An 83212-nucleotide genomic window follows, 5' to 3' on the forward strand; every position below is an offset into this window, starting at 1 on the left:
TCCGGTGGTTACAAGCAGTCTTCGGTGGAGCGGTAGTTCAGTCGGTTAGAATACCTGCCTGTCACGCAGGGGGTCGCGGGTTCGAGTCCCGTCCGTTCCGCCACTTATTAAGACATTAAGCCTGCCTTATCGGCAGGCTTAATGGCAAAAACTTTAGGGGCGTAGCTCAGTTGGTAGAGCACCGGTCTCCAAAACCGGGTGTCGCGAGTTCGAGTCTCTCCGCCCCTGCCATATAGAATCCTTTGCTTCGGCAAAGGATTTTTTTTTGCCTGAAACGCTGCAGAAAACGCTCTTCTTAATTTTTCAGCCAGCATTCCTGCTGGCTGATGTATCAATCCATTACATTGATTTTTAACAGATCTTTTATCTGTGATTGCTTATCACTGTTTTGCAGCCAAATCGCATACAGCGGCCTGGTAAGCGTGGTGGAATCCAGCACCGTATGCAGCCCCGCTTTAGTATCTGCCCAGCGCACAGGTAACCAGGTACAACCTCTCAGCAAGGGCAGCTGCTGACAGGCGATCTCTGCAGAGCTGGTCGTTAACTGCGGAACATCATCAGGTGCAATCAATCCCGTCTCATGCTGCTGGAAATCTGGCCCCCATTCCAGGCGCAAATAGGTCAGGTCTGCCTTCATCATTGAAGGTTCAGAGGCATAAAGCGCCAGTCCAAACTGACCCACAATCTGGCTGCTAAATTCGTCCATCTTGGGGGCTTCGGTTGTGATCAGAAGATCAAGCTGGCGCTCATGAAGTTGCTTAACCAGCGACTGCCGTTGCGCAATCCTGGCTTCGAATTGCAGGTGACTGTGTGAATGATAAAGCCGGGTAAGCCACTGACTTAGCATACATTCCCACAGGGAAGCGCTGGCCCCTATCGAGAACTCATTATGCCTCGACGTATGTGCCACCTCTTTGCGTGCCGCCTGCCAGGTATTCATAAGCGTTTCAGCGTACGGCAGCAGTTTCTCGCCGGCAGGCGTTAAGCGAATATTGTTACGATGGCGGGTAAAAAGATTCACACCCAGTTGATTTTCCAGCTGTCGAATACGAAAACTGACGGCTGACTGCGTCAGGTAAAGGGCTTCAGCTGCTCGCCCAAAGTGGCGTGTTCTGCTCACTTCAAGGAAAGTTTTAAGCAATTCCGTATCCACATCTTTCTCCGCAAAATTATTTGTCGTTATGATTTAAATGTTTTGTTTTACACTCTGTCAAGCGTAACTAATACTCCGCGCCATAAATAGCTCGGCCAAAGAATTAGGAGCGTGTAGGATGGCGGAAAGCTTTACGACGACTAATCGTTTTTTCGACAATAAACATTATCCGCGCGGGTTCTCTCGTCACGGCGATTTCACCATCAAAGAAGCTCAACTGCTTGAGCGCCATGGTTATGCCTTTAACGAGCTGGATCTGGGTAAGCGTGAACCTGCAACCGAAGACGAAAAACAGTTTGTTTCTGTTTGCCGTGGTGAGCGTGAGCCGCAGTCTGAAGCGGAACGTGTGTGGATCAAGTACATGGCGCGCATTAAGCGTCCAAAGCGCTTCCATACGCTGTCTGGCGGTAAGCCGCAGATGGAAGGTGCAGAAGACTACACCGAGTCTGATGACTAAGATGATAAGAAGGGGCTACGGCCCCTTTTTTTATGCCAGCAACTTCTGCAGATGCAGCAGCAAACGATCGATAGCGCGATAGCTCAGCGCCTCCTGCAAATGTTTCCTCTCAATGTCAGTGCACCCCTCTACGTCAGCAATGGTTCTGGCCACTTTCAACAAACGCTGCCACGCACGTATGGATAGCCCGAACCGCGTCAACGTCTCCTCCAGCCATCCCGCATCCTCAATGTTAAGAGAACAAAACTGCCGGATCCCGGCATTATCCAGCCGCGCATTTAGCCTGTTCTGACGGGCGTACTGCCGCTTCTGGGCTGTAATCACCCGCTCGCGTACCTCTGCTGAGCTTTCACCCGTGATGCCCGTTTGCCTGAGCAGGCCCGGTGGAGGAAGCGGGATTTCGAGAGATAAATCGAAACGGTCGAGGAACGGACCGGATAACTTACCGAGATAGCGCAATGTCTGCTCTGGCGTACAGCGGTTATGGTTGCCCTGGTAGTGGCCCGTCGGGCTGGGATTCATCGCAGCGACCAGCTGAAACTGCGCGGGATAGCTTATTTTGGCCCGCGTGCGTGAGATATGTATCTCGCCGGATTCAATGGGCTCCCGCAGTGCATCCAGCACGCGGCGCTCAAACTCCGGCAATTCATCAAGAAACAGAATGCCATTGTGTGCCAGCGAGATCTCACCCGGCCCGGGGATAGACCCACCGCCGACCATTGCCGTCAGTGAAGCGCTATGATGTGGGGAACGAAAAGGGCGACGGCGCCACTGTTTTTGCAACGATGCAGAACTGATGAGGCTGTATATGGCGGCACTTTCCAGCGCTTCATGATTATTGAGCGGTGGAAGCAACCCACTCAATCTGCTCGCCAACATGGTTTTACCCGTACCCGGCGGACCAATTAACAGAAGATTGTGTCCCCCTGCAGCCGTAATCTCCAGCGCCCGTTTCCCTTGCTCCTGCCCCATAATCTCGCTGAGATCCTCTGGAGCATCCGCTATAACATCATCACACTCCTCCGGCTCGGACAGTTCATGCCGCCCTTCCAGCCATGCACAAACTTCCTGTAAATGCCCCGCGATGAGGCATCCTTTTTCCGCGATAAGACTCACTTCTGATGCGTTTTCATTGGCTACAATGATTTGCCGCCCTGCACGTATGGCTTCCAGCGCTCCCGATATCGCCCCGGGAACGCCTCTTAACGCGCCTGTAAGCGCGAGTTCGCCAACGAACTCATACGAGCCTAGCCGTGTCGTATTAAGCTGCTCAGAAGCCGCGAGAAGGGCAATTGCGATAGGTAAATCGTATCGTCCCCCCTCTTTAGGCAGATCGGCAGGAGCAAGGTTGATGGTGATCTTCTTCGCGGGGAAGGCATAACCGCTATTTATTATTGCGCTGCGGACGCGATCCCTGGCCTCTTTAACCGTCGTTTCAGGTAACCCGACAAGCGTGAGTCCGGGTAGCCCGTTACTCAAATGAACCTCGACGGAAACAAGCGGTGCCTTTACCCCGAGAGCCGCACGCGTATAAACAACTGACAGTGACATTTGCACTACCTCCTGGTGTGACTATGTCAGTGCTCGTTATGTTTGTTTATTGCCATTTCGCGAATTTACGCCGCTTGTTCAGGGATTTTAATGGCGCATTGCAACAATTTCATAATCATGGAAAGCTCCTCGCAGAACGAAAAAATCCTGTTTTGACGGTTAGCACCACAGTAAAAAAATGAAAAATATTCATTTTCTAATTTCCGTATATAAAACAACGCTTTTAAGAAATGTGATTCGCGGGCTAACCAAATCCGTCATAAATAAATCTTGTGTTTAATTTGAAAACTGTGATAACTCTTTAGGTATTCCTTCGAACAAGATGCAAAACGAACTGAAAAATGACAGCCCTTCTACGAGTGATTAGCCTGGTCGTGATTAGCGTGGTGGTGATTATTATCCCACCGTGCGGGGCTGCACTTGGACGAGGAAAGGCTTAGAAATCAAGCCTTAACGAACTAAGACCCCCGCACCGAAAGGTCCGGGGGTTTTTTTATGACTAAAAAACGCAGATGAGGAGCAGAGAATGACGACTAGCACAAAATTCTGTTTCTCCCGATTTATGACGGGGAACTAACTATGAATGGGGCACAGTGGGTAGTACATGCGTTGCGCGCGCAGGGAGTCGAGACAGTATTCGGTTATCCAGGTGGCGCAATTATGCCGATTTACGATGCACTGTATGACGGCGGCGTGGAACATCTCTTGTGCCGACACGAGCAGGGCGCAGTGATGGCGGCCATTGGTTACGCCCGCGCGACCGGTAAAACCGGCGTGTGTATGGCGACGTCAGGCCCTGGCGCAACTAACTTGATCACCGGCCTGGCTGACGCGCTGCTGGATTCTGTTCCCGTTGTCGCCATCACCGGGCAGGTGGCGTCTCCGTTCATCGGTACCGACGCTTTCCAGGAAGTCGACGTCCTCGGTTTATCGCTGGCCTGCACCAAACACAGCTTCCTCGTCCAGTCTCTGGAAGAGCTGCCGCGCGTAATGGCAGAAGCGTTCGAAGTGGCAAACTCAGGTCGTCCTGGTCCGGTTCTGGTCGATATCCCGAAAGATATCCAGGTGGCATTCGGCGATTTGGAACCGCACTTCTCAACCGTTGAAAGCGACAATGCGTTTCCGGATGCGGAAGTTGAAGAGGCCCGTCAGATGCTGGCGCAGGCGAAACAGCCGATGCTGTACGTCGGCGGTGGCGTCGGCATGGCGCAGGCCGTCCCAGCCCTGCGCGAATTTATCGCAACAACGCAGATGCCAGCGACCTGTACGCTGAAAGGTCTCGGTGCCGTCGACGCGGATTACCCATACTATCTGGGCATGCTGGGGATGCACGGCACCAAAGCGGCAAACCTGGCGGTGCAGGCGTGCGATCTGCTCATCGCCGTAGGTGCCCGTTTTGACGACCGCGTCACCGGCAAGCTGAATACCTTTGCGCCGAACGCCAAAGTGATCCATATGGATATCGACCCGGCGGAGATGAACAAGCTGCGTCAGGCGCACGTTGCCCTGCAGGGCGATCTCAACGCGCTGTTACCGGCATTGCAGCAGCCGCTGGATATCAATGCATGGCGTCAGCACACCGCAGACATGCGCGCCGAGCACGCCTGGCGTTACGACCACCCCGGCGAGGCCATCTACGCGCCGCTGCTGTTGAAGCAGTTGTCCGACCGTAAACCGGCTGACAGCGTCGTCACCACCGACGTAGGCCAGCACCAGATGTGGTCCGCGCAGCACATGACCTACACCCGCCCGGAAAACTTCATCACCTCCAGCGGGTTAGGGACGATGGGCTTCGGTCTGCCAGCCGCCGTTGGCGCACAGGTTGCCCGCCCGAACGATACTGTTATCTGTATCTCCGGTGACGGCTCCTTCATGATGAACGTTCAGGAGCTCGGCACCGTTAAGCGTAAGCAGTTGCCGCTGAAGATCGTGTTGCTCGACAACCAGCGTTTAGGGATGGTTCGTCAGTGGCAACAGCTGTTCTTCCAGGAGCGCTACAGCGAAACGACGCTCACCGATAACCCCGATTTCCTCACCCTGGCCAGCGCCTTTGGCATCCCTGGTCAGCACATCACCCGTAAAGATCAGGTTGAAGCGGCGCTCGACACCATGCTGAACAGCGAGGGGCCTTACCTGCTTCATGTCTCAATCGATGAACTCGAGAACGTCTGGCCGCTGGTACCGCCTGGTGCCAGTAACTCACAAATGATGGAGAAATTATCATGATGCAGCATCAGGTCGCCGTACAGGCTCGCTTCAACCCGGAAACCTTAGAACGCGTTTTGCGCGTGGTGCGTCATCGTGGTTTTCAGATTTGCTCTATGAATATGGAGACGGCCACTGACGCCCGGAATATCAGTATCGAATTAACCGTTGCCAGCCCGCGGTCGGTCGACTTACTGTTTAGTCAGTTATCAAAGCTGGTAGACGTTGCCCATGTTGCCATCTGCCAGAGCACAACCACATCACAACAAATCCGCGCTTAAGCGTGACAGGACGAAAAAATGACGACAAAAAAAGCTGATTACATTTGGTTCAACGGTGAGATGGTTCGCTGGGAGGACGCGAAGGTCCACGTGATGTCCCACGCGCTGCATTACGGTACCTCCGTGTTTGAAGGCATCCGCTGCTACGATTCTCACAAAGGGCCAGTGGTGTTCCGCCATCGCGAACACATGCAGCGTCTGCATGACTCAGCCAAAATTTATCGTTTCCCGGTTTCCCAGAGCGTCGACGAGCTGATGGAAGCCTGTCGCGACGTGATTCGCAAGAACAACCTGACCAGCGCCTATATTCGCCCGCTGGTGTTTGTGGGCGACGTCGGTATGGGAGTGAACCCGCCCGCTGGCTATACCACGGATGTGATCATTGCCGCGTTCCCATGGGGTGCCTACCTGGGTGCAGAAGCCCTGGAGCAGGGGATCGACGCAATGGTCTCTTCCTGGAACCGCGTTGCGCCAAACACCATCCCGACCGCCGCGAAAGCGGGCGGTAACTACCTCTCTTCACTGCTGGTCGGTAGCGAAGCGCGCCGTCACGGCTATCAGGAAGGTATCGCCCTGGACGTAAACGGCTACATCTCCGAAGGCGCAGGTGAAAACCTGTTTGAAGTGAAAGACGGCATCCTGTTCACGCCGCCGTTCACCTCGTCCGCGCTGCCGGGCATCACCCGTGATGCCATCATCAAGCTGGCGAAAGATCTGGGTATCGAAGTGCGCGAGCAGGTGCTGTCTCGCGAATCCCTGTACCTGGCGGATGAAGTCTTTATGTCCGGTACCGCGGCTGAAATCACGCCGGTGCGCAGCGTAGACGGTATCCAGGTGGGCGAAGGCCGCTGTGGCCCGGTCACCAAACGCATTCAGCAAGCGTTCTTTGGCCTCTTCACCGGCGAAACAGAAGATAAATACGGCTGGTTGGATCAGGTTAATCACTAAGTATAAATTTGGGACGGCACGCACCGTCCCATTACATAGTCAGACGGGAGTAAATAAAGCATGCCTAAGTATCGTTCAGCCACCACCACCCACGGCCGTAACATGGCGGGTGCCCGCGCACTGTGGCGCGCCACCGGAATGACCGACGCCGATTTCGGTAAGCCAATTATCGCCGTGGTGAACTCCTTCACCCAGTTCGTTCCGGGCCACGTGCACCTGCGCGATCTGGGTAAGCTGGTTGCCGAGCAAATCGAGGCCTCCGGCGGCGTGGCGAAAGAGTTCAACACCATTGCGGTGGATGACGGTATCGCGATGGGGCACGGGGGCATGCTCTATTCACTGCCGTCGCGCGAACTGATCGCCGACTCGGTGGAGTACATGGTTAACGCCCACTGCGCCGATGCAATGGTCTGTATCTCCAACTGCGACAAAATCACTCCGGGGATGCTGATGGCCTCCCTGCGCCTTAATATTCCGGTGATCTTCGTCTCCGGTGGCCCAATGGAAGCGGGGAAAACCAAGCTCTCCGACAAAATCATCAAGCTCGACCTGGTTGATGCGATGATCCAGGGTGCGGATCCGAAAGTCTCTGACGAGCAGAGCGACCAGGTTGAGCGCTCCGCGTGTCCGACCTGCGGCTCCTGTTCCGGTATGTTCACCGCCAACTCCATGAACTGCCTGACCGAAGCGCTGGGCCTTTCTCAGCCGGGCAACGGCTCGCTGCTGGCGACCCACGCCGACCGTAAGCAGCTGTTCCTCAATGCCGGTAAACGTATCGTTGAGCTGACCAAACGCTACTACGAGCAGGACGACGCCAGCGCGCTGCCGCGCAGCATCGCCAGCAAAGCGGCGTTCGAGAACGCCATGACCCTGGATATCGCCATGGGCGGTTCCACCAATACCGTTCTGCACCTGCTGGCCGCCGCGCAGGAAGCCGAAATCGACTTCACCATGAGCGATATCGACAAGCTGTCCCGTAAAGTGCCGCAGCTGTGTAAGGTCGCGCCGAGTACGCAGAAGTACCACATGGAAGACGTGCACCGTGCCGGTGGCGTCATCGGTATCCTCGGCGAGCTGGATCGCGCCGGGCTGCTGAACCGTGACGTGAAAAACGTCCTCGGCCTGACGTTGCCTGAGTCGCTGGACCAATACGACGTGATGCTGACCAAAGACGACGCGGTGAAAAAAATGTTCCGCGCGGGTCCTGCCGGTATTCGCACCACCCAGGCGTTCTCGCAGGACTGTCGCTGGGATACCCTGGACGATGACCGCGCCGAAGGCTGCATCCGCTCGCTGGAACACGCCTACAGCAAAGACGGCGGCCTGGCCGTGCTGTACGGTAACTTTGCGGAAAATGGCTGCATCGTGAAGACCGCTGGCGTGGACGACAGCATCCTGAAATTCACCGGTCCGGCGAAAGTGTACGAAAGCCAGGATGAAGCGGTAGACGCTATCCTGGGCGGTAAAGTGGTGGAAGGCGACGTGGTTGTCATCCGTTATGAAGGGCCGAAAGGCGGCCCGGGCATGCAGGAGATGCTCTACCCAACCACCTTCCTGAAATCGATGGGCCTCGGTAAAGCCTGCGCGCTGATCACCGACGGGCGTTTCTCCGGCGGCACCTCTGGTCTCTCCATCGGCCACGTTTCACCGGAAGCAGCAAGCGGCGGCAACATTGCCATCATCGAAGACGGCGACCTGATCGAAATCGACATTCCGAATCGTGGCATTCAGCTCAAGCTTACCGACCAGGAGATCGCGGCCCGTCGTGAAGCCCAGGAGGCCCGCGGCGACAAAGCCTGGACGCCGAAAGATCGCCAGCGCGAAGTCTCCTTCGCCCTGCGCGCCTACGCGAGCCTTGCCACCAGTGCAGATAAAGGCGCGGTGCGCGATAAATCGAAACTTGGGGGCTAATGATGGCCGAGTCACAACCCTTATCCGCCGCCCCCGAGGGGGCGGAATACCTGAGAGCGGTGCTGCGCGCGCCGGTCTATGAAGCCGTGCAGGTTACGCCCCTGCAGAAAATGGAAAAACTCTCTTCGCGCCTCGACAACGTGATCCTGGTCAAGCGCGAAGACCGTCAGCCGGTGCACAGCTTCAAGCTGCGCGGCGCCTACGCGATGATGGCCGGGCTGACCGACGAGCAGAAAGCGCGCGGCGTGATTACCGCCTCGGCGGGCAACCACGCCCAGGGCGTTGCGTTCTCGTCTGCCCGTCTGGGGCTGAAAGCGCTGATCGTGATGCCGGTCGCAACCGCGGACATCAAAGTCGATGCGGTGCGAGGTTTCGGCGGCGAAGTGCTGCTCCACGGGGCTAACTTCGACGAAGCCAAAGCCAAAGCGATCGAGCTGGCGCAGCAGCAGGGTTTCACTTGGGTGCCGCCGTTCGACCACCCGATGGTGATTGCCGGGCAGGGCACGCTGGCGCTTGAACTGCTACAGCAGGATGCCCATCTCGATCGCGTGTTTGTGCCGGTCGGCGGCGGCGGCCTGGCTGCGGGCGTGGCGGTGCTGATCAAACAGCTGATGCCGCAGATCAAAGTCATCGCCGTTGAAGCGGAAGACTCTGCCTGCCTGAAAGCGGCGCTGGATGCGGGTCACCCGGTAGATCTGCCGCGCGTCGGGCTGTTTGCCGAGGGCGTGGCGGTGAAGCGCATTGGGGATGAAACCTTCCGCCTGTGCCAGGAATATCTCGACGATATCGTCACGGTTGATAGCGATGCTATCTGCGCGGCGATGAAAGATCTGTTCGAGGATGTGCGCGCGGTGGCGGAACCTTCCGGCGCGCTGGCGCTGGCGGGGATGAAAAAATACATCGCGCAGCACAACATCCGCGGCGAGCGGCTGGCGCACGTGCTGTCTGGTGCCAACGTGAACTTCCACGGCCTGCGCTACGTTTCCGAGCGCTGCGAGCTGGGCGAACAGCGTGAAGCGCTGCTGGCGGTGACCATCCCGGAAGAGAAGGGCAGCTTCCTGAAGTTCTGTCAGCTGCTGGGTGGTCGTTCTGTGACGGAATTTAACTACCGTTTTGCCGATGCCAAAGACGCCTGTATTTTTGTCGGCGTGCGTCTGAGCCGTGGCGTGGAGGAGCGCAAAGAGATCCTCAACCTGCTGCATGAGGGCGGCTACAGCGTGGTCGATCTCTCTGACGACGAGATGGCGAAGCTGCACGTGCGCTACATGGTTGGCGGGCGTCCATCGAAGCCGCTCAGGGAACGTCTGTTCAGCTTCGAGTTCCCGGAATCGCCGGGCGCGCTGCTCAAGTTCCTGCACACGCTGGGCACGCACTGGAACATCTCTCTGTTCCACTACCGCAGCCACGGCACCGACTACGGGCGCGTGCTGGCGGCGTTTGAACTGGGCGAGCACGAGCCGGATTTCGAAACACGGCTGAACGAGCTGGGCTATGAGTGTCACGACGAAACCCATAACCCGGCCTTCCGCTTCTTCCTCGCGGGCTAAGGGCTGGCCGGGTAAGCGCAGCACCATCCGGCTTTAGTGGTTCGGCAATATCGTCCAGAACGCATCAATAAGCGGCTCATGCAGCCGCTTTTTTTGTGCGCACACGCCAAGCTCAAACGGCGTCTTCTCGTCGCTGCGCTCCAGAATCATTACGCGATTGCGCACCGGTTCCGGGCTATTTTCCAGCACCACTTCCGGCAGCAGCGCCACGCCGCAGCCGAGCGCCACCATCGACACCATCGCCTCATGGCCGCTGACCGTGGCGTAAATCGACGGGTTGCTGATTTTCTGACGGCGGAACCACAGCTCAATGCGACGTCGCACCGGCCCCTGATCGGCCATGATAAACGGCACCGTGGACCAGTCCGGTTTTTCCACCGACACCTGATTACGCACCGGGCAGGGCAGCGCGGGGGCAATCAGCACCACCGCCAGATTCTCCAGCATTGAGAATGCCACCGCGCCCGGCAGGGTTTCCGGCTTCCCGGCAATGGCGAGATCCGCTTCGCCCGTCACCACTTTCTCCATTGCGTCGGAGGCGTCGCCGGTAGTGAGTTTAATTTCAACCGACGGATGCGCCGCGCGGAAGCGGTCGAGAATGGGCGGCAGATGGCTATAGGCGGCGGTCACGGAGCAGAAAATATGCAGCTCACCGGAAAGTGACGGCCCCTGCTGGTCAATCGAGTGACGCAGCTGCTGGTACTGCAACAGCGTCTGCTGGGCAAAAATGCGCAACTCTTCGCCCGCTTCCGTGAGGGTGACGGTGCGGTTGTCGCGCACGAACAGCGGCTGGCCGAGGTCTTCCTCAAGGCGCTGGATCTGGCGCGAAAGCGTGGAGGGGCTAACGTGCATCGCCCGCGCGCTGCGGCCAAAGTGACGGCTTTCCGCCAGGTGCAGGAACATTTTCAGATCGCGTAAATCCACTGATTCCACTCCCTCTTTTTATATTGCAAAAATTGCAACGTGACGTTGTGAATATATCAATTTCCGCAATAAATTTCCTGTTGTAATGTGGGTACATTCTCGCTGAAACGCGAACCGAACAATAAGACACACAACATCACGAGGTATCACCCATGGCTAACTACTTTAATACACTGAACTTGCGCCAGCAGCTGGCGCAGCTGGGCAAATGCCGCTTCATGGCGCGCGACGAATTTGCCGATGGCGCGAGCTACCTTCAGGGTAAAAAAGTGGTCATCGTCGGCTGTGGCGCACAGGGTCTGAACCAGGGCCTGAACATGCGTGACTCCGGTCTGGATATCTCCTACGCCCTGCGTAAAGAAGCGATTGCCGAGAAGCGTGCTTCCTGGCGTAAAGCGACCGAAAACGGCTTCAAAGTGGGTACCTACGAAGAGCTGATCCCGCAGGCGGATCTGGTGGTTAACCTGACCCCGGACAAACAGCACTCAGACGTTGTGCGTTCCGTACAGCCGCTGATGAAAGACGGTGCCGCGCTGGGTTACTCCCACGGCTTCAACATCGTTGAAGTGGGCGAGCAGATCCGTAAAGACATCACCGTAGTGATGGTGGCACCGAAGTGTCCGGGTACGGAAGTACGCGAAGAATACAAGCGTGGCTTCGGCGTGCCGACGCTTATCGCAGTTCACCCGGAAAACGATCCGAAAGGCGAAGGCATGGCGATTGCCAAAGCATGGGCAGCGGCGACCGGCGGCCACCGTGCGGGCGTTCTGGAATCGTCCTTCGTTGCGGAAGTGAAATCTGACCTGATGGGCGAGCAGACCATTCTGTGCGGCATGCTGCAGGCCGGTTCTCTGCTGTGCTTCGACAAGCTGGTGGAAGAGGGTACCGACCCGGCCTACGCGGAAAAACTGATTCAGTTCGGCTGGGAAACCATCACCGAAGCGCTGAAGCAGGGCGGTATTACGCTGATGATGGACCGTCTGTCCAACCCGGCAAAACTGCGTGCTTACGCGCTGTCTGAACAGCTGAAAACCATCATGGCGCCGCTGTTCCAGAAACACATGGACGACATCATCTCCGGCGAGTTCTCTTCCGGTATGATGGCGGACTGGGCGAACGACGATAAGAAACTGCTGACCTGGCGTGAAGAGACCGGTAAAACCGCGTTCGAAACCGCGCCGCAGTTTGAAGGTAAAATCGGCGAGCAGGAGTACTTCGATAAAGGCGTCCTGATGATCGCGATGGTGAAAGCGGGCGTTGAGCTGGCGTTCGAAACCATGGTGGATTCCGGCATCATCGAAGAGTCTGCGTACTACGAATCACTGCACGAGCTGCCGCTGATTGCGAACACCATCGCCCGTAAGCGTCTGTACGAAATGAACGTGGTGATCTCTGATACCGCAGAATACGGTAACTACCTGTTCTCTTACGCCTGCGTACCGCTGCTGAAAGAGTTTATGACCACTCTGCAGACGGGCGATCTGGGTAAAGCGATTGCGGAAGGTGCTGTGGACAACGCGCAGCTGCGCGACGTGAACGAAGCGATTCGCAGCCACCAGATCGAGAAAGTGGGTCACAAACTGCGTGGCTACATGACCGATATGAAGCGTATCGCGGTAGCGGGCTAACAATCTTGTCGGGTGGCGCTTCGCTTACCCGACCTACAAAACCGTAAGATGTAGGCCGGGTAAGGCGCAGCCGCCACCCGGCTTTTTTATTTGCGATACAGCACTTTAATCACGTGGTAGCCGAACTGCGTGTGCAGCGGGCCGGTTGGCTCCAGCACCGGGCAGGAGAAGACCACTTTATCGAACGCCGGTACCATCTGACCCTGGCGGAATTCACCCAGATCGCCGCCGCGTTTGCCTGACGGACAGATGGAGTGCTTCTTCGCCAGCTTGCCGAAGTCGGCGCCGTTTTTGATCTGCTCCAGAAGATCTAAAGCCAGTTTCTCTTCTTTAACAAGAATATGCAGTGCTGCTGCTGTTTTTGCCATGATCGTGCCTTGAATAGGTTGAGATAAATCGGGGCGCAATATACCACGCGTCAGCGGCGATAAAGCACCTTAATGATATGGTAGCCAAATTTGGTTTTTACCGGGCCGTAGGGCTTCAGAAGCGGGCAGCTAAAGACCGCCTGATCGAACGGGCCGACCATTGCACCTTGTTGAAACTCCCCAAGATCGCCGCCATTGCGCCCGGACGGGCATTTAGAGTAACGCTTCGCCAGATGATCAAAGCTGATGCCGCGCTCCAGCTTGGCCAGGATCTCCTGAGCCAGTTTCTCTTCTTTTACCAGAATATGCAGGGCTGCTGCGGTCTTTTTCATGGTTCTGCTCTACGGGTTAAACGCGATTTCTCCACTTTATCATTAGCCGGTAAATCTGCGCCCGGCTTTCTGCTACAATCCACACCTCGTTCGAAGATTGAGCAATACTCCCATGCGTTTAAACCCTGGACAACAACAAGCGGTCGAATTCGTTACTGGACCATGCCTGGTGCTGGCAGGGGCCGGTTCGGGTAAAACCCGCGTGATCACCAACAAAATCGCCCATCTGATCCACAACTGCGGGTATCAGGCGCGACACATTGCGGCGGTCACCTTTACCAATAAAGCGGCGCGCGAGATGAAAGAGCGTGTCGGTCAGACGCTGGGCCGTAAAGAGGCGCGCGGCCTGATGATCTCCACCTTCCACACGCTGGGGCTGGATATCATCAAACGCGAGTATGCGGCGCTGGGAATGAAGTCCAACTTCTCGCTCTTCGATGACACCGATCAGGTGGCGCTGCTCAAAGAGCTCACCGAGGGGCTGATCGAAGATGATAAAGTGCTGTTGCAGCAGCTGATCTCGACGATCTCGAACTGGAAAAACGATCTGATGACGCCGGCCCAGGCCGCGGCGATCGCCAAAGGCGAACGGGATCGCATCTTCGCCCACTGCTACGGTCTGTACGATGCACATATGAAAGCGTGCAACGTGCTGGACTTCGACGACCTGATCCTGCTGCCGACGCTGCTGCTGCAGCGCAATGAAGAGGTGCGCGAGCGCTGGCAGAACAAAATCCGTTACCTGCTGGTGGATGAGTATCAGGACACCAACACCAGCCAGTACGAGCTGGTGAAGCTGCTGGTGGGGCAGCGCGCGCGTTTCACCGTGGTCGGCGATGATGACCAGTCAATTTACTCCTGGCGCGGCGCGCGCCCGCAAAACCTGGTGCTGCTGAGCAAAGATTTCCCCGCCCTGCAGGTAATTAAGCTGGAACAGAACTATCGCTCCTCCGGGCGTATCCTGAAAGCAGCTAACATCCTGATTGCCAATAACCCGCACGTGTTTGAGAAGCGTCTCTTCTCCGAACTGGGCTACGGTACGGAGCTGAAAGTGCTCAGCGCCAACAATGAGGATCATGAAGCGGAGCGCGTGACGGGCGAACTCATCGCCCACCACTTCGTCAACAAAACTGAATATAAGGATTACGCGATCCTCTATCGCGGCAATCACCAGTCGCGTGTCTTTGAAAAGATGCTGATGCAGAACCGCATTCCGTACAAAATCTCGGGCGGCACGTCGTTCTTCTCACGACCAGAAATCAAAGATCTGCTGGCCTACCTGCGCGTACTCACGAACCCGGATGACGACAGCGCGTTTCTGCGCATCGTGAATACGCCAAAACGCGAGATTGGACCGGCGACGCTGCAAAAGCTCGGCGAGTGGGCGATGACCCGCAACAAAAGTATGTTTACTGCCAGCTTCGACATGGGGCTGAGCCAGACGTTAACCGGACGCGGGTATGACTCGTTAACCCGCTTCACCCACTGGCTTGGCGAAGTGCAGCGTCTCGCGGAGCGCGAGCCGGTGGCGGCGGTGCGCGATCTTATTCACGGCATCGACTATGAGTCCTGGCTGTACGAAACTTCGGCCAGCCCGAAAGCGGCTGAGATGCGCATGAAGAACGTTAACCAGCTCTTCAGCTGGATGACCGAAATGCTGGAGGGCTCCGAAATCGACGAGCCGATGACCCTGACGCAGGTGGTCACCCGCTTTACCCTGCGCGACATGATGGAGCGGGGCGAGAGCGAAGAAGAGGCCGATCAGGTTCAGCTGATGACGCTGCATGCGTCAAAAGGGCTGGAGTTCCCGTATGTCTATCTGGTCGGTATGGAAGAGGGGTTGTTACCGCATCAGAGCAGCATTGATGAAGACAACGTCGACGAGGAGCGCCGCCTGGCCTACGTGGGGATCACCCGCGCGCAGAAAGAGCTGACGTTCACACTGTGTAAAGAGCGCCGTCAGTATGGCGAACTTGTCCGCCCGGAGCCGAGCCGTTTCCTGCTGGAGCTGCCGCAGGATGACGTGATTTGGGAACAGGAGCGCAAAGTGATTACCGCAGAAGAGCGGATGCACAAGGGGCAGGCTAACGTGGCAAATATCCGCGCCATGCTGGCAAAAGCCAAAGAGAAAGGATAATGATGAGTAGGCCGGGTAAGGCGAAGCCGCCACCCGGCAATGTTCAGCGTATTACTTCACTTCCAGCACCCAGTGCACATAGCTCTGCCACTGGCACTCCTGCTCGATCATCTCTGCCCCAAGCGGGTGACAATCAATCCAGTTCTCCGGTAACGTCAGCGAAAGCTTCTCGTCATCGGCCACCAGATTAATGGCGGGCAGCAAATCATCGCGGCGGCGGCTGGCAAACAGGATCGCCAGACGCAGCAGGCGGCACAGATGCTCGGCCACGCGCGGCGGTACGGCGTTTTGCTGATGCAAAGACGAGAGATCAACGGCATTGGTCTGGTTCAGCAGCAGCGTTGCCAGCAATTTTTTCTGCGCAGGTGTATAGCCCGGTAAATCCAGGTTGCGCACCAGATACGCTGCATGAGCCGGTGCCTGCTTAAAATCAATGCTCAGCCCCACTTCATGTAGCGCACAGGCGCTTAGCAATAAATCCCGGCTCAGAGGATCAAGATCCCAGACGTTAGCGACCTGATCGGCGAAGCGTGACGCCAGCTGCGATACGCGTCCTGCCTGATCGATATCAACCAGAAAACGACGCTGCACGTTGCGCAGGGTACGGCTGCGGATATCCTGATCGACCGACAGATGCAGCATCCCGTAGACCAGACCTTCGCGCAGCGCGCCGCCGGCCAGGGTCATACACTGGATGTTCAGCTCGGTGAAAATAGCGATAAGAATGGCCAGTCCGCTCGGGAAGACCAGCGCGCGCTCCAGCGTCAGGCCTTCAATTTCCAGCTCTTCCAGGCGTCCGCACTGAATGGCGCGTTGTTTCAGCTGCTGAAGTTTGGCAAGCGTAATCCGTTCGTCCATTCCCTGCGCCATCATGATTTCCTGCAGAGCCTGCACGGTACCCGAGGCACCCACGCAGACTTTCCAGCCGTGATAGCGCAGCTCGTCCATCACCGGGCGTAACACTTCGCGCGCGGCGTTCTCTGCCTCTTCGAAGTTCTCTTTACCCAGATTACGATCGGTAAAGTAGCGCTCAAGCCAGGTCACGCAGCCCATCGACAGGCTGAACAGCGACGTTGCCTGCGCGCCGGTGCCGGTCACAAGCTCGGTACTGGCACCGCCGATATCCACTACCAGGCGACGATCGTCACCCCCCGTGGTGTGTGCAACACCCTGATAAATCAGGCGAGCTTCTTCTTCACCGCTGATAACCTGAACCGGACAACCGAGAATTTCCTGCGCTCTGGCAATAAAATCCACGGCGTTAACCGCCAGACGGAGTGTCGCAGTGGCGACCACGGTGATTTGGGCATGCGGGATATCCTGCAGACGCTCGGCAAAGAGTCGCAGACACTGCCAGCCACGTTCCATGGCTTCAGGTGAGAGGTGATTGTCGCTGCTCAGGCCCGCCGCGAGGCGGACCTTGCGCTTAATGCGCGTCAGCGTTTGTATGCTTCCCGCCACCTCGCGCACAACCAGCATATGAAAACTATTCGAACCGAGATCAATTGCCGCATAAAGCGAGGTGGAGCTGAGCATATTTTTTAACCTGAACGACGACGATTACGCGGTGCGCCGCCTGAACGACGCGGACCATTGCCGGAGCGTGGGCGGGTTAGACGCTTAGGCGGCGGCAGTTCGCTTAACAGCGCTTCCGGATTGTATTTGCTCTGCGGAATAGAGTGACCGATATAAGTCTCAATGGCTGGAAGATTCAGCGCATACTCTTCACACGCAAGGCTAATCGAGTGACCGCTTGCGCCCGCACGACCGGTACGACCGATACGGTGTACGTAGTCTTCGCAGTCGTCTGGCAGATCGTAGTTAAAGACGTGCGTCACGGCCGGAATGTGTAAACCACGTGCCGCCACGTCGGTTGCGACCAGAATATCGAGATCGCCACGGGTAAATTCTTCAAGAATGCGCAGGCGTTTTTTCTGCGCCACGTCGCCGGTCAGCAGGCCAACACGGTGACCGTCTGCAGCCAGATGGCCCCAGATGTCTTCACAACGGTGTTTGGTGTTCGCGAAGATAATGGCGCGATCGGGCCATTCTTCTTCGATCAGCGTTTGCAGCAGACGCATTTTCTCTTCATTGGAAGGATAGAAGAGCTCTTCTTTAATGCGGTGACCCGTTTTCTGCTCCGGTTCCACTTCCACGTATTCGGCGTTGTTCATCTGTTCGAACGCCAGTTCGCGCACACGGTAGGAGAGGGTTGCAGAGAACAGCATATTCAGGCGCTGATTGGCCGGAGGCATACGGCGGAACAGCCAGCGGATGTCTTTAATGAAGCCCAGATCGTACATGCGGTCAGCTTCATCGAGCACCACAACCTGGATTGCACCGAGGTTAATGTGGTTCTGTTTAGCGTAGTCGATAAGACGGCCGGTGGTACCGATCAGGATATCCACACCGCTTTCCAGCACTTTCAGCTGTTTATCGTAGCCGTCGCCGCCATAGGCCAGTCCAAGCTTAAGGCCGGTAGCCTGCGCCAGGGGTTCAGCGTCTGCATGGATCTGTACCGCCAGTTCTCGCGTCGGGGCCATAATTAGCGCGCGCGGCTGGTTAACTTTGCGGTCTGCAATCGCTGGGTGAGAAAGTAAATAATGAAACGTTGACGTTAAAAACGCCATCGTTTTGCCGGTACCGGTTTGCGCCTGCCCGGCAACATCGCGACCGGCCAGCGTCAGCGGCAGCGCGAGGGCCTGAATGGGCGTGCAGTTATGAAACCCTTTATTTTCAAGGGCTTCAATCACCTTCGGGTGCAGCGCGAAGTCGGAAAACTTCTGTTCTGTTAAATGTGTTTTGCTCATAGTGTGGTAGAATATCAGCTTACTATTGCTTTACGAAAGCGTATCCGGTGAAATAAAGTCAACCTTTAGTTGGTTAATGCGACATCAACACGTCGTTGGTGGAGACAAAACCAACGTACCAGGCTTATTCCTGTGGAGTTATATATGAGCGATAAAATTATTCACCTGACTGACGACAGTTTTGACACGGACGTACTTAAGGCTGACGGGCTGATCCTCGTCGATTTCTGGGCTGAATGGTGTGGTCCTTGCAAAATGATCGCCCCGATTCTGGATGAGATCGCCGACGAATATCAGGGCAAACTGACCGTTGCCAAGCTGAACATCGACCAGAACCCGGGCACCGCACCAAAATACGGTATCCGTGGCATTCCGACCCTGCTGCTGTTCAAAAACGGCGAAGTGGCGGCGACCAAAGTGGGCGCGCTGTCCAAAGGTCAACTGAAAGAGTTCCTGGACGCTAACCTGGCGTAAGGTTTCTCCGCTGTGCGTTCAGAGCTCCCGGCTAAATGATGTGGAACTCTGGACGCCCGGCTGAAGTCGTGCTAAGTTAGCTATGACTTCGTTTTAAACATATCTTGTTGTTTGAATCTTGTTTTACCCGATACTTCCCGTTGTTGACATGAACAGTGCGTGAAGTGGCTAAATTCCGGGCTTGTCACTCAATCCGTCTTGTCGTTTCAGTTCTGCGTTCTTTCCCTGTGACCAGACAGCGAACAGACATGAGTTGATGGCCGCTAAACAGGCATGGATGACCCTGCCATACCATTCACAACATTAAGTTCGAGAATCACCCCGAGTTTAAGAACCCACACCATTATGAATCTTACCGAATTAAAGAATACGCCGGTTTCTGAGCTGATCACTCTCGGCGAAAATATGGGGCTGGAAAACCAGGCTCGTATGCGCAAGCAGGACATCATTTTCGCCATCCTGAAGCAGCACGCTAAGAGTGGCGAAGATATCTTTGGCGACGGTGTGCTGGAGATATTGCAAGACGGATTTGGTTTCCTCCGCTCTGCAGACAGCTCCTACCTCGCCGGCCCTGACGACATCTACGTATCCCCCAGCCAAATCCGCCGTTTCAACCTCCGCACTGGTGACACCATTTCAGGTAAGATTCGTCCTCCTAAAGAGGGTGAACGCTACTTTGCGCTGTTGAAAGTCAATGAAGTTAACTTCGACAAACCAGAAAACTCGCGTAATAAGATCCTCTTTGAGAACTTAACGCCGCTGCACGCGAACTCTCGCCTGCGCATGGAGCGTGGTAACGGTTCTACCGAAGACTTAACCGCGCGTGTTCTGGATCTGGCATCACCAATTGGTCGTGGCCAGCGTGGTCTGATTGTGGCACCGCCGAAAGCGGGTAAAACCATGCTGCTGCAGAACATCGCGCAGAGCATCGCCTATAACCACCCAGACTGCGTGCTGATGGTGCTGCTGATTGACGAACGTCCGGAAGAAGTGACTGAGATGCAGCGTCTGGTTAAAGGTGAAGTGGTTGCTTCTACCTTCGACGAGCCAGCCTCTCGCCACGTTCAGGTTGCGGAAATGGTTATCGAGAAGGCGAAACGCCTGGTTGAGCACAAGAAAGACGTGATCATCCTGCTTGACTCCATCACCCGTCTGGCGCGTGCGTACAACACCGTCGTGCCAGCTTCCGGTAAAGTATTGACCGGTGGTGTGGATGCTAACGCCCTGCATCGTCCGAAACGCTTCTTCGGTGCCGCACGTAACGTGGAAGAGGGCGGCAGCCTGACCATCATCGCGACGGCGCTGATCGATACCGGTTCAAAAATGGACGAAGTGATTTACGAAGAATTTAAAGGTACAGGTAACATGGAACTGCACCTTTCTCGTAAAATCGCTGAAAAACGCGTCTTCCCGGCTATCGACTACAACCGTTCCGGTACCCGTAAAGAAGAGCTGCTCACCACGCAGGAAGAGCTGCAGAAAATGTGGATTCTGCGCAAAATCATCCATCCAATGGGTGAAATTGACGCGATGGAATTCCTCATTAACAAACTGGCGATGACCAAAACCAACGACGATTTCTTCGACATGATGAAACGCTCGTAACGCAAATAAAGCCAGCGAACGCCACGTTTTTACGTGGCGTTTTTCTTTTATGGCCTATACGCTAGTACCACCTACTCCCAATTTTGACCGGTCAGTGCGACAATAGGGCCGTTTATGCAGCAAAAGAAATAATTGATTGAAAAATATACAAAGGGAGTTGTAAGAAGCCATCTTTATTACTTCTGAGGCTGTGGCTTCATGGTTATACTTCCGGGACTAACATTTGTTGAGAGCAATCCATTGTGAATCTATTCACCGCCGTTACTGAACTGATCAGTATTTTTTTATTCACAACCTGTTTTTTGTTCATTGCGCGTAAGGTGGCAAAACGAATAGGGTTGGTGGATAAGCCTAATTTTCGTAAACGCCATCAGGGACTTATTCCTTTAGTCGGCGGGATATCTGTTTACGCAGGAATTTGCTTCACGTTTGGTATTGCCGATTATTATATCCCGCATGCCGCCCTCTACATTGCCTGCGCCGGTGTCCTGGTGTTAGTCGGGGCTCTTGATGACCGGTTCGATATCGCGGTGAAAATACGCGCCACCGTTCAGGCGGGCATTGGCGTGGTGATGATGGTTGTGGGCGGACTGTATCTGCGAAGCCTCGGCTATGTGTTTGGCCCCTGGGAGTTAGTTCTGGGCCCATTTGGCTTCTTCCTGACACTCTTTGCCGTCTGGGCGGCAATCAATGCTTTTAACATGGTGGATGGCATTGACGGCCTGCTCGGTGGGTTGTCATCCGTCTCGTTCGCCGCTATCGGCATTATTTTATGGTTTGATGGCCAGTACAGTCTGGCAATGTGGTGTTTCGCCATGATTGCCGCCATTCTGCCTTATATCCTCTTAAACCTCGGTGTGCTGGGCCGTCGCTATAAAGTCTTTATGGGAGACGCGGGCAGTACGCTGATTGGTTTTACGGTTATCTGGATCCTGCTTGAAACCACTCAGGGCCAGACCCATCCGATAAGCCCTGTAACAGCTCTGTGGATTATTGCCATTCCATTAATGGATATGGTGGCGATTATGTACCGCCGCCTGCGCAAAGGAATGAGTCCTTTCTCTCCCGACCGCCAACACATTCATCATCTCATCATGCGTGCGGGTTTTACATCTCGTCAGGCGTTTGTACTGATTACGCTGGCCGCCGCTATTTTAGCCGCGATTGGTGTAGCTGCAGAATATTCCCATATTATTCCTGAGTGGGTTATGTTGGCATTATTCTTGCTGGCATTTTTCCTGTACGGCTACTGCATTAAGCGCGCATGGAAAGTGGCGCGATTTATTAAACGTCTTAAACGCAGGATGCGTCGTAACAGTGGCAAAAATACAACATTAACTAAGTAAAACCGGGACTATGATGACTCAACCGTTGGCGGGAGCGAAATCAGTGGTAACTGAGAATGAACTGGATATTCGGGGTTTGTTTCGCGTGTTATGGGCAGGCAAACTTTGGATTGCCGGGATCGCGCTGGGGTTTGCACTGTTAGCGCTGGCCTATACATTCTTTGCAAAACAAGAGTGGAGCGCCACGGCAATCACGGACAAACCAACGGTTAACATGCTCGGGGGATACTATTCCCAGCAGCAATTCCTGCGAAATCTGGATATCAAAGCCAGTCTTGCAACGCCAGACCAGGCCTCCGTTATGGATGAAGCCTATAAAGAGTTTGTGATGCAGCTGGCTTCGTGGGATACCCGCCGCGATTTCTGGTCCCAGACGGATTACTACAAGCAGCGTCGGGTTGATAACACCAAAGCCGATGCCGCCCTGCTGGACGATCTGATTAACAATATCCAGTTTATGCCGGGCGATGCGCTGCGTAACGTGAATGACAGCGTCAAGCTAATTGCAGAAACTGCGCCGGATGCCAACAACCTGTTGCGTCAGTATGTTGCGTTTGCCAGTCAGCGTGCCGCAAGCCATCTTAACGAAGAGCTTAAAGGCGCCTGGGCGGCTCGTACCATCCAGATGAAAGCGCAGGTGAAACGTCAGGAAGAGGTGGCTAAAGCCATTTTTGCTCGTCGTGTACACAATATTGAGCAGGCGCTGAAAATTGCGGAACAGCACAATATTTCCCGTACTGAGACGGACGTACCGGCTGATGAGCTGCCTGATTCAGAGATGTTCCTCCTTGGTCGCCCCATGCTGCAGGCGCGTCTGGAAAACCTGAAGGCCGTTGGCCCTGATTTTGACCTCGATTACGATCAAAATCGCGCGATGCTCAATACGCTTAATGTCGGTCCATCCCTGGACCCGCGTTTTCAGACCTATCGTTATTTGCGAACGCCTGAAGAACCTGTAAAACGCGATAGTCCGCGTCGTGCATTCCTGATGATCATGTGGGGGATTGTAGGCGCACTGACGGGCGCTGGCGTGGCGTTAACGCGTCGTCGCAAAAACTAAGAACGCCGTCTACGATGAAGGCTGCGGCCTTCATCGCCTAATCGAAGAGAATCGATGTGAAAGTACTAACCGTATTTGGCACCAGGCCGGAGGCCATTAAGATGGCACCTCTGGTTCATGCGCTGGCCTGCGATCCTGATATTGAAGCGAAAGTGTGCGTCACGGCCCAGCACCGGGAGATGCTCGATCAGGTTTTAACCCTCTTCTCCATCGTCCCGGATTACGACCTCAATATTATGAAACCGGGGCAAGGGTTAACGGAGATAACCTGTCGCATTCTGCAAGAACTTAAGCCGATCCTGGAGTCATTTAAGCCTGACGTGGTGCTGGTACACGGTGATACCACCACTACCGTGGCGACAAGCCTGGCCGCGTTCTACCAGCGAATTCCCGTGGGACATGTTGAGGCGGGGCTGCGTACCGGCAATCTTTATTCACCGTGGCCGGAAGAGGCCAACCGCACGTTAACGGGCCATCTGGCGATGTACCACTTTGCGCCAACGGAAAACTCTCGTCAGAACCTGCTGCGTGAAAATATCGCCGATAATAAAATCTTTGTGACCGGCAATACGGTCATTGACGCGTTAATTTGGGTACGTGACCGCGTCCTGGCAAATAGCGATCTTCAGAAAGAGCTCGCAGCCCGCTATCCGTTCCTCCACAACGGCAAAAAAACCATTCTGGTCACTGGTCATCGACGCGAAAGCTTTGGCCGGGGTTTTGAGCAAATCTGCCATGCGCTGGCTGAAATCGCCGCGCAGAACGACGATGTGCAAATTGTCTATCCAGTACACCTTAACCCTAACGTCAGCGAGCCGGTCAATCGTATTCTGGGCCACGTCGAAAACGTCCTGCTGATCGAACCGCAGGACTACATGCCGTTTGTCTGGCTGATGAACCATGCCTGGCTGATCCTCACCGATTCCGGCGGCATTCAGGAGGAAGCACCTTCCCTTGGCAAACCGGTGCTGGTGATGCGTGAAACGACCGAACGTCCGGAAGCCGTCAAAGCCGGTACGGTGCGTCTGGTCGGCACCAACGCGCAGCTTATCGTCGAAGAGGTCACGCGCCTGCTGCAGGACGATGAAGCGTATCAGGCAATGAGCCGGGCCCATAATCCGTATGGCGACGGGCAGGCTTGCGGTCGTATTTTGCATGCACTTAAACACAATCGGGTATCGCTATGAGTTTTACTACCATCTCTGTCATTGGTCTTGGCTACATTGGCTTGCCCACCGCGGCGGCGTTTGCCTCTCGTCAAAAACAGGTTGTCGGTGTGGATATCAACGCACGCGCGGTGGAAACCATTAACCGTGGCGAAATTCATATTGTCGAGCCCGATCTTGACCGCGTGGTGAAAGAGGCTGTGGACGGAGGCTTCCTGCGTGCCAGCACGACCCCTGTGGAAGCAGATGCCTACCTGATTGCCGTTCCAACACCCTTTAAAGGTGACCACGAGCCCGACATGGCTTTTGTCGAGGCGGCGGCAAAATCCATCGCACCTGTGCTGAAGAAAGGGGCACTGGTGATCCTGGAATCGACCTCTCCGGTTGGTGCTACCGAGCAGATGGCACAGTGGCTGGCCGACGCGCGCCCTGATTTAAGCTTCCCGCAGCAGGCGGGGGAGCAGGCGGATATCAACATCGCCTACTGTCCGGAGCGCGTGCTGCCGGGCCAGGTCATGGTCGAACTGATTAAAAACGACCGCGTCATTGGCGGTATGACGCCCGTCTGTTCCGAACGCGCCAGCGCGCTGTACAAGATTTTCCTGGAAGGTGAATGTGTGGTGACCAACTCCCGCACCGCCGAGATGTGCAAGCTGACGGAAAACAGCTTCCGCGACGTCAATATCGCTTTTGCGAACGAACTGTCGCTGATCTGCGCCGATCAGGGGATTAACGTCTGGGAGCTGATTAGCCTGGCGAATCGCCATCCGCGCGTCAACATTCTCCAGCCAGGCCCGGGAGTAGGCGGACACTGTATCGCCGTCGATCCGTGGTTTATCGTGGCGCAGAATCCGGCGCAGGCGCGCCTGATTCGCACCGCGCGCGAAGTGAACGACAGCAAGCCTCACTGGGTGCTCAATCAGGTTAAAGCGACGGTAGCGGATTGTCTGGCAGAGAGCGGCAAGCGCGCCAGTGAGCTGAAAATTGCCTGCTTTGGTCTGGCATTTAAACCGAATATTGACGACCTGCGTGAAAGCCCGGCGATGGAAATTGCCGAGATGATTGCCGAATGGCACAAGGGCGAAACGCTGGTGGTTGAGCCTAATATCCATGAATTACCGGCAAAACTGGCGGGACACTGCACGCTGATGGCGCTGGGCGACGCGCTGGCGGCGGCGGACGTGCTGGTGCTGCTGGTAGATCATAAAGAGTTTAAAGCGACGTCCGGCGATGCCGTTCGTCAGCAGTATATTGTGGATACCAAAGGTGTCTGGCGTTGAATAGCCTGAATGGGGTACTCGAGTCCCTGCAGTGGGAGAGTGCTTTTTTCGGCCTGCCGTCGGCTATCGTGCGTCTGCGCGATGACGCGCCGGTGCTGGCTGAATCGGATTTTATCGCCTGGCAACGAGTGCAGGCGAAGATCCCGGCGGAGCGCGTCGATCTGCTTGACGCGCTCCAGCAGCACGGCTTTCAGCTGGTTGAAGGTGAGGTCGATCTTTCCATTACCCTCACCCGGCACGATGCGTCCGGCGCGGAAATTGCAACGGAACAGGATATCCCCGTGCTGCGTCGGATGGCGGCCCGGGCGTTTGCGCAGAGCCGCTTTCGTGCGCCCTGGTATGCACCTGACGATAGCGGGCGTTTCTATGCCCAGTGGATAGAGAATGCCGTCAAAGGCACCTTTGACCACGTCTGCCTGGTTTTCCGTGCAGGGGACGGTCAAATCCAGGGGTTCGTCTCGCTGCGTAAGCTCAACGAGCGCGAGGCGCGTATCGGCTTATTAGCCGGGCGCGGCATGGGTGAGAAACTCATGCAGGCGGCGCTGCACTGGGCGCAGCAGCAACAGCTTGTGACGCTGCGGGTCGCGACCCAACTGGGCAACACCGCCGCGCTTAAACGTTATATTGCGAGTGGTGCCAACATCGACGCCACCGCCTACTGGTTATACAGGTGACAAGATGATTCCATTTAACGCACCACCCGTCGTCGGAACTGAACTCGACTATATGCAGTCTGCCATGGGCAGCGGCAAACTCTGCGGTGACGGTGGTTTTACCCGTCGCTGTCAGCAGTGGATGGAACAGCGTTTTCGCAGCGCCAAAGTGCTGCTGACCCCGTCCTGTACGGCATCGCTTGAAATGGCGGCGCTCCTGCTGGATATCCAGCCCGGCGATGAAGTGATCATGCCTAGCTATACCTTCGTTTCCACCGCGAATGCGTTTGTTCTGCGCGGGGCGAAAATCGTCTTTGTGGATATCCGACCGGATACCATGAACATTGATGAGACGCTGATTGAAGCGGCGATCACCGATAAAACACGCGCGATCGTGCCGGTTCACTACGCGGGCGTGGCCTGTGAAATGGACACCATCATGGCTATCGCTAAAAAACATGATCTGTTTGTGGTGGAAGATGCCGCGCAGGGCGTGATGTCTACCTACAAGGGACGCGCGCTGGGTACCATCGGCCACATCGGCTGCTTTAGCTTCCACGAAACCAAAAACTACACGGCAGGCGGAGAAGGTGGCGCGACGCTGATTAACGACCGGGCGCTCGTGGAGCGTGCGGAAGTGATCCGCGAAAAAGGCACCAACCGCAGCCAGTTCTTCCGCGGGCAGGTGGACAAATACACCTGGCGCGATATTGGTTCAAGCTATCTGATGGCGGATCTGCAGGCGGCGTACCTGTGGGCGCAGCTGGAAGCGGCGGAACGTATCAACCTGCAGCGTCTCTCCCTGTGGCAAACCTATTACGATGCCCTTGAGCCTCTGGCCAAAGCCGGGCGTATTGAGCTGCCAACCATTCCGGCTGATTGCGTCCACAACGCGCACATGTTCTACATCAAGCTGCGCGATAACGACGACCGCAGCCAGCTCATTGCCTGGCTAAAAGAGGCCGAAATTATGGCGGTATTCCACTATATCCCGCTGCACTCCAGCCCGGCGGGCGAAACGTTTGGGGTGTTCGCGGGTGAAGACCGTTACACCACCAAAGAAAGTGAGCGTTTGCTTCGTCTGCCACTGTTCTACAACCTCGCGCCAGTTAACCAGCGTACGGTGATTAATACCCTTCTGAGTTATTTCGGCTGATATGTCTCTGGCAAAAGCATCGGTGTGGACCGCCGCGTCCACGCTTGTAAAAATTGGCGCCGGGCTGCTGGTCGTCAAGCTGCTGGCCGTCTCATTTGGCCCCTCTGGTGTGGGACTAGCGGGTAATTTCCGCCAGCTAGTCACCGTCCTTGGGGTGCTGGCCGGTGCCGGTATTTTTAACGGCGTGACCAAATACGTTGCGCAGTACCATGATGATGCGGCTCAGCTTCGCAGAGTCGTGGGCACCTCTTCGGCGATGGTCACGGGTTTTTCGACCCTGATGGCGATTATCTTTCTGCTGGCGGCGGCCCCTATCAGCCAGGGCTTGTTCGGGCACACCCACTATCAGGGGCTGGTGCGTCTGGTGGCGTTGGTTCAGATGGGCATTGCCTGGGCTAACCTGCTGCTGGCGCTGATGAAAGGGTTTCGTGATGCTGCCGGGAACGCGCTTGCCTTAATCCTGGGCAGCGTCATCGGCGTGATTGCCTACTATTTCTGCTATCGCCTGGGAGGCTATGAAGGCGCGCTGCTTGGGCTGGCGCTGGTCCCGGCTCTGGTTGTTGTGCCTGCGGCGCTTATGCTGATGCGTCGGGGCGTCATCCCGCTGAGCTACCTGAAACCGCAATGGGATAAAGTGCTTGCCAGTCAGCTGGGTAAATTTACCCTGATGGCGCTCATCACCTCCGTCACGCTGCCGGTGGCCTACGTGATGATGCGAAACCTGCTGGCGGCACATTATAGCTGGGATGAAGTGGGGATCTGGCAAGGCGTAAGCAGCATTTCCGACGCCTACCTCCAGTTTATTACGGCTTCCTTTAGCGTTTATTTGCTGCCAACATTATCGCGTCTGACGTCCAGGCAGGATATTACCCGCGAGATTTTCCGATCGCTGCGCTTCGTGTTGCCGGCGGTTGCAGCTGCCAGCTTTACCGTCTGGTTACTGCGCGATGTCGCCATCTGGCTGCTGTTCTCGGCGAAGTTCACCGCCATGCGCGATCTGTTTGCCTGGCAGCTGGTGGGTGATGTGCTGAAAGTGGGTGCTTACGTTTTCGGCTATCTGGTGATTGCAAAAGCGTCCCTGCGGCTGTATATCCTGGCGGAAATTAGCCAGTTTGCGTTACTGACAGCATTTTCACACTGGCTGATACCCGCGCACGGTGCGCTGGGGGCGGCTCAGGCCTACATGGCAACCTATATCGTTTATTTCGCCGCCTGTTGCGGCGTATTTTTATTGTGGCGTAAACGCGCATGACTGCACTGATTCACATCCTGGGATCGGATATCCCACACCATAACCAGACCGTTTTGCGGTTCTTCAACGACGAGCTGGCATCAGATAATCCTGATGCGCGTGAGTTTATGGTTGCAAGTCAGGATAAGGGCCTGAGCGCAGCATTTCCGGCGCTCGCTATTCGCTTCTGGCCGGATAAGGCCTCGCTGGCGAAGGCGGTTGTTGCCAGAGCGAAAGCGGACCGCGAGCAACGTTTCTTTTTCCACGGGCAGTTTAATACAGGCCTGTGGCTGGCGCTTCTCAGCGGGGGGATTAAACCCTCCCAGTGCAGCTGGCATATCTGGGGAGCCGATCTCTACGAAGTCTCCCGCGGCTGGAAATTCCGTCTTTTCTATCCGCTGCGCCGCATGGCGCAGGGGCGCGTGGGCTGTGTGTTTGCCACCCGTGGCGATCTCAACTATTTTGCTAAACAGCACCCGAGCGTGCGCGGAGAACTCCTCTATTTCCCCACCCGCATGGATCCGGCGCTGAACGCCATGGCGAATGACACGGTGCGTGAAGGCAAGCTAACGATCCTGGTGGGGAATTCCGGCGATCGCAGTAACGAACACACCGCGGCGCTCAGGGCGGTGCATCAGCAGTTTGGCGACACGGTGAACGTGGTGGTGCCGATGGGCTATCCCGCCAACAACGACGCCTATATTGATGAGGTTCGTCAACAGGGACTTGCGCTGTTTAGCGCAGAAAATCTGCACATCCTTAGCGATAAGCTGGAATTTGATGAATATCTTGCGCTGCTGAGAAAATGCGATCTTGGCTATTTCATCTTTGCCCGACAGCAGGGAATCGGCACGCTGTGTCTGCTGATTCAGGCGGGGGTACCGTGCGTGCTCAACCGCGACAACCCGTTCTGGCAGGACATGGCCGAGCAGCATATTCCGGTGCTGTTTACCTCAGACACGCTGAATGTCGAGGTGGTACGGGAAGCTCAACGCCAGCTCACGCTGGTGGATAAAAATAGCATCGATTTTTTCAGCCCGAATTACCTCACGCCGTGGCACCGTGCGCTGCGTATCGCGTCAGGAGACAAAGCATGAGTCAGTTGCAATTCAGCGGGTTACTGGTTGTCTGGCTTCTGAGCACCCTGTTTATCGCCACGCTTACCTGGTTTGAATTCCGCCGGGTACGCTTCAACTTTAACGTATTCTTCTCGTTACTGTTTCTGCTGACCTTCTTTTTCGGCTTCCCGCTCACCAGCATTCTGGTCTTCCGTTTTGACGTGAGCGTCGCGCCGCCGGAAATCCTGCTCCAGGCGCTTCTGGCGGCGACCTGTTTCTATGCGGTCTACTACGTTACCTATAAAACGCGTCTGCGTTCAGCGCAGGCTACAGCCCCGCGTCGGGCGCTTTTTACCATGAATCGGGTGGAGACCCACCTGACGTGGGTGATGCTGATGACCATCGCCCTGGTCAGCGTCGGTATCTTCTTCATGCATAACGGCTTCCTGCTGTTTAAGCTCCATTCCTACAGCCAGATTTTTTCGGCCGAAGTCTCGGGCGTGGCGCTTAAGCGTTTCTTCTACTTCTTCATTCCGGCGATGCTGGTGATCTTTTTCCTGCGTCAGGACAGCAAAGCGTGGCTGTTCTTCCTGGTCAGCACCGTCGCGTTTGGTATCCTGACCTACATGATAGTGGGCGGCACGCGCGCGAACATTATTATCGCCTTCGCGATCTTCCTGTTTATCGGCATCATTCGCGGCTGGATCTCGCTGTGGATGCTGGTTGCGGCAGGAGTGTTTGGCATAGTGGGGATGTTCTGGCTCGCGCTGAAGCGCTACGGGATGAACGTGGCGGGAGATGAGGCGTTTTACACGTTTCTCTACCTGACGCGCGATACGTTCTCGCCGTGGGAAAACCTGGCATTACTGCTGCAAAACTACGACAAGATTGATTTCCAGGGGCTGGCGCCGATTGTTCGCGACTTCTACGTCTTTATCCCTTCCTGGCTTTGGCCGGACCGGCCTGGTGTGGTGCTCAATACCGCGAACTATTTTACCTGGGAAGTGCTGAACAACCATTCCGGTCTGGCAATCTCGCCAACGCTGATTGGTTCCCTGGTGGTGATGGGCGGGGCGTGGTTCATTCTGCCCGGGGCGGTTGCCGTGGGGCTGATTATTAAGTGGTTCGACTGGCTTTACGTGCGGGGCAACGAAGAGACCAACCGCTATAAAGCCGCTATTTTGCACAGTTTCTGCTTTGGTGCCATTTTCAATATGATCGTGCTGGCGCGCGAAGGGTTGGATTCATTCGTGTCGCGCGTGGTGTTCTTCATGGTCGTTTTCGGCGTCTGCCTGTTACTGGCCAAACTGCTGTACTGGCTGTTTGACAGCGCAGGGCTTGTGCACAAGCGCGAGCGGCAGGGCAGCACAACGCTGTCGCAAGTCTGAGTAAGGATAGTAATGACTGATAAAATTTCTGCACCGCGCTATGCGCTACGTGGCCTGCAGCTTATTGGCTGGCGCGACATGCAGCACGCGCTGGACTTTCTGTTTGCCGACGGCCAGATGAAATCCGGTACGCTGGTGGCTATCAACGCGGAAAAAATGCTGGCGGTTGAGGATAACGCGGAAGTCAAAAGCCTGATTGAAGCGGCTGAATTTAAATACGCTGATGGGATCAGCGTGGTCCGCTCTATCCGTAAAAAGTATCCTGACGCTAATGTTTCCCGCGTGGCGGGGGCCGATCTCTGGGAGCAGCTTATGGCCCGCGCAGGTGCGCAGAACACGCCCGTGTTCCTGATTGGCGGTAAGCCGGAGATACTGGCCCAGACGGAGGAGAAACTGCGTCGTCAATGGAATGTTAATATCGTCGGCAGCCAGGATGGTTACTTCAAACCGGAAGATCGGCAGGCGCTGTTTGAGCGGGTTCGTGACAGCGGGGCGAAAATTGTCACCGTGGCGATGGGGTCCCCACGCCAGGAGATCCTGATGCGTGACTGCCGTCTGGTCTGTCCGGATGCCCTCTACATGGGCGTTGGCGGTACGTACGATGTCTTTACCGGCCACGTTAAGCGTGCGCCCAGGGTCTGGCAAAATCTGGGGCTGGAGTGGCTGTACCGTCTGCTATCGCAACCGACGCGCATTAAACGACAGATCCGTCTGCTTCGCTACCTCGCCTGGCATTACACCGGGAAAATGTAATCAAAATGTAGCGCGATATGCTATTCGCGCTGCAACTCGCCTGCAAAACTGCTGACAATCTGTGCAATGCATTCATTTTTTTAATGCATCGTTTGCCATTTGGCCGATTTTAAGAAACCATTCGCTCCGTATTTTAGTACCCCTAAAAAACAATACCCGGTCTTAAGCCGGGAAACAGCAAACACAATCGAGGATCTATGGCAGAGAAAAAACCGGAGCTACAGCGTGGGCTGGAAGCTCGTCATATTGAACTGATAGCGCTGGGCGGCACTATCGGCGTGGGCCTGTTTATGGGCTCCGCAAGTACGCTCAAATGGGCAGGCCCTTCCGTATTACTGGCGTATATTATCGCCGGGCTGTTTGTTTTCTTCATTATGCGTTCCATGGGCGAAATGCTCTTTCTGGAGCCGGTAACCGGCTCGTTCGCCGTTTACGCGCATCGTTATATGAGCCCGTTCTTTGGCTACCTGACGGCCTGGTCATACTGGTTTATGTGGATGGCGGTGGGCATCTCAGAGATCACCGCGATAGGGGTCTACGTCCAGTTCTGGTTCCCGGACATGGTCCAGTGGATACCCGCGCTCATTGCCGTGGGGCTGGTGGCGCTGGCAAACCTGGCCGCCGTGCGCCTTTACGGTGAAATTGAGTTCTGGTTCGCAATGATCAAAGTCACCACGATTATCGTGATGATCGTCGTCGGCCTGGGCGTTATTTTCTTCGGCTTTGGCAACGGTGGACACGCTATCGGCTTTGGCAACCTGACCGAAAACGGCGGCTTCTTCGCTGGCGGCTGGAAGGGCTTCCTGACGGCGCTGTGTATCGTTGTGGCCTCGTATCAGGGCGTGGAGCTGATCGGCATTACCGCCGGTGAAGCGAAAAACCCGCAGGTCACGCTGCGTAGCGCGGTAGGCAAAGTGCTGTGGCGCATCCTGATTTTCTATGTGGGCGCGATCTTCGTTATCGTAACCATCTTCCCGTGGAACGAAATTGGCACGACCGGCAGCCCGTTTGTTTTAACCTTCGCCAAAATTGGTATCACGGCGGCGGCGGGTATCATCAACTTTGTGGTCCTGACGGCAGCGTTGTCAGGCTGTAACAGTGGGATGTACAGCTGCGGACGTATGCTCTATGCGCTCTCGAAGAACAACCAGCTGCCTGCGGCGATGAGTAAAGTCTCACGTGCCGGGGTGCCGGTGGCGGGGGTGGCGGTCTCCATTGCGATCCTGCTGATTGGCTCTTGCCTGAATTACATCATACCTAACCCGCAGCGCGTGTTCGTTTACGTCTACAGCGCCAGCGTACTGCCGGGCATGGTGCCGTGGTTTGTTATCCTCATCAGCCAGCTGCGCTTCCGTCATGCGCACAAAAAGGCGATTGAAAGCCATCCGTTCCGCTCAATTCTGTTCCCGTATGCGAACTATTTGACGATGGCGTTCCTGATTTGCGTATTAATCGGGATGTACTTTAATGAAGATACCCGCATGTCGCTGTTTGTCGGGGTGATCTTCCTGGCGGCTGTGACGGCCGCATATAAGCTTTTTGGCCTGGGTCGCCGTGCCACCACGCAGAAAGTGGAGGAATAAGCGGCAAAATGTGCAAACCATAACCAAACGCGCATTTTTTTCAAAAAAGCACTAGACAGCGGGGACGGAGGTACGTAATATCCAGCCCCGCAACGGCGCTAAGCGCCCGTAGCTCAGCTGGATAGAGCGCTGCCCTCCGGAGGCAGAGGTCTCAGGTTCGAATCCTGTCGGGCGCACCATTAACCCGGTGCTGGAGCTGCGGTGGTCTGAGAAGTAGTCAGTACCGCGTGAAAGAATACAGTGGTGGCTATAGCTCAGTTGGTAGAGCCCTGGATTGTGATTCCAGTTGTCGTGGGTTCGAATCCCATTAGCCACCCCATTATTTGAAAGAGTTGTGAATTGCGAAGGTGGCGGAATTGGTAGACGCGCTAGCTTCAGGTGTTAGTGTCCTTTGGATGTGGGGGTTCGAGTCCCCCCCCTCGCACCACGACTTTTTAAATGAATTGAACTAAAAATTCAAAAAAGCAGTACATCGGCGAGTAGCGCAGCTTGGTAGCGCAACTGGTTTGGGACCAGTGGGTCGGAGGTTCGAATCCTCTCTCGCCGACCAATTTTGAACCCCGCTTCGGCGGGGTTTTTTGTTTTCTGCAATTCTTCATCCCTGTAGTCATTCCCCAACAATGTCCTTTTTCATTGTCGCAATCCAGCGACATATAACTCATTGAAAGTTAGGTAAATAACTGTTTATGGGTTTTGCTGTCTCCTCCTGGCGACATCTTCCCGCCTTTTCCCGATACGTTGTGGAGCTTAAGACGTTACTTAACAGCATAATTTCCTTTTATCTTAAAATGTTGCGTCATGTAAAAGTTCTGGGTGTCATGTTGGCACGTTACGTGCAATAATATGCGTGTAGATGCTCATTCCATCTCTTATGTTCGCCTTAGTGCCTCATAAACTCAGGAATGACGCAGAGCCATTTACGGTGCTTATCGTCCACTGACAGATGTCGCTTAGGCCTCATCAGACACCATGGACATAACGTTGAGTGAAGCACCAAATATGTTGTCTTACAGACCTGTTTTAACGCCTGCTTTTATAGCAGGCGTTTTTTTATGCCTTATTCCCGATACCTGCGCATGATCAGGGCGACCAACAGCAGGGCAACTGACGAGACCGTATAGAGCGCCAGCACTGAGCCAAGCCCAACAGCCACCATCGCTGCAATACCGGTGAAAAGAGAGGCGCTGAGCGTTTGCCAGCGCCAGGCTTTCCCACTGGCTGAAGCGGTTTGCGTGAGATGAAAACTACTGAGTACGCCAAACGTGCCCGCTGCGAAGAGAATATTCGAGGCCAGATGCGCGATAAAGATCATGCTCAGCGCACATGCCGTCCACCCGGACAAAAACGGCAGCACACCATAACCGGTCAGAAAGATACCGAGACAAACGATGATGCGCGGCGTGTGAGCGGCAAAGCGCGTCAGGCTCTCTTTTTTTATCAGCATGGGGCCGCAAAGTTGTCCCATGCTCCTTGCGAAAAGCAGCGGCAGAGCAAGCCCCGCCGCATCCTGAGGATGGATTTGCTGTGCCAGCGCCGGAAGCAGCGCCATGGCCGGTGAGCCGACGGCCGCCAGCGACGGCAGGATGAGCAGGCTGCGTTTCTGCCGAACGGTCAACGTCCGCCAGCGTAATGCCGCAGGGGCTTCCTCTTCCTCGGGGGGCGTGAGTGATGGCGCAGAAAACCGGCGTCCAGCCAGCCATAGCATGAGCAGTGACCCGAGAAAGCTGGCGGCATCAATGGCCAGCAGGGTAAACACGGAAGTCTTCTGGAACAGCACCACGCCCAGGCCGGTCCCTAACAATACCTGCGAGGCAAAAATCACATTTTCCAGACAGGTCGCAGCAGGCAGCTCTGCTTCACTGAGGCCGCGCTTGAAGAGCAACGTCAGCGCGGGCCAGCTCATCCCGCTGAGCAGCGCCTCGGTGGATTGTACGGCGAGTAATGCGGCAACGCTGTGATAACCCACACCAAGCAGGGGAAAGAGCAGGGCGAGCAGGCCCAGCCCTTCGCTCAGTATCAGCAGGGATATTGGAGAACAGCGTGAGCACAGCTTTTCGCCGATCGTACTGCCGATAAATCCCGGTACCGTAGCGAAAAGAAAAGCAAGGGTGAGCAGAGCGGGCGGAGCTGACCACGCTAACAGCAAGCCGAAGACAACAACCTGGGTTAAGCCATTCCCCAACGAAGAAAAGATAAAAGCACAGGCAAGCAGGCGCAGCCAGCGGTGGCCGCGCAGCGCTTCAATAAGCGAATATAAAAGCGAGTTCATGACGCTTTCCTTTCAAAAACGATTTAATCCACGCTGCAGAATGTGCGCGTGTGTGAAAAAAAGTTAATGAAAAGACATCGTTACATTGGCGGGTTCGTTTGCGGATGCGGGTGTAAAGAATGTAGCAGGAGAAAGGCGATAAAAAAAGGAGGCCATCTGGCCTCCTGATTAATTACTGCTGCGTACCGTTATTTTGCAGCGTCAACAGCAACCCATCACGGCGCATGGCGGCCGCTTCTTCCGGCTTATGCTGCTTGTCCAGCGTATCGGCAAGCCATGCGTAGTCAAACGCGTCCGGACGCTGCTTGAGCGCTGCACGGAAGGCGAGGCTCGCCTCCTGCCATTCTCCGTGCTTCATCAGCGATTGACCAAGCGTGCTCCACAGCAGCGGGCGGTCACCGACGGTTTTAATCTGCTGACGCAGCACTTTTTCGATTTGCTCAGGATTGTTGGTTTTCAGGCGTGGGATCACCATCACCAGACGATCGTCGTACTGGCGCTTCAGACCGTCGAGGAGGATCTCCTGAGCCGTGTCGTGATCGTCACATTCAATAAGATGTTCCGCCATCGCCACCTGCAGAGGAACCTGCTGACGCGTTTTCCGGCTCTGATTCTTCCACCACGTTTTCAGACCATCGCTGCCCAGGTCAGCGCGCGCCTGATCCATAAGGCCAATCCACGCCAGACGCTGAAGCTCATCACGATGTTCATCGTCGCCCACCTCGGCCTTCGCCATCGATGGAATGATGTCCAGCAGTGAGCCCCAGGCGCCGGTACGGATGTAGGCCTGCTCGGCAAGGCGCAGCACTTCCGGATGACGTGGTGCGACTTCCAGCAGGCGGTCGATGCCGTGGCGAGCCGCGTGATTCTCATTACGTGCCAGCTGCAGACGAACGCGCGTGATTTCCACCGGAATCGGGTCGCCGTGAGCCAGCTCAGCCGCCCGTTCCAGGTGCTGATTGGCGCGTGCTTCATCACCGCGCTGCTGCGCTGCTTCGGCCGCCAGCAGATAGTTCACCACCGGCTGTTCGGCGTGGTCGGCGTTTTTCGACATCAGCTTTTCAACCTGCTGATAATCACCCTCTGCGAGCTTAAGTAGCGCCTGCTCGGTCTGTTTACGGGCGCGGCGGCGCTTACGGCCAACGAACCAGCCGCGCGTATGGGCACCGGTACGGAAAATACGGCGCAGGATCCACTCGATCGCAAACAGCACCACCACGCCGAGGATCAGAATGATCGTCAAACCCGTTACGCTGGTTTCAATGTTGTAGTTATCGGTCTGGATCAGGACGTAACCCTGATGACCCGCAAGCATGGGGCCCAGCACGATCCCGGCGATCAGCAGGATGAAGAGTAAGAGGACTTTTAGCATCATTACTCTCCTTGTGGTGCGCTTTCAGGCGCAGGAGCCGGAGCAGGCGCTGCTCCGCTCGTCTGCTCTGCCGGTACGCCCGGCTGTGCCAGCAGATTACGCACGCGCGTTTGCATCAGCTTCTCGAGAATCGGCTGGCTGGCCAGCTTATCCGGCACGTTCATGGTGATGTTCTGCTGGCTCAGCTTATCAATGTCTTCGAGGAAGGCGGTGGTCGTCGCATCATCGGTGTTGTAGTAGGCGCGGACCCACGTTGAGACGTTATCCAGCGCCTGCTTGTAGGTCTCTTCCTGATGACGCGGTACGGCCTGCGCCGCCACCAGCAGACGGGAACGAATGTTCTCGCGCAGATAGATGTCCTGGTTCGGTGCCAGCAGCGGCACGGCGGTTTCGTCGCGACGGCGGATAGTGATAAAGCTGTCCATAAAGTTCTGCCAGCTTTTCTGCAGGTTTATGCGCCATTCGCTCAGCGAGCTGGAAAGTTCGGTACCGTCGGAATCCATCGGGGAGTCGTCGTCGTTGTTATCCGCCAGCTGCAGGTTATCAATCTGATTCGAAAGCTGATTCACCTTGAGGATAATGCCGTCGTAGTCCACCTGTGTGACGGCGGAGAGGCTGGCGATGTCTTCGGTGATCGCGCGACGGGCGGTGATAAGGCTTGGATCGTTCATGTCTGCCAGGCTCGCATCGGCGCTTTTCAGCAGCGCCGCGGCAGTGGTGACGTCCTGATCGCTCCAGAGCTTACGTCCGGCGAGCTTCACCAGGAAGTCGGCCTGCGAGAGCAGCCAGGTTTTGGCATCGGTGCCGGAAATGGTGGCGACTTTCTGCTGTACTTCACCCAGCTGTTTGGTCAGCTCTTCCTGTTTGCTGTTCGCTTCGGCAAGCGCAGCGGCCTGCTGCTTAATCACGGCTTCCAGCTCGGTTTTCTGCGTCTCCTGCTCTTTTTGCAGGGCAGTGAGCTGATTCACCAGCGCATCGCTGGTGGACGTCTGGTTAGCGCCCTGTTGTTTCACCAGACCGTACAGGCCAACCCCTGCTGCCAGCGCGATGGCGATGGCAATCGCGCTCAGCGTGAGGCTCGTTTTGTTGCTGCCGTTTTTCTTCTCAGCGGTTTTCTCTGTCGTCTCTGGCTGTGGCGTCGTCTCCACAGTCTCCCTGGTCTCTTCAACCACGGCGGAGGATTTGTCGTGTTCCGTCATTATGGCTTCCCATTTGAGAGTTATTGTAATGCGCGCAGCAGCGCATCGTTGTCGGCGTTATCAGCGATCCGAATATCCTGCCAGCCCAGTTCCCGGGCATGGTTCGCCAGACGCTCACTGACGACCAGAAGCCGACAGCGGAGTAACCAGTTTTCGCGATACCAAAGCGGTATCAGCGACCAAAGCTGTTGTAACATTTCACCGCTGGTGACCACCAGCGTATTAATGCCGCGCGCGTGCCAGCGCATCGCCTCTTCCGCGCCATCGTAGTGTTTTGCACAGCGCTGATAGCACTCAATGAACGTCACGTCTGCACCACGTTCACGCAGCGTTTCGCCCAGCAGTTCGCGGCCACCATTACCGCGCAAAATGAGCGCACGCTTTCCGGCAACAGTTTGTAATTCAGGTAATTGTAGCAAGACTTCACTGATTTCCCGATCTAACGGGTAACGAACGTCCGCGCTGCTTACGGTATGCAGCGCCAGGGCCGTTGTGCGGCCAATCGCGAAATAGCGGGGGGCGGTTGGCCAGGTCAAACCCTGCTGTTGCAACTGCGCGTGGGCAAATTCCACGGCATGTTGCGACAGCGCAAACAGCAGGTCGCCGTCCTGAAGGGTATCCATCTGGTCGGCGAGCGCAGAGAGCTCGCGACCGGGGGAGAATTCTATGAGCGGAAAACTCCAGGCCACCTGCCCCAGTGCGCGCAGACGGCTCACTAATTGCTCTCCTGCGGGAGAAGGGCGGGTGACGAGAATACTCATGCAGGGGGTTCTCCATTATAAACGTCAGCCAGAATCTCGCGGGCGCCGTTATCCAGTAACTCTTCGGCCAGCGAAACGCCAAGCTGCTCGGCATCTTGCGCTTTACCGCGACGTTCGCCGCGTACCATCTGCGAACCGTCCGGGGCGCCCACCAGCGCGCGCAGCCACAGTTCGCCATTCGTCAATTCAGCATAGCTGCCAATTGGAACCTGGCATCCCCCTTCGAGGCGGGTATTCATCGCACGCTCGGCTTTTACGCGGGTAGCGGTCTCGTCATGGTTCAGCGGTGCGAGAAGTTCACGGGTACGCGCATCGTCCAGACGACACTCGATGCCGACGGCACCCTGGCCCACGGCCGGCAGCGACAGCTCTGGCGGTAACGCCACGCGAATGCGCGACTCCAGCCCCAGACGCTTCAGGCCGGCAACGGCGAGGATAATGGCATCGTAATCGCCGTTATCCAGCTTGCCCAGACGCGTGCCGACGTTACCGCGCAGCGAGCGAATGATCAGGTCAGGACGACGTTCCGCCAGCTGACACTGACGGCGTAAACTGGACGTGCCAACCACGCTACCTTCTGGCAGCGCGTCGAGGGAGTCATAGTGGTTAGAGACAAACGCATCGCGCGGATCTTCGCGCTCGCAGATAGTCACCAGCCCCAGCCCTTCCGGGAACTCGACGGGTACGTCTTTCATCGAATGTACGGCGATATCGGCGCGGTTCTCAAGCAATGCCAGTTCCAGTTCTTTGACAAACAGGCCTTTGCCGCCCACTTTCGCCAGGGGCGTATCGAGGATCACGTCACCGCGCGTGACCATCGGTACCAGCTCGACGCGCAATCCACTGTGGCAGGCCTCAAGGCGCTGCTTCACATAATGTGCCTGCCAGAGCGCGAGAGGGCTTTGGCGTGTGGCAATTCTCAAAACATTGTCTAACATGCTTGTTACCGTCATTATCAATCGCTAACCATCCTAACATTGTTGACTCTGGGATGGCAGTTTTACGGTTGATGAAGCGTGAGAGGGACAAGGCGGCGTATTCGCCAGCCATAGCCGTATTCAGGAATTTACACGTACAGAACGGTGCTACACTTGTATGTAGTGCATCTTTCTTTACGGTCAACCGGCAAGGTGTTAAATTGATCACGTTTTAGACCATTTTTTCGTCGGTACCACCAAAAATGATAAGGGCGAAAAAGGGTAACGGTTATCTTTTTGAAATACTGCGGGTCCGCTGTTACTCGTGTTTTGAATAGCTGCGACACCCGGAAACATCAGGCGATACGTCTTGTACCTCTATATTGAGACTCTGAAACAGAGACTGGATGCCATAAATCAACTGCGTGTGGATCGCGCGCTTGCTGCTATGGGCCCTGCTTTCCAGCAGGTATACAGTCTGCTGCCGACATTATTGCACTATCACCACCCGCTGATGCCTGGCTACCTTGATGGTAACGTTCCCCAGGGCATTTGCCTTTTCACGCCTGATGAAACCCAACAGCATTATTTGAACGAGCTGGAACTCTACCGCGGCATGCCGCCACAGGAGTCCCCGAAAGGTGAACTGCCGATTACCGGCGTTTACTCAATGGGGAGCACCTCATCGGTAGGGCAAAGCTGTTCTTCGGACCTGGACATCTGGGTCTGCCATCAGTCCTGGCTCGATAACGACGAGCGTCAGCTGCTGCAGCGTAAATGCAGCCTGCTGGAGAGCTGGGCGGCATCGCTCGGTGTGGAAGTGAGCTTCTTCCTGATTGATGAAAACCGTTTCCGCCATAACGAAAGCGGCAGTCTGGGTGGTGAAGACTGCGGCTCGACTCAGCACATCTTATTGCTGGATGAATTTTACCGTACTGCTGTGCGCCTGGCCGGGAAGCGTATTCTGTGGAATATGGTCCCGTGCGAAGAAGAAGAGCATTACGATGATTACGTCATGTCGCTTTACGCGCAGGGCGTACTGACGCCAAACGAATGGCTGGATCTCGGCGGCCTGAGTTCCCTGTCAGCAGAAGAGTATTTCGGCGCAAGCCTCTGGCAGCTCTATAAGAGTATCGACTCACCGTACAAAGCGGTGCTGAAAACGCTGCTGCTGGAAGCCTATTCCTGGGAATACCCTACGCCGCGCCTGCTGGCGAAAGATATTAAGCAGCGTCTGCACGACGGGGAAATCGTCTCCTTCGGGCTGGACGCCTACTGCATGATGCTGGAGCGCGTGACCGAATACCTGAAAGCCATTGATGACACCACGCGTCTTGACCTGGTGCGTCGATGTTTCTATCTCAAAGTCTGTGAGAAACTGAGCCGCGAGCGCGCCTGCGTGGGCTGGCGTCGTGAAGTGGTCAGTCAGTTAGTGAAAGAGTGGGGATGGGACGAAGCGCGTCTGTCCATGCTCGACAACCGGGCCAACTGGAAAATCGATCAGGTGCGCGAAGCGCACAACGAACTGCTCGATGCGATGATGCAAAGCTACCGTAACCTGATCCGCTTTGCGCGCCGTAACAACCTCAGCGTTTCCGCCAGCCCGCAGGACATCGGGGTATTGACCCGTAAGCTGTACGCCGCGTTTGAAGCGCTGCCGGGCAAAGTCACCCTGGTTAACCCGCAGATTTCGCCTGACCTGTCAGAACCGAACCTGACCTTTATCTACGTGCCGCCGGGCCGCGCGAACCGCACCGGGTGGTATCTGTACAACCGTGCGCCAAGCATGGATTCAATCATCAGCCATCAGCCGCTGGAATATAACCGCTATCTGAACAAGCTGGTGGCCTGGGCCTGGTTTAACGGCCTGCTGACCTCGCGTACGCGCCTGTTTATCAAAGGCAACGAGGTGGTCGATCTCGCTAAGCTGCAGGAGATGGTCGCGGATGTGTCGCACCACTTCCCGCTGCGTCTGCCTGCCCCAACGCCGAAAGCGCTCTACAGCCCGTGCGAGATTCGCCATCTGGCGATCATCGTCAACCTGGAATATGACCCGACGGCGGCCTTCCGCAATCAGGTGGTCCATTTTGACTTCCGCAAGCTGGACGTCTTTAGCTTTGGCGAGCAGCAAAACTGCCTGGTCGGCAGCGTGGACCTGCTCTATCGCAACTCGTGGAACGAAGTGCGTACCCTGCACTTCAACGGCGAGCAGGCGATGATCGAGGCGCTGAAAACCATCCTCGGCAAGATGCACCAGGATGCCGCGCCGCCGGACAGCGTGGAAGTGTTCTGCTACAGCCAGCACCTGCGTGGGTTGATTCGTACCCGCGTGCAGCAGCTGGTTTCTGAGTGTATCGAACTGCGTCTCTCCAGTACCCGTCAGGAAACCGGGCGCTTTAAAGCACTGCGCGTCTCCGGTCAGACCTGGGGCCTGTTCTTCGAGCGCCTGAACGTGTCGGTACAGAAGCTGGAAAACGCCATCGAATTCTACGGCGCGATTTCGCATAACAAGCTGCACGGTCTGTCGGTGCAGGTGGAAACCAACCACGTTAAGCTGCCGCAGGTGGTGGACGGCTTTGCCAGCGAAGGGATTATTCAGTTCTTCTTTGAAGAGTCGGGCGACGATGCCGGGTTCAACATCTACATTCTGGATGAGACCAACCGCGCCGAGGTGTATCACCATTGTGAAGGCAGTAAAGAGGAGCTGGTGCGCGACGTCAGCCGCTTCTACTCCTCTTCGCATGACCGCTTTACCTACGGCTCAAGCTTTATCAACTTTAACCTGCCGCAGTTCTACCAGATTGTGAACGTCGACGGCCGTACGCAGGTGATTCCGTTCCGCACCCAGGCCGTCACGCCTGCCGCGCCTGCCAATCAGGACACCGCGCCGCTGTTGCAGCAGTATTTTTCCTGACTCTTTTCGCCGGGTGGCGCTAACGCTTACCCGGCCTACGGTTCGAGCCGTTGTAGGCCCGGTAAGGCGTAGCCGCCACCGGGCGACAAAACTACCTGAAACTCACTGTCTCACCCGCCTGCGCGGTCGACGCCTGTTCCAGCAGATCCCAGAACGTTACGCCGCTGCGGTCGCAAACCCATTCCCCGTCTTTCAGATCGAAATGATAGCCGCCCTGTTTCGCGGCCAGCCAGACCTGGTGAAGCGGCTCCTGGCGGTTAATAATAATTTTGCTGCCATTTTCGAAGCTCAGGGTCAGAATACCGCCGTTAATTTCACAATCGATATCGCTGTCGCCGTCCCAGTCGTCAATACGCTCTTCGATGGTCATCCACAGGTTGTCGGCAAGGCGATGGAATTCACTGTCGTTCATGGTTTTGTTCCTGTTTTTCGTGATGCCGGCAGTATAACCCTAAATAATTCCCGTTGCAGGAAAGCGGCAAACTCTTGCTTTTGTGTCTTCTCCTGCGATGATAGAAACAGATTTGAACTTACGGGCAACTTTATAATGAAAAACGCTTTCCGAACGCTTGCCGTTCTCATCACGCTGTTTAGCCTGACTGGCTGCGGACTGAAGGGACCACTGTACTTCCCACCTGCGGATAAAACCGCACCGCCGCCGACGAAACCGGTTAACAGCGGCATTGAGTCTACCACGCCAAATACTAACGACCGTGGCGACAACGGTGGCCCGACTCAGGTTAATCTCTGACGACAACGTTCTGTACCCGCGCAATGGAGCAAATGATGCAGTTCTCTAAAATGCATGGCCTTGGCAACGATTTTATGGTCGTCGACGCGGTAACGCAGAATGTGTTTTTCTCCCCGGAACTGATCCGTCGCCTGGCGGATCGGCATCTGGGCGTGGGGTTCGATCAGCTGCTGGTGGTTGAGCCTCCGTACGATCCCGACCTCGATTTCCACTACCGTATTTTTAACGCGGACGGCAGCGAAGTTAACCAGTGCGGCAACGGCGCGCGCTGTTTTGCCCGCTTTGTCCGTCTGAAAGGGCTGACCAACAAGCGAGATATTCGCGTCAGCACGGCCAATGGTCGCATGGTGCTCAGCGTCACCGATGATGAGCTGGTGCGCGTAAACATGGGCGAGCCTAACTTCGAGCCCTCCGTCGTGCCGTTTCGCGCAAACAAAGCGGAAAAGACCTATATTATGCGGGCGGCCGAGCAGACAGTATTGTGCGGCGTCGTCTCAATGGGTAACCCACACTGCGTGATTCAGGTTGATGATGTGCAAACCGCGGCGGTCGAAACGCTCGGCCCGGTGCTGGAAAGCCACGAACGTTTCCCGGAGCGCGCGAACATCGGTTTTATGCAGGTGGTGAAGCGCGAGCACATTCGCCTGCGGGTTTACGAGCGCGGCGCGGGTGAGACTCAGGCCTGCGGAAGCGGTGCCTGTGCGGCGGTGGCCGTGGGCATCTCTCAGGGGTTACTGGCAGAAGAGGTTCGCGTGGAATTACCGGGCGGTCGGCTTGATATCGCCTGGAAAGGACCGGGTCATCCACTGTATATGACTGGCCCGGCGGCACATGTCTATGACGGGTTTATCCATCTATGAAACAACCAGGGGAAGAACTGCAGGAAACAGTGACGGAACTGGACGACAGGGCTGTTGTTGATTATCTGCTGCGCAATCCTGAGTTTTTTATTCGCAATGCACGCGTTGTCGAAGAGATGCGCGTGCCGCATCCGGTTCGCGGGACCGTGTCGCTGGTGGAATGGCATATGGCGCGCGCGCGCAACCATATTAACCAGCTTGAAGAGAACATGACGCTGCTGATGGAGCAGGCCAGCACCAACGAAAGCCTTTTCTATCGTCTGCTGCATCTGCAGGCGCGTCTGGCGTCGGCGCACAGTCTTGACGAGTTCCTCAGCCGCTTCCACCGCTGGGCTCGGGAGCTGGGGCTAGCAGGCGCAACGATTCGCCTGTTCCCTGACCGCTGGCGCATTGGCGCGCCGTCGGGGTTTACCCATCTGGCACTGAGCCGTCAGGCGTTTGAACCGCTGCGCATTCAGCGTCTGGGCCATGAGCACCACTATCTGGGGCCGCTGAACGGGCCTGAGCTACTGGTGGTATTACCGGAAGCCAAAGCGATTGGCTCGGTGGCGATGTCGCTGATGGGGCGCGACGGCGATCTGGGGGTCATGTTATTTACCAGCCGCGACGCGCATCACTATGAGCAGGGGCAAGCCACGCACCTGCTTCAGGAGATTGCCCTGATGCTGCCCGAGCTGCTGGAGCGCTGGATTGAGCGCGTATGACGGACGGACTGCTCGCCACTGACGTTTCGCGCTTTCTGCGCTATCTGGGCGTGGAACGCCAGCTAAGCCCCATTACGCTGCTTAACTATCAGCGTCAGCTTGATGCCATCATGCAGATCGCTGACGAGATCGGCCTGAAAAGCTGGCAACAATGTGACGCTGCGACGGTACGCGGATTCGTTGTGCGTAGCCGTAAAAAAAATCTCAGCCCGGCGAGCCTGGCGCTCAGGCTCTCAGCGCTGCGCAGTTTCTTCGACTGGCTGGTCAGTCAGGGTGGCTTAAAAGCCAACCCGGCAAAGGGGATCGCCACGCCGAAAGCCCCGCGCCATCTGCCCAAAAATATCGACGTCGACGACGTAAACCGCCTGCTGGATATCGACCTTAACGATCCGCTTGCCGTACGCGACCGCGCAATGCTGGAGGTGATGTACGGCGCAGGCCTGCGTCTGTCTGAACTCGTCAACCTTGACCTCAAGCATCTCGATCTGGAATCTGGCGAAGTGTGGGTAATGGGTAAGGGCAGCAAAGAGCGCCGCCTGCCGATTGGCCGCAATGCGGTCTCCTGGATTGAGCACTGGCTTGACCTGCGCGGGCTGTTTGGCTCCGACGAAGATGCGCTGTTCCTGTCGAAACTCGGCAAACGGATCTCGTCGCGTAACGTGCAGAAGCGCTTTGCGGAGTGGGGCATTAAGCAGGGGCTGAATAGCCACGTGCATCCGCACAAGCTGCGCCACTCCTTTGCAACACATATGCTTGAGTCGAGCGGCGATCTGCGCGGCGTGCAGGAGCTCCTCGGGCACGCAAATCTGTCTACCACTCAAATCTATACCCACTTAGACTTCCAACACCTTGCCTCGGTGTATGACGCGGCGCATCCACGCGCCAAACGGGGGAAATAATGCGTTTTTACCGCCCACTCGGTCAGATCTCAGCTCTGACGTTTGACCTTGATGACACCCTTTATGACAACCGCGAGGTGATCCTGCGTACCGAGCAGGAGTCGCTGGCGTTCGTGCAGAACTACCATCCCGCGCTGAAGGCGATACAGAACAAGGATTTCCAGAAGCTGCGCCAGTCCCTGCGGGAGACCGAGCCGGATATTTACCACGACGTGACCGAATGGCGTCGTCGCGCGGTTGAGCAGGCGATGCTTAACGTGGGTCTGAGCGCGCAGGATGCCGCCATTGGGGCGGAAGCGGCCATGGAAAACTTCGCCAAATGGCGCAGCCGTATCGACGTGCCGCAGGAAACCCACGACACGCTGGCGAAGCTTGCCGAAAAGTGGCCGCTGGTGGCCATCACCAACGGCAATGCCCAGCCGGAGCTGTTTGGCCTGAGTGATTATTTTGAGTTCGTGCTGCGTGCGGGTCCTCACGGGCGCGCGAAGCCGTTCAGTGACATGTACCATCTGGCGGCAGATAAGCTTAACCTGCCGCTGGGTGAGATCCTGCACGTGGGGGATGACCTGACCACGGACGTGGCCGGGGCTATTCGCTGTGGCATGCAGGCCTGCTGGATCAAGCCGGAAAACGCTGACCTGATGATCGCCTCCGATAGCCGTCTTCTGCCGCACGTGGAAATTTCGCGGTTGGCATCCCTCACGACGCTGATATAATCATCAATTGTTCTGTATAAATTAACAGGGTTTTGGCGAATGCTATTCGCCTGCCCGACATGACGTGACGGTGCCAATGGACGTTTCTTACCTGCTCGACAGCCTTAATGACAAACAGCGTGACGCGGTTGCCGCCTCGCGCACCAACCTGCTGGTGCTGGCTGGGGCGGGCAGTGGTAAGACGCGCGTGCTGGTTCACCGTATCGCCTGGCTGCAGAGCGTGGAAAACTGCTCGCCGTACTCCATCATGGCGGTGACGTTCACCAACAAGGCGGCGGCGGAGATGCGCCACCGTATCGCCCAGCTGATGGGCACCAGCCAGGGCGGCATGTGGGTCGGTACCTTCCACGGCCTGGCGCACCGCCTGCTGCGTGCGCACCACATGGACGCCAACCTGCCGCAGGATTTCCAGATCCTCGACAGCGAAGACCAGCTCCGTCTGCTGAAGCGCCTGATCAAGGCGATGAACCTCGACGAGAAGCAGTGGCCGCCGCGTCAGGCGATGTGGTACATCAACGGCCAGAAAGACGAAGGGCTGCGCCCGCACCACATTCAGAGCTTCGGCAACCCGGTCGAGCAGACCTGGCAGAACGTCTACAAGGCCTATCAGGAAGCGTGCGATCGCGCCGGCCTGGTGGATTTCGCCGAGCTGCTGCTGCGCGCCCACGAGCTGTGGCTCAACAAGCCGCACATTCTGCAGCACTACCGTGAACGCTTTACCAATATCCTGGTGGACGAATTCCAGGATACCAACAACATCCAGTACGCATGGATCCGTCTGCTGGCCGGTGATACCGGCAAGGTGATGATCGTGGGCGATGACGACCAGTCGATCTACGGCTGGCGCGGGGCGCAGGTGGAGAACATCCAGCGCTTCCTCAACGATTTCCCCGGCGCGGAAACTATCCGTCTGGAGCAGAACTACCGCTCAACCAGCAACATTCTGAGCGCGGCCAACGCCCTGATTGAGAACAACAACGGGCGTCTGGGTAAAAAGCTGTGGACCGACGGCGTCGACGGCGAACCGATTTCGATTTACTGCGCGTTTAACGAACTCGACGAAGCGCGCTTCGTGGTCAACCGCATCAAAACCTGGCAGGACAACGGCGGCGCGCTGGAGCAGTGTGCCATTCTCTATCGCAGCAACGCCCAGTCGCGCGTGCTGGAAGAGGCGCTGCTGCAGGTGAGCATGCCGTACCGCATTTACGGCGGCATGCGCTTCTTCGAACGTCAGGAAATCAAAGATGCGCTCTCGTATCTGCGTCTGATTGCCAACCGTAACGACGACGCGGCGTTTGAGCGCGTGGTGAACACCCCAACCCGCGGGATTGGCGACCGTACGCTGGACGTGGTGCGTCAGGCCTCGCGCGACCGCCAGCTGACGCTGTGGCAGGCGTGCCGCGAGCTGCTGCAGGAAAAGGCCCTCGCCGGACGTGCCGCCAGCGCATTACAGCGCTTCCTTGAGCTGATTGACGCCCTGGCGCAGGAAACCGCCGACATGCCGCTGCACGTGCAGACCGATCGGGTGATTAAAGACTCCGGCCTGCGCACCATGTACGAGCAGGAGAAAGGCGAGAAGGGCCAGACCCGTATTGAGAACTTAGAGGAACTGGTCACGGCAACGCGCCAGTTCAGCTACAACGAAGAAGACGAAGACCTGATGCCGCTGCAGGCGTTCCTCTCCCACGCCGCGCTGGAAGCGGGTGAAGGGCAGGCGGACACCTGGCAGGATGCGGTTCAGCTGATGACCCTGCACTCCGCCAAAGGTCTGGAGTTCCCGCAGGTGTTCATTGTTGGCATGGAAGAGGGGATGTTCCCGAGCCAGATGTCGCTGGATGAAGGCGGCCGTCTGGAAGAGGAGCGTCGTCTGGCCTACGTGGGCGTGACGCGTGCGATGCAAAAGCTGACGCTGACCTACGCCGAAACCCGCCGTCTGTACGGTAAAGAGGTCTACCACCGTCCGTCGCGCTTTATCGGTGAACTGCCGGAAGAGTGCGTGGAAGAGGTGCGTCTGCGGGCGAGCATCAGCCGTCCGGTCAGCCATCAGCGCATGGGCTCGCCGATTGCGGAAACCGATACCGGCTACAAGCTGGGCCAGCGCGTGCGCCATTCGAAGTTTGGTGAAGGTACCATTGTGAATCTGGAAGGCAGCGGCGAGCATAGCCGCCTGCAGGTGGCGTTCCAGGGGCAGGGGATCAAATGGCTGGTGGCGGCCTATGCGAAGCTGGAAACAGTCTAACATTCAGAAAAATATCATTATTTTGTAATAATCTGCTAGCCTTATACAGTGAAGGTCAATTAATGCCCTTCAGCGTTCCGTTGCGTGTTGACGCCGCAGTTATAGCTGGCGTAACATGCGCGCACGATTACGCTAAGAGGACATTCGCCTTGGACACACCCAGTAGATACTGGCTCAATTCCCTGTCATCCAGGAACAACTCCTAAGGCTATCTCCTCTTGCTGATGGCCTTAGTGGTTGTCAGCGACTGCTCTATTCCCGTCGCGCTGAGTCAGGCTGTTTAATGGTCTGAAACCCAATTTGTTTCTGTGTGCCCACCGAACTGTCCGATATTTTTTGCATTGGGAGTCCCGGTCATGTTGAGCGCATTTCAACTCGAAAATAACCGACTGACTCGGCTTGAAGCCGAAGAGTCACAGCCCCTCATTGATGCCGTATGGGTGGATCTGGTCGAGCCGGACGACGATGAGCGCCTTCGCGTACAATCTGAGCTGGGGCAAAGCCTGGCAACCCGCCCGGAACTGGAAGACATCGAAGCATCCGCCCGTTTTTTTGAAGACGAAGACGGTCTGCACATTCACTCCTTCTTCTTCTTTGAAGATGCGGAAGACCACGCGGGTAACTCCACCGTGGCGTTTACCATTCGCGACGGCCGTTTGTTTACCCTGCGCGAGCGTGAGCTACCGGCATTCCGTCTCTACCGCATGCGCGCCCGCAGCCAGGCAATGGTGGACGGCAACGCGTACGAGCTGCTGCTCGATCTGTTCGAGACCAAAATTGAACAGCTGGCGGACGAAATTGAAAACATCTACAGCGATCTGGAAAAGCTGAGCCGCGTGATCATGGAAGGCCATCAGGGCGATGAGTACGACGAAGCGCTCTCCACGCTGGCGGAGCTGGAAGATATCGGCTGGAAGGTGCGCTTGTGTCTGATGGATACCCAGCGTGCGCTGAACTTCCTGGTGCGCAAGGCGCGTCTGCCGGGCGGTCAGCTGGAGCAGGCGCGTGAGATCTTACGAGATATCGAGTCCCTGCTGCCGCACAACGAATCCCTGTTCCAGAAGGTCAACTTCCTGATGCAGGCGGCGATGGGCTTTATCAACATCGAGCAGAACCGCATCATCAAGATCTTCTCGGTGGTTTCCGTGGTGTTCCTGCCGCCGACGCTAGTGGCATCAAGCTACGGGATGAACTTCGAGTTTATGCCGGAGCTGAAGTGGAGCTTTGGTTACCCGGGGGCGATTATCTTTATGATCCTCGCGGGGCTGGCGCCGTATCTCTATTTCAAACGCCGGAACTGGCTGTAAAAATCTGGCGGGTGGCGCTGCGCTTACCCGCCCTACGATCGAATTCCCTCTCCCTGTGGGAGAGGGTTAGGGTGAGGGCAACATCACAGCCCTTTGCGCACCCTGCGTTGGGTATAAATCGCATCAGCGACGAAAATCGCCAGCGCCACCCAGATAAAGGCGAACGTCACCATCTTATCCGCCCCCGGTACCTCTCCGTAAAACACCACTGCCAGCAGGAACATCAGCGTCGGGCCAATGTACTGGAAGAAGCCCAGCGTGGAGAGACGCAGACGCGTCGCGGCACCGGTGAAGCACAGCAGAGGAATGGTAGTTACCACGCCCGCCGCCATCAGCATCAGGTTCAGCGACCACGGGTTGCTGCCCATGTGGCTGGTTGGGCTGTCGGCGATGCCGAAGAGATAAATCGCCGCCACCGGCAGCAGCCAGAGGGTTTCAAACAGCATCCCCGTCTGCGCTTCCACCGCAATCTTCTTACGCACCAGGCCGTAGAAGGCAAAGCTGAACGCCAGGCCGAGGGCAATAATCGGCAGCGAGCCGAAGGTCCACAGCTGCACCAGTACGCCGCAGAAGGCCAGAAGGACCGCTAACCACTGCATCCGGCGGAAGCGTTCGCCGAGGAAAATCATCCCCAGCACGATGTTTACCAGCGGGTTAATGAAGTACCCCAGGCTCGCTTCGAGCATGTGATGGTTATTCACTGCCCAGATAAACAGCAGCCAGTTACCGCCAATCAGCACCGCTGAGAGCGCCAGCAGGAAGACCTTTTTAGGGGTTTTAAACAGCGTTTTGACGCCCGACCACTGACGGCTGAGGCTCATCAGCGCGATCATAAAGAAGAATGACCAGATAACGCGATGAGTCAGGATCTCGTCAGCCGGAACGTAGGCGATAAGCTTGAAATACGCCGGGGCGATACCCCAAATAAAATAAGCGGCAAGGGCGAGTAAAACGCCCTGCCGCGTCTGTTTAGCATCCATCGGGAAAATCCGTTACAAAAAAGTGAATTAATTTTACCCGATTTTGCCGCCTCAACCCACCATATAAGTGGCGGTTGCGCTGGCGATATACACCTGTTCTTCGTTGTGTAACTCAACGCGCGCCACGGCGACTTTATTCCCCGCGCGCAGCAGGCTGCTGGTACAGGTAAAGCGATTTCCGCGTCCCGGGCGAAGATAGTCGACGCGTAAGTCGATAGTACCCATGCGCGCCAGACGCTGGCGAAGTTCGTCTTCGTTGATGGTGTCATGGCGGGTCAGCGTACTTCCCACGCAGACCAGACCTGCCGCCACGTCCAGCGCGGAGGCAATCACACCGCCGTGCAAAATACTTTGCGCCCAGTTACCCACCATCATCGGCTGGTTGTTGAAGCTCAGTTGGGCAAAGTCTTTCTCGTAACGCTCCAGCTCCAGTCCCAGCGCGCGGTTAAACGGCATATGGTAAACAAAAATCTCGCCCACGAGTTTTAACACTTCTTCGGCGGTAAGCATGGCTGACATGAGGCATCACATCCTTATTGTTAACGAAATGTTGATTTTATGCCGCGGCAACAAGGAATGCCACTTTCAGAAACGAGGATGCAGCAGTTGTCGCAGAAGTCTGTAGAATGTCCGCCACATAACTATTCAGGTAATTTTACTCTTTTGCAGGAGAACACCACCGATGCGGACGTATCTGGCATGGTTACTGGCAGCGGTTGCGCTGCCCTTCACAGCATATGCGCAGGAAGCGACGATCAAAGAGGTGCATGATAAACCTGCCGTTCACGGTAGCATTATCGCGAACCTTCTTCAGGAACATGACAATCCGTTCACGCTCTATCCGTATGACACCAACTACGTGATTTACACCCAGACCAGCGATCTCAACAAAGAGGCGATAAGCTCCTATAACTGGTCCGATAATGCGCGTAAAGATGAGGTGAAGTTCCAGCTCAGCCTGGCATTCCCGTTCTGGCGCGGTATTCTGGGGCCGAACTCGGTGCTCGGAGCGTCTTACACCCAGAAATCCTGGTGGCAGCTCTCTAACAGCGGAGAATCCTCGCCGTTCCGTGAAACCAACTATGAGCCGCAGCTGTTCCTCGGTTTTGCAACGGATTATGAGTTTGCGGGCTGGACGCTGCGCGATGTCGAAGTGGGCTTTAACCACGATTCAAACGGTCGCTCTGACCCTACCTCGCGCAGCTGGAACCGTGCTTATACGCGTCTGATGGCGCAGAACGGTAACTGGATGGTGGAAGTGAAGCCGTGGTATGTGGTGGGCGAAACCGATGACAACCCGGATATCACCAAATATATGGGCTATTACCAGCTCAAGGTTGGCTACCAGTTAGGTGATGCCGTGCTCAGCGCCAAAGGTCAGTACAACTGGAACACCGGCTACGGTGGTGCGGAAGTGGGCTTAAGCTATCCAATGACGAAGCATGTCCGCATCTATACTCAGGTGTACAGCGGTTACGGCGAGTCGCTTATCGATTACAACTTCAACCAGACCCGCATCGGCGTGGGTGTGATGCTGAACGATATTCTCTAGGCTGCTCGAATGTTTTTGCGTTAAACGTTGAAGTTTCTCTTTCAGGCGCTGAAAATAGCGCCTGTTTCATTTCAGGCATATGGGGTTAACGTGGCGCAGGCGGAAGTATTGAATCAGGAGTCGCTGGCTAAACAGGTTTTGCATGAAACCTTTGGCTACCAGCAGTTCCGCCCTGGCCAGGAAACCATCATTGAAACGGTGCTGGAAGGCCGTGACTGCCTGGTGGTGATGCCGACCGGCGGCGGTAAGTCCCTCTGTTATCAGGTGCCCGCGCTGGTGCTTAACGGCCTGACGGTCGTGGTATCCCCACTCATTTCTCTGATGAAAGACCAGGTTGACCAGCTGCTCGCCAACGGCGTGGCGGCCGCCTGTCTTAACTCCACGCAAACCCGGGAGCAGCAGCAAGAGGTGATGGCCGGGTGCCGCACCGGGCAGATCCGCCTGCTGTATATCGCCCCGGAACGCCTGATGCTGGATAACTTCCTCGACCATCTCGCGCACTGGAACCCGGTGCTGCTGGCGGTGGATGAAGCGCACTGTATCTCCCAGTGGGGACACGATTTCCGCCCGGAATACGCTGCCCTCGGCCAGCTGCGTCAGCGCTTCCCCGAGCTGCCGTTTATGGCGCTCACCGCCACGGCGGATGACACCACGCGGCTGGATATCGTTCGCCTGCTGGGGCTGAACGACCCCTATATTCAGGTCAGCAGCTTCGACCGCCCTAACATCCGCTATATGCTGATGGAAAAGTTCAAGCCGCTGGATCAGCTCCTGCGCTACGTCCAGGAGCAGCGCGGCAAGTCCGGCATCATCTACTGCAACAGCCGTGCGAAGGTGGAAGACACCGCCGCGCGTCTGCAAAACCGCGGCTTTAGTGCCGCCGCGTATCACGCCGGGTTAGAGAACCACATCCGCGCCGACGTGCAGGAGAAATTCCAGCGCGACGACCTGCAAATCGTGGTTGCGACGGTGGCGTTCGGGATGGGGATTAACAAGCCGAACGTGCGCTTTGTAGTGCACTTCGACATCCCGCGCAACATCGAATCCTACTATCAGGAAACCGGTCGCGCCGGGCGTGACGGGCTGCCTGCGGAAGCGATGCTGTTTTACGATCCGGCCGATATGGCGTGGCTGCGCCGCTGTCTGGAAGAGAAACCGCAGGGACAGCTGCAGGATATTGAGCGCCACAAGCTCAACGCGATGGGCGCGTTTGCTGAAGCGCAAACCTGCCGCCGTCTGGTGCTGCTCAACTATTTTGGTGAAGGGCGCCAGGAGCCTTGCGGCAACTGCGATATCTGCCTGGATCCGCCGAAACAGTACGATGGTCTGATGGACGCGCGTAAGGCGCTCTCGACCATTTACCGCGTGAACCAGCGCTTCGGGATGGGCTACGTGGTGGAAGTGCTGCGCGGTGCCAACAACCAGCGTATCCGCGATATGGGCCACGACAAGCTGCCTGTCTACGGGATCGGCAAGGACCAGAGCCACGAGCACTGGGTGAGCATCATTCGCCAGCTCATTCACCTCGGCTTTGCCACGCAGAACATTGCCCAGCACTCCGCGCTTCAGCTCACGGAGGCCGCGCGTCCGGTGCTGCGCGGTGACGTTGAGCTCAAGCTCGCCGTGCCGCGCGTCATCGCCCTGAAGCCACGCGTGATGCAGAAATCCTACGGCGGCAACTACGACCGCAAGCTTTTCGCCAAACTGCGTAAGCTGCGTAAGGCCATCGCCGACGAAGAGAACATCCCGCCTTACGTGGTGTTCAACGACGCGACGCTCATCGAGATGGCCGAGCAGATGCCGCTCAGCGCCAGCGAGATGCTCAGCGTCAACGGCGTGGGGACGCGCAAGCTGGAGCGCTTTGGTAAAGAGTTTATGGCGCTCATCCGCTCTCACGCCGATGGTGATGATGAGGAGTAGTCAGCCGGGCGAAAAAGTGCCAGGATGATGACTCACTGAATTATTTCCCCGCGAGTTAATTATGTTGATGCTATTTCTCACCGTGGCGTTAGTGCACATTGTTGCGCTGATGAGCCCGGGACCGGACTTTTTCTTCGTGTCACAAACGGCCGTCAGCCGATCCCGCAAAGAGGCGATGATGGGCGTGCTCGGTATCACCATGGGCGTTATGGTCTGGGCGGCCGTTGCGCTGCTCGGTCTGAACCTGATCCTGGCGAAGATGGCCTGGCTGCATAACATCATTATGGTTGGCGGCGGGCTGTACCTGTGCTGGATGGGCTACCAGATGCTGCGCGGGGCGCTGAAGAAAGAGCAGAAAAAACCGGAAGAGCCAAAGGTGGAGCTGGCAACGGGCGGCCGCAGCTTTGTAAAAGGGCTGCTGACCAATCTGGCAAACCCAAAAGCGATTATCTATTTCGGCTCGGTGTTCTCGCTGTTTGTCGGCGATAGCGTCGGTGCGGGCGCACGCTGGGGCATCTTCCTGCTGATCGTTGTTGAAACCTTTGCCTGGTTTACCATCGTGGCCAGCCTGTTTGCCTTACCGGCGATGCGCCGCGGCTACCAGCGTATCGCTAAGTGGATTGATGGCTTCGCCGGCGCGCTGTTCGCCGGCTTCGGCATTCATCTCATCATTTCTCGCTAAGCATGACGCGCTGACGCAAGCAGCGCGCCAACCAGCATAAACAGCGAGCCAAAGACTTTATTCAGGGCCTTCATCTGCTTAGGCCCTTTAATCCACGCCGCAATCCGCTGCGCCAGCGTCGCGTAACCAATCATCACGATGATATCGACAATAATGGTGGTCGCGCCCAGCACCACGTACTGCATCACCTGGGGCTGATGCGGCACGATAAACTGCGGGAACAGCGCGGCGAGGAACACGATGCTCTTCGGGTTGGTCAGGTTGACGAACACCGCACGCTTAAACAGATGACCGCGGTTTTGCGTCTGCGCGAGCGTGTTCAGGTTGATGGAGCCTGCCGCGCGCCACTGCTGGATGCCGAGCCAAATCAGATACGCCGCCCCGGCCCATTTCAGCACCTCAAAGGCCAGTACCGAGCGGGAGAACAGAGTCCCCAGACCAATCCCAACCAGCACGATATGAATGCCCAGCCCGGTCTGCAAACCGGCAATTGACGCTGCCGCACCGCGATAGCCGTGGTTGATGGAGGTGGTCATGGTGTTAATGGCGCCCGAGCCCGGTGAAAGGCTAAGGATGATGGATGTCAGCAGGTAAGCGAACCACCACTCGAAGGTCATTTGAAACTCCCGAATCGTCTGTTTTTATGCCACAATACGCTATTGTTGAGTCATTTTGTGACCGGTTACGAAAAAACGATATTCCTTGGCTTAGGTGAGTAGAAACCCGATGTTTCAGCAGAAAAAGGACTGGGAAACACGAGAAAACGCATTTGCTGCTTTCTCCATGGGGCCGCTGACCGATTTCTGGCGCCAGCGTGAGGAAGATGAGTTTACGGGCGTCGGTGATATACCGGTACGCTTTGTGCGTTTTCACGATAAGAAAAATGACCGGGTCATCGTGGTTTGCCCCGGGCGTATCGAGAGCTATATCAAATACGCCGAACTGGCCTATGACCTGTTCCATCTGGGCTTCGATGTGTTGATTATCGATCACCGCGGGCAGGGGCTTTCTGGCCGCCTGCTATCGGATACGCATCGCGGCCACGTGGATAACTTCAGCGATTACGTCGACGATCTTGCCGCGTTCTGGCAGCAGGAGGTCGAGCCCGGCCCCTGGCGGAAGCGCTATATTCTGGCGCACTCGATGGGCGGTGCGATTTCAACGCTGTTTTTACAGCGCCACGCTCACCAGTGCGACGCCATTGCGCTCACCGCGCCGATGTATGGCATCGTCATGCGTTTTCCTGACTGGATGGTGCGTCATATTCTTGATTGGGCTGAGGGCCATCAGCGCATTCGGGAAGGCTATGCCATCGGGACGGGACGCTGGCGGGCACTGCCGTTTGCGATGAACGTGCTGACCCACAGTCGCCAGCGGTATCGTCGTAACCTGCGTTTTTATGCCGATGAACCGCGCCTGCGCGTGGGGGGCCCGACCTACCACTGGGTGCGGGAAGGTATCCTTGCCGGTGAGCAGGTTCTGGCGGGTGTCGGCAATGACGATACACCAACACTCCTGATTCAGGCGGAAGAAGAGCGTGTGGTGGATAACCGCATGCATGACCGCTATTGTGAACTGCGCGCGGCCGCCGGTCACCCTTGTGAAGGGGGAAAACCGCTGGTCATTAACGGCGCGTACCATGAGATCCTTTTTGAAAAGGACGCTATGCGCTCAGTCGCGCTCAACGCCATTGTTGAATTTTTCAACAGGCATAATTGATTATTGTTTTCCACCAGAGGTTGAAATCCCTATGTACCAGGTTGTTGCATCTGATTTAGATGGCACGCTGCTTTCCCCTGACCACACCCTGTCGCCTTACGCGAAAGAGACCCTAAAGCTGCTGACGGCACGGGGCGTGAACTTTGTGTTTGCCACCGGCCGCCACCACGTCGACGTGGGGCAGATCCGCGATAATCTTGAGATCAAATCGTACATGATCACCTCCAACGGTGCGCGCGTGCATGATACCGACGGCAACCTGATCTTCACCCACAACCTGGATCGCGATATTGCCGCCGATCTGTTTGGCGTGGTGCACAATAATCCGGCTATCGTCACCAACGTTTATCGTGACGACGACTGGTTCATGAACCGCCACCGCCCGGATGAAATGCGTTTCTTCAAAGAAGCGGTATTTAACTACTCCCTGTACGAGCCGGGCCTTCTTGAGCCGGAGGGGATCAGTAAGGTGTTCTTCACCTGCGACAGTCACGAAGAACTGCTCCCGCTGGAGCAGGCAATTAACGCCCGCTGGGGCGATCGCGTCAATGTGAGCTTCTCAACCCTGACCTGTCTGGAAGTGATGGCGGGTGGCGTCTCCAAAGGCCACGCGCTGGAAGCCGTCGCGAAACGTCTGGGCTTCGAGCTGAAAGACTGTATCGCCTTTGGTGACGGCATGAACGATGCCGAAATGCTGTCGATGGCAGGCAAGGGCTGCATTATGGAGAATGCGCACCAGCGCCTGAAAGATTTGCACCCGGAGCTGGAAGTGATCGGCACCAACGCAGACAATGCGGTACCGAAATACCTGCGCAAACTGTTCCTTGAATAATCTTCATTTGGTTGTTTATTGCTCAGATGTCAACTAAAGAGTTCGCTACAATGCCTCTCCTTCTTTCTGAGAGACAAGCATTGTGGCGCTACTCATTATCACCACTATCCTGTGGGCCTTCTCCTTTAGCCTGATTGGCGAATACCTTGCCGGTTCGGTCGACAGCTACTTCTCGGTGCTGATGCGCGTGGGGCTGGCGGCGCTGGTATTCCTGCCGTTTCTGCGTACGCGCGGGCAATCGCTGAAAACGATTGTGCTGTACATGCTGGTGGGGGCGATGCAGCTCGGCATCATGTACCTGTTCAGCTTCCGGGCTTACGTCTATCTGTCCGTCTCGGAATTCCTGCTCTTTACCGTGCTGACGCCGCTCTACATCACGCTGATATACGATCTGCTGAGTAAACGCCGCCTGCGCTGGGGATACCTGCTGAGCGCGGCGCTGGCGGTGATTGGCGCGGCGATTATTCGCTATGACAAAGTCAGCGATCACTTCTGGACCGGACTGATGTTCGTCCAGCTCGCCAACATCAGTTTCGCCATCGGCATGGTGGGCTACAAGCGCCTGATGGAAACCCGCCCGATGCCGCAGCATAACGCGTTCGCCTGGTTTTATATGGGCGCCGCGATTGTCGCAGTGGCGGCGTGGTTTATGCTCGGTAACCCGCACAAGCTGCCGACCACCTCCGTGCAGTGGGGCGTGCTGATCTGGCTGGGCGTCGTGGCTTCCGGGTTGGGGTACTTCATGTGGAACTACGGCGCGACGCAGGTCGACGCCGGTACGCTGGGGATCATGAACAACGTGCATGTCCCGGCTGGGTTGTTGGTCAACCTCGCCATCTGGCAGCAACAGCCGCACTGGCCGAGCTTCCTTATTGGGGGAGCGGTGATCCTGGCTTCGCTGTGGGTCCATCGCCGCTGGGTCGCTCCGCGCTCCGCACAAACGGAAGATGGTCGCACGCGTGGTTCCGCGCTGAGCGAATAAACGCCTCCGTAATCGGCTGACGCTGCTCGCCATCGCGCACGGCGGCGTACAGTCGGCTCCACAGTCCTTCCCCCAGGGTTTTGGTCTGCACAAGACCCTGGCGTTCAAAGCTCTCTACCACCCAGTGCGGCAGCGCCGCGATACCCATTCTGGCCGCCACCATCTGAATCAACAGCAGGGTGTTATCCACGCTTTTCAGCTGCGGACTGATGCCCGCGGGCTGCAGGAAGTGGCGCCAGATATCCAGACGACTGCGCTGGACCGGATAAATCAGCAGCGTTTCCGTCGCCAGGTCTTCCGGCGTGATGCGCGTTTTCGCCGCCAGCGGATGATCCGGTGCCAGCACCAGGCGTACTTCATAATCAAACATCGGCGAATAGTGCAGGCCGCTGCGCGGCAGAATGTCAGAGGTCATCACCAGGTCCAGCTCGCCCTGCTGCAGCGACGGCTGCGGATCAAAGGTCACGCCGGATTTGAAATCCATCTCCACCTGCGGCCACTTCTGGCGGAAGTTCTCAAGCGCGGGGGTCAGCCACTGAATACAGCTGTGGCACTCAATGGCGATACGCAGCGTGGTTTGCTGCGGTTCGTTACACGCCTGCAGCGCGCTGGCGATTTGCGGCAGGACCTGATTCGCCAGCTGCAACAGGATCTCACCTTGCGGCGTAAAGCGCAGGGGCTGGCTCTTACGCACAAAAAGACGGAAGCCGAGGCGTTGTTCCAGATCGCTGAACTGGTGAGAAAGGGCGGACTGGGTCTGGTGCAGCGTGGCAGCCGCAGCCGCGAGCGAGCCGCAGTTCCGCAACGCTTGTAGCGTTTTCAGGTGTTTTATCTCGATCATGAAAGTCCTTCACTTCGCCATGAACATATTGCGCTTGAGGAATATACAGTAACTGCCAATTATGGATGTGTAAACATCTGGACGGCTAAAATCCTTCGTCTTTTAAATTTATGGTGCGTTGGCTGCGTTTACCCACCCCGGTCACTTACTCATGTAAGCTCCCGGGGATGAGCAAACTTGCCGCCTTCCCTAAATTCAAAATCCAAAGGATTTACAATTAATTAGAGGAAGAAAACATGACAATCCGCAATCACACACTCGGTTTCCCTCGCGTTGGCCTGCGTCGCGAACTGAAAAAAGCGCAAGAAAGCTACTGGGCGGGGAACGCCACCCGTGAAGAACTGCTGGCGGTGGGACGCGAGCTGCGCGCTCGTCACTGGGCTCAGCAAAAACAGGCGGGCATTGACCTGTTGCCGGTGGGCGATTTCGCCTGGTACGACCATGTTCTGACGACCAGCCTGCTGCTTGGCAACGTGCCGGCTCGTCATCAGAACAAAGATGGATCGGTAGATATCGATACCCTGTTCCGCATCGGCCGTGGCCGTGCGCCAACGGGTGAGCCAGCGGCAGCGGCGGAAATGACCAAGTGGTTCAACACCAACTATCACTATATGGTGCCGGAGTTCGTGAAAGGTCAGCAGTTCAGGCTGACCTGGACGCAGCTTCTGGATGAAGTGGACGAAGCGCTGGCGCTGGGCCATCAGGTGAAACCGGTTCTGCTCGGGCCGGTAACGTACCTGTGGCTGGGTAAAGTAAAAGGCGAGCAGTTTGACCGACTCAGCCTGCTGAAGGACATTCTGCCGGTCTACAAACAGGTGCTGATTGAGCTGGGCAAACGCGGCATTCAGTGGGTGCAAATCGACGAGCCGGCGCTGGTGCTCGAACTGCCCAAGGTTTGGCACGATGCCTTCAAACCGGCGTATGACGCGCTGGCGGGGCAAGTGAAGCTGCTGCTGACCACCTATTTCGAAGGCGTAACGCCGAACCTTAACACCATTACCGCGTTGCCGGTTCAGGGCCTGCACGTTGACCTCGTACACGGTAAAGACGATGTCGCGGAGCTGCACAAGCGCCTGCCTGTGGACTGGCTGCTCTCCGCCGGGCTGATTAACGGTCGTAACGTCTGGCGTGCCGATCTCACCGGGAAATACGCTCAAATAAAAGACATCGTCGGCAAACGTGAGCTGTGGGTGGCTTCGTCCTGTTCCCTGCTGCACAGCCCGATCGATCTGAGCGTGGAGACTCGCCTGGATGCCGAGGTGAAAAGCTGGTTTGCCTTCGCCCTGCAAAAATGCGAAGAGCTGACGCTGCTGCGCGATGCGCTGAACAGCGGCGACACGGCGGCGATCGCCGAATGGGGCGCACCGATCCAGGCGCGTCGTCACTCGGCGCGCGTGCACAACCCGGCGGTGGAAAAACGTCTGGCGGCCATCACCGCCCAGGACAGCCAGCGTCAGAGCCCGTATGAAGTCCGCGCTGAAGCGCAGCGTGCCCGCTTCAACCTGCCTGCGTGGCCGACCACCACCATCGGTTCCTTCCCGCAAACCACCGAAATCCGTGGCCTGCGTCTGGACTTTAAAAAGGGCAATCTGGATGCGAATCACTACCGCACCGGTATCGCCGAACACATCAAGCAGGCGATTATCGAGCAGGAACGTCTGGGTCTGGACGTGCTGGTGCACGGTGAGGCCGAGCGTAACGACATGGTGGAATACTTCGGTGAGCATCTCGACGGCTTCGTGTTTACCCAGAACGGCTGGGTGCAGAGCTATGGCTCCCGCTGCGTGAAGCCACCGGTGGTTATCGGTGACGTCAGCCGCCCGGAAGCGATCACCGTGGAGTGGGCGAAATACGCGCAGTCCCTCACGGACAAGCCGGTGAAAGGCATGCTCACTGGTCCGGTGACCATTCTTTGCTGGTCCTTCCCGCGTGAAGACGTGACCCGTGAAACCATCGCCAAACAGATTGCCCTGGCACTGCGTGATGAAGTGGCGGATCTGGAAGCAGCAGGCATTGGCATTATTCAGATTGACGAACCGGCCCTGCGCGAAGGTCTGCCGCTGCGCCGCAGCGACTGGGATGCCTACCTGCAGTGGGGTGTGGAAGCGTTCCGCATCAACGCCGCGGTGGCGAAGGACGACACCCAGATCCACACCCACATGTGTTACTGCGAATTTAACGACATCATGGATTCGATTGCCGCGCTGGACGCCGACGTGATCACCATTGAGACGTCGCGCTCTGACATGGAGCTGCTGGAGTCGTTCGAAGAGTTCGAGTACCCGAACGAAATCGGGCCGGGCGTGTACGACATTCACTCCCCGAACGTGCCGAGCGTGGAGTGGATTGAAGCCCTGCTGAAAAAAGCGGCTCAGCGCATTCCGGCTGAGCGCCTGTGGGTGAATCCGGACTGCGGCCTGAAAACCCGCGGCTGGCCGGAGACGCGTGCGGCGCTGGCGAACATGGTGAAGGCAGCACAGAACTTGCGTCAGGCATAATTGTGACGCGCGATGGCCGGGTGCCAGCCCGGCCTTATCGTACTTAGCTCAGGTCTGCGCCATTGCTGGCAATCACTTTTTGGTACCACCAGAAGGAGTCTTTTTTCAGCCGTTTCAACGTACCGTTGCCTTCATCGTCCTGATCGACATAGATAAAACCGTAGCGTTTGGACATCTGCGAGGTGCCCGCGCTAATGATGTCGATACAGCCCCACGTGGTGAACCCTATAACCTCCACGCCTTCATTAATCGCGGCCAGCGTTTGCGCGAAGTGTGCGCGGAAATAGTCGATGCGATAGCTATCGTGGATCCTGCCGTTTTTGACTACATCCTTCGCGCCCAGACCGTTTTCAACGATAAACAGCGGCTTTCGGTAACGGTCATACAGCTCCAGCAGCGAGATTTTCAACCCAAGCGGATCAATCTGCCATCCCCATTCGGATGCAGGCAGATACGGGTTTTTCACACCGAGAACGGTATTCCCGGGAATGCGTTCGGCGTCAGGCTGCGTGGATTCGGTCATCGACATGTAATAGCTGAAGGAGACGAAATCGACGGTATGCGCCTTTAAAATACGCCGATCGTCAGGGTGCATTTCAATATGGATATTTCGTCGTTCCAGATCGCGCAGGATCAGCGGCGGATAGTCGCCAAATACCTGCACGTCAGCATAAAAATAGTTTTCCAGGTTTTTCTTCAGCGTGGCTTCAACGTCTTCCGGACGGCAGCTGTGCGGATAGGTCGTCAGTTTGGTCAGCATGCACCCGACCTGGCTGCCCGGAATTTTGGCGTGGCAGTCTCGGGTGACCAGTGCAGACGCGACAAACTGATGATGCAGACCCTGATAGATATCCTGTTTCGCGTTGCCCGGCGCGCTTTTCTCTTCGCGAATGCCCGCGGTCGTAAAGGGATGGCGGTGAATACTGTCTATTTCATTGAAGGTTAGCCAGTAACGCACCAGCTCTTTGTAGCGGTCGAAACAAACATTGCTGAAGCGAACGAAGGCATCGACCACATTACGATGCACCCAGCCGTTATATTTTTCGCTCAGCGCCAGCGGCATTTCGTAGTGGGAAAGGGTGACCAGCGGCTCGATGTTATGACGACGCAGCTCGCGGAACAGTTCTTCATAAAACTGCAGCCCGGCCTCGTTTGGCGCGGCGTCCTCTCCGGTCGGGAAAATACGCGACCAGGCAATGGATACGCGCAGCACCTTAAAACCCATCTCAGCAAACAGCGCGACGTCGTCTTTATAGTGGTGATAAAAATCGATGCCGCGGCGTTTCGGGTACAGCGCATCATTTTTACCTTCAAACGCGTCGCGGATATTCTCGTCCGTCAGGGCCATGTGGCCGCTGTAATCTTTCACGGAGAGGTTGGGTTTCCAGGCGACAGCGTCGGCAACGGACGGCCCTTTGCCGTCCACGTTCCATGCGCCTTCGGCCTGGTTGGCGGCAATCGCGCCGCCCCATAAAAAACCGTGTGGAAACGCGAGGGAATTGTCCATAACACGCACTCCTTATGCGTCATGATGATGGGAAAGGCTTACCCTTTTTTACCACCGTACTGACGGAACCACGTAAGCATCCGCTGCCATCCATCTTTCGCCGATTCAGCGTGATAGCTCGGACGATAGTCGGCGTTAAACGCATGCCCGGCATCCGGGTAAACTACAATCTCCGCCTTCGCATTTGCCGCGCGGAGCGCATGGCGCATGGTTTCTACCGAATCCAGCGAAATACCGGTGTCCTGACCGCCGTAAAGCCCTAACACGGGGGCATTCAACTCGGTGGCGATATCAACCGGATGTTTCGGTGAATTCAGCGTTTTTTCACCCACCAGTTTGCCGTACCAGGCGACAGCGGCTTTGAGCTGCGGGTTATGCGCGGCATACAGCCAGCTAATGCGTCCGCCCCAGCAGAAACCGGTGACCAGCAGACGATGGGGATCGCCCCCGTTGCGCGCCGCCCAGCTGGCGACGTGGTCGAGGTCGGCCAGCACCTGCGCGTCCGGGACTTTGCTGACCAGGTTGCTGAGCAATGTAGGAATATCGCTGTAGTCGTTCGGATCGCCCTGACGGAAGTAGAGCTCTGGCGCAACGGCCAGATACCCTTCCAGCGCCAGCCGGCGGCAGAGGTCGCGAATGTGTTCGTGAACACCAAATATCTCCTGAATCACAATCACGATGGGCAGCGGGCCGTCTGCCGATTTTGGTCGTGCGTGATAAGCAGGCATATTCTCCCCCTGCGAGGGAATAGAGGTCTCACCCGCCGTGATGGCGTCTTCAGATGTTGAGACGATGGTTGAGGCATGCGGGGCCGCAGCAGGTGCAAAACCAGTTTTTTCAGTCATGGCATTCTCCGTACCAATCAGTTAGCGCAAAGGTAAATATAGACACCAGGTTAACAACTCACAGTGCCTTAAACGGTCTATCTTTTGTGCAGCACCTGACGATATAACTTGTTAATGTGATGTGAATCACCTTTTTATGGAAATCAAATGTAATCATTTTCATTCATGGTGAGGTGCGTCACGAAAATATACTTACTGCTTCTGTAAAGTACCGTTTTACTTCTTCTGACTAACCGACCCACAGAGGAGTCACCTATGTCTAAGTCTGATGTTTTTCATCTCGGCCTCACTAAAAACGATTTACAAGGGGCTACGCTCGCTATCGTCCCTGGCGATCCTGAGCGTGTGGAAAAGATCGCCGCGCTGATGGATAAGCCGGTCAAGCTGGCTGCCCATCGTGAGTTCACCACCTGGCGCGCAGAGCTGGATGGCAAAGCGGTGATCGTGTGCTCTACCGGTATCGGTGGTCCGTCTACGTCTATTGCTGTTGAAGAGCTGGCGCAGCTGGGCATTCGTACTTTCCTGCGTATCGGTACCACCGGCGCTATCCAGCCGCACATCAACGTCGGCGACGTGCTGGTCACGACCGCGTCCGTCCGTCTGGACGGTGCAAGCCTGCACTTTGCACCGATGGAATTCCCGGCAGTGGCGGATTTCGAATGCACCACCGCGCTGGTTGAAGCCGCGAAATCCGTGGGCGCAACCACCCACGTAGGCGTAACCGCCTCTTCCGACACCTTCTACCCGGGCCAGGAGCGTTACGACACCTTCTCTGGCCGCGTGGTAAGCCGCTTCAAAGGCTCCATGGAAGAGTGGCAGTCAATGGGCGTGATGAACTACGAAATGGAATCCGCCACGCTGCTGACCATGTGCGCAAGCCAGGGTCTGCGTGCCGGTATGGTGGCGGGCGTTATCGTCAACCGTACCCAGCAGGAGATCCCGAACGCCGAAACCATGAAGCAGACCGAAAGCCATGCAGTGAAAATCGTGGTTGAAGCCGCGCGTCGCCTGATCTAGTCCCTTCCTTTCGAAATCAAAGGCCGACACGTTCGGCCTTTATTTTTTGCGTAGCGCCTCGCAGGAAAACCCTTTCAAACTGGACGTTTATACAGCACAATCTTATTTTGTGCGGGTAATACGTTGATACAGGGGGCATTGTGGATATCTCAATCCTGATTTATGCGGTGATTGCGCTGGCGGGCGTGGCGATAGGCTGGCTGATGTCCAGTTATCAGCATGCGCAGCAGAAGGCCGATCAGCTGGCTGAACGTGAAGAGATCGTCGCCGATTTAAGCGCGGCCAGGCAGCAGCTTGCCCTGAGTGAACACTGGCGCGACGAGTGCGAGCTGCTTAACAACGAGCTGCGCAATCTCCGTGATATCAACACCTCGCTGGAGGCCGATCTCCGCGAAGTGACCACCCGCCTTGAATCCACTCAGCTGCATGCGGAAGACAAAATCCGCCAGATGATCAACAGCGAGCAGCGCCTCAGCGAACAGTTTGAGAACCTCGCCAACCGTATTTTCGAGCACAGCAACCGCCGCGTTGATGAACAGAACCGCCAGAGCCTTAACAGCCTGCTGACGCCGCTGCGTGAACAGCTGGACGGTTTTCGTCGTCAGGTGCAGGACAGTTTTGGTCAGGAAGCCCGCGAGCGGCACACCCTGGCGCATGAGATTCGCAATCTCCAGCAACTGAATGCCCAGATGGCGCAGGAAGCGGTAAACCTGACCCGCGCGCTCAAAGGGGATAACAAAACCCAGGGCAATTGGGGAGAAGTGGTGCTGACCCGCGTACTGGAAGCCTCCGGCCTACGGGAAGGATATGAATACGAAACGCAGGTCAGTATTGAGAACGATGCCCGCTCGCGCATGCAGCCGGATGTGATCGTGAGGCTGCCGCAGGGCAAAGATGTGGTGATTGACGCCAAAATGACCCTGGTGGCGTATGAGCGTTACTTCAACGCGGAGGATGACTACACCCGAGAATCGGCGCTGCAGGAGCACATTGCCTCCGTGCGTAACCACATTCGCCTGCTCGGCAGAAAAGACTATCAGCAGTTGCCGGGTCTTCGCTCGCTGGACTATGTCCTGATGTTTATTCCGGTAGAGCCCGCGTTTCTGCTGGCACTCGACAGGCAGCCTGAACTCATCACCGAAGCGCTCAAAAATAACATTATGCTGGTCAGCCCTACCACGTTGCTGGTGGCGTTACGTACCATTGCGAACCTGTGGCGCTATGAACACCAGAGCCGCAACGCGCAGCAGATTGCCGATCGTGCCAGCAAGCTGTACGACAAAATGCGCCTCTTCTTGGACGACATGTCCTCAGTCGGGCAGAGCCTGGATCGTGCGCAGGATAACTACCGCCAGGCGATGAAAAAACTCACCTCGGGACGCGGCAATCTGCTGGCGCAGGCCGAATCATTCCGCAGCCTGGGGGTAGAGGTTAAACGCGAGATTAATCCGGAATTGGTGGAACAGGCCACCGCCCAGGACGACGAGTTTCGCCTGCGAGAAGGTGCGGACGAACAAAAGACAAACAGTGAAGACAACACGTTAGCGGTGGATTTATCACCAGACGAGACTCCAGCGCGTTTCTTTCGCGGTGGTTGAAACGTAGGGCAAACGCGCCCAATCTGTTACACTTCACGAACATTTTACTGATAAGCAGGCTCTGAGATGGCTGACGATTCACAAGACACAACGCACTTTGGCTTTCAGACTGTCGCCAAAGCGCAGAAAGCTGACATGGTGGCCCACGTATTTCATTCCGTGGCGGCGAAGTACGATGTAATGAATGACCTGATGTCGTTCGGCATTCATCGCTTGTGGAAGCGCTTCACCATTGACTGTAGCGGCGTGCGTCGCGGACAAACGGTGCTGGATTTAGCCGGCGGTACGGGCGATTTAACCGCGAAATTCTCTCGTCTGGTGGGTGAAACCGGGCGCGTTGTCCTCGCCGATATTAATGACTCCATGCTGAAAATGGGACGCGAAAAGCTGCGTAACATCGGCGTGGTGGGGAACGTGGAATATGTTCAGGCAAACGCCGAAGCGCTGCCGTTCCCGGACAATACCTTTGACTGCATCACGATCTCCTTCGGTCTGCGTAACGTGACCGATAAAGAAAAGGCGCTGCGCTCCATGTACCGCGTGCTGAAACCGGGTGGACGCCTGCTGGTGCTCGAGTTCTCGAAACCGATCATTGAGCCGCTGAGCAAAGCCTACGACGCCTATTCCTTCCACGTGCTGCCGCGCATCGGTGAGCTGGTGGCGAATGATGCGGAAAGTTACCGCTATCTGGCGGAATCTATCCGTATGCACCCGGATCAGGACACCTTAAAAGCCATGATGCAGGATGCAGAATTTGAGAACGTTGAATATTTCAACCTGACGGCGGGTGTCGTCGCGCTGCATCGCGGTTACAAATTCTGAGTGGAGGTGTCCCGTGCCCTTTAAACCCTTAGTCTCCGCAGGCATCGAGAATGTACTGAATGCTTTCCTGTATCGCGCTCCGGCGCTGAAAGCTGCGCGTCAGCGGCTAAACGGGAAGGTATTGCGCATTGTTTTAAAAGAGTTATCGACGCCGCTTGTACTGGTCTTCAGCGAACGCCAGCTTGACGTACTGGGGGAGTGGGAAGGTGAAGCTGACTGCTCGGTCATCACGCACATGAGCGTGCTGCCAAAACTGCGCGATCGCCAGCAATTAACGGCGCTTATCCGCAGCGGTGAGCTGGAAGTAGAAGGCGACATTCAGGTCGTGCAGAACTTCGTTGCGCTCACCGATCTTGCGGAGTTCGACCCGGCAGAGCTGCTCGCGCCTTTTATCGGCGACATCGCCGCCGAAGGCATCGGGAAAGTCCTTCATGGTGGCGCCTCCTTTGCGCGTAAAAGCCTGCATCGTCAGCAACGCTATGCGGCGGAAGTGCTGACGGAGGAGTGGCGAATGGCGCCCGGTCCACTGGAAGTGGCGTGGTTTGCGGAAGAGACCGCGGCTGTTGAACGTGCGGTTGATGCCTTAACCAAACGGCTGGAAAAACTGGAGGGCAAATGACGCCTGGTGAAATTCGGCGCCTCTATTTCATTATTCGCACCTTTTTGAGCTACGGGCTCGACGAGCTTATCCCCAAAATGCGTATCACGCTGCCGCTTCGTATCTGGCGGCGGATGCTGTTCTGGATGCCCAATCGCCATAAAGGTCAACCGCTGGGTGAGCGTCTGCGCCTGGCGCTGCAGGAGCTCGGTCCGGTTTGGATTAAATTCGGACAGATGCTGTCGACCCGCCGCGATCTCTTCCCGCCGCTTATTGCCGATGAGCTCGCGATGCTGCAGGACCGCGTCGCACCGTTTGACGGCGCGCGCGCGAAAAAGCAAATTGAAGAGGCGATGGGAAATGTACCCGTCGAGACCTGGTTTGACGATTTCGACATTCACCCACTGGCATCGGCCTCTATCGCGCAGGTGCATACCGCACGTCTGAAAGAAAACGGCAAAGAAGTTGTTATTAAGGTCATTCGTCCGGACATCCTGCCCATCATCAAAGCAGACATGAAGCTGATTTATCGTCTGGCGCGCTGGGTACCACGCTTGCTGCCGGACGGGCGTCGCCTTCGTCCACTGGAAGTGGTGCGGGAATATGAAAAAACGCTGATTGATGAGCTTAACCTGCTGCGCGAATCGGCAAACGCCATTCAGCTGCGTCGCAACTTTGAAAACAGCCCGATGCTCTATGTTCCTGAAGTCTATTCTGACTACTGCAGCCAGAACATGATGGTAATGGAGCGTATCTACGGTATTCCGGTTTCGGATGTGGTGGCCCTGGAGAAACAGGGAACGAACATGAAGCTGTTGGCCGAGCGTGGGGTACAGGTCTTCTTTACCCAGGTGTTCCGCGACAGCTTTTTCCATGCGGACATGCACCCGGGCAATATCTTCGTGAGCTACGAACACCCTGAGGATCCGAAGTACATCGGTATCGACTGCGGGATTGTGGGGTCGCTGAATAAGGAAGATAAACGGTATCTGGCAGAGAACTTCATCGCGTTCTTCAACCGCGACTACCGTAAGGTGGCCGAGCTGCACGTCGATTCAGGCTGGGTGCCGCCGGACACCAACGTCGAGGAGTTCGAGTTCGCGATCCGGACCGTTTGTGAACCGATTTTTGAAAAACCGCTGGCGGAAATCTCCTTCGGGCACGTGCTGTTAAACCTGTTCAACACGGCTCGCCGCTTTAATATGGAAGTTCAGCCACAGCTAGTTTTACTTCAGAAAACATTACTTTACGTTGAGGGTGTAGGCCGACAGCTCTATCCTCAGTTAGACTTGTGGAAGACCGCGAAACCTTTCCTTGAATCCTGGATTAAGGATCAGGTTGGCATTCCGGCGCTGGTGCGCTCTCTGAAAGAGAAAGGCCCGTTCTGGATAGAAAAAATGCCTGAAATTCCTGAACTGGTTTATGACAGTTTGCGTCAGAGCAAGAACCTTCAGCACAGCATGGATAAAATCGCCCGCGAGCTTCAGTCCAGCCGGGTTCGCCAGGGCCAGTCACGCTATCTCTTTGGGATTGGCGCAACGCTGCTGTTGAGCGGTACGCTGCTGCTGATCAACCGTCCGGACTGGCAGATGATGCCCGCCTGGCTGATGGCTGGCGGGGTGGTTGTCTGGCTGGCAGGCTGGCGAAAAACGCGCTGAGTTTGCGTCGCTATCGACGGGTCGCATACGTATAATGCGACCTGACTAATTAATCATCTATCCCTGAGGAACATGTATGGGTGGTATCAGTATCTGGCAATTGTTGATCATTGCCGTCATCGTCGTGCTGCTGTTTGGCACCAAAAAGCTCGGTTCTATTGGTTCCGACCTGGGCGCGTCTATCAAAGGTTTCAAGAAAGCGATGAGCGATGATGAGAGCAAGCAGGATAAAACCAGCCAGGACGCTGATTTTACTGCTAAATCCATCGCCGATAAGCAGGAAGAAGCCAAAAAGGAAGACGCTAAACGCCACGATAAAGAGCAGGTGTAAGTCGTGTTCGACATTGGTTTTAGTGAGCTCCTGCTGGTCTTTGTGATTGGCCTGATTGTGCTGGGGCCGCAGCGTCTGCCGGTGGCAGTGAAAACCGTTGCGGGCTGGGTTCGTGCGCTGAGATCGCTGGCATCGACCGTTCAGAATGAGCTGGCGCAGGAGCTTAAGCTGCAGGAATTTCAGGAAAGCCTGAAAAAGGTCGAGAAGGCGAGCATGGATAACCTGACGCCGGAACTGAAAGCGTCAATGGATGAGCTGCGCGAAGCGGCGGAATCCATGAAGCGCTCCTACAGCGTTAACGATCCTGAAAAAGCGAGCGATGAAGCGAACACCATCCATAACCCGGTGGTGAAGGGCAGCGAGGAGCAGCGCGAGGGCGTAACGCCTGCCAGCGCAGAACATCAGGCTGCCGCGCCAGAACAGACGCCGCAGGAAACCGAAGTGAAAAAACAGGTGCAGCCGGAAGAGCCGGTGGCAAAAACGGCGGAAGTGAAGCCCGCTGCGTCCGTTTCCGAATCATCCCCCTCGTCGAGTGATAAAGCGTAAACATGGCAGTAGATGATACTCAACCGCTGATTGCGCACCTCATTGAGCTGCGTAAGCGCCTGTTAAACTGCATTATTGCGGTTTTACTCATATTCCTGTGCCTGGTCTATTTTGCCAACGATATCTATCAGGTGGTCTCTGCACCGCTGATTAAGCAGATGCCGCTGGGCGCAACGATGATTGCAACAGACGTTGCTTCTCCGTTCTTCACCCCCATCAAGCTGACCTTCTGGGTGTCGTTGATTGCCTCAGCGCCGGTCATTCTTTATCAGGTGTGGGCGTTTGTGGCGCCAGCACTGTATAAGCACGAACGCAAGCTGGTGATCCCGCTGCTGGTGTCTAGTTCGCTGCTGTTCTATATCGGCATGGCGTTTGCCTATTTCGTTGTCTTCCCGCTGGCCTTCGGCTTCCTGACGCATACCGCGCCGGAAGGGGTTCAGGTGTCGACGGATATCGCCAGCTACCTCAGCTTTGTGATGGCGCTGTTTATGGCGTTCGGCGTGGCATTCGAAGTGCCGGTGGCCATTGTGCTGCTTTGCTGGGTAGGGGTAACAACCCCGGATGACCTGCGTAAGAAGCGTCCGTATATCCTGGTGGGCGCCTTTGTGGTCGGCATGCTGCTGACACCGCCGGACGTGTTCTCGCAGACGCTGCTGGCCATACCGATGTACTGTCTGTTTGAGGTCGGCGTATTCTTCTCGCGTTTCTACGTGGGTAAAGGACGTCGAGCGGATGACGAAGACGATACGTCCGACAAGACCACTGAAGAGTAAAACCAGCCGCCCGTCAGGGCGGTTGTTATATGGGGATTTGAATGTTTGATATCGGACTCAATCTGACCAGCTCGCAGTTTGCGAAAGATCGTGATGAGGTGGTCGCGCGCGCGTTTGCCGCCGGGGTGAAAGGGCTGCTGCTGACAGGCACCAACCTGCATGAGAGCGAGCAGGCGCAGCAGCTGGCGCAACGCTACGATCGCTGTTGGTCTACTGCTGGCGTGCATCCTCACGACAGTAGCCAGTGGACCGCGGAAAGTGGCGACACCCTGTACAGGCTGGCGAAGACGCCAGCCGTTGTGGCGATCGGCGAATGCGGTCTCGATTTCAACCGTAACTTTTCCACGCCTGAAGAGCAGGAAAAGGCGTTCACTGCCCAGCTTGCGCTGGCGGCAGAGCTTGGAATGCCCGTATTTATGCACTGCCGCGACGCGCATGAGCGTTTCCTGGCACTTCTGGATCCGTGGCTGGAGAAACTGCCCGGCGCGGTACTGCACTGCTTCACCGGTTCACGACAGGAAGCGCTGGATTGCCTGAAGCGAGGGCTTTATCTGGGTGTTACTGGCTGGGTTTGCGATGAGCGTCGCGGGCTCGAACTTCGGGAGCTGTTGCCAGCGATCCCGGCTGACCGGTTGCTCCTTGAAACCGATGCGCCCTATCTGCTACCGCGCGATATGAAACCCAAACCGGCATCGCGGCGAAATGAGCCCGCGTATCTGGGGCACATTGTTGAGAGTGTTGCGAAGTGGCGCGGAGAGGATCCGCACTGGCTTTCAGCGCAGACGGATAACAACGTGCGTAATCTGTTCGGAATAAACGTTTAAAGTTTGCGGAAGTCGGTGTTTTTAACGCTCTGCAGCACCTGCTTGTTCAGCAGATTGAGCAACAGCATAGAGCGCGCTTCCCCGTCCGGCTCGGCAAAAATCGCCTGCAGGCCTTCGAAAGCCCCTTCGGTAATCACGACGCTATCGCCCGTGTAAGGGGTTTCGGGGTCGGTGATCCCTTCAGGCTGTTGATAAATCGACAGCTGATGAATGACCGTGGACGGAACCGTTGCCGGGTGGGCGCCAAAACGAACGAAGTGGCTAACGCCACGCGTTGCGCTGATGGTGGTGGTGTGGATGACTTCCGGGTCGAACTCCACGAACAGGTAGTTCGGGAATAACGGCTCACTGACGGTTGTGCGCTTCCCGCGCTGCATTTTTTCAAGCGTGATCACGGGCGTCAGGCAATTTACAGACTGACGTTCAAGATGTTCCTGCGCGCGCTGAAGTTGCCCGCGTTTGCAATACAGTAAATACCAGGCCTGCATAATCACTCTTTCCCTTAGTTCGGGGCGCAAGCATATCAAAACCCTGGCGGGATCGCTAAGTTGATTATAATGGGCGAAAATGGGACAGAACGCATAACTTCACGCTAATTTAACAAAATTACAGCATCAAGCAGGCTTACGCCGTATAATGAAGCGCTTACAGAGAGGCCATGATTAACTGCATGAAATACCACGATCTCCGCGACTTCCTGACGCTGCTGGAAAAGCAGGGTGAACTCAAACGTATTACACTTCCTGTTGATCCTTATCTGGAGATGACAGAAATTGCTGACCGCACCCTGCGTGCCGGTGGCCCCGCGTTACTGTTTGAAAATCCGAAAGGGTACTCCATGCCGGTACTGTGCAACCTGTTTGGTACACCGCGTCGTGTTGCACTGGGGATGGGTCAGGAGGACGTCACGGCGCTGCGTGAAGTCGGTAAGCTGCTGGCGTTTCTGAAAGAGCCGGAGCCACCGAAAGGCTTTCGCGATCTGTTCGACAAACTGCCGCAGTTTAAGCAGGTGCTGAACATGCCCACCAAACGCCTGCGCGGCGCGCCGTGCCAGCAGAAGGTGCTGGAAGGCGATGCGGTTGATCTGACCAAAATCCCTGTCATGCAGTGCTGGCCGGAAGATGCTGCGCCGCTGATAACCTGGGGGCTTACCGTTACGCGCGGCCCGCACAAAGAGCGGCAAAACCTCGGTATTTACCGCCAGCAATTGATTGGCAAGAATAAACTCATCATGCGCTGGCTGTCGCATCGCGGCGGCGCGCTGGATTTCCAGGAGTGGTGCGCTGCGCATCCGGGGGAGCGTTTCCCGGTGTCTGTCGCTTTAGGCGCCGATCCGGCCACCATTCTGGGAGCCGTCACCCCCGTGCCGGATACCCTTTCTGAATATGCGTTTGCAGGCCTGCTGCGCGGAACGAAAACCGAAGTCGTGAAGTGTATTTCTAACGATCTCGAAGTTCCGGCCAGTGCAGAAATTGTGCTGGAGGGTTACCTTGAACAGGGTGAAATGGCGCCAGAAGGCCCTTACGGCGACCACACCGGCTATTACAACGAGGTGGATAACTTCCCGGTGTTTACCGTGACGCACATTACGCAGCGTGAGGATGCGATTTATCACTCCACGTATACCGGACGTCCACCGGACGAACCGGCGGTGCTGGGCGTGGCGCTGAATGAAGTGTTTGTGCCGATCCTGCAAAAGCAGTTCCCGGAAATAGTTGATTTTTATCTGCCGCCTGAAGGATGCTCGTATCGCATGGCGGTGGTCACGATGAAGAAGCAGTATCCTGGTCATGCTAAACGCGTGATGATGGGCGTGTGGTCTTTCCTGCGCCAGTTTATGTATACCAAATTTGTTATTGTCTGCGATGATGACGTTAACGCCCGCGACTGGAATGACGTAATCTGGGCCATTACCACGCGAATGGACCCGGCGCGCGATACGGTGTTAGTCGAAAACACGCCGATTGATTATCTGGATTTTGCCTCGCCGGTTTCCGGTCTTGGCTCAAAGATGGGACTGGATGCCACAAATAAATGGCCTGGCGAAACCGACCGTGAATGGGGTCGCCCGATCAAAAAAGATCCTGCTGTGACCGCGCGCATTGACGCGATCTGGGACGAGCTGGCCATAATGAATAACGGTAAACCCTGAGCTGACCGTTAAGCCCTATAGACTTCCCGACAGAGAGAGCGAATGACAACCTTAAGCTGTAAAGTGACCTCGGTAGATGCCATCACCGACACCGTATATCGCGTCCGTTTAGTGCCAGAAGCGCCATTCTCTTTCCGCGCGGGTCAGTACCTGATGGTTGTGATGGATGAGCGTGATAAGCGTCCTTTCTCTATGGCCTCAACGCCGGCGGAGCAGGAATTTATTGAGCTTCATATTGGTGCGTCAGAGCTTAACCTGTATGCGATGGCGGTGATGGATCGCATCCTGAAGGAACGTGAAATCGTGGTGGATATTCCGCACGGTGATGCGTGGCTGCGCGATGACGAAGACCGTCCGCTGATCCTGATCGCTGGCGGTACAGGCTTCTCCTACGTGCGCTCCATTCTGTTGACCGCACTGGCGCGTAACCCGGACCGTGACATCACCATTTACTGGGGTGGCCGCGAAGAGAAACATCTGTACGATCTGTCTGAACTGGAAGCGCTGAGCGTCACCCATCCTAACCTGCGCATTGAGCCGGTGGTTGAGCAGCCGGAAGAGGGCTGGCGCGGGCGTAGCGGTACGGTGCTGACGGCGGTGCTGCAGGATCACGGTACGCTGGCTGGGCACGATATCTATATCGCTGGCCGTTTCGAGATGGCGAAAATCGCCCGCGATCTGTTCTGTAACGAACGTGATGCGCGTGAAGACCGCCTGTTTGGCGATGCGTTTGCCTTCATTTAAATAAAAAACCCGCCCCTGACAGGCGGGAAGAACGGCAACTAAACTCTCTCTCTTCGCCAGTGACGCCACTGGCGGCGAGGTACCTCTCGTAGGCCGGGAAAGCGCAGCGCCTCCCGGCAAAAGCCCGATGGCGCGATGCTTATCGGGCCTACGTATTAGACCTACACTCTCTCAAACACCGTCGCGATACCCTGACCCAGCCCGATACACATCGTTGCCAGACCAAACTGGGCATCTTTGCGTTCCATCAGGTTGATCAGCGTCGTGCTGATGCGCGCACCGGAGCAGCCCAGCGGGTGACCGAGGGCGATCGCGCCGCCGTTGAGGTTAATCTTCTCGTCGATCTGATCCATCAGCCCCAGATCTTTAATGCATGGCAGGATCTGCGCGGCGAACGCTTCGTTCATCTCGAACAGATCGATGTCGCTGGCGGTTAAGCCCGCTTTTTTCAGCGCCAGCTTCGAGGCCGGAACCGGGCCGTAGCCCATGATTGAAGGATCGCAGCCCACAACCGCCATCGAACGTACCCGAGCGCGAGGGGTTAAGCCCAGCTCGCGGGCGCGGCTTTCGCTCATCACCAGCATCGCCGCGGCACCGTCGGACAGGGCGGACGACGTTCCCGCCGTGACCGTACCGGTGACCGGATCAAACGCCGGGCGCAGGGTAGACAGCGCTTCGACCGTGGTTTCCGGGCGGATGACTTCGTCGTAGCTGAACTGCTTCAGAACGCCGTCTGCGTCGTGACCGCCGGTCGGGATGATCTCATTCTTAAAGGCACCGGACTGTGTCGCCGCCCATGCGCGAGCGTGAGAGCGCGCGGCAAAGGCATCCTGCATTTCACGGCTGATGCCGTGCAGACGAGAAAGCATCTCGGCGGTCAGACCCATCATCCCCGCGGCTTTCGCCACGTTACGGCTCATCCCCGGGTGGAAATCGACCCCGTGGCTCATCGGCACGTGGCCCATGTGCTCAACGCCGCCCACCAGGCAGGCCTGCGCATCGCCGGTCATGATCATGCGCGCCGCGTCGTGCAGCGCCTGCATTGACGAACCGCACAGGCGGTTCACGGTGACGGCCGGAACTGAATGTGGGATCTCCGCCAGCAGCGACGCGTTGCGGGCGATGTTGAAGCCTTGCTCCAGGGTCTGCTGCACGCAGCCCCAGTAGATATCGTCCAGCGCAGCAGGATCCAGCGCCGGGTTACGCGCCAGCAGGCTACGCATCAGGTGCGCGGAGAGGTCTTCCGCACGCACGTTACGGAATGCACCGCCTTTTGAACGGCCCATCGGGGTGCGAATCGCATCAACAATGACAACCTTTTCCATTGTGACTCCTTAAGCCGTTTTCAGTTCGCCAACCGGACGGGCTGGCTCAACTGCTGGATAGTAGGGTTCGTTATGGCGCGCTTTGTTACGCAGCCCTTCCGGCACTTCATACAGCGGGCCGAGGTGCTGATACTGCTGAGCCATATCGAGATAGCGGGCGCTACCGAGCGTGTCCAGCCAGCGGAACGCGCCGCCGTGGAACGGAGGGAAGCCCAGGCCGTATACCAGCGCCATATCGGCTTCTGCAGGGCTGGCGATGATGCCTTCTTCGAGGCAACGCACCACTTCGTTGATCATCGGGATCATCATGCGGGCGATGATCTCGTCGTCGGTGAAGTCGCGTTTCGGCTGACTGACATCGGCCAGCAGGCTATCCACCGCCGCGTCTTCTTCTTTCTTCGGTTTGCCCTTGCTGTCTTCTTTATAACGCCAGAAGCCCAGACCGTTTTTCTGACCGAAGCGGTTAGCGTCGAACAGCGCGTCAATCGCGTCGCGATAGTCTTTCTGCATGCGCTGCGGGAAGCCTGCCGCCATTACCGCCTGGGCGTGGTGGGCGGTATCAATGCCGACTACGTCCAGCAGATACGCCGGGCCCATCGGCCAGCCGAACTGTTTTTCCATCACTTTGTCGATTTTGCGGAAGTCCGCGCCGTCGCGCAGCAGCTGGCTAAAACCGGCGAAATAAGGGAACAGCACGCGGTTGACGAAGAAGCCCGGACAATCGTTAACGACGATCGGCGTTTTGCCCATCTTGCTTGCCCATGCCACCACTTTAGCGATGGTTTCGTCGGAGGTTTTTTCCCCACGGATCACTTCGACCAGCGGCATACGGTGTACCGGGTTGAAGAAGTGCATACCGCAGAAGTTTTCCGGACGCTTCAGCACGCTCGCCAGTTCGCTGATTGGAATGGTGGAGGTGTTAGAGGCCAGCACGGTATCCGGGCGAACCTTGTCTTCCGTTTCCGCCAGCACCGCTTTTTTAACCTTCGGGTTCTCGACGACGGCTTCGACCACCACGTCGACACGGTCAAAACCGCTGTATTCCAGCACGGGCTGAATGGTGGAAATCACGCCTGCAAGCTTCAGACCGTCAATTTTGCCGCGCTCAAGCTGTTTATTCAGCAGCTTGGCCGCTTCGGTCATGCCCAGCGTCAGGGATTTCTCGTTGATGTCTTTCATCACCACCGGCACGCCTTTCCAGGCCGACTGGTAAGCGATGCCGCCACCCATAATGCCCGCGCCGAGTACCGCCGCATGTTTTGGCGTCTCAACGTTTTTAGTCAGCTGTTTGGCTTTGCCTTTCACGAACTGATCGTTCAGGAAGATACCGACCAGCGCGCGGGCTTCATTGGTGTGCGCCAGCGGGACAAAGCTCTGATTTTCGAGCTTCAGCGCTTCATCGCGTCCGAGACGGGCAGCCGCTTCAATGGTTTTCACCGCCGTGATCGGCGCCGGGTAGTGTTTGCCCGCCGTCTGCATGACCATGCCTTTGGCGATGGTGAAGCTCATGGTGGCTTCAATCTTGCTGAGTTTTAACGGCTCCAGCTTCGGCTGGCGTTTGGCTTTCCAGTCGAGATCGCCGTTAATCGCCTGACGCAGAATGGCGACAGCACCTTCAACCAGCTTCTCAGGTTTCACAACGCCGTCGACCAGGCCGATTTTCTGCGCCTGTTCTGCGCCGACGTCTTTACCTGCGGCAATGATCTCCAGCGCGCTGTCGGCACCCAGCATGCGCGGCATACGGACGGAGCCGCCAAAGCCCGGCATGATGCCCAGCTTGGTTTCCGGCAGGCCGATGCGCAGGTCCGGTGTCGCCAGGCGATAGTCTGTCGCCAGCACGCACTCGCAGCCGCCGCCCAGTGCATAGCCGTTAACGGCGGAAATGGTCGGGACAGGCAGATCTTCCAGACGATTAAAGACGCTGTTGGCAAAGTGCAGCCACTGGCTCAGCTGTTCTTCCGGGACCAGGAACAGCGAAAGGAACTCGGTGATATCGGCACCGACGATAAAGGCCGCTTTGTTCGAACGCAGCAGCAGCCCTTTTAATTCAGGTTGTTTTTCAAGAACATCCAGCGCCTGGCCAAGACTGGCCACCGTCGCGGTATCAAGCTTGTTCACTGAGCCGGGGGCATCGAACACCAGTTCGGCAATGCCATCTTCCAGCCAGTTGAGGTACAGGGTGTCGCCTTTGTAGAGCATGTCAGTCTCCTGAATCCAGCAATTGGATCTGGTCATACCAGATGAATCGGAGTGTGGGATTTATGTTAATAAAATGCAAATTACTCATTAAGAAAATGCTGCATTGATCACGGTCGGTGGAAATCACGCAGCCGGAGTGAGGTGTGCTAAGATGCGATGACTTGAGGTCAAAAAAACGAAAGGAAGAATGATGGACTCACTGGCTTCGCTTTATAAAAATCATATCGTTACCCTACAGGAACGTACCCGCGATGTACTGGCCCGCTTTAAGCTGGATGCGCTGCTGATCCACTCCGGCGAGCTGATGAATACCTTTCTGGATGACCACGCTTATCCGTTTAAGGTGAACCCGCAGTTTAAAGCCTGGGTGCCGGTGACGCAGGTTCCAAATTGCTGGCTGCTGGTGGATGGCGTGAACAAACCGAAACTGTGGTTCTACCTGCCGGTCGATTACTGGCACAACGTAGAACCGCTGCCGACCTCTTTCTGGACGGAAGAGGTTGATGTGATTGCACTGCCGAAAGCGGACGGTATTGGCGGCCAGCTGCCTGCCGCACGTGGCAACATCGCCTATATTGGCCCTGTTCCGGAGCGTGCATTGGGCCTGGATATTGCGGCAGACAAACTCAACCCGAAAGGGGTGCTGGATTACCTCCACTATTACCGCGCATATAAAACCGACTATGAACTTTACTGCATGCGTGAAGCGCAAAAAACGGCGGTGAATGGTCACCGTGCCGCGCACGAAGCGTTCCAGTCGGGGATGAGCGAGTTCGACATCAATCAGGCCTATCTGACCGCGACAGGTCACCGTGATACCGACGTGCCGTACAGCAACATTGTCGCGCTCAACGAGCACGCGTCTGTGCTTCACTACACCAAACTGGATCACCAGGTTCCGTCGGAAATGCGCAGCTTCCTGCTGGACGCAGGGGCAGAGTACAACGGCTACGCGGCCGACCTGACCCGTACCTGGGCGGCGAATGCGGACACCGATTTCGCGCAGCTGATTAAAGACGTGAACGATGAACAGCTGGCGCTGATTGGCACCATGAAGGCGGGTACCAGCTATGTGGATTACCACATCCAGTTCCATCAGCGCATCGCAAAACTGCTGCGTAAGCATCAGATTGTGAAAGACATGAGCGAAGAGGCGATGGTTGAGAACGATCTGACCGGGCCATTCATGCCGCACGGTATCGGCCATCCGCTGGGCCTGCAGGTTCACGACGTTGCGGGCTTTATGCAGGATGATACCGGTACGCACCTGGCGGCACCGTCTAAATATCCTTACCTGCGCTGCACCCGTATTCTGGAGCCGCGTATGGTGCTGACGATTGAGCCGGGGATCTACTTTATCGAATCCCTGCTGGCGCCGTGGCGTGAAGGCCAGTTCAGCAAGCACTTCAACTGGGAAAAAATTGACGCGCTGAAGCCGTTTGGCGGTATTCGTATCGAAGATAACGTGGTGGTTCACGAAAACGGTATCGAGAATATGACGCGAGACCTGAAGCTGGCCTGATGGAAAGCTGGCTGATACCGGCTGAACCGGTCACCTTTGTTGAGGAAATCAAGAAAAGCCGCTTTATTACGCTGCTGGCGCATACCGATGGCGTAGAGGCGGCAAAAGCGTTTGTCGAGTCCGTCCGGGCTGAGCATCCTGACGCCCGTCACCACTGCGTGGCGTGGGTAGCAGGGCCGCCGGACGATTCACAGCAGCTGGGGTTTTCCGATGACGGTGAACCGGCGGGCACGGCCGGTAAACCCATGCTCTCCCAGCTTATGGGCAGCGGCGTGGGCGAAATAACCGCCGTGGTGGTGCGCTACTACGGCGGCATTTTGTTAGGCACCGGTGGGCTGGTTAAAGCCTATGGCGGGGGCGTGCAGCAGGCGCTTAATATGCTGGTCACTACCCGCAAAACGCCGCTTACCGAATATACTTTATTATGCGATTACGCCCAGCTATCGGGTATTGAAGCGCTGCTGCGGCAGTTTAACGGTGTCATCGCACACAGTGAATATCAGGCAATGGTGCAATTACGCGTGGCGCTTCCTCAGGCGGAACTGGCTGCTTTTTCAGCAAAACTGGCTGATTTTAGTCGTGGTTCGTTGCAATTGCTGCCGATTGAAGAATAATCCCCACCTCACTTTTGAATACCAAAGGAAGCGGCAGAGATGCATTTTCGTGCCATAACCCGAATCGTTGGACTGCTGGTCATACTCTTTTCCGGGACGATGATTCTCCCTGGACTGGTGGCGCTTATCTACCGGGACGGCGCGGGGCGGGCATTTACCCAGACCTTCTTTGTCGCGCTGGCGATTGGTTCGCTGCTGTGGTGGCCAAACCGTCGCCAGAAAGGTGAGCTGAAATCTCGCGAAGGCTTTTTGATTGTGGTCCTGTTCTGGACGGTGCTGGGGAGCGTTGGTTCGCTGCCCTTTATCTTCTCTGAACAGCCTAACCTGAGCATCACGGATGCCTTTTTTGAATCCTTCTCCGGTTTAACGACCACCGGGGCGACGACGCTGGTGGGGCTGGATTCACTTCCGCACGCCATTCTCTTTTATCGCCAGATGCTGCAGTGGTTCGGGGGGATGGGGATCATCGTCCTGGCGGTGGCCATTCTGCCTATTCTGGGCGTTGGTGGGATGCAGCTCTATCGCGCCGAAATGCCCGGACCGCTGAAAGATAACAAGATGCGCCCGCGTATTGCTGAGACGGCGAAAACTCTCTGGCTTATCTATGTCTTGCTGACGGTGGCCTGTGCGCTGGCGCTATGGTTTGCCGGGATGCCCGCTTTCGACGCCATCGGACACAGCTTCGCGACGATTGCTATCGGCGGGTTCTCCACCCACGATGCCAGCGTCGGCTACTTCGACAGCCCAACGATTAACACGATTATTGCCATTTTCCTGCTGATCTCTGGCTGTAACTATGGCCTGCACTTCTCTTTACTGAGCGGGCGCAGCCTGAAGGTGTACTGGCGTGACCCTGAGTTCCGCATGTTCATTGGCGTCCAGCTGACGCTGGTGATCATCTGTACACTGGTATTGTGGTTCCATGATGTCTATAACTCCGCGTTGACCACGCTAAACCAGGCCTTCTTCCAGGTAGTATCGATGGCGACGACCGCCGGGTTTACCACGGACAGCATCGCGCGCTGGCCGCTGTTCCTGCCGGTGCTTCTGCTCTGTTCCGCGTTTATCGGCGGCTGTGCGGGGTCGACGGGCGGTGGCCTGAAGGTGATCCGTATTCTGCTGCTGTTCAAGCAGGGCAACCGTGAGCTGAAACGCCTGGTCCACCCGAACGCGGTCTACAGCATCAAGCTGGGTAACCGCGCGCTGCCGGAACGTATCCTCGAAGCGGTGTGGGGGTTCTTCTCGGCGTATGCGCTGGTCTTTATCGTCAGCATGCTGGCGATTATCGCGACGGGAGTGGATGATTTCTCCGCCTTTGCTTCCGTTGTCGCAACATTGAACAACCTTGGGCCTGGCCTCGGGGTTGTGGCGGATAACTTTGCCAGTATGAACCCGGTCGCGAAATGGATCCTCATCGGCAATATGCTGTTTGGTCGTCTTGAGGTCTTTACGCTGCTGGTGCTGTTCACCCCTACATTCTGGCGCGAGTAAGGAGCCGTTGATGAAAACACTGATTCTTTTCTCTACGCGAGACGGGCAAACGCGTGAGATTGCCGCGTATCTGGCATCGGAATTAAAAGAGCTGGGGATTTACTCGGATGTGGTGAACCTGAACCGTGCTGAGCAGATAAGCTGGCAGGATTACGACCGCGTGGTAATTGGTGCATCTATTCGTTACGGGCATTTCCATCCGGCGCTGGATCGTTTTGTGAAAAAGCACACGGCGGTGCTCAATAAACTGCCCGGTGCATTTTACTCGGTCAATCTGGTCGCGCGTAAACCCGAGAAGCGCACGCCGCAGACCAACAGCTACACGCGCAAGTTTTTACTCAACTCGCCGTGGCAGCCTGATCTGTGCGCCGTCTTTGCCGGCGCGCTGCGCTACCCTCGCTACCGCTGGTATGACCGCTTTATGATCCGTCTTATTATGAAGATGACGGGGGGCGAAACCGACACGCGTAAAGAAGTGGTTTATACCGACTGGTCGCAGGTAGCCAGTTTTGCGCGAGAAATCGCACATTTAACGGGCGATTCGCGACATAAATAAGCGTTAAGTTTGAAAAGTGAGCGAACGAAAAGTTTTTTGTATTTTGTGCTTGTCACTTCAGAATAACTCCCTATAATGCGCCTCCACTGACACGGAACAACGGCACACACGCCGCCGGGTCAGCAGAGAATAGCGAAAATAAACGCTTGACTCTGAAGCGGGAAAGCGTAA

The 83212-nt window shown here is 56.4% G+C and carries 76 protein-coding genes and 6 tRNA genes; 60 read left to right on the forward strand and 22 right to left on the reverse strand.

The window, feature by feature from the left end; translation table 11 throughout:
- Positions 1-26 precede the first annotated feature (26 nt).
- Together ACDO57_RS22515 and ACDO57_RS22520 are read left to right on the forward strand one after the other, a co-directional pair.
- Positions 27-103: transfer RNA gene (locus ACDO57_RS22515), tRNA-Asp, on the forward strand.
- Between the two features lie 52 nt (positions 104-155).
- Positions 156-231, forward strand: a tRNA-Trp gene (locus tag ACDO57_RS22520).
- A 100-nt stretch (positions 232-331) separates the two neighbouring features.
- Here ACDO57_RS22520 and hdfR read toward each other — a convergent pair.
- Entirely contained in the window at positions 332-1153 is an 822-nt protein-coding gene (hdfR, locus tag ACDO57_RS22525) for an HTH-type transcriptional regulator HdfR (protein ID WP_024907953.1), read from the reverse strand.
- 118 nt (positions 1154-1271) lie between these two features.
- Between hdfR and ACDO57_RS22530 the strand changes: the two genes are divergently transcribed.
- The gene (locus ACDO57_RS22530; protein WP_008501577.1) at positions 1272-1610 is read left to right on the forward strand and encodes a DUF413 domain-containing protein; all 339 of its coding nucleotides are present in this window, start codon (positions 1272-1274) and stop codon (positions 1608-1610) included.
- Between the two features lie 30 nt (positions 1611-1640).
- Here the strand turns inward: ACDO57_RS22530 and ACDO57_RS22535 are convergent, their stop codons facing one another.
- Positions 1641-3161, reverse strand: coding sequence for a YifB family Mg chelatase-like AAA ATPase (locus tag ACDO57_RS22535; RefSeq protein WP_267217773.1), 1521 nt, complete (start codon positions 3159-3161; stop codon positions 1641-1643).
- 341 nt (positions 3162-3502) lie between these two features.
- Between ACDO57_RS22535 and ilvL the strand changes: the two genes are divergently transcribed.
- The 7 genes from ilvL (at position 3503) to ilvA (ending at position 10053) form a co-directional block, all read left to right on the forward strand.
- Entirely contained in the window at positions 3503-3601 is a 99-nt protein-coding gene (gene ilvL / locus ACDO57_RS22540) for an ilv operon leader peptide (RefSeq protein WP_001311244.1), read from the forward strand.
- 86 nt (positions 3602-3687) lie between these two features.
- A complete protein-coding gene (gene ilvX, locus ACDO57_RS22545; protein ID WP_166792073.1) occupies positions 3688-3738 on the forward strand; it encodes a peptide IlvX in 51 nt (16 codons plus the stop codon).
- 2 nt (positions 3739-3740) lie between these two features.
- Positions 3741-5387 carry an acetolactate synthase 2 catalytic subunit gene (gene ilvG, locus ACDO57_RS22550; RefSeq protein WP_370884607.1) on the forward strand — a complete coding sequence of 549 codons (1647 nt, stop codon included), beginning with the start codon at positions 3741-3743 and terminating at the stop codon, positions 5385-5387.
- Positions 5384-5647 (forward strand): acetolactate synthase 2 small subunit, encoded by a 264-nt coding sequence (ilvM, locus tag ACDO57_RS22555; RefSeq protein WP_024907956.1) that lies wholly within the window; start codon positions 5384-5386, stop codon positions 5645-5647. The genes ilvG and ilvM overlap by 4 nt, the downstream gene beginning before the upstream one ends.
- Before the next feature lie 18 nt (positions 5648-5665).
- Positions 5666-6595 (forward strand): branched-chain-amino-acid transaminase, encoded by a 930-nt coding sequence (gene ilvE / locus ACDO57_RS22560; RefSeq protein WP_023309654.1) that lies wholly within the window; start codon positions 5666-5668, stop codon positions 6593-6595.
- Between the two features lie 60 nt (positions 6596-6655).
- On the forward strand, positions 6656-8506 hold the full coding sequence (gene ilvD / locus ACDO57_RS22565; RefSeq protein ID WP_032646098.1) for a dihydroxy-acid dehydratase: 1851 nt from the start codon (positions 6656-6658) through the stop codon (positions 8504-8506).
- Positions 8507-8508: 2 nt separating this feature from the next.
- On the forward strand, positions 8509-10053 hold the full coding sequence (gene ilvA, locus ACDO57_RS22570) for a threonine ammonia-lyase, biosynthetic (RefSeq protein WP_024907958.1): 1545 nt from the start codon (positions 8509-8511) through the stop codon (positions 10051-10053).
- A 33-nt stretch (positions 10054-10086) separates the two neighbouring features.
- Here ilvA and ilvY read toward each other — a convergent pair whose 3' ends face one another.
- On the reverse strand, positions 10087-10977 hold the full coding sequence (ilvY, locus tag ACDO57_RS22575; RefSeq protein ID WP_023333829.1) for an HTH-type transcriptional activator IlvY: 891 nt from the start codon (positions 10975-10977) through the stop codon (positions 10087-10089).
- Between the two features lie 152 nt (positions 10978-11129).
- Here ilvY and ilvC point away from each other — a divergent pair, with 152 nt between their 5' ends.
- Positions 11130-12605: a ketol-acid reductoisomerase gene (gene ilvC, locus ACDO57_RS22580; RefSeq protein WP_048989373.1), complete on the forward strand. Its 1476-nt coding sequence runs from the start codon at positions 11130-11132 to the stop codon at positions 12603-12605.
- A gap of 86 nt (positions 12606-12691) precedes the next feature.
- Here the strand turns inward: ilvC and ppiC (ACDO57_RS22585) are convergent, their stop codons facing one another.
- Positions 12692-12973, reverse strand: a complete 282-nt coding sequence (ppiC, locus tag ACDO57_RS22585) for a peptidylprolyl isomerase PpiC (RefSeq protein WP_008501570.1) — start codon at positions 12971-12973, stop codon at positions 12692-12694.
- Between the two features lie 50 nt (positions 12974-13023).
- Positions 13024-13305, reverse strand: coding sequence for a peptidylprolyl isomerase PpiC (ppiC, locus tag ACDO57_RS22590; RefSeq protein ID WP_004886860.1), 282 nt, complete (start codon positions 13303-13305; stop codon positions 13024-13026).
- A 112-nt stretch (positions 13306-13417) separates the two neighbouring features.
- Here ppiC (ACDO57_RS22590) and rep point away from each other — a divergent pair, with 112 nt between their 5' ends.
- Positions 13418-15442: a DNA helicase Rep gene (gene rep, locus ACDO57_RS22595; protein WP_032646096.1), complete on the forward strand. Its 2025-nt coding sequence runs from the start codon at positions 13418-13420 to the stop codon at positions 15440-15442.
- Between the two features lie 51 nt (positions 15443-15493).
- On the opposite strand, the gene gppA is transcribed toward rep, so the two are convergent.
- Both gppA and rhlB read right to left on the reverse strand, forming a co-directional pair.
- Positions 15494-16978: a guanosine-5'-triphosphate,3'-diphosphate diphosphatase gene (gene gppA / locus ACDO57_RS22600; protein WP_148769921.1), complete on the reverse strand. Its 1485-nt coding sequence runs from the start codon at positions 16976-16978 to the stop codon at positions 15494-15496.
- A 5-nt stretch (positions 16979-16983) separates the two neighbouring features.
- Entirely contained in the window at positions 16984-18252 is a 1269-nt protein-coding gene (gene rhlB / locus ACDO57_RS22605; protein ID WP_021242834.1) for an ATP-dependent RNA helicase RhlB, read from the reverse strand.
- 144 nt (positions 18253-18396) lie between these two features.
- On the opposite strand from rhlB, the gene trxA reads away from it, so the two are divergent.
- The 17 genes from trxA (at position 18397) to ACDO57_RS22690 (ending at position 33555) form a co-directional block, all read left to right on the forward strand.
- The gene (trxA, locus tag ACDO57_RS22610; protein WP_006179218.1) at positions 18397-18726 is read left to right on the forward strand and encodes a thioredoxin TrxA; all 330 of its coding nucleotides are present in this window, start codon (positions 18397-18399) and stop codon (positions 18724-18726) included.
- A gap of 345 nt (positions 18727-19071) precedes the next feature.
- Complete coding sequence (rho, locus tag ACDO57_RS22615; protein WP_008501566.1) at positions 19072-20331, forward strand: transcription termination factor Rho; 1260 nt, start codon at positions 19072-19074, stop codon at positions 20329-20331.
- Positions 20332-20573: 242 nt separating this feature from the next.
- Positions 20574-21677, forward strand: coding sequence for a UDP-N-acetylglucosamine--undecaprenyl-phosphate N-acetylglucosaminephosphotransferase (wecA, locus tag ACDO57_RS22620; RefSeq protein WP_024907962.1), 1104 nt, complete (start codon positions 20574-20576; stop codon positions 21675-21677).
- A 13-nt stretch (positions 21678-21690) separates the two neighbouring features.
- A complete protein-coding gene (gene wzzE, locus ACDO57_RS22625) occupies positions 21691-22737 on the forward strand; it encodes an ECA polysaccharide chain length modulation protein (RefSeq protein WP_024907963.1) in 1047 nt (348 codons plus the stop codon).
- Positions 22738-22793: 56 nt separating this feature from the next.
- Positions 22794-23924 (forward strand): non-hydrolyzing UDP-N-acetylglucosamine 2-epimerase, encoded by a 1131-nt coding sequence (wecB, locus tag ACDO57_RS22630; protein ID WP_370884608.1) that lies wholly within the window; start codon positions 22794-22796, stop codon positions 23922-23924.
- Positions 23921-25183, forward strand: a complete 1263-nt coding sequence (gene wecC / locus ACDO57_RS22635; RefSeq protein ID WP_248166418.1) for a UDP-N-acetyl-D-mannosamine dehydrogenase — start codon at positions 23921-23923, stop codon at positions 25181-25183. Before wecB ends, wecC begins: the two co-directional genes overlap by 4 nt.
- Positions 25180-25857: a dTDP-4-amino-4,6-dideoxy-D-galactose acyltransferase gene (gene rffC / locus ACDO57_RS22640; protein WP_061716310.1), complete on the forward strand. Its 678-nt coding sequence runs from the start codon at positions 25180-25182 to the stop codon at positions 25855-25857. Before wecC ends, rffC begins: the two co-directional genes overlap by 4 nt.
- Positions 25858-25861: 4 nt before the next feature.
- Complete coding sequence (gene rffA, locus ACDO57_RS22645; RefSeq protein ID WP_024907967.1) at positions 25862-26992, forward strand: dTDP-4-amino-4,6-dideoxygalactose transaminase; 1131 nt, start codon at positions 25862-25864, stop codon at positions 26990-26992.
- Position 26993: 1 nt separating this feature from the next.
- Positions 26994-28244: a lipid III flippase WzxE gene (wzxE, locus tag ACDO57_RS22650; protein WP_024907968.1), complete on the forward strand. Its 1251-nt coding sequence runs from the start codon at positions 26994-26996 to the stop codon at positions 28242-28244.
- On the forward strand, positions 28241-29320 hold the full coding sequence (locus ACDO57_RS22655) for a TDP-N-acetylfucosamine:lipid II N-acetylfucosaminyltransferase (RefSeq protein WP_370884609.1): 1080 nt from the start codon (positions 28241-28243) through the stop codon (positions 29318-29320). The genes wzxE and ACDO57_RS22655 overlap by 4 nt, the downstream gene beginning before the upstream one ends.
- On the forward strand, positions 29317-30669 hold the full coding sequence (gene wzyE, locus ACDO57_RS22660) for an ECA oligosaccharide polymerase (protein ID WP_048989608.1): 1353 nt from the start codon (positions 29317-29319) through the stop codon (positions 30667-30669). The genes ACDO57_RS22655 and wzyE overlap by 4 nt, the downstream gene beginning before the upstream one ends.
- Positions 30670-30681: 12 nt before the next feature.
- Entirely contained in the window at positions 30682-31422 is a 741-nt protein-coding gene (gene wecG, locus ACDO57_RS22665; protein WP_032646082.1) for a lipopolysaccharide N-acetylmannosaminouronosyltransferase, read from the forward strand.
- A gap of 197 nt (positions 31423-31619) precedes the next feature.
- The gene (locus ACDO57_RS22670; RefSeq protein ID WP_024907972.1) at positions 31620-33005 is read left to right on the forward strand and encodes an amino acid permease; all 1386 of its coding nucleotides are present in this window, start codon (positions 31620-31622) and stop codon (positions 33003-33005) included.
- A 102-nt stretch (positions 33006-33107) separates the two neighbouring features.
- Positions 33108-33184 (forward strand) — tRNA-Arg (locus ACDO57_RS22675).
- Between the two features lie 64 nt (positions 33185-33248).
- Positions 33249-33324: transfer RNA gene (locus ACDO57_RS22680), tRNA-His, on the forward strand.
- A gap of 22 nt (positions 33325-33346) precedes the next feature.
- Positions 33347-33432, forward strand: a tRNA-Leu gene (locus tag ACDO57_RS22685).
- A 46-nt stretch (positions 33433-33478) separates the two neighbouring features.
- Positions 33479-33555: transfer RNA gene (locus tag ACDO57_RS22690), tRNA-Pro, on the forward strand.
- Between the two features lie 507 nt (positions 33556-34062).
- On the opposite strand, the gene ACDO57_RS22695 is transcribed toward ACDO57_RS22690, so the two are convergent.
- The 5 genes from ACDO57_RS22695 to hemC all read right to left on the reverse strand — a co-directional run bounded on the left by ACDO57_RS22695 (position 34063) and on the right by hemC (position 39544).
- Positions 34063-35274, reverse strand: a complete 1212-nt coding sequence (locus tag ACDO57_RS22695; RefSeq protein WP_370884610.1) for an MFS transporter — start codon at positions 35272-35274, stop codon at positions 34063-34065.
- Between the two features lie 172 nt (positions 35275-35446).
- Entirely contained in the window at positions 35447-36646 is a 1200-nt protein-coding gene (gene hemY, locus ACDO57_RS22700; protein ID WP_008501551.1) for a protoheme IX biogenesis protein HemY, read from the reverse strand.
- Positions 36647-36648: 2 nt separating this feature from the next.
- Positions 36649-37845: a uroporphyrinogen-III C-methyltransferase gene (gene hemX, locus ACDO57_RS22705; protein WP_048989626.1), complete on the reverse strand. Its 1197-nt coding sequence runs from the start codon at positions 37843-37845 to the stop codon at positions 36649-36651.
- A 20-nt stretch (positions 37846-37865) separates the two neighbouring features.
- Positions 37866-38606 (reverse strand): uroporphyrinogen-III synthase, encoded by a 741-nt coding sequence (gene hemD / locus ACDO57_RS22710; RefSeq protein WP_267215817.1) that lies wholly within the window; start codon positions 38604-38606, stop codon positions 37866-37868.
- Positions 38603-39544 carry a hydroxymethylbilane synthase gene (gene hemC, locus ACDO57_RS22715; RefSeq protein WP_139156921.1) on the reverse strand — a complete coding sequence of 314 codons (942 nt, stop codon included), beginning with the start codon at positions 39542-39544 and terminating at the stop codon, positions 38603-38605. Before hemC ends, hemD begins: the two co-directional genes overlap by 4 nt.
- Positions 39545-39893: 349 nt before the next feature.
- On the opposite strand from hemC, the gene cyaA reads away from it, so the two are divergent.
- Positions 39894-42437 (forward strand): class I adenylate cyclase, encoded by a 2544-nt coding sequence (gene cyaA, locus ACDO57_RS22720; RefSeq protein WP_023309629.1) that lies wholly within the window; start codon positions 39894-39896, stop codon positions 42435-42437.
- Between the two features lie 91 nt (positions 42438-42528).
- Here cyaA and cyaY read toward each other — a convergent pair whose 3' ends face one another.
- Positions 42529-42849 carry an iron donor protein CyaY gene (gene cyaY / locus ACDO57_RS22725; RefSeq protein ID WP_090420923.1) on the reverse strand — a complete coding sequence of 107 codons (321 nt, stop codon included), beginning with the start codon at positions 42847-42849 and terminating at the stop codon, positions 42529-42531.
- A gap of 135 nt (positions 42850-42984) precedes the next feature.
- On the opposite strand from cyaY, the gene ACDO57_RS22730 reads away from it, so the two are divergent.
- The 8 genes from ACDO57_RS22730 (at position 42985) to corA (ending at position 49913) form a co-directional block, all read left to right on the forward strand.
- Complete coding sequence (locus ACDO57_RS22730; protein ID WP_024907980.1) at positions 42985-43188, forward strand: lipoprotein; 204 nt, start codon at positions 42985-42987, stop codon at positions 43186-43188.
- A 35-nt stretch (positions 43189-43223) separates the two neighbouring features.
- Complete coding sequence (gene dapF, locus ACDO57_RS22735; RefSeq protein ID WP_024907981.1) at positions 43224-44048, forward strand: diaminopimelate epimerase; 825 nt, start codon at positions 43224-43226, stop codon at positions 44046-44048.
- A complete protein-coding gene (locus tag ACDO57_RS22740) occupies positions 44045-44752 on the forward strand; it encodes a DUF484 domain-containing protein (protein ID WP_048989630.1) in 708 nt (235 codons plus the stop codon). The genes dapF and ACDO57_RS22740 overlap by 4 nt, the downstream gene beginning before the upstream one ends.
- Positions 44749-45651: a tyrosine recombinase XerC gene (gene xerC, locus ACDO57_RS22745; protein WP_370884611.1), complete on the forward strand. Its 903-nt coding sequence runs from the start codon at positions 44749-44751 to the stop codon at positions 45649-45651. Before ACDO57_RS22740 ends, xerC begins: the two co-directional genes overlap by 4 nt.
- Positions 45651-46367 carry a 5-amino-6-(5-phospho-D-ribitylamino)uracil phosphatase YigB gene (yigB, locus tag ACDO57_RS22750; RefSeq protein WP_045909227.1) on the forward strand — a complete coding sequence of 239 codons (717 nt, stop codon included), beginning with the start codon at positions 45651-45653 and terminating at the stop codon, positions 46365-46367. Before xerC ends, yigB begins: the two co-directional genes overlap by 1 nt.
- Positions 46368-46443: 76 nt before the next feature.
- Positions 46444-48606 carry a DNA helicase II gene (gene uvrD / locus ACDO57_RS22755; protein WP_032646073.1) on the forward strand — a complete coding sequence of 721 codons (2163 nt, stop codon included), beginning with the start codon at positions 46444-46446 and terminating at the stop codon, positions 48604-48606.
- A 149-nt stretch (positions 48607-48755) separates the two neighbouring features.
- Positions 48756-48812, forward strand: coding sequence for a YsgD/CorL family protein (ysgD, locus tag ACDO57_RS22760; protein WP_212743980.1), 57 nt, complete (start codon positions 48756-48758; stop codon positions 48810-48812).
- 150 nt (positions 48813-48962) lie between these two features.
- Positions 48963-49913, forward strand: coding sequence for a magnesium/cobalt transporter CorA (gene corA, locus ACDO57_RS22765; RefSeq protein ID WP_008501540.1), 951 nt, complete (start codon positions 48963-48965; stop codon positions 49911-49913).
- 83 nt (positions 49914-49996) lie between these two features.
- Here corA and rarD read toward each other — a convergent pair whose 3' ends face one another.
- Both rarD and yigI read right to left on the reverse strand, forming a co-directional pair.
- Entirely contained in the window at positions 49997-50893 is an 897-nt protein-coding gene (gene rarD / locus ACDO57_RS22770) for an EamA family transporter RarD (protein ID WP_248273423.1), read from the reverse strand.
- A gap of 51 nt (positions 50894-50944) precedes the next feature.
- Positions 50945-51412, reverse strand: coding sequence for an acyl-CoA thioesterase YigI (gene yigI, locus ACDO57_RS22775; RefSeq protein WP_008501538.1), 468 nt, complete (start codon positions 51410-51412; stop codon positions 50945-50947).
- 163 nt (positions 51413-51575) lie between these two features.
- Here yigI and pldA point away from each other — a divergent pair, with 163 nt between their 5' ends.
- From pldA to rhtC, 3 genes are all read left to right on the forward strand, one after another.
- Positions 51576-52445 (forward strand): phospholipase A, encoded by an 870-nt coding sequence (gene pldA, locus ACDO57_RS22780; RefSeq protein ID WP_024907987.1) that lies wholly within the window; start codon positions 51576-51578, stop codon positions 52443-52445.
- 90 nt (positions 52446-52535) lie between these two features.
- Entirely contained in the window at positions 52536-54365 is a 1830-nt protein-coding gene (gene recQ / locus ACDO57_RS22785) for an ATP-dependent DNA helicase RecQ (protein WP_047345452.1), read from the forward strand.
- A gap of 61 nt (positions 54366-54426) precedes the next feature.
- Positions 54427-55047, forward strand: coding sequence for a threonine export protein RhtC (rhtC, locus tag ACDO57_RS22790; protein WP_024907989.1), 621 nt, complete (start codon positions 54427-54429; stop codon positions 55045-55047).
- Here rhtC and rhtB read toward each other — a convergent pair.
- Positions 55044-55664 (reverse strand): homoserine/homoserine lactone efflux protein, encoded by a 621-nt coding sequence (gene rhtB / locus ACDO57_RS22795; protein WP_008501533.1) that lies wholly within the window; start codon positions 55662-55664, stop codon positions 55044-55046. The two genes, rhtC and rhtB, sit on opposite strands and share 4 nt — an antisense overlap.
- A 109-nt stretch (positions 55665-55773) precedes the next feature.
- Here rhtB and pldB point away from each other — a divergent pair, with 109 nt between their 5' ends.
- The 3 genes from pldB (at position 55774) to ACDO57_RS22810 (ending at position 58580) form a co-directional block, all read left to right on the forward strand.
- Entirely contained in the window at positions 55774-56766 is a 993-nt protein-coding gene (gene pldB / locus ACDO57_RS22800; protein ID WP_024907990.1) for a lysophospholipase L2, read from the forward strand.
- Positions 56767-56797: 31 nt separating this feature from the next.
- Positions 56798-57598 carry a sugar/pyridoxal phosphate phosphatase YigL gene (yigL, locus tag ACDO57_RS22805; protein WP_024907991.1) on the forward strand — a complete coding sequence of 267 codons (801 nt, stop codon included), beginning with the start codon at positions 56798-56800 and terminating at the stop codon, positions 57596-57598.
- 82 nt (positions 57599-57680) lie between these two features.
- Complete coding sequence (locus tag ACDO57_RS22810; protein ID WP_370884612.1) at positions 57681-58580, forward strand: carboxylate/amino acid/amine transporter; 900 nt, start codon at positions 57681-57683, stop codon at positions 58578-58580.
- On the opposite strand, the gene metR is transcribed toward ACDO57_RS22810, so the two are convergent.
- Positions 58468-59421 carry an HTH-type transcriptional regulator MetR gene (metR, locus tag ACDO57_RS22815; protein WP_032646068.1) on the reverse strand — a complete coding sequence of 318 codons (954 nt, stop codon included), beginning with the start codon at positions 59419-59421 and terminating at the stop codon, positions 58468-58470. The genes ACDO57_RS22810 and metR overlap by 113 nt on opposite strands.
- A gap of 236 nt (positions 59422-59657) precedes the next feature.
- Here metR and metE point away from each other — a divergent pair, with 236 nt between their 5' ends.
- Positions 59658-61919: a 5-methyltetrahydropteroyltriglutamate--homocysteine S-methyltransferase gene (metE, locus tag ACDO57_RS22820; RefSeq protein ID WP_370884613.1), complete on the forward strand. Its 2262-nt coding sequence runs from the start codon at positions 59658-59660 to the stop codon at positions 61917-61919.
- A gap of 43 nt (positions 61920-61962) precedes the next feature.
- Here metE and ACDO57_RS22825 read toward each other — a convergent pair whose 3' ends face one another.
- Both ACDO57_RS22825 and ACDO57_RS22830 read right to left on the reverse strand, forming a co-directional pair.
- Positions 61963-63426 (reverse strand): glycoside hydrolase family 1 protein, encoded by a 1464-nt coding sequence (locus tag ACDO57_RS22825; RefSeq protein WP_370884614.1) that lies wholly within the window; start codon positions 63424-63426, stop codon positions 61963-61965.
- A gap of 38 nt (positions 63427-63464) precedes the next feature.
- A complete protein-coding gene (locus tag ACDO57_RS22830) occupies positions 63465-64271 on the reverse strand; it encodes a dienelactone hydrolase family protein (RefSeq protein WP_024907996.1) in 807 nt (268 codons plus the stop codon).
- Between the two features lie 255 nt (positions 64272-64526).
- Here ACDO57_RS22830 and udp point away from each other — a divergent pair, with 255 nt between their 5' ends.
- The 9 genes from udp (at position 64527) to tatD (ending at position 72438) form a co-directional block, all read left to right on the forward strand.
- Entirely contained in the window at positions 64527-65288 is a 762-nt protein-coding gene (gene udp / locus ACDO57_RS22835) for a uridine phosphorylase (protein WP_003860792.1), read from the forward strand.
- Between the two features lie 140 nt (positions 65289-65428).
- Positions 65429-66886: a DNA recombination protein RmuC gene (rmuC, locus tag ACDO57_RS22840; RefSeq protein ID WP_370884615.1), complete on the forward strand. Its 1458-nt coding sequence runs from the start codon at positions 65429-65431 to the stop codon at positions 66884-66886.
- Positions 66887-66952: 66 nt separating this feature from the next.
- On the forward strand, positions 66953-67708 hold the full coding sequence (ubiE, locus tag ACDO57_RS22845) for a bifunctional demethylmenaquinone methyltransferase/2-methoxy-6-polyprenyl-1,4-benzoquinol methylase UbiE (RefSeq protein ID WP_023309612.1): 756 nt from the start codon (positions 66953-66955) through the stop codon (positions 67706-67708).
- 13 nt (positions 67709-67721) lie between these two features.
- Positions 67722-68327, forward strand: coding sequence for a ubiquinone biosynthesis protein UbiJ (ubiJ, locus tag ACDO57_RS22850; protein WP_061716323.1), 606 nt, complete (start codon positions 67722-67724; stop codon positions 68325-68327).
- Positions 68324-69964, forward strand: a complete 1641-nt coding sequence (ubiB, locus tag ACDO57_RS22855; protein ID WP_370884616.1) for a ubiquinone biosynthesis regulatory protein kinase UbiB — start codon at positions 68324-68326, stop codon at positions 69962-69964. Before ubiJ ends, ubiB begins: the two co-directional genes overlap by 4 nt.
- 76 nt (positions 69965-70040) lie before the next feature.
- The gene (tatA, locus tag ACDO57_RS22860) at positions 70041-70295 is read left to right on the forward strand and encodes a Sec-independent protein translocase subunit TatA (RefSeq protein WP_024908000.1); all 255 of its coding nucleotides are present in this window, start codon (positions 70041-70043) and stop codon (positions 70293-70295) included.
- Between the two features lie 3 nt (positions 70296-70298).
- Positions 70299-70841: a Sec-independent protein translocase protein TatB gene (gene tatB, locus ACDO57_RS22865; protein WP_024908001.1), complete on the forward strand. Its 543-nt coding sequence runs from the start codon at positions 70299-70301 to the stop codon at positions 70839-70841.
- Positions 70842-70843: 2 nt separating this feature from the next.
- A complete protein-coding gene (gene tatC, locus ACDO57_RS22870) occupies positions 70844-71614 on the forward strand; it encodes a Sec-independent protein translocase subunit TatC (protein ID WP_032646063.1) in 771 nt (256 codons plus the stop codon).
- A gap of 41 nt (positions 71615-71655) precedes the next feature.
- Positions 71656-72438: a 3'-5' ssDNA/RNA exonuclease TatD gene (tatD, locus tag ACDO57_RS22875; RefSeq protein WP_024908003.1), complete on the forward strand. Its 783-nt coding sequence runs from the start codon at positions 71656-71658 to the stop codon at positions 72436-72438.
- Here tatD and rfaH read toward each other — a convergent pair.
- Entirely contained in the window at positions 72435-72926 is a 492-nt protein-coding gene (gene rfaH, locus ACDO57_RS22880; protein WP_023309605.1) for a transcription/translation regulatory transformer protein RfaH, read from the reverse strand. The genes tatD and rfaH overlap by 4 nt on opposite strands.
- Positions 72927-73099: 173 nt before the next feature.
- On the opposite strand from rfaH, the gene ubiD reads away from it, so the two are divergent.
- Together ubiD and fre are read left to right on the forward strand one after the other, a co-directional pair.
- Complete coding sequence (gene ubiD, locus ACDO57_RS22885) at positions 73100-74590, forward strand: 4-hydroxy-3-polyprenylbenzoate decarboxylase (RefSeq protein ID WP_161798590.1); 1491 nt, start codon at positions 73100-73102, stop codon at positions 74588-74590.
- A gap of 42 nt (positions 74591-74632) precedes the next feature.
- Positions 74633-75334: an NAD(P)H-flavin reductase gene (gene fre, locus ACDO57_RS22890; RefSeq protein ID WP_008501516.1), complete on the forward strand. Its 702-nt coding sequence runs from the start codon at positions 74633-74635 to the stop codon at positions 75332-75334.
- Positions 75335-75495: 161 nt separating this feature from the next.
- On the opposite strand, the gene fadA is transcribed toward fre, so the two are convergent.
- Positions 75496-76659 carry an acetyl-CoA C-acyltransferase FadA gene (fadA, locus tag ACDO57_RS22895; RefSeq protein WP_090420960.1) on the reverse strand — a complete coding sequence of 388 codons (1164 nt, stop codon included), beginning with the start codon at positions 76657-76659 and terminating at the stop codon, positions 75496-75498.
- Between the two features lie 9 nt (positions 76660-76668).
- Entirely contained in the window at positions 76669-78858 is a 2190-nt protein-coding gene (gene fadB, locus ACDO57_RS22900; protein ID WP_370884617.1) for a fatty acid oxidation complex subunit alpha FadB, read from the reverse strand.
- 190 nt (positions 78859-79048) lie between these two features.
- Here fadB and pepQ point away from each other — a divergent pair, with 190 nt between their 5' ends.
- From pepQ to hemG, 4 genes are read left to right on the forward strand one after another with little or no spacing between them, the layout of a single operon-like run.
- A complete protein-coding gene (pepQ, locus tag ACDO57_RS22905; protein WP_370884618.1) occupies positions 79049-80380 on the forward strand; it encodes a Xaa-Pro dipeptidase in 1332 nt (443 codons plus the stop codon).
- Positions 80380-80994, forward strand: a complete 615-nt coding sequence (locus tag ACDO57_RS22910; protein ID WP_024908007.1) for an IMPACT family protein — start codon at positions 80380-80382, stop codon at positions 80992-80994. Before pepQ ends, ACDO57_RS22910 begins: the two co-directional genes overlap by 1 nt.
- A 39-nt stretch (positions 80995-81033) precedes the next feature.
- Positions 81034-82485 (forward strand): Trk system potassium transporter TrkH, encoded by a 1452-nt coding sequence (trkH, locus tag ACDO57_RS22915; protein WP_023333781.1) that lies wholly within the window; start codon positions 81034-81036, stop codon positions 82483-82485.
- 10 nt (positions 82486-82495) lie between these two features.
- Complete coding sequence (gene hemG / locus ACDO57_RS22920) at positions 82496-83041, forward strand: menaquinone-dependent protoporphyrinogen IX dehydrogenase (protein WP_032646055.1); 546 nt, start codon at positions 82496-82498, stop codon at positions 83039-83041.
- The last annotated feature ends 171 nt before the right edge of the window (positions 83042-83212 follow it).

Source organism: Enterobacter cloacae complex sp. 2015409 (assembly GCF_041365315.1).
Lineage (GTDB): Bacteria > Pseudomonadota > Gammaproteobacteria > Enterobacterales > Enterobacteriaceae > Enterobacter > Enterobacter pseudoroggenkampii.

Coding starts and splice junctions, on each gene's coding strand:
- ACDO57_RS22530 (WP_008501577.1), top strand. CDS start 1,272: ATGGCGGAAAGCTTTACGACGACTAATCGTTTTTTCGACAATAAACAT.
- ACDO57_RS22535 (WP_267217773.1), bottom strand. CDS start 3,161: ATGTCACTGTCAGTTGTTTATACGCGTGCGGCTCTCGGGGTAAAGGCA.
- ilvL (WP_001311244.1), top strand. CDS start 3,503: ATGACAGCCCTTCTACGAGTGATTAGCCTGGTCGTGATTAGCGTGGTG.
- ilvG (WP_370884607.1), top strand. CDS start 3,741: ATGAATGGGGCACAGTGGGTAGTACATGCGTTGCGCGCGCAGGGAGTC.
- ilvM (WP_024907956.1), top strand. CDS start 5,384: ATGATGCAGCATCAGGTCGCCGTACAGGCTCGCTTCAACCCGGAAACC.
- ilvE (WP_023309654.1), top strand. CDS start 5,666: ATGACGACAAAAAAAGCTGATTACATTTGGTTCAACGGTGAGATGGTT.
- ilvD (WP_032646098.1), top strand. CDS start 6,656: ATGCCTAAGTATCGTTCAGCCACCACCACCCACGGCCGTAACATGGCG.
- ilvA (WP_024907958.1), top strand. CDS start 8,509: ATGGCCGAGTCACAACCCTTATCCGCCGCCCCCGAGGGGGCGGAATAC.
- ilvC (WP_048989373.1), top strand. CDS start 11,130: ATGGCTAACTACTTTAATACACTGAACTTGCGCCAGCAGCTGGCGCAG.
- ppiC (WP_008501570.1), bottom strand. CDS start 12,973: ATGGCAAAAACAGCAGCAGCACTGCATATTCTTGTTAAAGAAGAGAAA.
- ppiC (WP_004886860.1), bottom strand. CDS start 13,305: ATGAAAAAGACCGCAGCAGCCCTGCATATTCTGGTAAAAGAAGAGAAA.
- rep (WP_032646096.1), top strand. CDS start 13,418: ATGCGTTTAAACCCTGGACAACAACAAGCGGTCGAATTCGTTACTGGA.
- gppA (WP_148769921.1), bottom strand. CDS start 16,978: ATGCTCAGCTCCACCTCGCTTTATGCGGCAATTGATCTCGGTTCGAAT.
- rhlB (WP_021242834.1), bottom strand. CDS start 18,252: ATGAGCAAAACACATTTAACAGAACAGAAGTTTTCCGACTTCGCGCTG.
- trxA (WP_006179218.1), top strand. CDS start 18,397: ATGAGCGATAAAATTATTCACCTGACTGACGACAGTTTTGACACGGAC.
- rho (WP_008501566.1), top strand. CDS start 19,072: ATGAATCTTACCGAATTAAAGAATACGCCGGTTTCTGAGCTGATCACT.
- wzzE (WP_024907963.1), top strand. CDS start 21,691: ATGACTCAACCGTTGGCGGGAGCGAAATCAGTGGTAACTGAGAATGAA.
- wecC (WP_248166418.1), top strand. CDS start 23,921: ATGAGTTTTACTACCATCTCTGTCATTGGTCTTGGCTACATTGGCTTG.
- rffA (WP_024907967.1), top strand. CDS start 25,862: ATGATTCCATTTAACGCACCACCCGTCGTCGGAACTGAACTCGACTAT.
- wzxE (WP_024907968.1), top strand. CDS start 26,994: ATGTCTCTGGCAAAAGCATCGGTGTGGACCGCCGCGTCCACGCTTGTA.
- ACDO57_RS22655 (WP_370884609.1), top strand. CDS start 28,241: ATGACTGCACTGATTCACATCCTGGGATCGGATATCCCACACCATAAC.
- wzyE (WP_048989608.1), top strand. CDS start 29,317: ATGAGTCAGTTGCAATTCAGCGGGTTACTGGTTGTCTGGCTTCTGAGC.
- wecG (WP_032646082.1), top strand. CDS start 30,682: ATGACTGATAAAATTTCTGCACCGCGCTATGCGCTACGTGGCCTGCAG.
- ACDO57_RS22670 (WP_024907972.1), top strand. CDS start 31,620: ATGGCAGAGAAAAAACCGGAGCTACAGCGTGGGCTGGAAGCTCGTCAT.
- ACDO57_RS22695 (WP_370884610.1), bottom strand. CDS start 35,274: ATGAACTCGCTTTTATATTCGCTTATTGAAGCGCTGCGCGGCCACCGC.
- hemY (WP_008501551.1), bottom strand. CDS start 36,646: ATGCTAAAAGTCCTCTTACTCTTCATCCTGCTGATCGCCGGGATCGTG.
- hemX (WP_048989626.1), bottom strand. CDS start 37,845: ATGACGGAACACGACAAATCCTCCGCCGTGGTTGAAGAGACCAGGGAG.
- hemD (WP_267215817.1), bottom strand. CDS start 38,606: ATGAGTATTCTCGTCACCCGCCCTTCTCCCGCAGGAGAGCAATTAGTG.
- hemC (WP_139156921.1), bottom strand. CDS start 39,544: ATGTTAGACAATGTTTTGAGAATTGCCACACGCCAAAGCCCTCTCGCG.
- cyaY (WP_090420923.1), bottom strand. CDS start 42,849: ATGAACGACAGTGAATTCCATCGCCTTGCCGACAACCTGTGGATGACC.
- ACDO57_RS22730 (WP_024907980.1), top strand. CDS start 42,985: ATGAAAAACGCTTTCCGAACGCTTGCCGTTCTCATCACGCTGTTTAGC.
- dapF (WP_024907981.1), top strand. CDS start 43,224: ATGCAGTTCTCTAAAATGCATGGCCTTGGCAACGATTTTATGGTCGTC.
- ACDO57_RS22740 (WP_048989630.1), top strand. CDS start 44,045: ATGAAACAACCAGGGGAAGAACTGCAGGAAACAGTGACGGAACTGGAC.
- xerC (WP_370884611.1), top strand. CDS start 44,749: ATGACGGACGGACTGCTCGCCACTGACGTTTCGCGCTTTCTGCGCTAT.
- yigB (WP_045909227.1), top strand. CDS start 45,651: ATGCGTTTTTACCGCCCACTCGGTCAGATCTCAGCTCTGACGTTTGAC.
- uvrD (WP_032646073.1), top strand. CDS start 46,444: ATGGACGTTTCTTACCTGCTCGACAGCCTTAATGACAAACAGCGTGAC.
- corA (WP_008501540.1), top strand. CDS start 48,963: ATGTTGAGCGCATTTCAACTCGAAAATAACCGACTGACTCGGCTTGAA.
- rarD (WP_248273423.1), bottom strand. CDS start 50,893: ATGGATGCTAAACAGACGCGGCAGGGCGTTTTACTCGCCCTTGCCGCT.
- yigI (WP_008501538.1), bottom strand. CDS start 51,412: ATGTCAGCCATGCTTACCGCCGAAGAAGTGTTAAAACTCGTGGGCGAG.
- pldA (WP_024907987.1), top strand. CDS start 51,576: ATGCGGACGTATCTGGCATGGTTACTGGCAGCGGTTGCGCTGCCCTTC.
- rhtC (WP_024907989.1), top strand. CDS start 54,427: ATGTTGATGCTATTTCTCACCGTGGCGTTAGTGCACATTGTTGCGCTG.
- rhtB (WP_008501533.1), bottom strand. CDS start 55,664: ATGACCTTCGAGTGGTGGTTCGCTTACCTGCTGACATCCATCATCCTT.
- pldB (WP_024907990.1), top strand. CDS start 55,774: ATGTTTCAGCAGAAAAAGGACTGGGAAACACGAGAAAACGCATTTGCT.
- yigL (WP_024907991.1), top strand. CDS start 56,798: ATGTACCAGGTTGTTGCATCTGATTTAGATGGCACGCTGCTTTCCCCT.
- metR (WP_032646068.1), bottom strand. CDS start 59,421: ATGATCGAGATAAAACACCTGAAAACGCTACAAGCGTTGCGGAACTGC.
- metE (WP_370884613.1), top strand. CDS start 59,658: ATGACAATCCGCAATCACACACTCGGTTTCCCTCGCGTTGGCCTGCGT.
- ACDO57_RS22825 (WP_370884614.1), bottom strand. CDS start 63,426: ATGGACAATTCCCTCGCGTTTCCACACGGTTTTTTATGGGGCGGCGCG.
- ACDO57_RS22830 (WP_024907996.1), bottom strand. CDS start 64,271: ATGACTGAAAAAACTGGTTTTGCACCTGCTGCGGCCCCGCATGCCTCA.
- udp (WP_003860792.1), top strand. CDS start 64,527: ATGTCTAAGTCTGATGTTTTTCATCTCGGCCTCACTAAAAACGATTTA.
- ubiE (WP_023309612.1), top strand. CDS start 66,953: ATGGCTGACGATTCACAAGACACAACGCACTTTGGCTTTCAGACTGTC.
- ubiB (WP_370884616.1), top strand. CDS start 68,324: ATGACGCCTGGTGAAATTCGGCGCCTCTATTTCATTATTCGCACCTTT.
- tatA (WP_024908000.1), top strand. CDS start 70,041: ATGGGTGGTATCAGTATCTGGCAATTGTTGATCATTGCCGTCATCGTC.
- tatC (WP_032646063.1), top strand. CDS start 70,844: ATGGCAGTAGATGATACTCAACCGCTGATTGCGCACCTCATTGAGCTG.
- tatD (WP_024908003.1), top strand. CDS start 71,656: ATGTTTGATATCGGACTCAATCTGACCAGCTCGCAGTTTGCGAAAGAT.
- rfaH (WP_023309605.1), bottom strand. CDS start 72,926: ATGCAGGCCTGGTATTTACTGTATTGCAAACGCGGGCAACTTCAGCGC.
- fre (WP_008501516.1), top strand. CDS start 74,633: ATGACAACCTTAAGCTGTAAAGTGACCTCGGTAGATGCCATCACCGAC.
- fadA (WP_090420960.1), bottom strand. CDS start 76,659: ATGGAAAAGGTTGTCATTGTTGATGCGATTCGCACCCCGATGGGCCGT.
- fadB (WP_370884617.1), bottom strand. CDS start 78,858: ATGCTCTACAAAGGCGACACCCTGTACCTCAACTGGCTGGAAGATGGC.
- pepQ (WP_370884618.1), top strand. CDS start 79,049: ATGGACTCACTGGCTTCGCTTTATAAAAATCATATCGTTACCCTACAG.
- ACDO57_RS22910 (WP_024908007.1), top strand. CDS start 80,380: ATGGAAAGCTGGCTGATACCGGCTGAACCGGTCACCTTTGTTGAGGAA.
- trkH (WP_023333781.1), top strand. CDS start 81,034: ATGCATTTTCGTGCCATAACCCGAATCGTTGGACTGCTGGTCATACTC.
- hemG (WP_032646055.1), top strand. CDS start 82,496: ATGAAAACACTGATTCTTTTCTCTACGCGAGACGGGCAAACGCGTGAG.